General features: G+C 63.2%; 89 protein-coding genes and 2 tRNA genes. 45 read left to right on the plus strand and 46 right to left on the minus strand.

The genetic code is table 11. The annotated features are described in order from the left end of the window. Positions 1–73: 73 nt before the first annotated feature. The 7 genes from PG879_RS10580 to PG879_RS10610 all read right to left on the minus strand — a co-directional run bounded on the left by PG879_RS10580 (position 74) and on the right by PG879_RS10610 (position 5,887). The gene (locus PG879_RS10580; protein WP_010676067.1) at positions 74–493 is read right to left on the minus strand and encodes an META domain-containing protein; all 420 of its coding nucleotides are present in this window, start codon (positions 491–493) and stop codon (positions 74–76) included. A gap of 178 nt (positions 494–671) precedes the next feature. Then, entirely contained in the window at positions 672–2,033 is a 1,362-nt protein-coding gene (gene yegD, locus PG879_RS10585) for a molecular chaperone (protein ID WP_010676066.1), read from the minus strand. A gap of 104 nt (positions 2,034–2,137) precedes the next feature. After that, positions 2,138–3,127: a 2-hydroxyacid dehydrogenase gene (locus PG879_RS10590; protein WP_042878605.1), complete on the minus strand. Its 990-nt coding sequence runs from the start codon at positions 3,125–3,127 to the stop codon at positions 2,138–2,140. Positions 3,128–3,204: 77 nt separating this feature from the next. Then, complete coding sequence (locus PG879_RS10595) at positions 3,205–3,684, minus strand: CreA family protein (protein ID WP_041214236.1); 480 nt, start codon at positions 3,682–3,684, stop codon at positions 3,205–3,207. A 21-nt stretch (positions 3,685–3,705) separates the two neighbouring features. Continuing rightward, entirely contained in the window at positions 3,706–4,152 is a 447-nt protein-coding gene (locus PG879_RS10600) for an Mpo1 family 2-hydroxy fatty acid dioxygenase (RefSeq protein ID WP_041214237.1), read from the minus strand. Between the two features lie 331 nt (positions 4,153–4,483). Beyond that, entirely contained in the window at positions 4,484–5,344 is an 861-nt protein-coding gene (locus PG879_RS10605) for a hypothetical protein (RefSeq protein ID WP_270830154.1), read from the minus strand. A gap of 156 nt (positions 5,345–5,500) precedes the next feature. Continuing rightward, positions 5,501–5,887: a TraR/DksA family transcriptional regulator gene (locus PG879_RS10610; RefSeq protein WP_010676061.1), complete on the minus strand. Its 387-nt coding sequence runs from the start codon at positions 5,885–5,887 to the stop codon at positions 5,501–5,503. Positions 5,888–6,349: 462 nt separating this feature from the next. Between PG879_RS10610 and PG879_RS10615 the strand changes: the two genes are divergently transcribed. From PG879_RS10615 to PG879_RS10655, 9 genes are all read left to right on the plus strand, one after another. Further along, a complete protein-coding gene (locus tag PG879_RS10615) occupies positions 6,350–7,681 on the plus strand; it encodes a glutamine synthetase family protein (protein ID WP_010676060.1) in 1,332 nt (443 codons plus the stop codon). Positions 7,682–7,971: 290 nt separating this feature from the next. Continuing rightward, the gene (locus PG879_RS10620) at positions 7,972–9,333 is read left to right on the plus strand and encodes an aspartate aminotransferase family protein (RefSeq protein ID WP_270830155.1); all 1,362 of its coding nucleotides are present in this window, start codon (positions 7,972–7,974) and stop codon (positions 9,331–9,333) included. A gap of 54 nt (positions 9,334–9,387) precedes the next feature. After that, a complete protein-coding gene (locus PG879_RS10625) occupies positions 9,388–10,485 on the plus strand; it encodes a polyamine ABC transporter substrate-binding protein (RefSeq protein WP_039039663.1) in 1,098 nt (365 codons plus the stop codon). Positions 10,486–10,608: 123 nt separating this feature from the next. After that, positions 10,609–11,688 (plus strand): polyamine ABC transporter substrate-binding protein, encoded by a 1,080-nt coding sequence (locus PG879_RS10630; protein ID WP_405694474.1) that lies wholly within the window; start codon positions 10,609–10,611, stop codon positions 11,686–11,688. A gap of 76 nt (positions 11,689–11,764) precedes the next feature. Further along, positions 11,765–12,919, plus strand: a complete 1,155-nt coding sequence (gene potA, locus PG879_RS10635; RefSeq protein WP_010676056.1) for a polyamine ABC transporter ATP-binding protein — start codon at positions 11,765–11,767, stop codon at positions 12,917–12,919. Beyond that, positions 12,916–13,821 (plus strand): ABC transporter permease subunit, encoded by a 906-nt coding sequence (locus PG879_RS10640; RefSeq protein WP_010676055.1) that lies wholly within the window; start codon positions 12,916–12,918, stop codon positions 13,819–13,821. The genes potA and PG879_RS10640 overlap by 4 nt, the downstream gene beginning before the upstream one ends. Continuing rightward, positions 13,818–14,660: an ABC transporter permease subunit gene (locus PG879_RS10645; RefSeq protein WP_010676054.1), complete on the plus strand. Its 843-nt coding sequence runs from the start codon at positions 13,818–13,820 to the stop codon at positions 14,658–14,660. The genes PG879_RS10640 and PG879_RS10645 overlap by 4 nt, the downstream gene beginning before the upstream one ends. 48 nt (positions 14,661–14,708) lie before the next feature. Continuing rightward, positions 14,709–15,434 (plus strand): MOSC domain-containing protein, encoded by a 726-nt coding sequence (locus PG879_RS10650; RefSeq protein WP_270830157.1) that lies wholly within the window; start codon positions 14,709–14,711, stop codon positions 15,432–15,434. 141 nt (positions 15,435–15,575) lie between these two features. Further along, positions 15,576–15,652: transfer RNA gene (locus tag PG879_RS10655), tRNA-Pro, on the plus strand. Positions 15,653–15,917: 265 nt separating this feature from the next. Here the strand turns inward: PG879_RS10655 and PG879_RS10660 are convergent. Both PG879_RS10660 and PG879_RS10665 read right to left on the minus strand, forming a co-directional pair. After that, positions 15,918–16,445: an AbiTii domain-containing protein gene (locus tag PG879_RS10660; protein ID WP_010676052.1), complete on the minus strand. Its 528-nt coding sequence runs from the start codon at positions 16,443–16,445 to the stop codon at positions 15,918–15,920. 123 nt (positions 16,446–16,568) lie between these two features. Beyond that, positions 16,569–17,033, minus strand: a complete 465-nt coding sequence (locus PG879_RS10665; RefSeq protein WP_039039661.1) for a thioesterase family protein — start codon at positions 17,031–17,033, stop codon at positions 16,569–16,571. A gap of 131 nt (positions 17,034–17,164) precedes the next feature. Here PG879_RS10665 and recQ point away from each other — a divergent pair, with 131 nt between their 5' ends. Next, positions 17,165–19,000 (plus strand): ATP-dependent DNA helicase RecQ, encoded by a 1,836-nt coding sequence (recQ, locus tag PG879_RS10670; protein WP_039039660.1) that lies wholly within the window; start codon positions 17,165–17,167, stop codon positions 18,998–19,000. 48 nt (positions 19,001–19,048) lie between these two features. Here recQ and PG879_RS10675 read toward each other — a convergent pair whose 3' ends face one another. After that, on the minus strand, positions 19,049–19,351 hold the full coding sequence (locus PG879_RS10675) for a c-type cytochrome (protein ID WP_039039659.1): 303 nt from the start codon (positions 19,349–19,351) through the stop codon (positions 19,049–19,051). 104 nt (positions 19,352–19,455) lie between these two features. Between PG879_RS10675 and PG879_RS10680 the strand changes: the two genes are divergently transcribed. The 3 genes from PG879_RS10680 to PG879_RS10690 all read left to right on the plus strand — a co-directional run bounded on the left by PG879_RS10680 (position 19,456) and on the right by PG879_RS10690 (position 22,000). Then, entirely contained in the window at positions 19,456–20,883 is a 1,428-nt protein-coding gene (locus tag PG879_RS10680; RefSeq protein WP_039039658.1) for a protein adenylyltransferase SelO, read from the plus strand. A gap of 10 nt (positions 20,884–20,893) precedes the next feature. Continuing rightward, positions 20,894–21,181 (plus strand): DUF3630 family protein, encoded by a 288-nt coding sequence (locus PG879_RS10685; RefSeq protein ID WP_041211964.1) that lies wholly within the window; start codon positions 20,894–20,896, stop codon positions 21,179–21,181. Between the two features lie 144 nt (positions 21,182–21,325). After that, positions 21,326–22,000 carry a 7-cyano-7-deazaguanine/7-aminomethyl-7-deazaguanine transporter gene (locus tag PG879_RS10690; protein WP_010676046.1) on the plus strand — a complete coding sequence of 225 codons (675 nt, stop codon included), beginning with the start codon at positions 21,326–21,328 and terminating at the stop codon, positions 21,998–22,000. A gap of 270 nt (positions 22,001–22,270) precedes the next feature. On the opposite strand, the gene rraA is transcribed toward PG879_RS10690, so the two are convergent. The 12 genes from rraA to PG879_RS10750 all read right to left on the minus strand — a co-directional run bounded on the left by rraA (position 22,271) and on the right by PG879_RS10750 (position 36,868). Continuing rightward, the gene (gene rraA / locus PG879_RS10695; RefSeq protein ID WP_010676045.1) at positions 22,271–22,756 is read right to left on the minus strand and encodes a ribonuclease E activity regulator RraA; all 486 of its coding nucleotides are present in this window, start codon (positions 22,754–22,756) and stop codon (positions 22,271–22,273) included. Positions 22,757–22,910: 154 nt separating this feature from the next. Then, positions 22,911–24,335, minus strand: coding sequence for a magnesium transporter (gene mgtE / locus PG879_RS10700; protein ID WP_167826166.1), 1,425 nt, complete (start codon positions 24,333–24,335; stop codon positions 22,911–22,913). Between the two features lie 132 nt (positions 24,336–24,467). Beyond that, positions 24,468–25,874, minus strand: a complete 1,407-nt coding sequence (gene cysG / locus PG879_RS10705) for a siroheme synthase CysG (RefSeq protein ID WP_270830158.1) — start codon at positions 25,872–25,874, stop codon at positions 24,468–24,470. 12 nt (positions 25,875–25,886) lie between these two features. Continuing rightward, positions 25,887–26,699, minus strand: coding sequence for a nitrite transporter NirC (gene nirC / locus PG879_RS10710; RefSeq protein WP_270830159.1), 813 nt, complete (start codon positions 26,697–26,699; stop codon positions 25,887–25,889). Positions 26,700–26,834: 135 nt separating this feature from the next. Next, entirely contained in the window at positions 26,835–27,152 is a 318-nt protein-coding gene (nirD, locus tag PG879_RS10715) for a nitrite reductase small subunit NirD (protein ID WP_201895026.1), read from the minus strand. Continuing rightward, on the minus strand, positions 27,152–29,698 hold the full coding sequence (gene nirB / locus PG879_RS10720; protein ID WP_270830160.1) for a nitrite reductase large subunit NirB: 2,547 nt from the start codon (positions 29,696–29,698) through the stop codon (positions 27,152–27,154). The genes nirD and nirB overlap by 1 nt, the downstream gene beginning before the upstream one ends. Before the next feature lie 296 nt (positions 29,699–29,994). Then, the gene (locus PG879_RS10725; protein WP_270830161.1) at positions 29,995–31,095 is read right to left on the minus strand and encodes an ABC transporter permease; all 1,101 of its coding nucleotides are present in this window, start codon (positions 31,093–31,095) and stop codon (positions 29,995–29,997) included. A gap of 3 nt (positions 31,096–31,098) precedes the next feature. Beyond that, entirely contained in the window at positions 31,099–32,208 is a 1,110-nt protein-coding gene (locus PG879_RS10730; protein ID WP_270830163.1) for an ABC transporter permease, read from the minus strand. Then, a complete protein-coding gene (locus PG879_RS10735; protein ID WP_270830164.1) occupies positions 32,205–33,974 on the minus strand; it encodes an ATP-binding cassette domain-containing protein in 1,770 nt (589 codons plus the stop codon). Before PG879_RS10735 ends, PG879_RS10730 begins: the two co-directional genes overlap by 4 nt. Next, complete coding sequence (gene hlyD, locus PG879_RS10740) at positions 33,971–34,939, minus strand: secretion protein HlyD (protein WP_039039648.1); 969 nt, start codon at positions 34,937–34,939, stop codon at positions 33,971–33,973. Before hlyD ends, PG879_RS10735 begins: the two co-directional genes overlap by 4 nt. Before the next feature lie 94 nt (positions 34,940–35,033). Further along, entirely contained in the window at positions 35,034–35,675 is a 642-nt protein-coding gene (locus PG879_RS10745) for a TetR/AcrR family transcriptional regulator (RefSeq protein WP_270830165.1), read from the minus strand. Between the two features lie 272 nt (positions 35,676–35,947). Continuing rightward, positions 35,948–36,868: a LysR family transcriptional regulator gene (locus PG879_RS10750; protein ID WP_270830166.1), complete on the minus strand. Its 921-nt coding sequence runs from the start codon at positions 36,866–36,868 to the stop codon at positions 35,948–35,950. A 168-nt stretch (positions 36,869–37,036) separates the two neighbouring features. Between PG879_RS10750 and PG879_RS10755 the strand changes: the two genes are divergently transcribed. After that, positions 37,037–38,461, plus strand: a complete 1,425-nt coding sequence (locus PG879_RS10755; RefSeq protein ID WP_270830167.1) for an MFS transporter — start codon at positions 37,037–37,039, stop codon at positions 38,459–38,461. Between the two features lie 88 nt (positions 38,462–38,549). Here the strand turns inward: PG879_RS10755 and hslU are convergent, their stop codons facing one another. From hslU to argS, 4 genes are all read right to left on the minus strand, one after another. Further along, positions 38,550–39,878, minus strand: a complete 1,329-nt coding sequence (hslU, locus tag PG879_RS10760; protein ID WP_010676031.1) for an HslU--HslV peptidase ATPase subunit — start codon at positions 39,876–39,878, stop codon at positions 38,550–38,552. A 92-nt stretch (positions 39,879–39,970) separates the two neighbouring features. Beyond that, a complete protein-coding gene (hslV, locus tag PG879_RS10765; protein ID WP_005340772.1) occupies positions 39,971–40,504 on the minus strand; it encodes an ATP-dependent protease subunit HslV in 534 nt (177 codons plus the stop codon). Between the two features lie 186 nt (positions 40,505–40,690). Next, entirely contained in the window at positions 40,691–41,539 is an 849-nt protein-coding gene (locus tag PG879_RS10770; RefSeq protein WP_201902005.1) for an SPOR domain-containing protein, read from the minus strand. A gap of 3 nt (positions 41,540–41,542) precedes the next feature. Next, the gene (gene argS, locus PG879_RS10775) at positions 41,543–43,288 is read right to left on the minus strand and encodes an arginine--tRNA ligase (protein ID WP_010676028.1); all 1,746 of its coding nucleotides are present in this window, start codon (positions 43,286–43,288) and stop codon (positions 41,543–41,545) included. Between the two features lie 314 nt (positions 43,289–43,602). Here argS and PG879_RS10780 point away from each other — a divergent pair, with 314 nt between their 5' ends. From PG879_RS10780 to PG879_RS10790, 3 genes are all read left to right on the plus strand, one after another. After that, entirely contained in the window at positions 43,603–44,169 is a 567-nt protein-coding gene (locus PG879_RS10780; protein ID WP_010676027.1) for an LON peptidase substrate-binding domain-containing protein, read from the plus strand. A gap of 124 nt (positions 44,170–44,293) precedes the next feature. Further along, positions 44,294–44,863 carry a sigma-70 family RNA polymerase sigma factor gene (locus PG879_RS10785; RefSeq protein ID WP_010676026.1) on the plus strand — a complete coding sequence of 190 codons (570 nt, stop codon included), beginning with the start codon at positions 44,294–44,296 and terminating at the stop codon, positions 44,861–44,863. Then, the gene (locus tag PG879_RS10790) at positions 44,856–45,521 is read left to right on the plus strand and encodes a ChrR family anti-sigma-E factor (protein WP_010676025.1); all 666 of its coding nucleotides are present in this window, start codon (positions 44,856–44,858) and stop codon (positions 45,519–45,521) included. The genes PG879_RS10785 and PG879_RS10790 overlap by 8 nt, the downstream gene beginning before the upstream one ends. 112 nt (positions 45,522–45,633) lie before the next feature. Here the strand turns inward: PG879_RS10790 and bacA are convergent, their stop codons facing one another. The 6 genes from bacA to galE all read right to left on the minus strand — a co-directional run bounded on the left by bacA (position 45,634) and on the right by galE (position 52,209). Then, positions 45,634–46,449 carry an undecaprenyl-diphosphate phosphatase gene (gene bacA / locus PG879_RS10795; protein ID WP_010676024.1) on the minus strand — a complete coding sequence of 272 codons (816 nt, stop codon included), beginning with the start codon at positions 46,447–46,449 and terminating at the stop codon, positions 45,634–45,636. Between the two features lie 254 nt (positions 46,450–46,703). Then, complete coding sequence (locus tag PG879_RS10800; RefSeq protein WP_010676023.1) at positions 46,704–47,699, minus strand: aldo/keto reductase; 996 nt, start codon at positions 47,697–47,699, stop codon at positions 46,704–46,706. A gap of 148 nt (positions 47,700–47,847) precedes the next feature. Continuing rightward, entirely contained in the window at positions 47,848–48,915 is a 1,068-nt protein-coding gene (locus tag PG879_RS10805) for a galactose-1-epimerase (RefSeq protein ID WP_270830182.1), read from the minus strand. 27 nt (positions 48,916–48,942) lie between these two features. After that, entirely contained in the window at positions 48,943–50,091 is a 1,149-nt protein-coding gene (galK, locus tag PG879_RS10810; RefSeq protein WP_042882341.1) for a galactokinase, read from the minus strand. Next, positions 50,088–51,146 carry a UDP-glucose--hexose-1-phosphate uridylyltransferase gene (locus PG879_RS10815; protein ID WP_039039638.1) on the minus strand — a complete coding sequence of 353 codons (1,059 nt, stop codon included), beginning with the start codon at positions 51,144–51,146 and terminating at the stop codon, positions 50,088–50,090. The genes galK and PG879_RS10815 overlap by 4 nt, the downstream gene beginning before the upstream one ends. A 49-nt stretch (positions 51,147–51,195) precedes the next feature. Beyond that, entirely contained in the window at positions 51,196–52,209 is a 1,014-nt protein-coding gene (gene galE, locus PG879_RS10820) for a UDP-glucose 4-epimerase GalE (protein ID WP_270830168.1), read from the minus strand. Between the two features lie 216 nt (positions 52,210–52,425). Between galE and PG879_RS10825 the strand changes: the two genes are divergently transcribed. From PG879_RS10825 to PG879_RS10850, 6 genes are all read left to right on the plus strand, one after another. Then, entirely contained in the window at positions 52,426–53,430 is a 1,005-nt protein-coding gene (locus PG879_RS10825; protein WP_010676018.1) for a substrate-binding domain-containing protein, read from the plus strand. A gap of 657 nt (positions 53,431–54,087) precedes the next feature. After that, entirely contained in the window at positions 54,088–57,162 is a 3,075-nt protein-coding gene (locus PG879_RS10830; protein WP_270830169.1) for a beta-galactosidase, read from the plus strand. Between the two features lie 219 nt (positions 57,163–57,381). Continuing rightward, complete coding sequence (gene mglB / locus PG879_RS10835; protein WP_010676016.1) at positions 57,382–58,368, plus strand: galactose/glucose ABC transporter substrate-binding protein MglB; 987 nt, start codon at positions 57,382–57,384, stop codon at positions 58,366–58,368. Between the two features lie 53 nt (positions 58,369–58,421). Further along, on the plus strand, positions 58,422–59,942 hold the full coding sequence (mglA, locus tag PG879_RS10840) for a galactose/methyl galactoside ABC transporter ATP-binding protein MglA (protein ID WP_043153953.1): 1,521 nt from the start codon (positions 58,422–58,424) through the stop codon (positions 59,940–59,942). 15 nt (positions 59,943–59,957) lie between these two features. Further along, on the plus strand, positions 59,958–60,968 hold the full coding sequence (gene mglC / locus PG879_RS10845; protein WP_010676014.1) for a galactose/methyl galactoside ABC transporter permease MglC: 1,011 nt from the start codon (positions 59,958–59,960) through the stop codon (positions 60,966–60,968). Between the two features lie 57 nt (positions 60,969–61,025). Further along, positions 61,026–62,759 (plus strand): methyl-accepting chemotaxis protein, encoded by a 1,734-nt coding sequence (locus PG879_RS10850; RefSeq protein WP_010676013.1) that lies wholly within the window; start codon positions 61,026–61,028, stop codon positions 62,757–62,759. 742 nt (positions 62,760–63,501) lie between these two features. On the opposite strand, the gene PG879_RS10855 is transcribed toward PG879_RS10850, so the two are convergent. Next, a complete protein-coding gene (locus PG879_RS10855) occupies positions 63,502–63,678 on the minus strand; it encodes a hypothetical protein (RefSeq protein WP_010676012.1) in 177 nt (58 codons plus the stop codon). A gap of 746 nt (positions 63,679–64,424) precedes the next feature. Here PG879_RS10855 and arcA point away from each other — a divergent pair. The 4 genes from arcA to PG879_RS10875 all read left to right on the plus strand — a co-directional run bounded on the left by arcA (position 64,425) and on the right by PG879_RS10875 (position 69,245). Further along, on the plus strand, positions 64,425–65,645 hold the full coding sequence (gene arcA / locus PG879_RS10860) for an arginine deiminase (protein WP_010676011.1): 1,221 nt from the start codon (positions 64,425–64,427) through the stop codon (positions 65,643–65,645). 62 nt (positions 65,646–65,707) lie between these two features. Further along, positions 65,708–66,634: a carbamate kinase gene (locus PG879_RS10865; protein ID WP_270830171.1), complete on the plus strand. Its 927-nt coding sequence runs from the start codon at positions 65,708–65,710 to the stop codon at positions 66,632–66,634. Between the two features lie 78 nt (positions 66,635–66,712). Beyond that, entirely contained in the window at positions 66,713–67,717 is a 1,005-nt protein-coding gene (gene argF / locus PG879_RS10870) for an ornithine carbamoyltransferase (protein WP_010676009.1), read from the plus strand. Positions 67,718–67,838: 121 nt separating this feature from the next. Then, positions 67,839–69,245 (plus strand): YfcC family protein, encoded by a 1,407-nt coding sequence (locus PG879_RS10875; protein ID WP_010676008.1) that lies wholly within the window; start codon positions 67,839–67,841, stop codon positions 69,243–69,245. A 154-nt stretch (positions 69,246–69,399) separates the two neighbouring features. Here the strand turns inward: PG879_RS10875 and PG879_RS10880 are convergent, their stop codons facing one another. The 4 genes from PG879_RS10880 to PG879_RS10895 form a co-directional block, all read right to left on the minus strand. Further along, the gene (locus PG879_RS10880) at positions 69,400–69,891 is read right to left on the minus strand and encodes an arginine repressor (RefSeq protein WP_039039633.1); all 492 of its coding nucleotides are present in this window, start codon (positions 69,889–69,891) and stop codon (positions 69,400–69,402) included. A 218-nt stretch (positions 69,892–70,109) separates the two neighbouring features. Next, positions 70,110–70,574, minus strand: coding sequence for an aspartate carbamoyltransferase regulatory subunit (gene pyrI, locus PG879_RS10885; RefSeq protein WP_010676006.1), 465 nt, complete (start codon positions 70,572–70,574; stop codon positions 70,110–70,112). Between the two features lie 16 nt (positions 70,575–70,590). Then, complete coding sequence (gene pyrB, locus PG879_RS10890; protein WP_010676005.1) at positions 70,591–71,511, minus strand: aspartate carbamoyltransferase; 921 nt, start codon at positions 71,509–71,511, stop codon at positions 70,591–70,593. Positions 71,512–71,785: 274 nt separating this feature from the next. Then, positions 71,786–72,328 (minus strand): hypothetical protein, encoded by a 543-nt coding sequence (locus PG879_RS10895; RefSeq protein ID WP_042015644.1) that lies wholly within the window; start codon positions 72,326–72,328, stop codon positions 71,786–71,788. Positions 72,329–72,530: 202 nt separating this feature from the next. Here PG879_RS10895 and PG879_RS10900 point away from each other — a divergent pair. Then, positions 72,531–72,607: transfer RNA gene (locus tag PG879_RS10900), tRNA-Trp, on the plus strand. A gap of 209 nt (positions 72,608–72,816) precedes the next feature. Then, positions 72,817–74,187, plus strand: a complete 1,371-nt coding sequence (locus PG879_RS10905) for a phosphatidylserine decarboxylase family protein (protein ID WP_270830173.1) — start codon at positions 72,817–72,819, stop codon at positions 74,185–74,187. A 57-nt stretch (positions 74,188–74,244) separates the two neighbouring features. On the opposite strand, the gene PG879_RS10910 is transcribed toward PG879_RS10905, so the two are convergent. After that, positions 74,245–74,763 carry a class IV adenylate cyclase gene (locus PG879_RS10910; protein WP_216944810.1) on the minus strand — a complete coding sequence of 173 codons (519 nt, stop codon included), beginning with the start codon at positions 74,761–74,763 and terminating at the stop codon, positions 74,245–74,247. A 400-nt stretch (positions 74,764–75,163) separates the two neighbouring features. Between PG879_RS10910 and PG879_RS10915 the strand changes: the two genes are divergently transcribed. Beyond that, a complete protein-coding gene (locus PG879_RS10915) occupies positions 75,164–77,053 on the plus strand; it encodes a methyl-accepting chemotaxis protein (protein WP_270830175.1) in 1,890 nt (629 codons plus the stop codon). 128 nt (positions 77,054–77,181) lie between these two features. On the opposite strand, the gene PG879_RS10920 is transcribed toward PG879_RS10915, so the two are convergent. From PG879_RS10920 to PG879_RS10930, 3 genes are read right to left on the minus strand one after another with little or no spacing between them, the layout of a single operon-like run. Beyond that, the gene (locus PG879_RS10920; protein WP_270830176.1) at positions 77,182–77,625 is read right to left on the minus strand and encodes a GNAT family N-acetyltransferase; all 444 of its coding nucleotides are present in this window, start codon (positions 77,623–77,625) and stop codon (positions 77,182–77,184) included. Then, entirely contained in the window at positions 77,622–78,143 is a 522-nt protein-coding gene (locus PG879_RS10925) for a lipocalin family protein (RefSeq protein WP_223915494.1), read from the minus strand. The genes PG879_RS10920 and PG879_RS10925 overlap by 4 nt, the downstream gene beginning before the upstream one ends. A 1-nt stretch (position 78,144) precedes the next feature. Next, the gene (locus PG879_RS10930; protein ID WP_010675998.1) at positions 78,145–79,068 is read right to left on the minus strand and encodes an AraC family transcriptional regulator; all 924 of its coding nucleotides are present in this window, start codon (positions 79,066–79,068) and stop codon (positions 78,145–78,147) included. Positions 79,069–79,186: 118 nt separating this feature from the next. On the opposite strand from PG879_RS10930, the gene yqhD reads away from it, so the two are divergent. From yqhD to PG879_RS10955, 5 genes are all read left to right on the plus strand, one after another. Then, positions 79,187–80,347 (plus strand): alcohol dehydrogenase, encoded by a 1,161-nt coding sequence (yqhD, locus tag PG879_RS10935; RefSeq protein WP_010675997.1) that lies wholly within the window; start codon positions 79,187–79,189, stop codon positions 80,345–80,347. Between the two features lie 506 nt (positions 80,348–80,853). Beyond that, complete coding sequence (locus tag PG879_RS10940) at positions 80,854–82,380, plus strand: Re/Si-specific NAD(P)(+) transhydrogenase subunit alpha (RefSeq protein WP_010675996.1); 1,527 nt, start codon at positions 80,854–80,856, stop codon at positions 82,378–82,380. Positions 82,381–82,391: 11 nt separating this feature from the next. Continuing rightward, entirely contained in the window at positions 82,392–83,876 is a 1,485-nt protein-coding gene (gene pntB, locus PG879_RS10945) for a Re/Si-specific NAD(P)(+) transhydrogenase subunit beta (RefSeq protein WP_010675995.1), read from the plus strand. 347 nt (positions 83,877–84,223) lie between these two features. Further along, positions 84,224–84,895, plus strand: a complete 672-nt coding sequence (locus PG879_RS10950; RefSeq protein WP_041211936.1) for a helix-turn-helix transcriptional regulator — start codon at positions 84,224–84,226, stop codon at positions 84,893–84,895. Positions 84,896–84,921: 26 nt separating this feature from the next. Next, positions 84,922–86,229 (plus strand): L-cysteine desulfidase family protein, encoded by a 1,308-nt coding sequence (locus tag PG879_RS10955; RefSeq protein ID WP_041215805.1) that lies wholly within the window; start codon positions 84,922–84,924, stop codon positions 86,227–86,229. A 72-nt stretch (positions 86,230–86,301) separates the two neighbouring features. Here the strand turns inward: PG879_RS10955 and PG879_RS10960 are convergent, their stop codons facing one another. Further along, the gene (locus PG879_RS10960; RefSeq protein WP_029314864.1) at positions 86,302–87,057 is read right to left on the minus strand and encodes an outer membrane protein assembly factor BamD; all 756 of its coding nucleotides are present in this window, start codon (positions 87,055–87,057) and stop codon (positions 86,302–86,304) included. A gap of 116 nt (positions 87,058–87,173) precedes the next feature. Between PG879_RS10960 and rluD the strand changes: the two genes are divergently transcribed. From rluD to PG879_RS10980, 4 genes are all read left to right on the plus strand, one after another. Then, entirely contained in the window at positions 87,174–88,154 is a 981-nt protein-coding gene (rluD, locus tag PG879_RS10965) for a 23S rRNA pseudouridine(1911/1915/1917) synthase RluD (RefSeq protein ID WP_010675991.1), read from the plus strand. Between the two features lie 119 nt (positions 88,155–88,273). After that, positions 88,274–89,011 carry a peptidoglycan editing factor PgeF gene (pgeF, locus tag PG879_RS10970; RefSeq protein ID WP_270830177.1) on the plus strand — a complete coding sequence of 246 codons (738 nt, stop codon included), beginning with the start codon at positions 88,274–88,276 and terminating at the stop codon, positions 89,009–89,011. A 250-nt stretch (positions 89,012–89,261) separates the two neighbouring features. After that, on the plus strand, positions 89,262–91,838 hold the full coding sequence (gene clpB / locus PG879_RS10975; RefSeq protein WP_041214269.1) for an ATP-dependent chaperone ClpB: 2,577 nt from the start codon (positions 89,262–89,264) through the stop codon (positions 91,836–91,838). A 59-nt stretch (positions 91,839–91,897) separates the two neighbouring features. Further along, positions 91,898–92,722 carry an MBL fold metallo-hydrolase gene (locus PG879_RS10980; protein WP_223924490.1) on the plus strand — a complete coding sequence of 275 codons (825 nt, stop codon included), beginning with the start codon at positions 91,898–91,900 and terminating at the stop codon, positions 92,720–92,722. Between the two features lie 228 nt (positions 92,723–92,950). Here the strand turns inward: PG879_RS10980 and asnA are convergent, their stop codons facing one another. Beyond that, entirely contained in the window at positions 92,951–93,943 is a 993-nt protein-coding gene (gene asnA, locus PG879_RS10985; protein WP_270830178.1) for an aspartate--ammonia ligase, read from the minus strand. A 153-nt stretch (positions 93,944–94,096) separates the two neighbouring features. Between asnA and asnC the strand changes: the two genes are divergently transcribed. Next, a complete protein-coding gene (asnC, locus tag PG879_RS10990; RefSeq protein ID WP_041214272.1) occupies positions 94,097–94,558 on the plus strand; it encodes a transcriptional regulator AsnC in 462 nt (153 codons plus the stop codon). A 101-nt stretch (positions 94,559–94,659) separates the two neighbouring features. Here the strand turns inward: asnC and PG879_RS10995 are convergent, their stop codons facing one another. Then, positions 94,660–95,424, minus strand: coding sequence for a substrate-binding periplasmic protein (locus tag PG879_RS10995; RefSeq protein ID WP_042882782.1), 765 nt, complete (start codon positions 95,422–95,424; stop codon positions 94,660–94,662). Between the two features lie 249 nt (positions 95,425–95,673). Next, on the minus strand, positions 95,674–96,078 hold the full coding sequence (locus PG879_RS11000; RefSeq protein WP_039039619.1) for a CBS domain-containing protein: 405 nt from the start codon (positions 96,076–96,078) through the stop codon (positions 95,674–95,676). A gap of 159 nt (positions 96,079–96,237) precedes the next feature. On the opposite strand from PG879_RS11000, the gene PG879_RS11005 reads away from it, so the two are divergent. Then, positions 96,238–96,942 carry an SDR family oxidoreductase gene (locus PG879_RS11005; RefSeq protein WP_042882786.1) on the plus strand — a complete coding sequence of 235 codons (705 nt, stop codon included), beginning with the start codon at positions 96,238–96,240 and terminating at the stop codon, positions 96,940–96,942. A gap of 58 nt (positions 96,943–97,000) precedes the next feature. On the opposite strand, the gene folK is transcribed toward PG879_RS11005, so the two are convergent. Continuing rightward, positions 97,001–97,546, minus strand: coding sequence for a 2-amino-4-hydroxy-6-hydroxymethyldihydropteridine diphosphokinase (gene folK / locus PG879_RS11010; RefSeq protein ID WP_270830180.1), 546 nt, complete (start codon positions 97,544–97,546; stop codon positions 97,001–97,003). A 137-nt stretch (positions 97,547–97,683) separates the two neighbouring features. On the opposite strand from folK, the gene cydH reads away from it, so the two are divergent. The 4 genes from cydH to PG879_RS11030 all read left to right on the plus strand — a co-directional run bounded on the left by cydH (position 97,684) and on the right by PG879_RS11030 (position 101,229). Further along, complete coding sequence (gene cydH, locus PG879_RS11015; protein WP_223302605.1) at positions 97,684–97,764, plus strand: cytochrome bd-I oxidase subunit CydH; 81 nt, start codon at positions 97,684–97,686, stop codon at positions 97,762–97,764. Between the two features lie 102 nt (positions 97,765–97,866). Continuing rightward, complete coding sequence (locus tag PG879_RS11020; protein ID WP_270830181.1) at positions 97,867–99,279, plus strand: sensor histidine kinase; 1,413 nt, start codon at positions 97,867–97,869, stop codon at positions 99,277–99,279. A 105-nt stretch (positions 99,280–99,384) separates the two neighbouring features. Then, positions 99,385–99,894 (plus strand): hypothetical protein, encoded by a 510-nt coding sequence (locus PG879_RS11025; RefSeq protein ID WP_039039694.1) that lies wholly within the window; start codon positions 99,385–99,387, stop codon positions 99,892–99,894. A 54-nt stretch (positions 99,895–99,948) separates the two neighbouring features. Then, positions 99,949–101,229: a sigma 54-interacting transcriptional regulator gene (locus PG879_RS11030; protein WP_010675978.1), complete on the plus strand. Its 1,281-nt coding sequence runs from the start codon at positions 99,949–99,951 to the stop codon at positions 101,227–101,229. The last annotated feature ends 164 nt before the right edge of the window (positions 101,230–101,393 follow it).

The following is a 101,393-nucleotide window of genomic DNA, read 5'->3' on the forward strand; positions in this document are numbered from 1 at the left end:
CAAACTGGCTTTTTGCCTTCGCTACTTGCGCGAGTTATGTGTGGACAGAAAACCAGCATTTTGAGAACACAGCCTAGTACACCCAGTCTTGCAGCCTGTATTCCAAACGGTGCCGTTTTCCCTGGAGGATCAGGGTCTGGGTGGAACCGCTCAGTGTGGCCCCCTCCGTCAGGGTGGCGAGGACGGCCTGTTCTATCAGATCGAGTTCGGGGGGGCAGGCCATGGCGGTGCTGCCGAGGCTGGTGACCCAGAGCTTGTTCCCCTTGAGGTGACCCTGGCCGAAGTAGCGGTTGCAACCGGCGATGCCGTTGACGGTGAAGTGTTCACCGATCTCGATGTCGGGGGGATTGCTGCGGCGGCTGGCGATGGCCTGGCCATCCAGCCGATCGAGCACCCAGTGATGGTGTTGCAGGTCTTGCGAGGCAAAGCGGGGAGCACTGCTGCAGGCGCTGAGCAGAAGCAGGGCGAGCAGCAGTAGCAGGTATCTGGGCATTGAAGGGGCTCCGGTGGTGGGTATGACAAGCATACCCGTCCCCGGGCCCGGGCGGCAGGGCGAGGGGGGAGGAGCCCGACCGCTTCTGTCGCCCCGGGGGAAGAGGGGGTGTCGGCAAATGGCAACACCCGCCCCGAGCGAACCTGTCTACCGGTTGCCCATGGCTCCCCTGGCCGTCTCAGTCTGCAAACAGCCGCTCGGCATAGCGGGCGAGGCCCGAGGCCACCGAACCGAAGTCATCACCCCCCTCCAGCGGTACCTTGGGTAGTTTCTGCTGGATGAAGGCCTTGATGAGGGGGGAGCGGGCACTGCCGCCGGTGACGAAGACCCGGTCAGGCTGCACGCCTGCCGCCTGGATCGCCTCGTCCATCAGCTCGCCAATCTTCTCCAGCAAGGGGGCGGAAGCACTGGCCAGCTGGGGGCGGGTGAGTGCCGCCTCCAGCCCTTTTTCCAGCTCGTTCAGGGTCTGGTGATTGTGCTCGTGGTCGGAGAGGGCGATCTTGCCCTGCTCGGCGCGCCACACCAGTTGATGGCTCAGCTTGTGGGCCCGCAGGCTGGCGAGGCGCGGGAGCTTGCTGCCTGGCTGGCTGTCGAGCTGGAGATCCTGCAACTGGCGGGCGGTATCCAGGCTGTAGAAACGGCTCTGGGCACTGACGTCATTGATGGCGGCGGCGTCCCAGAACAGGGGATGGGGCAGCGGCTTGCCGGTCTTGAGGGTCTCGTGCATGCCGAGCAGCGGCATCATGCCCTCCACGGTCAGGCGGATGTCGAAGTCGTTGCCCCCGATGCGCTGGCCGCTGTGACCGAGCAGATCGCCGCTGCGATCCAGCTGGTCACGGTGGCTCGGGCCCATGCGCAGCACGGAGCAGTCGGTGGTCCCGCCCCCGATGTCCACCACCAGCACCACCGCATCCTCGGTGAGGCGCGCTTCGAACTCGAAGCCGGCGGCCACCGGCTCATAGAGGAACTCCACCCGCTCGAACCCGGCGAGGCGTGCCGCCTCGCTCAGGATGGCGATGGCCTGGCGGTTGCTCTCTTCCCCCGCCAGTCCCTGGAAGTTGACCGGTCGGCCGATCACCGCCTGGCGGATGGTGCTGCCCGTCTGCTGCTCCGCCTCCCGGCGCACGTGCAGCATCATGGCGCAGACGATGTCCTCGAACAGGGCGATTTGGGGAGCCTTGAGGCCATAGGCCCCGAGAAAGGATTTGGGGGACTTGATGTAGTAGCCCTCGTCCGGCTCTTCCAGATAGCGCGCCAGCGCCGCACCGCCGAAACTCAGCTCGTCGATGAGTCCCTCTTCGCGCATCTGGCGGCGCACCGCCTGGGCCCGGGTCACCACGGGACCGCGCAGCTTGAGGTATTCGCTCTGCTGGACGGGGGCCAGCCCTTCGGCCAGGAGGCCGGCGATGGCGTCCCGGTGGGGGGCGTGCAGGGTGGAGGGAAGGTAATGGGAACCGGAGAGGGTCAGCAGCCTGGGGCTGCCCTGTTCCATCACGGCGACGGCACAGTTGGAGGTACCGTAATCAAATCCGATGAACATGCTGGCCAGACTCCTGTACAAAAAAGGGCTGGTAGCCTACCCGATGCCGCCGGGTCTCACAACCCGGCGGCGGGATCAATGGCGTGGCGACAACGCCTCAGGGATCACTCCACTTCGTTGTCAGAGCGGCCCTGGCTCTCGATGGCCTGGATGTTGCTGAGGGTGGTGTCGGCGATGGCGTGCAGCGCCTCCCGGGTCAGAAAGGCCTGGTGACCGGTGAACAGCACGTTGTGGCAGGCAGACAGGCGGCGGAAGACGTCGTCGGTGATCACCTCGTTGGACTTGTCCTCGAAGAAGAGGTCTTCCTCCTCCTCGTAGACGTCCAGCCCCAGGGCGCCGATGCGGGAGGTCTTGAGGGCCTCGATGGCGGCGTTGGAGTCGAGCAGGCCGCCCCGGCTGGTGTTGATGATCATCACCCCGTCCTTCATCTTGGCGAAGGCCTCCTTGTTCAGCAGGTGGTAGTTCTCCTTGAACAGGGGGCAGTGCAGGCTGATGACATCGGACTGACGGAATAGGGTGTCGAGATCCACGTACTCGGCGCCCAGATCGATGGCCGCCTGGTTCGGATAGGGATCGCTCACCAGCAGGCGCATGCCGAACCCCTTGAGGATGCGCAAGGTGGCGATGCCGATCTTGCCGGTGCCTATGATGCCGGCGGTGCGGCCATGCATGTTGAAGCCGACCAGCCCCTCCAGGGAGAAGTTGGCGTCCCGGGTGCGCTGATACGCCTTATGGATGCGGCGGTTGAGGGTCATCATCAGGCCCACCGCATGTTCGGCAACGGCCTCGGGGGAGTAGGCAGGCACCCGCACCACCTTGAGTCCCAGCTCCTTGGCGGCGGCCAGATCCACGTTGTTGTAACCGGCGCAGCGCAGGGCGATGACCCTGGTGCCGTACTGCGCCAGCTCGGTCAACACTTCGCGGTCGGCATCATCGTTGACGAACAGGCAGACCACGGGGAAGCCGTGGGCGAGACGGGCCGTCTTGGCCTCCAGCCGCACGTCGAAGAACTCCAGATCGAAACCGTACTGGGCGTTGGCCTGGTGGAAATGTTCCTTGTCGTAGCTCTTGGTACTGAAAACGGCGACTCTCATGGTGCGCTCTCCGTAGATAATGATGTGGTTAAATTACAACAAATAGTGACCGTCATCACGGGATAAGTGGTGCTGTTTCAACCCCAGGGCATGATGGGGACGGCACTCACCGCACTCTTGTACGAACCATCCACCAACTTGGTGCTGTAGGTCAGATAGACAAGGGCATTGCGCTTCTCGTCGTAAAAACGCACCACCTTCTGCTCCTTGAACACCAGCGAGGTGCTGACATCGAACACCTCTTCCCCCGCCTTCAGCTTGGCGGGCAGGGTGATGGGGCCGATCTGGTGGCATGAGAGGGAAGCGTGGGAGGGATCTTCCGCCAGCCCGAGTCCGCCCTTGACGCCGCCGGTCTTGGGGCGGGCCAGATAGCAGGCGACACCGGCGATTTTCGGGTCGTCGAACGCCTCCACCAGGATCTTGTGGTTGGGGCCGAGCAGCTTGAAAGCGGTGCTCACCTCGCCGACGGGATCGGCCTTGTCGGCCAGCACCGGGCCGGCCATCAGTGCCCCCAGCAGCAGGGGCAGGGTGCGAGCAAGGGTCTGAAGATGTCTCATGGTCTCTCCTGTTGGCCTCCCTCAGAAAGGGATGCCCAAACGACGATAGAGGCTGGCCAGCACCCAGGCGGGGCCTACCAGCAGAAATTGCAGGTCGGTGAGAAAGGAGGGGCGTTTCCCCTCGATATGGTGACCGACGAACTGGGCTATCCAGAACAGCACGAACCCGATAAGGGCAGGCCACAGCAGCGGCCCCTGCCAGACGTGGCAGAAGGCCAGCCCTAGGGCGGTCAGGGCCGTCATCCCCGTAAAGATCGTCAACGACAGCCGCAGGTAGAAGACCAGCACCGGGATTGCCACCAGCCCCGCCCAGTTGAAGGACGCTGGCAGGGGACCGGCGGGCAGGCACCAGAGCAGTGCCAGGATGCAGAGGTAGATGCCTGGCACCGCCACCTTGTGGATGGCCACATTGACGGGGTGTTGATGGCTCTGGCCGTAGTCGCGAAACCAGTCATCCAGTCGTTTCATGGCACCTCCCTGGTGCGCGTATTGAGGCCGGGCGACCTCGCGTTCCTGTGCGTCTGCGGCGGGCTGCGCCCACCGGATGGGATGACCCGCGGCTGATAACGCTCCCGGCGGCGGATATTCCCAACGCCGGAGACCCTGTCCGTTCACGCTCGCAGCGGTGGATATTCCCAACGTCGGAGACCGTGTCCGCTCATGCTCGCAGCGGTGGATATTCTCAACGCCGGATACCGTGTCCGTTCACGCTCGCAGCGGTGGATATTCCCAACGTCGGAGACCGTGTCCGTTCATGCTCGCAGCGGTGGATATTCTCAACGCCGGATATCGTGTCCGTTTACTCCTGCGACGGTGGATATTCCCAATATTGGGCCGGAATGCTTTTGAGCAAGGGGGTCATGTCGGGATTGGGCAGGGCGATGGTGACTCTCTGCTCCAGATTGGCGCTGACCAGGGCCTCGCGGATCTTGGGGTTCTCCCGAAAGAACGCCATGAAGCTGCCGTCGGCATAGGCACGCTCGAGGCCGGTCTGGATCGCCTTGGCCAGCTTCGGCGACTCCGGGCTGACGAAGAAGAACTCGGCGAAGGGGTAGCGGATCAGCAGGTGCTGATCGATCACCAGGTTGGGATATTGTGCCGCCAGCTCGCTGCGTTCGGCGAAGATTTCCACCAGACCACGGGGGAAGAAATCCAGCTTGTCGCCGTCATTCATCAGGCGAAACAGGTTGCTGTAGCGCCCGGCATAGGTGGGAATGCCTGCCAGTTCCAGGATCTTGTTGTCGGCCCAGCCCACCCCCTGTGCGGCTTTCAGTTTCTTGAGGTCTGCCAGGGTGTTGATCTGGTTGAACCGCTCCTGGGCATCGGCGTGGATGAAGGAGAGGCGCAGCCCTTCCAGGCCACGAAACAGCGGGATTGGTACTGCGGTGAGGGAGGATTCCAGCGCGCTGGAGGTACCCATCCAGAACACATTGATGACCTTGCCCTTGGCAAGCGCCTGCTGGAGGCTGTACTGGTTGAGATTGAGGTCGACCCGCTCCAGCTTGTAGGGCTGCCCGGCGTGGTTGAGCGCCAGTTCCAGCAGCTTGAGCTGGTATTCGTTGTCGAGATCGTTGATCGGTCGGCTGGGGACCTTGACGGTGAGCGTCTGTGCTTGTGCCAGCAATGGCAGGCACAAGCACAGCCTGATGAGCCATTTCACGCTTTGATCTCCTGTAGGATCCGGGACTTGCCCGGAGTCTAACAGAAGTTGTCACGCTCTTGCTGTGAAAGGGGCCGGGGATCACCCGGCCGCGTCATCTTCGGGCATGGCTTGCCCTGTGCCCGGCTCGTACCGAGGCCGGGCTTGTTCGCCGCATCAGGCGACGCGACGGAACACGTGAGTGTCGTTGAATTCCTTGGTGCTCTGGCATTCAACACAGAAGCGGGACTCGGGACGGGCCTGCAGCCGCTTGAGAGAGATCTCGTCGCCACAGGATTCGCAATAGCCAAAATCCCCTTCATTGATGCGCTTCAACGCCCCTTTCAGCTTGCGCAGGTGCAACTTGTCGTGCTCGATGCGGTTCAGCTCCAGGCGACGGGCCTCCTCGACACTGGCACGGTCAATTTCATCCGCCATCTCGTTGGTATCGGTGGCGATAGCCTGGCTGGCCTGGGAGTTGAGACGTTCTTCGAGCTCAAGGATTTGTCGCTCGATCTGGCCTTTGTAGAAGGTCAGTTGGTCTTCTGTCATGAAATCACACATACGGTTTGCTACCAGTCAGTTTCCCAATGTTACCCATTGATGGGGGCTGTCTGTCGTCAGACCAAGCCCTTGTATCCCGTTTTGCACCAAATCCATGCAGGAGAGTGCAAATCAGGGCGGGCCTTGTACCAAAAAAACGCAGACATGCAAAGGAAATTGGATAAGGAGTGTGCGCCCTTGCAAAGAAATGGGCCTTCTCCGACAGGGTCTGACTGAGTATCGAACGAGATCCCGCCGCCGTTGGCATCGAGCTTGCAGTGGGCTGATCGTGACACAAAGTGTTTAGTATTTGGTGCCGCGCTGGTCATTATACAGGCCGTTGTTTATAGTTTTTTAAACACCGCTGCTTGACAAAGGCCTTTATCACGGGCTTTTATGGTGTGGTCGATTACATTTTCTTAACAAGGGTGTTCCTTATATTAGACACCCTTGACAATGGCAACCGTAAAGTCGGGGTTTAACATGGACAGTATCAAGGGCTGGATGGAGAGCAATCGCATCACGGAAGTGGAGTGCCTGTTTCCGGATTTCACCGGCAATGCCCGAGGCAAGATCATTCCAGCCAACAAGTTTCTGCGCGAGGGGGGCATGCGGCTGCCCGAGGTCATCTTCACCCAGACGGTGACCGGCGAGTACCCGGATGACGACAGCATGATAGACCCGCTGGAGCGGGACATGCAGCTCTATCCCGATCCCAACACCATTCGTTTCGTACCCTGGGCGCTGGAGCCCACCGCCCAGGTGATCCACGACTGCTTTGACGTCAACGGCAAGCTCATCGACATCGCTCCCCGCTCCGTGCTGCGCCGGGTTCTGTCATTCTACGAGAAGCAGGGCTGGAAGCCGGTGGTGGCGCCGGAGCTGGAGTTCTACCTGGTGACCCGCAACGAAGATCCCGACTATCCGCTGGTGCCGCCGGTGGGCCGCAACGGCCGCCCGGAAACGGCCCGCCAGTCGTTCAGCATCGATGCGGTGAACGAATTCGACCCCATCTTCGAGGACATGTACGACTACTGCGAGGCCCAGGAGCTTGAGGTGGACACCCTGATCCACGAATCCGGCGCCGCCCAGATGGAGATCAACTTCCTGCACGGGGATGCCATCGATCTCGCCGACCAGGTGTTTCTGTTCAAGCGCACCATGCGCGAGGCCGCCCATCGCCACGGCATCTATGCCACCTTCATGGCCAAGCCCATGAGCAACGAACCGGGTTCCGCCATGCACATCCACCAGAGCCTGGAAGACATGGATGGCAACAACCTGTTTGGTACCAGCGAAGGGGGCAACTCCGATCTGTTCATGCATTTCATCGCCGGCCTGCAGAAATACACCCCGGCAGTGACCGCCCTGCTGGCGCCGAACGTCAACTCCTACCGCCGCCTCACCTTTGGCGAGAGTGCGCCGCGCAACGTGCAGTGGGGGGTGGAAAATCGCACCTGCGGCCTGCGGGTCCCCTTCTCCGAACCGAGCGCACGCCGGGTCGAGAACCGCTTCGCCGGGGCCGATGCCAACCCGTATCTGGCCCTGGCCGCCACCCTGGCCTGCGGCTACCTCGGCATGCTGGAGAAGCTCGAACCCATGCAGGAGATGAAGGCGAGTGCCTATGACCTGCCCTACAGCCTGCCCCGCTCGCTGGAGGAATCGCTGAGCCACCTGGAGCAGTGTGAACCCATCAAGGACATGCTGGGGGAGCGCTTCATCCGCGCCTTCGTGGCCGTCAAACGCAAGGAGTACGAGACCTACTTCGGCGTGATCAGCCGCTGGGAACGGGAATTCCTGCTGCTGAACGTCTGATCTGTCCCCGGGGGAGGCGAGGCCTCTCCCCGTCATATCGCAAGCAAGGGGCTGAAGGCCCGTCTCGCGGCGGCGCCCGCGACCCGGAAGGCACCGAGTAAAGGTGAGGCCCGCTCCCGCAATGGAGAGGGGGTCACCTGCAATCAACTGGCGACGATGTTCGCCCCATGGAAAGGCATCGAGCAGGCAAGAGAGTGCCAGCCCCGTGAATGGCAGTGACCGGGCAGGCCACCCGTGCCCTCATGAATGGCGACAAGATTCGCCGAATCGAAGGAACCGAGGAGCAAGCAATGCAGCACACCACCCGTGAGTGGCAGCAACTGGAAGCCAGCCATCATCTGCATCCGTTTACCGATTTTCAGGCCCTGAACAAGAAGGGCAGTCGCATCATCACCAAGGCCGAAGGCGTCTATCTGGAAGACTCCGAAGGCAAGCGCATTCTGGACGGGATGGCGGGCCTGTGGTGCGTCAACATGGGCTACGGCCGTCAGGAGCTGGTGGATGCCGCCACTCGCCAGATGCAGCAGTTGCCCTACTACAACCTCTTCTTCCAGACCAGCCACCCCCCTGCTGCCGAGCTGGCCACCCTGCTGGCCGAGATCACGCCTTCCCACCTCAACCACGTCTTCTTCACCGGTTCGGGTTCCGAGTGCAACGACACCGTGCTGCGCATGGTGCGTCACTACTGGGCCAGCAAGGGACAACCTGACAAGCAGGTGATCATCAGCCGCCACAATGCCTATCACGGCTCCACCGTGGCGGGGGCCAGTCTGGGGGGCATGAAGGGGATGCACGCCCAGGGCGGCTTGCCCATTCCGGGCATAGTCCACATCGACCAGCCCTATCACTTCGGTGAGGGAGAGGGCATGAGCGCCCACGAGTTCGGTCTGGCCCGGGCCCGCCAGCTGGAAGAGAAGATCCTGGAGCTGGGGGTGGACAAGGTAGCCGCCTTCATCGGCGAGCCTATCCAGGGGGCGGGGGGGGTCATCATTCCCCCCGAGAGCTACTGGCCCGAGATCCAGCGCATCTGCGACCACTACGGCATCCTGCTCATCGCCGACGAGGTGATCTGCGGCTTTGGCCGCACCGGCCACTGGTTTGCCAGTGAAGGTTTTGGCATCAAACCCGATCTCATGTGCCTGGCCAAGGGCATTACCTCCGGCTATCTGCCGATGGGCGCCGTGATGGTGGGGGACAGGGTAGCCAGGGTGCTGGTGGAAGAGGGGGGCGAGTTCAACCATGGCTTCACCTATTCCGGCCATCCGGTCGCCTGCGCCGTGGCCATTGCCAACATCCAGCTTATGCAAAGGGAGAGCATAGTTAAGCGAGTTCATGATAGTATCGGCCCCTATTTGCAGCGCCGCTGGGCTGAGCTGGCGGACCATCCGCTGGTGGGGGAAACCCGTGGAAAAGGCCTGGTCGCCGCGCTGGAAATAGTGCAGGACAAGCAGACGAAACGTCGCTTCCCGGCCGAGCTCCATGCCGGGATGACCTGTCGGGAGTTCTGTTTTAACAATGGCTTGGTGATGAGGGCTGTCGGCGATACCATGATCATATCGCCCCCCTTGGTGATCACCGAGGAACAGGTGGATGAATTGGTCAAACTGGCCAGGCTCAGTCTGGACCTGACGGCTGCAAAGCTGCGGGAATAGGCGGGAACCGGGCAGGTTGGCTTACGCATACAATTTGCTTAGGAGACAAGGACTATGTCTTTTAAAAAGGGAATGATGGCTGCTTCCGTGGCGCTGGTCATGATGAGTACCGGGGCGATGGCCGACGAGAAGGTGCTGCACGTCTACAACTGGAGCGACTATATCGCGCCGGATACGCTGGAAAACTTCCAGAAGGAGACGGGCATCAAGGTGGTCTACGACGTGTTCGACAGCAATGAAGTGCTGGAAGCCAAGTTGCTGGCAGGCAAGTCGGGCTATGACATCGTCGTACCGTCCAACCCCTTCCTGGCCAAGCAGATCAAGGCAGGTGTCTTCCAGAAGCTGGACAAGTCCAAACTCTCCAACTGGCAGAACCTGGACGTCGACCTGCTCAAGGCGCTCGAACCGAGCGATCCGGGCAACCAATACTCCATCCCTTACCTGTGGGGCACCATCGGCTATGCCTACAACGCCGAGAAGGTGAAGGCCGTGCTGGGGGCCGATGCCCCGGTGGACTCCTGGGATCTGGTGTTCAAGCCGGAGAACATGGCCAAGCTGAAGGAGTGCGGTGTCTCCTTCCTCGACTCGCCGACCGAAATGCTGCCGGCCGCCCTGCAATACCTGGGCTTCAAGCCGGACAGCCAGAAGCCGGACGAGCTGAAGAAGGCAGAGGAGCTGTTCCTCTCCATCCGTCCCTATACCGCCTATTTCCACTCCTCCAAGTACATTTCGGATCTGGCCAACGGCAACCTGTGCGTGGCGGTCGGTTACTCCGGTGACCTGCAGCAGTCCAAGGCGCGTGCCGCCGAGGCCAAGAACGGTGTCAGCCTGACTTACACCATTCCGAAAGAGGGGGCAGGCAGCTTCTTCGACATGATCGCCATCCCGGCGGATGCCAAGAACGTCGAGGCGGCCCACACCTTCATCAATTACCTGATGAAGCCGGACGTGATCGCGAACATCACCAACGTGGTGCAGTTCCCGAACGGCAACAAGGCGGCCACGCCGCTGGTGGACGAGGCGATCCGTACCGACCCGGGTATCTACCCGACGCCGGATACCCTCAAGAAGATCTACACCTTCCCGGATCTGCCGGCCAAGGTGCAGCGTCTGATGACCCGCAGCTGGACCAAGATCAAGTCAGGCAAGTAAGAGTGACGAGTACCCCTCCCGGTCCGCAGTTCGGCCGGGAGGGTGGTGACCACCCGACAGGTTGGACGGCGCGTATGGATGCGCGACTGGCAAAATCACACAAATGAGGACTGATAAGTGCACATGACCAAGATGGCAACGCTGGCCCTGACCCTGGGGTTTGCAAATCTGACCCAGGCAGCCCCTGTGGTTCATTTTTACAACTGGTCCGATTATATCGGCGAGACCACCCTCAGTGACTTTCAGCAGAAGACCGGGATCAAGACCGTCTACGACGTGTTTGACTCCAACGAGACGCTGGAAGGCAAGCTGCTGACCGGACGCACCGGCTACGATCTGGTCGTGCCCTCCAACAATTTCCTGGCCAAGCAGATCAAGGCGGGGGCTTTCCAGAAGCTGGACCTCACCCTGCTGCCAAACCTGAGCAACCTGGACCCCTTGCTGCTCAAGCAGCTCGAGAAGGTGGATCCGGGCCATCAGTACGCCGTGCCCTACCTCTGGGGCACCAACGGCATCGGTTACAACGTCGACAAGATCAAGGAAGTACTGGGTGTCGACAAGATTGACTCCTGGGCGACCATCTTCGAGCCGGAAAACATGAAGAAGCTCTCCCAGTGCGGCGTGGCCTTCCTCGATTCGGCGGACGAGATGATCCCGGCGGCCCTCAACTACCTGGGGCTCAACCCCAACAGCCATGAGCCGGCGGACATCAAGCGGGCCGAAGAGCAGCTGCTCAAGGTGCGCCCCTATGTGGCCTACTTCCACTCCTCCAAGTACATCGGTGACCTCGCCAACGGCAACATCTGCGTGGCGGCCGGGTTCTCCGGCGACATCCTGCAGGCGGCGTCCCGGGCCGAGGAGGCGGGCAAGGGGATCAAGATTGCCTACAGCATCCCCAAGGAGGGTGGCAATCTCTGGTTCGACATGATGGCGATCCCGGCCGATGCCACCAACGTGAAAGAGGCTCACGTCCTGATCAACTACATTCTCGAACCGCAGGTCATCGCCAAGGTGAGCGACTATGTGGGTTACGCGAACCCGAACATCAAGGCGGGAGAGTTCATGGACAAGGCCGTTCGCGAGGACGAGTCTGTCTATCCCCCCCAGGCGGTGCTTGAACGTCTGTATGTGCAGGAAGCACATCCCCGTTCGGTGCAGCGCCTGATCACCCGGAGTTGGACCAAGATCAAATCCGGAACCTAACCTTGGTGCCCATCCCGGGGCGCCAGATTGTATTGATGGATCGGCCCAGGCCGGAATCACCTTTGGGAGTTTGGTAATGGCGATAGCCTCCAGTGCCTACAAGAAAGCCCTCGAGGGCAGCCAGCAGCGTAAAGAAGTGCTGGTCAAAATAGACAGGGTAAGCAAGCAGTTCGACGAAACGCTGGCGGTCGACAACGTGTCTCTCAACATCCACAAGGGCGAGATCTTCGCCCTGCTGGGTGGGTCCGGCTCCGGCAAGTCCACCTTGTTGCGGATGCTGGCCGGGTTCGAGCGACCCACGGAAGGACGGCTGTTCCTCGACGGCGTCGACATTACCGACATGCCGCCCTATGAACGCCCCATCAACATGATGTTCCAGTCCTACGCCCTGTTCCCCCACATGACGGTGGCCCAGAACATCGCCTTCGGCCTCAAGCAGGATGGCCTGCCCAAGGCGGAGATTGATGCCCGGGTGGAAGAGATGCTCAAGCTGGTGCAGATGACCCAGTACGCCCGCCGCAAGCCGCACCAGCTCTCCGGTGGTCAGCGTCAGCGGGTGGCCCTGGCCCGTTCCCTGGCCAAGCGTCCCAAGCTGCTGTTGCTGGACGAGCCCATGGGGGCGCTCGACAAGAAGCTGCGCTCCACCATGCAGCTCGAGCTGGTCGAGATTATCGAGCGGGTCGGCGTGACCTGCGTCATGGTGACCCACGATCAGGAAGAAGCCATGACCATGGCCGAGCGGATCGCCATCATGCACCTCGGTTGCATCGAGCAGATCGGCAGCCCGATGGACATCTACGAAACCCCGGCCAGCCGGCTGGTGTGCGAGTTCATCGGCAACGTCAACCTGTTTGACGGCCTGCTGGTGGAGGATGAGCAGGACCACGCCATCATCGCCTGTGCGGATCTGGAGCAGCCCATCTATGTGGGTCACGGCATCAGCTCCCGGGCGGAGAACAAGAAGGTCACCTATGCCCTGCGTCCGGAAAAACTGCTGATGAGCCTGCAAAAGCCGGAAGAGATCGAGCATCCGGACTTCAACTGGACCAAGGGCGAGGTTTATGACATCGCCTATCTGGGCGGCCATTCCGTGTATCACATCCAGTTGCCCTCGGGCAAAATCGTTCAGGCTTTCATCGCCAATGCCGAACGCCACGGCAAACGGCCGACCTGGGATGACCAGGTGTTCCTCTACTGGGAAGATGACAGCGGCGTGGTGCTGCAATCATGAAGGCATTGAGACGACTCAAACAGGTGGGAGGGCGGCAGCTGGTCATCGGCATCCCCTTCTTCTGGCTGTTCCTCTTCTTCCTGCTGCCCTTCATCATCGTCGTGAAGATCAGCTTCGCCGAAGCGGACGTGGCCATCCCGCCCTACACGGACGTGGTGAGCTGGGCAGACAATCAGCTCACCATACTGCTCAACCTGGGCAACTACCTGCTGCTGCAGGAGGATGAGCTCTACATCGCGGCTTATCTGGGGTCCCTCAAGATAGCCCTGGTCAGCACCCTGCTCTGCCTGCTGATCGGCTATCCCATGGCTTACGCCATTTCGCGGGCCAACAAGGAGACCCAGACCGTTCTGCTGCTGCTCATCATGATGCCGACCTGGACGGCGATCCTGATCCGGGTATACGCCTGGATGGGGATCCTCAGCAACAACGGCCTGCTCAACAGCGTCCTGCTGGGCATCGGGGTGATCGACGAACCGCTGCAGATCCTCAATACCAACCTGGCGGTCTATATCGGCATCGTTTACTCCTACCTGCCGTTCATGGTGCTGCCGCTCTACGCCAACCTGGTCAAGCACGACCAGAGCCTGCTGGAGGCGGCCTCCGATCTGGGTGCCCGCAACCTGACCCGGTTCTGGCAGATCACGGTGCCACTCTCCAAGAACGGCATCATCGCCGGTTGCATGCTGGTCTTCATCCCGGTGGTGGGCGAGTTCGTCATCCCCGAGATGTTGGGTGGCCCGGAGACCCTGATGATCGGCAAGGTGTTGTGGCAGGAGTTCTTCAACAACCGTGACTGGCCGGTGGCCTCCGCCCTGGCGGTGGTGATGCTGGCGGTGCTGATCATTCCCATCATCCTGTTCAACCGCAACCAGGCCAAAGAGCTGGAGGGCAAGGCATGAGACGTTTCGGTTTTGCCAAGCTGATGCTGTGGCTGGGTCTGCTGTTCATCTACCTGCCCATGATCATCATGGTCATCTACTCCTTCAACGCCTCCAAGCTGGTGACGGTGTGGGGAGGCTGGTCGCTCAAGTGGTACTTCGGCCTGCTCGACAACAAACAGTTGATCGGGTCCGTGTTCCGCTCCCTGGAGATCGCCTTCTACACCGCCATCGCGGCGGTGGCGCTGGGGACGGTGGCGGCCTTCGTGCTGACCCGGATCCCTCACTTCCGTGGCCGGACCCTGTTCGGCGGCATGGTGACGGCGCCGCTGGTGATGCCCGAGGTGATCACCGGTCTCTCCCTGCTGCTGCTGTTCGTGGCCATGGCCCAGCTGGTGGGTTGGCCCGCGGAGCGGGGCATGCTGACCATCTGGATAGCACATACCACCTTCTGTACCGCCTATGTGGCGATCGTGGTGTCGGCGCGGCTGCGGGAGCTGGATCTCTCCATTGAGGAGGCGGCCATGGACCTGGGTGCCAAGCCCTGGAAGGTGTTCTTCCTGATCACCATCCCGATGATCGCCCCGTCGCTGGCGGCGGGCGGCATGATGTCGTTTGCCCTGTCGCTGGATGATCTGGTGCTGGCGAGCTTCGTCTCCGGCCCGGGTTCGACCACCTTGCCGATGGAAGTGTTCTCGGCGGTGCGTCTCGGCGTGAAGCCCGAGATCAACGCCATCGCGAGCCTGATCCTGCTGTCGGTATCCCTGTTCACCTTCGGTAGCTGGTATCTGATGGCCCGGGCGGAGAAACGCCGCCGCGCCGAGATCGCCATGACCACCCAGATGCAGGCAGTTGCCTGACCTGCCCCGTGATAAGATCCGCATTCCCCCATCCGTCAGGAGAATGGAATGCGGATCTCCCTCTTCATCGGCCAGAGCGCCGAACTGAACCCAGAGCAGGCCCCCGGCCTCATCAGTGCCATCCACAAGCAGCCTGCCGACGCCCCTCTGTGGTGCGATTTCTTCGGCCTTCGCGGGGATGAGCAGAGCGACAGACGCCATCATGGCGGCCCGGATCGGGCCCTGCACCATTACCCTGCGGAGCACTACGCCTGGTGGAAAACCTGGCAAACCGCGCTGGGACTACCTGTACCACGCACACCCTGGCAGCCTGCTGCCTTTGGCGAGAATCTCTCTGGTCTGGGGCTGACCGAGGCGCAGGCCTGCATCGGCGATGTCTATCGACTTGGAGAGGCGCTGATCCAGATAAGCCAGCCCAGATCCCCCTGTTTCAAGCTCAACCAGCGCTTTGGCTATGGCCAGCTCTCCCAGGTGATGCAGTTGAGTGGCCGCTGTGGCTGGCTGCTGCGGGTGCTGGAAGAGGGAAGGGTGGATCCGCAGGGGGAGCTGACACTGGTGGACAGACCCTACCCTGAGCTGACGGTGAAGCGCACCGCCGACATCCTGTTCAACCAGGCTCGCAACGAGGAAGAGCTGCAACTGCTGCTGGAGAACCCGGCGCTCTCTCCCAACTGGCGCCAGCATGCGGCTCATTGGCTGGAACATGGAGTGGTGGCGGATTGGAGCCGGCGTTTGCTGGGGCCGACCGAGTTCAGGTTGCCTCGACAGGACTGAAGGCAGGCGGAAAGATACCTTGTGGGCGATTTTTCCTGCGACTCGCTGAATTATTGAGCGTAAAGCCATTTTTTTAGAGTGAATGCAAAAAAAGGCTTGTGTCGGGTCGGGGCTTTCGGTAAATTCTCGCCCCGCAGACATCGGTGTGTAGCGCAGCTTGGTAGCGCACTTCGTTCGGGACGAAGGGGTCGGAGGTTCGAATCCTCTCACACCGACCACATTTGAAAAGGCCGCTCAATGAGCGGCCTTTTCGCATTTGGTCTGTTGAAGCAAAGCTGACATTTCCATTGTCGATTGCTGTTCCTGTTCCTGTTCCTGTTCCTGTTCCTGTTCCTGCTCCGATCCCCCTCATTTGCCCAACTAAAAGGGCCACCGCTCGGTGGCCCCACTGGTGGAGTCTGATCCTGACTCCGGCACTCTAGATTGTGACAATCTCGTTATGGGTCTTGTCGATGGTGCCCTCCTTGCGCCCCAGGCGCTCATTCAGATATGCCAGTGTTGATGCCGCAATGCCTTGAAACCGTGTTGGGTTTGCAGGGCCGCATGCTTGGGGTACTCACTAATGAAATGTGCTATTCCCTCCATCAGTTGTGAACGCAGCGAAGACACGGGCTCATGCCAGGCTTGCAGGCAGAGATGACCAGGGATCAGCTGCTCTCGATACGCTTCCAGCAGCGATTCCGGCCAGGGCTCGATATGGGAATCGTGACGCAGTAAATAGTGGGCGGCGGGTTCACGGGCATAGATGAACTGAACTTGGGCCAGGTCGCGTTGGCTTAGCGTTTGGCTGCCGATATGGCAAGTCAGATATTTTCCCGTCTTCAGATTCAGGAAGTGACCGCGTTGCCGACAGGCAATGATGCGATACCAAGGCAGGGGTGAACAGAGAGAATACCCCTCCAGCTCCTGTTCCAACCAGTGACGGCACTCTGGGGTCTGCACTTCTTCGCGCATGGCCTCAAGTCGTGTCAGCAAGGCTCTGGATGGTTGGGTAGCCAGTATCGCGCTCATCGTCTGCAATCCTCCCTCTGCACAGAATCCCGACTTTCAGTATGGACCCTGAGCGGAGGAGGGGGTAAGAATTCTAATGATTAAAATCAGCTTAGAAGCGCACTTTTTATGCAATAAAAACCATTAGCCGACGAGGTAGGTGCCCGTGCCGAAGGCGATGTGGGTGCCCTCTTCGTTGTGCAGCTCCATGCGGGCGACTGCGACCTTACTGCCTGCCCGGATGATGTGGGCGGTGGCGATGAACTCGTTGCCGCGACCGGGACGAAGATAGTCCACCCGCAGATCGATGGTGCCAAGCCGCGAGAAGCGCTCCTTGAGATAGCTGGGGGAGAAGTCCTCCAACTCGTCGATGCAGGAGGCTGCGACTATCATGCCGCCCGCCACGTCGAGCAGGCTGGCGGTGACCCCGCCGTGCAGTATGTTGTGAAAAGGGTTGCCGATGAGCTTCTGTTCCATCTTGATGCGCAGCTCCACTTTATCGAAGTCGTAGTGGGTGACTTGCATGCCGATCAGTTTGTTGAAGGGCATCTTTTCGGCGAACAGGTTGGCTATGCCACTGAGCGCCATCTTCTTGAGCATCTGTTTCATTCCTTGAGTCCGCCCTGTCATCAAAGCCGAGTAAAAACTCCAGCCAGTCTGCAACACTTCCTTAACACTCGCAATGGCAGGTTTATTGTGGGCGGCGGCTGCTTTAGAATGGCGACCCCAAAGGAGAGCCCATGACCGTCATTGCCGAAACCCTGCCTGACCCTCAGCCAGAGAATCCCCTTGCCTTGTTGCAGGCGGTGTTTGGCTATCAGCAGTTTCGGCCGGGCCAGCTCGAGATCATCGAGCAGATAGTGGCAGGGCGCGATGCCCTGGTGCTCAAACCCACCGGCGGCGGCAAGTCGCTTTGCTACCAGATCCCGGCGCTGCTGCGACCTGGGCTCGGGGTGGTGGTCTCCCCCCTCATCTCGCTGATGAAGGATCAGGTCGACACCCTGCGTGCCAACGGCGTGGCGGCGGTCTACATCAACTCGGCCCTGAGCCGGGAGGAGATGATCCAGAACTTTGCCGCCATGCGCCGAGGCGAGATCAAGCTGGTTTATGTGTCCCCCGAGCGTTTGCTGCAGCACGAGTTCATGGACCGGTTGGCGGAGCTGCCGCTCGGCCTGTTCGCCATCGACGAGGCGCACTGCGTCTCCCAGTGGGGGCACGATTTCCGGCCGGAGTATGCGGCACTGGGGCGGCTCAAGCAGTGGTTCCCCCAGGTGCCCGTGGTGGCGCTCACCGCCACCGCCGATGAGGCGACCCGCAGCGACATGCTGCACCGGCTGGAACTGAACGATCCCTTCATCCACACCGCCAGCTTCGATCGGCCCAATATCCGCTACAGCCTGGTGGAAAAGTTCAAGGCGGCGGAGCAGCTGCTGCGCTACGTGCAGAGCCAGAAGGGCAACTGCGGCATCGTCTACTGCTCCAGCCGCAATCGGGTGGAGGAGGTGGCCGAGCGGCTCTCCCGCCACGGCTGCAAGGCGGCACCCTATCATGCCGGTCTGCCGCTGGAGCTGCGCCAGCAGACCCAGGAGGCCTTCCTCAAGGATGACATCGAGATCGTGGTGGCGACGGTGGCGTTCGGCATGGGCATCGACAAGCCCAACGTGCGCTTCGTGGTGCACTACGACATCCCGAAGAACATCGAATCCTACTATCAGGAAACCGGCCGTGCCGGGCGTGACGGCACTCCCGCGGAGGCGCTGCTGCTCTACGATCCCGCCGACATCGGTAGGGTGCGCCGGCTGCTCGACAACATCGAAAACCCCCAGCAGTTGCAGGTGGAGCAGTACAAGCTCAACGTGATGGCGGCCTTCGCCGAGGCGCAGACCTGCCGCCGTCAGGTGCTGCTCAACTACTTCGGCGAGTACAACGACAAGCCGTGCGGCAACTGCGACATCTGCCTCGATCCGCCCCAGAGTTATGACGGCACCGAAGACGCCCAGAAGGCGCTCTCCTGTGTCTGGCGGGTGGGACAGAATTTCGGGGTGGGTTATGTGGTGGAGGTGCTGCGCGGATCGCTGAACCAGCGCATCAAGGATCACGGTCACGACAAGCTGTCGACCTACGGCATCGGCAAGGATCAGAGCCACGAATACTGGATGAGCGTGATCCGCCAGCTGATCCACAAGGGGTTGCTGACCCAGAACATCACCCGCAATCTGGTGTTGCAGCTGACCGAAGCGGCCCGACCCGTGTTGCGTGGCGAGATGAAGCTGGAACTGGCAGTCCCCCGCCTGCAGCCCATCTCCAGCCGCAAGGAGAAGCGCAACGGCCTGCTCGACAACGCCAATTACGACAAGCGGCTGTTCAAGGAACTGCGCGCCCTGCGCAAGCAGATCGCCGAGGATGAAGAGGTGCCGCCCTACGTGGTGTTCAACGATGCGACTCTGGTGGAGATGGCGCAGCTCATGCCGATGACCGAGGAGGAAATGCTAGCGGTCAACGGTGTCGGTCACCGCAAGCTGGAGCGCTTCGGTGAGGCATTTATGGACCTGATCATCGACTACTGCCGCCGGTAGGCTGGCACAACAAACAGTGGAAAGGCGCCCGTTGGTCGGCGCCATGCATTATTTCAGGCTGGCGTAATAGGCCGCCAGATTCTCCATGTCCGCCTCGGTCAGCATCGCCATGAAGGGAACCATCAGTGGCTCGGTACGGGAACCCCCCTTGAACGCCTTCATCTGCTTGAGCAGATAGGCCTGGTTCTGGCCCGCGAGGTGGGGGTAGGTCGGGACGCTCGCCTTGCCATCCGCGCCATGACAGGCGGCACAGACCACGGATTTGGCCTTGCCTGCGTCTATGTCGGCCGCCTTGGCCTGATGGCCCCAGGCAAGCGCCAGCAGGGGCAGGGTATAGACCCACTTTGGCATCGTCTTCTCCTTGAAATGAATAATCGTGATCGCCTGTTAGCCTCGACGAGCCGACGGCGGTATAAAGAGTGACACGAGCATACGCAGGGACAACCCCCATCACCATGAAGTTGATCAACACTTTTGCCACCGAACTCCCCTGGGCTTGCGAGCCTGTTGCCCCGCAACCGCTGCATGGCCCCAGATTGCTGCATCTGAACCGTGCGCTTCTTGGTGAGCTGGGGCTCGGGGAGGTGAGCGAGGCGCAGTGGCTCGCCTGTTGCGGCCAGGGGCAGCCCCTGCCGGGCATGCAGCCGGTGGCCCAGGTCTATGCGGGCCACCAGTTCGGTGGTTACAGCCCGCGCCTCGGGGATGGCCGCGCTGTGCTGCTGGGGGAGCAGCTGGCGCCTGATGGCAGCCGCTGGGACCTGCACCTCAAAGGGGCGGGCAAGACGCCATTCTCCCGCTTCGGCGACGGCCGTGCCGTGCTGCGATCCAGCATTCGCGAGTACCTGGCTTCCGAGGCGCTGCATGCCCTCGGCATTCCCTCCACCCGGGCTCTGGTGCTGCTGGGCAGTGACGAGCCTGTCTACCGGGAGCAGGTGGAGAGCGGGGCGACCGTGCTGCGCACCGCGCCGAGCCATCTGCGCTTCGGTCACTTCGAGTATTTCGCCTGGAGCGGGCAGGGGGAAAAGATCCCCGCCCTCATCGACTATGCGCGGCGTTACCACTTCCCCGAGCTGGCCGATGGCGCCGAGCTGTTTGCCGAAGTAGTGCGCCGCACCGCGCGGCTCATCGCCAAGTGGCAGGCGGCAGGGTTCTGTCACGGGGTGATGAACACCGACAACATGTCCCTGCTCGGGCTGACCCTGGATTACGGCCCCTACGGTTTCATCGACGCCTATGTGCCGGACTTCGTCTGCAACCACTCGGATCCGGATGGTCGCTATGCGCTGGATCAGCAGCCTGCGGTCGGCTACTGGAACCTGCAGAAGCTGGCACAGGCGCTGGCCGGCCATATGGATGGTGACGCGCTCGCGTCGGCCCTGGCCCAGTACGAGCATCAGCTGATGTTGCACTACTCCGAGCTGATGCGCGCCAAGCTGGGGCTGGCGGTGTGGGAAGAGGAGGATCCGGCGCTGTTCCGCGAGTTGTTCCGGCTGCTGGCGGCGCACAAGGTGGATTACCACATCTTCCTGCGACGGCTGGGGGAATTGACCGCTCAGGGTGACTGGCCCGCCAGCCTGCTGGCCCTGTTGCCCGATCCTGCCGTCTGGCAGGGGTGGCTTGAGGCCTATCGGGCACGCCTCGCCCGGGAAGGGAGCGTGGATGGTGTGCGCAAGGGGCAGATGGACGCGGTCAATCCCAAGTATGTGCTGCGCAACGCCCTGGCCCAGCAGGTGATAGAGGCGGCAGAACAGGGCGACATGGCGCCGTTCGAGCGGCTGTTTGCGGCCCTGCAGCACCCCTATGATGACCAACCCGAATACGAGGATCTCGCCACCCCGCATCCGGGCTGGTATTGCGGGGGCGAGCTCTCGTGCAGCAGTTGAGGAGCAACGGATGAACTGGCGTATCACGCAGACAGACAGGGAAGCCGGGGTGGTGATGCTGACCTGCCCGGGCCTTGACTGGGACAGCTTCCCGACTCTGGCCGAGGCCCTGTTGCAGGAGTGGGAGCTAGCGGCACTCGAGCGGGAGTGGGGGGCGGATCGCCACAGCTGGCTGCTGGAGTTTGAAGGCAGCCGCTTTCGGCTCGAGTACGAACATTACAGCGGCTGCTGGCTGGCGGCGGTGCAGCCGGACGACGCGGAGGCGCTGCTCTGGCTGGCTCGGCAGTCCCGGGAGTGAGCTTGGCGTGCGATGCGAGTCAATCCCTTGAGATAACCGCATAAAGATTGAACTATCAATTTTGGGGCGTATAATCTCGCCCCTTGATTATCGCCATGGTGGCGATATGGGTTCCCTAACCCCATTAACCAAAAAGGTCACAATATGAACCTGACTCCGGCTCAGTACCAGACGGCACTGATGCGTCTCTCGTTGTTCCACATCCTGATCATTGCCAGCAGCAACTACCTGGTGCAGCTGCCGATCACCATCTTTGGCTTCCACACCACCTGGGGTGCTTTCAGCTTCCCGTTCATTTTCCTGGCCACCGATCTGACGGTGCGGATTTTCGGCGCAGGCCTGGCGCGCAAGATCATCCAGACCGTGATGCTGCCGGCATTGACCGTATCCTACGTGCTCTCGGTACTCTTCTTCGAAGGGAGCTTCCAGGGGGTGGGCAATCTGGCAGAGTTCAATCTCTTTGTTGCCCGGATCGCGTTAGCCAGCTTTATGGCCTATCTGGTGGGCCAGTTCATGGATGTGGTGGTGTTCAACCGCCTGCGCCTGCTGAAAGCCTGGTGGGTGGCACCGGCGGCCTCCACCCTGTTCGGCAATCTGGTGGATACCATCGCCTTCTTCAGCATCGCCTTCTGGCGCAGCACGGATCCCTTCATGGCTGAGCACTGGGTCGAGATCGCGACCGTGGATTACGTATTCAAGTTGCTGATAAGTCTGGGGTTGTTTGTGCCGCTCTACGGTGTGCTGCTGCGCTATCTCAGCCGCAAGCTGGTGGGGGAGGCCGGATTGGCTGGCCTGCAAGCTGCTACGCGACAAGCCTGATGAGATTGACCACCCCCATGGGTGGTCAATTTTTTTGCGATCTTCGCAAATAAGGCTTGCACAGTCAAATGAGAATGATTATTGTTAACTTGTTTTCCGGGAAAGACTTCATTTGTTCCAACGTGATGGACTTCTTGTGAAGGCACGACATTGCTCACATTGCTTCCAGTTAAGGGGCCAGTAGTTTACTGGCCCTCTTTTTTGCGTCTTTTCCGCCATCAGCGGGCATAAAAAATGGGAGCCAGGGCTCCCATTTTCACTCAGCGCTGTTTACTCGATGTCGAGGGCATCGGGGGAGAGGATCACCCCAGTGGTATCGGCATAGAGGTGGTCATCCGGCAGGAAGGTGACGCCGCCGAAGTTGACCGGCAGATCGGTTTCCCCGATATCCTTGCTGTCGGCGCCCACCGGAATGGCCGCCAGGGCCTGAATGCCGATGTCGAGATCTTCCAGGATATCGACCTCACGGACGCAACCGTAGCAGACGATCCCTTCCCACTCATTTTCCGCCGCCGTGGTGGCGATCTCGCTGTCGATCAGGGCACGACGCATGGAGCCGCCACCGTCGATCAACAGCACGCGACCAACGCCGTTCTCTTTGACGAGTTCACGGATTAGGCCGTTTGATTCGAAGCATTTGACTGTGGTGATGACGCCGCCGAAAGAGGCGCGGCCGCCGAAGGAGCAGAGCATGGGTTCGAGCACATCCACCATGTCCTGATAGATGTCGCACAGTTCTGAAGTGTTGTATTCCATTGTGTCAGATCCACCGCTGGAAACAGGTGGATCCAGTATAAGGAGTGGGGTTGGCATTTCAACGACTATTCCTTGCCCAGTGGCGGGAAATTCCGTTTTTGCGCGAAAGCGGCCCCGCGTCATGGCAGGCGCCGCAGACGGTCAGCCTCGGGCCCTAGAGCAGGAACAGGGTCGCCAGCCCCAGGAAGATGAAGAAGCCGCCGGTGTCGGTGATGGCGGTGATCATCACGCTGGCCCCCACCGCCGGGTCGCGCCCTAGCCGACTCATGGTCATGGGGATGATGACCCCCATCAGGGCCGCCACCAGCAGGTTGAGGATCATGGCGAGCGTCATCACGCCCCCCAGCGCCGCATCCTGATAGAGCAGGAAGGTGGCGATGCCCATGATGCCGCCCCACACCAGGCCGTTGATCAGGGCCACCCCCAGCTCGCGCCACAGCAGGAAGGAGACGTTGCCTGTCTGGATATGCTGCAGCGCCAGCGCCCGCACTATCATGGTGATGGTCTGGTTGCCGGTGTTGCCGCCGATGCCGGCGACGATGGGCATCAGGGCCGCCAGCGCCACCAGCTGGGAGATGGTGTGCTCGAACAGGCCGATTACCCGCGATGCCACGAAGGCGGTGCAGAGGTTGATGGCGAGCCAGGCCCAGCGGGTCTTGACCGCCTTGGAGACGGGGGCGAACACGTCTTCTTCCTCGCTGATCCCCCCCATGCGGCGCAGGTCGGTGTCGCTCTCTTCATAGACCAGATCCACCACCTCGGCGACAGTGAGCCGGCCCATCAGCTTGCCCCTGGCATCCACCACGGCGGCGGAGACCAGGTCGTCCCGCTCGAAGGTGCGGGCGGCGGCCTCGTCGTTGTCTTCCGGATCGAAGGTGACCGGATCCTTCTCCATCGCGTCGCTCACCAGGGTCTCGGGCTTGTGCAGCAGCACGACGGTGAGGGGCAGCTCCCCCTGCAGCCGGTTGCGCCGATCGGTGACAAACAGCTTGTCGGTGTTCTCTGGGATCTGGCCGCGCAGGCGCAGATAGCGCTGGACGGTGGCCAGGGTCACGTCGGGCCGCACCGTGATGAGCTCGAAGTCCATCATGGCGCCGACTGTGTGCTTGCCGTAGCGGATCACCTCCCGCACCTTGTCCCTGTCCACCGGCGCCATGGAGGTGAGCAGCCGCCCCATCAGGTTGCGGGGCAGGTGCTGGCCCAGGTAAATCTGGTCGTCGATGTCGAGGGTGCTCAGGGCGTGCAGCAGCTCCTTGTCGCTCATGCCGCTGATGAGGCTGTCCCACACCGTCTCCGACGCTTCCACCAGGATCTGGCCGTGCTTGTCTGCATCCACCTGCTGCCACAGCACGTGGCGCTCGTCCGGCGGCAGGGACTCCAGCGCATCGGCGATATCGGCGGCGGGCAGGCTGTTGACCAGCCGGGTCAGCTCGCTGGTCTGGTCCCGAAGCGCTGCGTCCTGCTCCCCTTGCGGGTCGAGCAGGCTCTCGGTGAGGGCGTCATCGGCCAGCAGCAGCGTGAGGATGCGGGCTCTGTCGTGTTCACGCTGTTTGGCGCTGTTCTTGGGGGGGAGGGACATGAAGCAGAATTCCTGAATTCGGTGATCCGGCGGACAGTCCCCATAGGATACCAGACTCAAAACAAGAGGTTATGACTGTAAATGCAGAAAAAGAAACGCCACCCGAGGGTGGCGTTGGAATGGATGCAGCGATCAGGCCGAGGCCAGGGCCGCGTTGGCGGTGCATCCTTGCCCGAACCAGGCAAGCTGGTCGGCCAGGGTCACCACCGAACCCACCATGATGAGGGCCGGGCTCTCGACGCCCACCGCCAGCGCGGGCAACTGATCGAGGGTACCGCGAATGACCCGCTGGCTTGGCTGGGTGCCTCGCTCGATCAGCGCCACCGGGGTGCTGCCCGCCTTGCCGTGGGTCAGCAACTGTTCGCGGATGGTGGCGCAGGAGGAGAGCCCCATATAGAAGACCAGCGTTTGCCGATCTTTGGCCAGCAGCGGCCAGTCGAGATCCTGAGCGCCCCCCTTGCCGTGGGCGGTGACGAAACGCACGCTCTGGGCGTGATCGCGGTGGGTCAGCGGAATACCGGCGTAGGCCGCGCAGCCGCTGGCAGCGGTGATCCCCGGCACCACCTGAAAACCGATGCCGCTGCCGACCAGCGTCTCCAGCTCCTCGCCGCCACGGCCGAAGATAAAGGGGTCACCCCCCTTCAGCCGCACCACCCGCTGCCCCTTCTTCGCCTCCTCCAGCAAGAGCTGGTTGATCCCCTCCTGCGGCACGCAGTGGTTGCCCGCCTGCTTGCCGACGAAGATGCGTTTGGCGTCGCGGCGCACCAGGGCCATCACCTCGTCCGAGACCAGCCGGTCATAGACCACCACGTCCGCCTGCTGCATCTGGCGCAGGGCGTGCAGGGTGAGCAGACCCGGATCGCCGGGGCCAGCTCCCACCAGTACCACCTCGCCACCGGTCTGGCTTTCGTCGGCAAACAGATTGTCGGCCAGCTGATTGGCTGAGGCGCTATCACCCCGTGCCAGTGCCTGCCCGAGCCGATCCGTCCCGAGCAGCCGCTCCCAGAAGCGGCGCCGCTCGCCCATGGTGGCGAAGCGGGCCTTGACCCGCTCCCGCAGGCTGCCGGCGAAGGTCGCCACGGCCCCCAGATGTTGCGGCAGCAGGGCCTCGAGTTTTTCCCGCAGCAAGCGGGCCAGCACCGGCGCCTTGCCACCGGAGGAGATGGCCACCATCAGCGGCGAGCGATCGATGATCGACGGCATGATGAAGCTGGAGCGTTTCGGGTCATCCACCACGTTGGCAAAGATCCGCGCCTGATTGGCGCTCTGGTAGACCAGGGCGTTCACCTCGCGCCGATCGGTGGCGGCCACCACCAGCCACTTGCCCGTCAGTTGCGGCGGCGCGAATTCACCGGCCAGCCACTCGATGCTGCCGTTGGCAGCCAGTTCCGCCAGCTCGGGGTCGAGCTCGGGCGCGACCACGGTGAGCTGGGCACCGGCATCCAGCAGCAGGCGCGCCTTGCGCTCTGCTACCTCGCCGCCGCCGACCAGCAGCACGGGTTTGTTGTCGAGTAGGCAAAAGATGGGCAAGTAGTCCATGGGGCCTCCTGATCAGGCGGTTTGGGTCTGGCTGGCGGTGGTGGTGGCGTCGCTCACCGCGACCGGGCGCTCAGCCTTGGGGGTGGCATACCAGTAGCCGAGGCCCATGAAGAGGGCACCGGAGACGGTGTTGCCCAGGGTCACCCACAGCAGGTTGTGGCCGATGCCGCTCAGGGTGTAGGCCTCGGAATGGGCACCGAACCAGGAGAGGGCGAACAGGGTCATGTTGGCGACCGAGTGCTCGTAGCCGGAGGCGATGAAGGCCAGCAGGCACCACCAGATGGCGATGAACCTGGCGGCACCCTCGGTGCGCAGCGCCATCCAGATGGCGAGGCAGACCAGCCAGTTGCACAGCACGCCCTTCATGAACAGGGTCAGCGCCGGTGCCTGGGTCTTGGCCAGCGCCACCTTGTGCGCCAGGCTGCCCGCGTCCGGCAGCAGGCTGCCGCCGTAGGAGTAGATGAGCGCCACCGCGATGGAGCCGAGCAGGTTGCCGGCCCAGGTCTGCGGCAGGATGCGCAGCAGATCCCCCATGGAAATTTTGCCGGTCTTCACCCCGAAGGTGAGGAACATGGTGTGGCCGGTAAACAGCTCGGAGCCGGCGATGATCACCAGGGTCAAGGCGATGCCGAAGGTGGCCCCCATTACCAGCGGCCGGATGGCGGGATCCACCAGATTGCCGAGGGTGAAGATGAGGATGATGCCAAGGCCCACATAGGCCCCCGCCATGGCGGAGCTGAGCCAGAAGCCAAGCTTGTCGCTGCGCTCGAAGCGGTTGATGCGGGCCGCGTTGGCGGCGCACTTGTTGATGGTTTCGGTATACATCTTTGTTTCCTTCAAGAGGGCCGCCTGCGGGCAGCCCTGACTGTTTTTTAACCCCCCCCTGCCTCCCCCTTGTCAAGGGGGAGGAGCTTTTTGCTCCCTCACCTGTGAAGGGGAGGGCCGGGGTGGGGTCTGGTGTTAGACGGCGACCCAGACCTGCTGGTCGCGCACTTCAATGGGGTAGCTCTGCACCGACATCTCAGGGTTGTCGAAACAGTGGCCGTCGCGCAGGCGAAAGCGCTGCTTCTTGAGCGGGCTGGCGACCCAGAGCTCGCCGTCGTGTTCGCAGATCAGGCCCCGCGACAGCACGTTGGCGGCGAAGAAGGGATCCCGGTTGTCGATGGCGAACACTTCGGCGGCCGCGCTCGGGCGGAACAGGGCGATCTGACGACCCTCGATCAGAGCGCAGACGCCGGTTCCCGGCAGGATATCGTTGAGTTGGCAGGCAAGTTTCATCATTTGGTCTCCACCTCGATCTGGTAGACAGGGATGCGCTCGGCCGGGGTCGCCGGTCGGTGCTGGTCGCGTTCGCTGACGAACTGAACGTCCGGGTCGCGCTTGTCGCTGTTGATGAAGTGGCTGAAACGCTTGAGCGCCTCCTCTTCGTTGAGGGTGCGCGACCATTCGCACTCGTAGCTGTCGATGAGGGTCTGGATATCGCGCTCCAGTGTCTCGGCCAGCCCCAGCTTGTCGTCGACGATCACTTCGCGCAGGTAGTCGACCCCCCCTTCCAGGTTGCCAAGCCAGACCGAGGTGCGCTGCAGTTTGTCGGCGCTGGTGACGTAGAACATCATGAAACGGTCGATCAGCTTGATCAGGGTCTCGCGGTCGAGGTCAGACGCCAGCAGGTCGGCGTGGCGCGGCTTCATGCCGCCGTTGCCGCCCACATAGAGGTTCCAGCCAGCATCGGTGGCGATGATGCCGACGTCCTTGCCCTGGGCTTCCGCACATTCGCGGGTACAGCCGGAGACGCCGAACTTCATCTTGTGGGGGGTGCGAATGCCCTTGTAGCGGTTCTCGAGGAAGACCCCGAGGCCGACGCTGTCCTGCACGCCGAAGCGGCACCAGGTGCTGCCGACGCAGGTTTTGGCCATGCGCAGTGCCTTGGCGTAGGCCTGACCGGTCTCGAAACCCGCTGCCAGCAGCTTGCGCCAGATGGCGGGCAGATCATCCTTCTGGGCCCCGAACAGACCGATGCGCTGGGCGCCGGTGATCTTGGTGTAGAGCTTGTAGTCGCGGGCCACTTCGGCCACTGCCAGCAGCCCCTCCGGGGTCACTTCGCCACCGGCCATACGCGGGATGACGGAGTAGCTGCCGTCCTTCTGCATGTTGCCGAGGAAGATGTCGTTGGTGTCCTGCAGCTGGGTGTTGAGCGGGCTCAGCACATGCTCGTTCCAGCAGGAGGCGAGGATGGAGCCGACGGTCGGTTTGCACACCTCGCAGCCATAGCCTTGGCCATGTTTGGCCAGCAGTTCGTCGAAGCTCTTGATCCCCTCCACCTTGACCAGATGGAACAGCTCCTGACGGGAGTGGGGGAAGTGGGCGCAGAGGTGGTTGTTGACCTCGATGCCCTGCTTCACCAGCTCGGCGTTGAGCACCTGACTGATGAGCGGCACGCAGCCGCCGCAGCCGGTACCGGCCTTGGTGTGCTGCTTGATGGCGGCCAGCGTGGTGTGGCCCTCGGCCACCGCCTTGGCGATGTCACCCTTGGAGACGTCGAAGCAGGAGCAGATCTGGGCGCTCTCCGGCAGGGCATCCACCCCCAGCGTCGGCTTGGCACCGGCGTAGGCGGGCAGGATCAGAGTATCCGGGTGGCTCGGCAGCGGCAGGGCGTTGAGCATCATCTGCAGCAGGTTGCCGTAATCTTCCACGTCACCCACCAGCACGGCGCCGAGCAATCGGCTGTTGTCTTCGCTCACCACGATCTTCTTGTAGACGCCGGCTTGATCGTCCTGAAACACATAGCTGTGGCTGCCCGGAGTGCGGCCGTGGGCATCACCGATGGAGCCGACGGAGACGCCGAGCAGCTTGAGCTTGGCGCTCATGTCCGCCCCTTCGAAGCGGCTGTCGCCGCCGAGCAGATGGTCGACGGTGATCTGGGCCATCTTGTAGCCCGGTGCCACCAGCCCGAAGAAGCGGCCCTGCCAGGCGGCGCACTCGCCGATGGCATAGATGTCGGGGTCTGAGGTGAGGCAGTGATCGTCGATGACGATGCCGCCGCGCTCGGCGATGGCGAGATCGCCGTAGCGGCCCAGGGTATCTTGCGGTCGAATGCCGGTGGAGAAGACCACCACGTCCACTTCCAGCTGGCTGCCGTCAGCAAAGGCGAGGCGGTGTTTCGCCTGCTCGCCGCCATGCATCAGGATCTCGCTGGTGCTCTTGCTGGTGTGTACCTGCACGCCCATGGATTCAATCTTGCGGCGCAGCAGCTGGCCGCCCTGACCGTCGAGCTGCTCGGCCATCAGCACAGGAGCAAACTCCACCACGTGGGTTTCGAGACCCAGCGCCTTGAGGGCACCGGCGGCTTCGAGGCCAAGCAGACCGCCCCCGATCACCACCCCGCTCTTGCCGCTCCTGGCGGCGCTGCGGATGGCTTTCAGATCCTCGATGGTGCGATAGACGAAGCACTCGTGGTGCTGGCTGCCCTGGATGGGCGGCACCCAGGGGTAGGAGCCGGTGGCCAGCACCAGCTTGTCGTACCCGACCACAGTGCCCTTGTTGGAGTGCACTTCGCGGTTGGCCCTGTCGATTTTTTTCACCGCTTCGCCGAGCAGCAGGCGGATGCCATGCTTGTCGTAGAAGCCGGGTTTGACGAGGGAGAGATCTTCGCTGGTGTGATGGGAGAAATAGGAGGAGAGATGGACGCGATCGTAGGCGGGACGGGGTTCTGCACCGAAGACGGTGATCTCGTAGCGGCCCGGATCGGCCCGCTCGATCAGCTCTTCGATGAAGCGGTGCCCCACCATGCCGTTGCCCACAACGACCAGTCTGACTTTGCTCATAGTTGCCTCAAGTTTGGAGTAATAAAACATCATTCTGGGGCTAGGCTACCCAGTCGGCAGGGGTGGGCGATTGATGCAAATCAAGTGTCTATTTATATATCTCCTCAGGGGTAATTCGAGAAAATTCAACACTATACAAAAATAGGTATACCAGTTAATGATTTCTGGGCTGGCTCGGGGTGAGGGATGGTGGAGGGAAAGCCCGGTTTACCAACTGCCGGGGAGTGAAAACTTATGTCGGAAAAAGGCCGGTCTCGCACTGGGCGAGACCGGCATCAGCTGATCAAGGCGGCACGTCAGGCGATATGGCGGCGGAACATGGCGAGCGCCAGCGACAGGGTGACGCCGGCGATGGCGAGCAGGGGCCAGATCAGGGGCCAGGCGGCCGACCAGCCGAGCCCCTTCAAAAAGACCCCCTTGAGCAGCACGATGAAGTGGGTGAGGGGGTCGATGGCCGCCAGCCATTGGAACACCTGGGGCATGTTCTCCACCGGTGAGATGTAGCCCGAGAGGATCACTGCCGGTACGGTGAAGGAGAAGACTCCGAGAAAGGCCTGCTGCTGGGTCGAGCAGAACGATGAGATGAAGAGCCCGATCCCGGCCAGTGCCAGCCCGTAGCAGACCATGCCCGCCATCAGCAGGCTGAGGCTGCCGGCAAAGGGAAGGTGAAAGACGAAGCGGGCGGCCAGCGCGACTATGCACCCTTGTCCCACCGCCACCAGGATGCCGGGCACCGCCTTGCCCGCCATGATCCAGCCTGCGGTGAGGGGGGAAACCAGCAGCTGATCGAAGGTGCCCTCTTCCCGCTCCCGCGCGACCGAGAGGGCGGTGACGATAAGACAGCCGGTGGTGGTGATGATGGCCACCAGCGCCGGCAGGATATGCCAGTGGAACTCGACGTTGGGGTTGTAGAGGTTGCGCACCGCGAGGGTCGGCGGCGCCTTGCCTGCGTTCCCTTCTTCATTCTGCCAGCGGGCGATCACCTGACTGATGTAACCCGCCGCCACCTGACCACCGTTGGAGCGGCGGCCGTCGATGATCAGCTGCACCTTGGCCGGTTCGCCCCGCGCCAGCCGGCGCGAAAAATCCCCCGGAATAATCAGCCCGAGCAGTGCCTGCTGCCCGGTGATGGCCTCGGTCATGCCCGCCTCGCCTTGCACCGGGATGATGGTGGTGAAGGCGGGCATATGGGTGAGGCGCTCCAGCAGCTCGCGGCTCTGGGCTCCGCCATCCTGGTTGTAGATGGCCAGCGTGTTGCCGGTCACCTCCAGAGTGGCGGCAAACGGGAAGAGGGCGGTTTGCAGCAGCACCGGCATGATGAGCAGAAAGCGCCCCTGGGTGTTGCCCATCAGGGCCTGCAGCTCTTTTCGGATCAGCCACCAGAGTCGGATCAGCATGGGTTACTCCAGAGTGCGCCGCGTCTTGCGGGCGGTCAGGGCCAGCCAGAAACCGGCCAGCAGCAGCAGACAGAAACCGTTGACCAGCAGGATCGAGAAGACGCTGCCCGCCTGATAGAGGGTCTGCAAGGAGCTCGCGAAGTAACGGGCCGGAATGAGGTGGGTGATGGCCCGAAGCAGCGGTGGCATGCTGGCGATCTCGAACACGAAGCCCGACAGCATCACCGCGGGCAGAAACGCAGCGATCAGCGCCGCCTGGGCGGCGTTGAACTGGCTGCGCATCACGGTGGAGAGGAACAGCCCGAGCCCGAGGGCGCTGCCGAGAAAGACGCTGGTGACCAGAAAGAGCAGCAGCAGGGAGCCGCGCCAGGGCACGCCCATCACCGCCACCGAGAAGAGCAGGCAGAGCAGCATGGCGATGATGCCAAGGCCATAGTAGGGCAGCAGCTTGGAGAGCAGCAGCTCCCCCTTGGTGACCGGGGTGGCGAGCAGCGCCTCCATGGTGCCGCGCTCCCACTCCCGCGCCACCACCAGGGAGGTGAGCAGGGCGCCTATGATGGTCATCACCACCGCAATGGAGCCCGGCACCAGAAAGTTGCGGCTCACCAGCGCCGGGTTGAACCAGGCGCGACTCTCTATCGACACCGGCATGGCGACCCCCTCGCCAGCGAGCCACCCCTGCCAGATCCCCTGCACATAGTTGGTGACGAAGTTGGCGGTGTTGGGCTCGGAGCCGTCGGTCAGCAGCAGCGCCTGCGGCGTGCCATTGCCCTGACCGGCCAGCGCGCGGGAGAAGCCGTCATCGATCACCAGCAGGCCGCGGATCTCGCCACGGGCCAGACTGGCGAGCAGGGACTCCTTGCTCGGGCCGCTGTGGATCTCCAGTGCGGTAGAGCCGCGCAGGGCCTGCTCCAGCCGCACCGCCGGGGCGCCGCTGTCGGTGCGCCAGATGCCGAGGCGCAGATGGTCCACATCCAGATTGATGGCGTAGCCCATCACCACCAGCAGCACCACCGGCATGATGAAGGCGATGAGGATGCTGCTCGGGTCACGGACGATTTGCAGCGACTCCTTGCGGCAGAGGGCCAGCAGTCGTCGACGGTTGATGCTCATGCGTCCTCCTCGCTGGCCCGCTCGACCAGGGTGATAAAGGCCTCTTCCATTGTTGGCAAAGAACAGGTCTGCAAGGAGCCGGTTGGCAAAGAGGTCGCCGCCTCTTTGGCGGCCAGCCCCTTGAGATCGTCCGGAGTGCCGAGCGCCAGCAGCTTGCCGCGATAGATGAGGGCAATGCGGTCGCAATACTCCGCCTCATCCATAAAGTGGGTGGTGACCAGCACGGTGACGCCGTGGTCGGCCAGCGCGTTGATGTGCGACCAGAACTCGCGCCGGGTCACCGGATCGACCCCGGAGGTGGGCTCGTCGAGGAACAGCAGCGGCGGCTCGTGCAGCAGGGCGCAGGCCAGCGACAAGCGCTGGCGCAGGCCGAGCGGCAGGGATTCCGCCTTCTGATCGAGCCAAGGGGCGAGGGCAAAGGCAGTCACCATGGCGTCGATCCGCGTCTGCTGGTGGCGGCCGAACAGGCCGTAGATACCGGCGAAAAAGGCGAGGTTCTGGGCCACGGTGAGCTGCTTGTAGAGGGAGAACTTCTGCGCCATGTAACCGAGGCGCTGACGTGCCGCCGAGGGGCTGTGGGCCAGATCGATGCCGGTCACCAGCGCCTGTCCCTCGCTCGGGCGCAGCAGGCCGCACTCCATCTTGAAGGTGGTGGACTTGCCCGCCCCGTTGGGGCCGAGCAGGCCGAAGATCTCGCCGCGGCGCACCGCAAAGCTGACATCATCGGTGGCGGCAAAATCGCCGAAGCGTTTGGTGAGGTGGCGCGCCTCGATCACTGCCTCGGGGGAGACCCCCTGCGGCAGTTCGGCTTCTCGCATCCCGGCTGCCAGGCTCGACTCTCCGCCGGGGCCGCCGCCGAGCAGGTCGATAAAGGCATCCTCCAGCCGGGGCTGGGCTGGTTGAAAGGCGCCGTTGGCCAGTTGCAGCTCCGGGAGCGGCGGGGGCGTCATGCCCGGGTGCAGCAGCAGGCGCACCCGCTCCCCCGCCACCGCGCCATCCATCACCGACGGGTGAGCCAGTGCCCGGTGCAGCAGGGCGCGTCGCTCGCGGCCATCCAGCTGCCCCGCCTCCAGCAGCCAGCAGCGGCTGGCCATGGCCCCCATCAGATCGGCCGGCGTGCCGCTGGTGCGCACCTCGCCATCCGCCATCAGCAGCACGTGGTCGCACAGCTCCGCCTCATCGAGATAGGCGGTACTCCAGAGCACCGTCATCCCCCCCTTGGCCAGCTCGCGCACCATCTGCCAGAGGGCGCGGCGGGAGATGGGATCGACCCCGACCCCGGGTTCGTCGAGCAGCAGCACATCCGGGGTGCCGAGCAGGGCGCAGGCCAGCCCGAGCTTCTGCTTCATCCCGCCAGAGAGCTTGCCTGCCGGCCTTGCGGTGAAGCGGGCAAGATCGGTGAAGGCGAGCAGCCGCGCGAAGGTGGGCGTGCGTTCGGGCTCCAGTACGCCGCGCAAGTCAGCGTAGAGGGTGAGGTTCTCCAGCACGCTGAGATCTTCGTAGAGGCCGAACTGCTGGGGCATGTAGCCGAGGCGCTGACGCAGCAGATCCCCCTCGCTCACCGGATCCAGCCCCAGCACCCGGATGGTGCCCGCTTCCGGGATCAGCAGACCGGCCAGCAGGCGTAGCAAAGTGCTCTTGCCGGCGCCGTCGGGGCCCACCAGCCCGGTGATGCCGCCAGCCGGAATGGTGGCCGAGATGGCGTTGAGGGCGACCCGATCGCCAAAGCGTTTGGTGAGCCCCTCGAGGGAGATGGCGCAGCTCATGGGGCCAGCCTGACGGTGACCGGCATCCCTTGGCGCAGGGCCGGGTCGGGATCCTGTACCACGATGCGCAGCCGGTAGACGAGGTGGGTGCGAAGATCCGGCGTTTCCACCGATTTCGGAGTGAACTCGGCGGTGGGCGAGACAAATCCCACTACTCCGTGATAGGGCTGATCCGGCCGCGAGTCGGTGGTGAGCGTCACTTTGGCGCCGCTCGGGAAGTGGCCGAGCCAGGGCTCCTCCACATAGGCGCGCACCCAGACCGGCGCGGTCAGGGAGAGGTTGAAGGCGGTCGCTCCGCTCTGCACCATGCTGCCGTTCTCGATGGCGCGGCTGATGATGATGCCGTCGCTGGGGGTGGTCAGGCTGGCATCCGCCAGCGCCAGCTCGGCACTGGCGAGCGCCGCTTTGGCCCCTTCCAGCTGGGCATCGGACTGGGCGATTTCCTCCGGGCGGTAGCCGGTTTCGAGCTGGGCGAGCTGTTCGCGGGCCGAGCGCACCTGCGCCTGGGTCTGATCCCGCTGGGAGCGGGCAGTATCGAGCTGACCGCGGGAGATGGCGCCGGTGGCTGCCAATGCGCTCTGGCGGCGCCACTGCTGGTTGGCCTCCAGTGCAGCGGCGTCTGCGGCGGCCAGTGCGGCCCGGGCGCGGTCGGTCTCTTCGCTGCGATAGCCTTTGTGGATCAAGGCGTTGGCGGCAGTGAGCGCAGCCAGATTGGCGCGGGCGCTGTCGCGGCTGTGGGTGAGGGGAACCGGATCGAGGCGGGCCAGCAGTTGACCCGCTTTCACGCTATCCCCCTCATCGACCAGCACCTGATCGACGCGTCCGCCGACCCGAAAGGCCAGATTGACGTCGCGAATGTCGACGTTGCCGTAGAGGATGGAGCCGTCGGCCGGGCGCCCCTGCCACCAGAGGTAGCCACCGATAACGGTTAGCAGCAGGGCCACGATTGCAATGCGTTGTTTCATGCTGCTTCTCCTTGAGGATGGCTCTGCAGCCAGAGGTCACCACCGAAAACGGCCAGCAGCGGAGCTGCCATAGGGATGATGGCGATGGGTTGTTTCATGCCGTTTCTCCTTCCTTGATGCCGGTGGGGCGCAGGCCGCGCAGGGCCCATACCAGCCGCTGTCTGGCGGCCTCGGGGTTGTCTATCTGGCTGAGAAAGGGGGCGGCCTGTTCGGGCAGCCAGCCGAGCTGGCGACCGCTGCCGGCGATCACCAGCGGCAGGCCGACCGACCCCATGATGAAGATCATCAGCTGGAGCGGGTGACCCGCGACCAGCGACCCTTCCGCCTGTGCCATCCGTACCTGCTCGATCAGCAGCAGGGGATGACGGCGCGGCAGACTGAGCAGAAAGCGCTGGGCCGCCCCTTCACCCGCCAAGGCATCGCCAAACAGGTGGTTGATGAAGCCGCGCTGGCGCGCCACCAGCCCGATCAGCGCCTCCATGGTCGCCTCGAACATGGCGATGGCAGAGGAGTAGGAGCCTTTGGCTGCCACCGCCTTGAGCTCGTCATAGAGGGGGGCGTACCAGAGCTCGACCAACTCGTCGATAAAGGCGTCGCGGTTGCCGAAGTGGTAGACGAAGGAGCCGAGGTTCACCTCGGCCGCTGCCGCCAGCTCGCGCACCGTCAGGCCGCGCAGCCCTTTCTCGGTGGCGATGGCGAGGCCGGTATCGAGCAGTTTCTGACGGGTGGGGTGCATCTGGCTGGCGCTCCTGGTGTATGCATTTTGCACACAATTATACGCCCGTATAAAAAATGCGGAAGCGGGCGGCAGGATCTTTTTGCCCGCAATGTGATCCGCCCCGCTCTGAGGGGCCGTGATCCCCGTCCGGCAGGGGGAAGGATCCACCGTTTGTGCCCAAGCCACAGGCATGTCGGTGTGACGGGGTGGTGACAGGCGCTTCAGGCCCCGGGTGCGGGTGCCCGGGCCACAAGAGGCTGGTGATGGAGCCGGGAGCTGCCTGACCCGGATCAGGGGGTGTCGGTGGCCTCGGTGTGATAGGGGGGGCGGGCACAGGTGTCCCGTATCAGGGCGCGCAGCCAGCGGTGGCCCGGATCGGCATCCTGACTGGGGTGCCAGAGCAGGGCGACCCGGATCCCTGGCAGAGCGAAGGGCAGGGGCAGGGTGACCAGATCGCCGAGCAGGCTGGCGCAGTGCAGGTGCGGCACCGTCGCCACCAGATTGCTCTCCCTGACCAGGGCCAGCGCCGTCGCAAACCCGGGAACCAGGGTGGTGATGGTGCGCCGCCTCCCCTGGCCTGCGAGAATTTCGTCGATGGGGCTGTGAGGCTGGCCCCGGCGGGAGACCAGCACGTGGCGGGCGGCGGCATAGCGCGCCACGGTCAGGGTGCCGTCGCAGAGGGGGTGGTCCGGGTGCACCACGGCGACGAAGTGGTCCTGGAACAGGGCCTGGGTGCGCAGCTCGGGGGCCGTGGTGGCGCCGATGACTCCGGTCTCGAAGTCCAGCTCGCCACGGCGCAGGGGGCCGCTCTCCTTGTCGGGTTTGGCCAGAAAGTGCAGGCGCACCCCGGGGGCCTCGACGGCAAGGCGCGCCAGCAGGGCGGGGCCTACCGCCTCCACGAAGCCGTCACTGGATCGCAGGCGGAAGGTGCGCTCCAGGCTCGCCGGGTCTACTTCCTGCAGGGGGCGCAGCACGGCCCGGGTCTCCTGAACAAGGCGGGCGACCTCATCCCGCAGGATCTGCGCCCGGGGGGTGGGGAGCAGGCCGCGTCCCGCCCGCACCAGCAGCGGATCCCCCGTGGTCTCCCGCAGCCTTGCCAGGGCCCGGCTCATGGCGGAAGCACTCAGGCCTAGCCGTCTGGCGGCGCCCGCCACACTGCCCTCTTCCAGCAGGGCATCCAGGGTGATCAGCAGGTTGAAATCCGGGGTCATGGTCGTCTCCTCGCAGGCGGCGCCTGACGGGCCGACCCCTTCATGATACGCGAGTTGCCGTCTCTTCATATGGCGTCTGATGCAACTATAAGCTGCAATCCGTGCGTCTTCCGCCTTGTCATCTCCCCCGCTAGCCTGAGTGCATCATCACTTGCCGGAGAGACTGCCATGTCCACACCACTTCTTGTTTCCCCTCCCGTGACGCGCCGTCTTGGTCTCGCGGGGCTCGGGCTCGCCACCCTGCTGCCCATGCTGGCGGGCAGCATGGCCAACCTGGTGCTTCCTGCCCTGGGGCAGGACTTCGGCGTGCCCTTCGCCAGCCTGCAATGGGTGCTGGTGGCCTACCTGCTTGGGATCACCAGTCTGACGGTGGTGGCGGGCCGGCTCGGGGATCGTCTGGGGCGGCGTCGCGTGCTGCTCTGGGGGACCGGGGTCTTTGCGCTGGCTTCCCTGCTGTGCGCCCTGGCCCCTTCCATTGGCTGGCTCATTGCCGCTCGCACCCTGCAAGGGGCGGGTGCGGCCTGCATGCTGGTGCTCTCGCTGGCCATGGCAGGAGAGCTGGTGCCGCCAGCCCGACGGGGCTGGAGCATGGGATTGCTCGGCACCCTGTCGGCCTGCGGCACGGCGCTCGGCCCCTCCTTCGGCGGCCTGTTGATCGGCGGATTTGGCTGGCAGGCTCCCTTCCTGCTGCTGCTCCCCCTGACGTTGCTGGCCCTGGGGTGTGCCTGGCGGGATCTGCCCCGGGATGAGGCGGGCTCTGCCGAGGGAGGCCTCCCGCTCACCAGTCTGTTGCTGCTGGTGACGGCGCTGCTCTGCTACGGGCTGGCACTGACCCGGGGCAGCCCGCTCGGGGTCTGGCCGGGGATAGGGGCGCTCGTCGCCATGGTGCTCTTCGTGCGTGCCGACTCGGGCGCCCGTCGCCCCCTGCTGCCCCTGGCGCTGTTGGGGGCGTCCAGGCGAAGAGGCGGGATCATCGCCAGTGCGCTGGTGGCCAGCGTCATGGTGGCGACGCTGCTGATCGGTCCTTTCTACCTGCACGGCGCCTTTGCCCTCGACATGGGGACGGTGGGGCTGATGATCTCCATGGGCCCCCTGCTGGCGGCGCTGTCCGGCATGCCCGCCGGCTGGCTGGTGGACAGGGTGGGGGCGAACCCTGTGGTGCGCCTCGGCATGGGGCTCATGGTGGTGGCCGCCGTCTTGCTGGCCCTGCTGGACAGGGCGCTCGGGCCCCTCGGCTACCTGCTGCCCATCCTGCTGCTCACCGCCGGTTATGCCCTGTTCCAGACCGCCAACAACAGCGCCGTGGTGGGGGAGGCGGAGGGGGCGAGCCGGGGCGCCGTGGCCGGGCTGCTGACCCTGTCGCGCAACCTGGGCCAGCTGACGGGGGCGGCGGGGCTGGGGGGCCTGTTCGCCGCCCTGGCGGGGCGGCCCGATCTCCCCCTCGCGACGGCGGACGAGCTGGCGTTTGCCACCCGGGTCACCTTCGCCCTGACGGCCTTGCTGCTGATGAGTGCGCTCTGGTTGGCGGGAAGGGAGGAGCGTGCCGTGCAGGGTGATGTGGCCCGGGACGGCTGCGAGTCGGAAGAACGCTGAAAACGAAGACGCCTCCACAGGGGAGGCGTCTTGCTATGGGGTTGAGCAGGATAGTAAACCGCTCAGCTCCTCGTTATCGATCAACCTGTTACAGAATGAAGCGGCTCAGATCCTCGTCTTCAATCAGTTTGCCGAGGTGGGCGTTGACGTAGTCGGTGTTGATGACGAAGGTCTCGCCTGACTTCTCGGAGGCGTCGTAGGAGATGTCTTCCATCAGCCGCTCCATCACGGTGTGCAGACGACGGGCGCCGATGTTCTCGGTGCGCTCGTTGACCTGCCAGGCCGCTTCGGCCAGACGGCGGATACCATCCTGGGTGAACTCGATGTTGACCCCTTCGGTGGCCATCAGCGCCTTGTACTGATCGGTCAGGGAGGCGTTCGGCTCGGTCAGGATGCGCTCGAAGTCTTCGGTGGTCAGGGCGGTCAGCTCGACCCGGATCGGCAGACGGCCCTGCAGCTCGGGGATGAGGTCGGACGGCTTGGCGATCTGGAAGGCACCGGAGGCGACAAACAGGATGTGATCGGTCTTGACCATGCCGTGCTTGGTGTTGACGGTGCAGCCCTCGACCAGCGGCAGCAGGTCGCGCTGAACCCCTTCACGGGAAACGTCCGGGCCCGAGCTCTCGCCGCGCTTGCAGATCTTGTCGATCTCGTCGAGGAAGACGATGCCATTGTTCTCGACGGAGGCGATGGCCTTCTGCTTCAGCTCTTCCGGGTTGACCAGGCGGGCTGCTTCCTCTTCGATCAGCGCCTTCATGGCCTCCTTGACCTTGATCTTGCGCTTCTTCTTCTGGTTCTGGCCCAGGTTCTGGAACAGTCCCTGCAACTGGTTGGCCATCTCTTCCATGCCCGGCGGGGTCATGATTTCGACACCCATGGGGGAGGCGGCCAGATCCAGCTCGATCTCTTTGTCATCCAGCTGACCTTCCCGCAGTTTCTTGCGGAAGATCTGGCGGGTGTTGGAGTTGTCGGCTTTCTCTTCCTCACCCCAGCTGTTGCGCGGGTTGGGCAGCAGGGCGTCGAGGATGCGCTCTTCGGCGGCTTCCTCGGCGCGGTATTTCATCTTCTCCATCTCGGTCTCGCGCACCAGCTTGATGGCGACATCGGTCAGATCGCGGATGATGCTGTCCACTTCCTTGCCCACATAGCCCACTTCGGTGAACTTGGTCGCTTCCACCTTGATGAAGGGGGCGTTGGCCAGCTTGGCCAGGCGACGGGCGATCTCGGTCTTGCCTACGCCGGTCGGGCCGATCATCAGGATGTTCTTTGGGGTCACCTCGTGGCGCATCTCCTCGGAGAGTTGCATCCGGCGCCAGCGGTTGCGCAGGGCGACGGCGACCGCGCGCTTGGCGTCGGCCTGACCAATGATGTGTCTGTCCAGCTCGTGGACGATTTCTCTCGGGGTCATCTCGGACATGGTGGCGTTCCTGTATCCGGGGCGGGCAGGGCCCACCCCTTGGAAAATGGGGTTTGGCTGGCGGCCTTATTTGGCAGCCCTATTTCGCCGGCTTATTTGGCTGAATAATCCAGCACTTCGATGGTGTGGTTGCCGTTGGTGAAGACGCAGATGTCGCCCGCAATCTTGAGGGACTTCTCGACGATGGTCCTGGCGTCGAGCTCGGTGTTCTCCAGCAGGGCGATGGCGGCGGACTGGGCGAAGTTGCCGCCGCTGCCGATGGCGATGAGATCGTGCTCCGGCTGCACCACGTCACCGTTGCCGGTGATGATGAAGGATTTGTGCTCGTCGGCGACGGCCAGCAGGGCTTCGAGGCGGCGCAGGGCGCGATCGGTGCGCCAGTCCTTGGCCAGCGCCACGGCGGCGCGCTCCAAGTTGCCCTGATGGGCCTGCAGTTTGGCTTCGAAGCGCTCGAGCAGGGTGAAGGCGTCGGCGGTGCCGCCGGCGAAACCAGCCAGTACCTTGCCGTTGTAGAGGCGATGAACCTTGCGGGCGTTGCCCTTCATGACGGTGTTGCCAAGAGAAACTTGGCCATCGCCACCGATGACGACCTGACCGTTGCGGCGAACTGAAACTATGGTAGTCACTTTACTTACCTCGCTTGAGCCGAATGACGGCCTGACTGTGCATGGAGGAAAAGATGGGGATGGCAAAACGGCTTTTCAAGCCTGTGCCGAGCACGGATCGCGGGGGAGGGATCGGGTGGGCGCGGGATGGCGCCAAAAGAAACAGGGCCGGGTGTTGCCACCCGGCCCTGTGCATGGACGCGGCGATCACCCCTTCTTGGGGATGCAGCCGCTGATGCCCGAGCCCTGCAGCTTGCGGTTGGCCGCGTCGGCCGCCGCCTTGCCGTTGAAGGGGCCCACCATCACCTTGTAGACGGCGCCACCGGCCCCGTTCACCACCTGCAGGCTGGAGGAGAGCCCGGCGGTGAAGGCGATGCGCGCCTTGAGGGATTCTGCGGAATCCTGGGAGCGCAGGGCGGCACACTGCATCATGTAGCGACCGCCGTCGGCGGCTGCGGTCTGGGTAGTCTGGGTCGCCGCCTTGGCCCTGGCGGCCTCGGCACGCTCCCGCTCCAGTTCGGCGCGGATCTCCCGCTCCATCCGCTCACGCTCGGCCTTCTGGTCGATCACCTGCTCCCGGGCACTGGCGACCGGGGCGCCGGTGGCCGGCTTGGTCGGCTGCACCGGTTGCGGCTGATAGGGCTTCACCTGACCTATGGGGGTTCCCGGCTGGGGAATGTCGGTCGCGACCGGCTTGGGCAGCTTCTCCGGTTGCAGGGTCATGGTCTCGGCAGGCGGGGGCGGCAGCACGCCCGGCTGGGGCGGCGGCTCTATGATGTCCACCTGCTTGTTCTCCAGCCGCTCGATGTAGCTCCACTTCTCCTGGGGCAGGGTATTGCCCTGTGCCTTGGGTTTGTTGGCCTTCACCTGCTCTTCGATGGTGGGGGCATCGGCGCCCTTGCCGTTGATGAGGTAGAGGAAGGCGCCGAAACCGACGACCAGGGCCCCGGCCAGCAGTGCCGGGATAACAGGAAAGCGGCGAGGGGCCGCTTTCTTGATGTTACGGCCACCCGCCCGTCGTCTCGGGCTGTTGCCGACGTAATCCCGGGTCGCCATCTATTACATGCGCTCCAGGGTGTGGATGCCCAGCACGCCCAGGCCCAGCTTGAGCACCTTGGCGGTGGCGGCGCACAGCAGCAGACGGCTCTGGCGGGTCGCCTCGTCCACGCCGTCCTTGTTGATCGGGCAGGCTTCGTAGAAGGTCATGAAGTTGCCGGAGAGCTCGTACAGATAGGTACAGAGCAGGTGCGGCATCCCCTTGTCCGCCACGCCGTTGACCGCGTCGGAGAACTGGATCAGCTTCTGGGCCAGGGTCTCTTCGGCATCTTCGCTCAGGACCACCTTGCCGCTCAGGGTATCGGCATCGACGCCGGCCTTGCGGAAGATGGACTGGATACGGGTGTAGGCGTATTGCAGGTAGGGGGCGGTGTTGCCTTCAAAGGAGAGCATCAGATCCCAGTCGAAGATGTAGTCGGTGGTGCGGTTCTTGGAGAGATCCGCATACTTGACCGCGCCCATGGCGATGGCGTGCACCACCTGGGCCTTCTCTTCGGCAGAGAGGTCGCTGTTGCGGCTCTCCAGCAGGGCGCTGGCGCGCTCTTCCGCTTCGTTCAGCAGGTCAACCAGCTTGACGGTGCCGCCGGAGCGGGTCTTGTAGGGACGGCCGTCCTTGCCCAGCATCATGCCGAAGGCGTGGTGCTCGAGGGGCACGGACTCCGGCACGTAGCCCGCCTTGCGGGTGATGGTCCAGGCCTGCATCAGGTGCTGGTGCTGACGGGAGTCGATGAAGTACATGACCCGGTCGGCGCCCAGGTTCTCGTAACGGTATTTGGCGCAGGCGATGTCGGTGGTGGTGTAGAGGAAACCGCCGTCGCTCTTCTGGATGATGACGCCCATGGGCTCGCCATCCTTGTTCTTGAACTCGTCCAAGAAGACCACGGTGGCCCCTTCGCTCTCGACTGCCAGCCCCTTGGCTTTCAGGTCGGCAACGATCTGCGGCAGCATGTCGTTGTACATGGACTCGCCCATGATGTCCTTGTTGGACAGGGAGATGTTCAGACGGTCGTAGTTGCGCTGGTTCTGCTCCATGGTCATGTCGACCAGCTTCTTCCACATGGTGCGGCAGTACTCATCGCCACCTTGCAGTTTCACCACGTAGTTGCGGGCGCGCTCGGCGAAGGCTTCGTCTTCGTCATAGTGACGCTTGGCCTGGGTGTAGAAGGCTTCCAGGTCCTTGAGTTCCATGTCGGAGGCGTGCTCGTTGGCCATCTTCTCCAGATAGGCGATCAGCATGCCGAACTGGGTGCCCCAGTCGCCGATGTGGTTGGCACGCACCACCTTGTGGCCCAGGAATTCGAGGGCGCGGGCGGCCACGTCACCGAGCACGGTGGAGCGGATGTGGTGCACCGCCATCTCCTTGGCCACGTTGGGGGCGGAGTAGTCCACCACCACGGTCTGCGGCGCCGGCAGCTTCACGTTGGCGTTGTCGGAGGTCACCATGGCTTCCACCTGACCGGCCAGCCAGCTCGGGTCGAAGAAGAAGTTGATGAAGCCGGGGCCGGCGATCTCGACCTTGGCGATCAGATCGGAGGCAGGCAGGTGCTCGATGATGGCAGCGGCCAGCTCGCGGGGGTTCTTGCGGGCCGGTTTGGCCAGCAGCATGGCCAGGTTGGTGGCCAGGTCGCCGTGAGCCTTCTCCTTGCATCGGTCTACTTGCACCCGGGCTTCCAGGTCGGCGGGCAGGACGCCTGCGGACTTGAGATTGGCTACCGTTTGTTCAAGTAGATGATGAATATGCTCTTTCATAACTGACCACCGAGGTTGCGCGTCGAAAAGTGACTGACTGGATAAGGGCGTGAATTTTACCCGCATCGGGCCGAGAAAACTATAGGAACGGCCCGCACCCGTGGGCGTGGCGGATATTTCACTGCATTTTCCACCACATTGCAGGATATTGATTTGGGTAAGTGGTGGTTATCCATTTCTACTGCATAACGAAACGGCTTGTCCAGGCTATTTTCCCCTGATTATGACAGGGTTATTTATACCGATTCGATCTGAATGATCCCGCTTCCCGTGGCGGTCGTATCCTTTGAGGACGCCGTTGGAGGATGATTCCCATGACACTGGTACTGTTTCCACTCTCCGCTCACCTGCTGCCGGGCGGCATCATGCCGCTGCGCATCTTCGAGCCCAGATACCAGCGCATGATCGCCGAGTCCCGGGAGCGGGAGTTCGCGCTCTGCATGCTGGACCCCCGCCAGCCCGACGCGCTGCGCAACATGTACCCCATCGCCACCCGGGTGCGCATCATCGATTTCGATCTGCTGCCCGATGGTTTGCTCGGCATCACGGTGCTCGGGGTGGAGCGGGTGCGCATCACGGATCTCTGGCAGGAAGAGGACGGTCTGCGGGTCGGTGAGGTGGAGCCCCTGCCCCCCTGGCAGAGCGGCAGGCTCCAGGCGGATCAGCACTCCCTGGCCAAGGCGTTGCAGGACGTGTTCAACGACTATCCGGAGTACGCGGCCCTCTATCCGGAGCCGGACTGGGAGGATGCGAGCTGGGTCGCCCAGCGCTGGCTGGAGGTGCTGCCCATCCCGGTGGAACAAAAACAGTGGCTGGTGGCGGCCAAGGACAACCAGCCCACTCTCTCCCTGCTGAGCGGTCTGCTGGTCGCGAGCCATTGAATTCCCCTTCCCGGTGATCCTTTTTCCTCGCTCACCGTATTGGGGGTGAACACCACACGCGAGGGATGGCGCAATGGCATATACTGGCCAACCACAATCGGCTCCACGCAGGACATCGCCCCCCATGGACAACCCAGACGGCGACCTCACATCTTTGCTGGTCCGGGTGGCCGAGCGTGCCGACAAGGCTGCCTTCGCCACCCTGTTCCACCACTTCGCGCCGCGCATCCGCAGCTATGGGCTGCGCCACCTCGGCAGCGAAGCCAACGCCATGGAACTGGTGCAGGAGACCATGCTGCTGGTCTGGCAGAAGGCACGGCTCTATCACCCCGACAAGGGCGCCGCCACCACCTGGATCTACACTGTGATGCGCAACCAGAGCTTTGACATGCTGCGCCGCCGCCGCGCCAGCAAGGAGGAGCTCTGCGCCGAGGAGATCTGGCCGCTGCTGGAGTTCCGGGCCGAAGAGGAGCACCTGAGCGGCGGTGAAGACGCGGTGCTGACCCGCCAGATGGCCCACTATGTCGCCACGCTGCCGGAGCCGCAGCAGCAGGTAGTGCGCGGCATCTACCTGCAGGAGCTCTCCCAGCAGGAGCTGGCCGACCGGCTCGGCGTGCCCCTTGGCACCATCAAGTCCCGGCTGCGGCTGGCACTACAGAAACTGAAGGAACAAGTGGAGCAAGGCCATGATTAAGACCCATCCGACTGAACCCATGCTGCGCGCCTTCGCCGCCGACGAGCTGCCCCTGCCGCTGGCCGTCGGTGTCTCCGCCCATTGCGAGTTCTGCCCCGAGTGCGCCGCCCGGGTGAAGGAATTTGAAGAGGCGCTGGCGTGCCAGCATCTCGCCCCTGATGCGCCGGACGAGGCGCTGCCCGCCGGATTCGATGCCATGCTGGCGGGCATACTGCAACAGCCGGTGGCGACGGAGGCGGCGCTCGCCCTTCCCGAAAGCCCGAGGCCAGAGCTCAGGGTGGCGGGTCACAGTTACCGGCTGCCGCGGGCATTGGCACGGCATCATGCCCCCAGGTGGCGTCATCTCGGGGCCATCCGTCAGGTCAGCCTGCCCCTGGACGAGATGGGGGCGCGGGCCAACCTGCTCCACATCGAGGCGGGGGGCCGGATCCCGGAGCACACCCACAAGGGATATGAGCTGACCCTGCTGCTGGCGGGCACCATCGAGGATGGCGACACCCGCTATCAGGCGGGGGACTTCATCTGGCGCGACGCCAGCCACGCCCACAGCCCCCGTACCCCGGACGGCTGCCTCTGCTACACGGTGCAGGATGCCCCTGTGCAGTTCACCAAGGGGCTGTCACGGCTGCTCAACGGCATCAGTCAGCACCTCTATTGAGTTGGGCTCACGGCTGCCCGGTGATCGCGGGCTGCCGCGCGACTGAGGCGGTATCACGGCATGAAAAAAGGGACCCTCGGGTCCCTTTTGTGTTGCTTGGCGGCGAAGCCCATCAGGCCACGAAGACCAGGTAGACGACGAAGGCCAGCAGGAAGCGGTAGATGGCGAACGGGATGAAGTCGAGACGACGGATCAGCGCCAGGAAGGTCTTGATGGCGACCATGGCCACCACGAAGGCGGTGACGAAGCCCACCGCAAACATGGGGAAGTCCGCCATGGAGAGGAAATCGCGGCTCTTGTAGAGATCCAGGCCGCTGGCCGCGATCATCATGGGTACCGCCATGATGAAGGAGAATTCCGCTGCCGCGTGGCGGCTGATGCCCATCAGCATGCCGCCGCTGATGGTGGCGCCGGAGCGGGAGAAACCGGGCCAGAGAGCCAGGCACTGGAACAGGCCGATGCCGAAGGCCTGCTTGTAGCTGATGTCGTCCAGGGTCTCCGCGGTCACGGCGGGGCGGAACTTTTCGGCGATGATGAGCAGGATGCCGCCGGCCACCAGGGCATACATCACGGTTTCCGGCCCGAACAGATTGGCCTTGATCCAGCTGTGGATAGCCAGCCCGACGACCACGGCGGGCAGCATGCCGAGGATGACGTGCACCAGGGAGAGGGTCGCGTGGCCCGGGGTCGGTTTCTGACCGAAGTGAATGCCGATGAGTCCGAACAGGCGGCGCCAGAACATGACGACCACTGCCAGGATGGAGCCGAGCTGGATCACCACCTCGAAGGTGGCGGCCTTGGGTCCTTCAAACCCGAGGAGGTGGCCGACGATGATCATGTGGCCGGTGGAGGAGACGGGGAGGAACTCGGTCAGGCCTTCCACTATGCCCAGCACAAAGGCGACGAACAGGGCGTAGGATTCGGTCATGGTGCAGATCTCTTGGTTATGGGGTCTGGATAAAATCAACCCCGAACGGGTCGGGGCGGCCAATGATGGCGGAAAATAGCGCGGGCAACCAGTGAATATTGGGGATTTCAGCGCCCTGTTCCGGCCGGGAAAGGGCGCTGGCGGACCATGCAGGGCGCGGCTTGCCGCATGCTGTCAGAAGCCATGACTGCCCCGTCACGTTCTGACAGGGCAGTCACGCCAGATGCCCTCTGTTTTATGATCTCTTTGTGCTGTCAGGCCAATATGGACAGGATTTTCTGTTGAAGATCATCGTCCAGGGGGGGCTGCCCCAGGGCGTCGACGGCGCTCGTTATCTGTTGGGGATGGCTGGCGCCGATCAGGGCGCAGCTCACCACGGGGTCGCGCAGCACCCATTGCAGTGCGAGTTGCGACAGGGACTGACCCCGTTGCAGGGCCAGTGCATGCAGGGCGCGGACGGTGGCGAGCTTCTCCTCGGTGATCTGGTCCGCCGTGAGGAAGGGGCTGGCACTGGCGGCGCGGGAATCCGCGGGAATGCCCGCCAGGTAGCGATCGCTCAGCAGCCCCCCCGCCAGGGGCGAGAAGGCGACCACCCCCATGCCGTGCTCCCGGCAGGCCGGCAGGGTGTCGGGCTCAATATCGCGTTGGAACAGGGAGTATTTGAGCTGGTTGACCAGGCAGGGGGTGCCGAGCTCCGCCAGCCGGGCGGCAGCCTTGGCCGCGAGCGGGGCCGGGTAGTTGGAGAGGCCGATGTAGAGCGCCTTGCCCTGGCGCACCATCAGGGCCAGGGCCTGGCAGGTCTCCTCGAGCGGGGTGCGGGGATCCGGCCTGTGGTGATAGAAGATGTCCACGTAGTCGAGGCCCAGACGGCGCAGGCTCTGGTGCAGGCTGGCGAAGAGGTACTTGGCGCTGCCGCCATCGCCGTAGGGGCCGTCCCACATCACGTAGCCCGCCTTGCTGGCGATGATGAGCTCGTCCCGATAGGGAGCCAGGCTCCTCTTTAGCAGCGTGCCGAAGGTCAGTTCGGCAGATCCCGGCGGCGGCCCGTAGTTGTTGGCGAGATCGAAGTGGGTGATCCCCAGATCGAACGCCTGATGCACCATGGCCTTCGCGGTGGCGGGATCGCTCCCGGCGCCGAAGTTGTGCCAAAGGCCCAGACCGATGCCGGGCAGGCGCAGGCCGTGGCGGCCCGCCGGTCGGTAGGGCTGGCGCTGGTAGCGGTCGGGGGCGGCGAGGTAGTTGTCATCCATCACGGTGCGGTTCCTTGGCTGGTGTGCAATGAGGAGCGACGTGCCCTGCGGCGGGCCTCACTCCGGCTGATTCGGCGTTGCCATCGGGGCCGGGGCCGCCATGACGTGGCGGCGCGCCCGGGCCCCTTCGTCTGCCCGAGCGGGGCTGTCAGGGGGCAGGAATAAAGCGATAACGGGTCTGGTGGCGATAACGCTGCCCCGGCAGCAACCAGGGATCGCCGAGGGCGGGCCGGTTCGGGCTGTCGGGCAATTGCTGGGCCTCCAGGCAGAAGCCGTCGTAATCCCGGTAGGGTCGGCCCTGACGATCCGGTGTGCCGGTCAGCCAGTTGCCGCTGTAGAACTGCAGGGAGGGCTGGTTGGTGTAGACCGCCATGGTCAGCTTGCCATCCCCCGAGATCACCCGGGCGGCCCATGGCTGATTGAACCCACCAAACGGCTCATCAACAGGCTCAAAATCGCTGTTGTTGAGCAGAAATGCGTGATCGTACCCCTTGGCCAACTCCTGCTGGGGGTGGTCCAGCCACGCCTGGCCGATGGGGCGGGGGGCGCGCAGATCGAAGGGGCCTTCCACCGGGGCGATGGCCAGCGGCAGGCTCTGGTCATCCGTGGGCAGGTAGCGGTCGGCGTCTAGGCTGATGGTGTGGTGGCGGATGTCGCCACCGCCATCCAGGTTGAAGTAGGCGTGGCTGGTGAGGCTGACCGGGCTGGGAGCGTCCGTGCTGGCGCAGAAATCGACCACCAGATCGCACTGCTCCAGCCGATACTCCAGGCTCACCCTCAGATTGCCGGGAAAGCCTTGATCCCCCGCCCGGGAGAGGAGCGCCAGCTTGACCCTGTCCGCCTCCTGCTCCTTGATCTGCCAGGTGCGGCGATGGAACCCGTCGCGCCCGCCGTGCAGGCAGTTGGCCCCCTGGTTGGCGTCCAGCGTCCAGCACTGGCCTTCCCGCTCAAGGCGGGCGCCGCCGATGCGGTTGGCAAAGCGCCCCGCCACGGCCCCCAGCCATACCTGCTGGGTGAGGTAGGCCTCGTCGGCGCAACCCAGCAGCACCTCCCGCCGCTCTCCCGCCACCGGCAGGGTGAGGGAGGTGAGGGTGGCCCCGTATGCGAGACCGCGCAGCCGCAGTCCCTCCTCGTTTTCCAGCTCGAATCTCATCATGGTTTGCGGTTCCCCGTCGTGATCCCGTCGCCCCCTTCCGGCGTCGCGAGTGCCGGGCAGGGGGCGTCACCCGTTGTCAGGCGTGCGTTACAGTCTGCCGGCCCCTGCGCTGGCACGGCAGACGTAGCAGTCCGCCTTGAGGCCGAAACGGGCCGGGTATTCCGCCTCCACCACGGCGATCACCTCGGCCACCTTCTCGGGGCGCAGCAGGGCGACCACGCAGCCGCCAAAACCGCCGCCGGTCATGCGCACACCGCCTTCGCTGCCGATCCGGGCCTTGATGATCTCCACCAGGCCGTCGATGGGGGGCACGGTGATCTCGAAGTCATCGCGCATGGCGGCGTGGGACTGGCCCATCAGCTCACCGAGGCGCACCAGATCGCCCTGTGCCAGCGCATCGGCCGCCGCCAGAGTGCGGGCGTTCTCGCCGACCACGTGGCGGGCACGGCGATAGCAGGCCTCGTCCAGACCGGCCTTGCCCGCTTCCAGCGTGGCCAGGTCAAGATCCCGCAGGGCCTTGACCCCGTAGTGACGGGCGGCGGTTTCGCACTGCTGGCGACGGGTGTTGTATTCGCTGTCCACCAGGCCGCGGCGCACGTTGGAGTTGACGATGAGCACCGCCAGATCGGTGGGCATGGGGATGAGCCGGGTCTCCAGGGAACGGCAATCGAGCAGCAGGGCGTGATCCTGCTTGCCGCTCGCGGAGATCATCTGATCCATGATGCCGCAGTTGCAGCCGACGAACTGGTTCTCCGCCTGCTGGCCGTTGAGGGCGATTTCCGCCTGGCTGATGGCCAGCCCCTGGGCCTCCTTGAAGGCCTGGCCGATGGCCACCTCCAGGGAAGCAGAGGAGGAGAGACCCGTCCCCTGGGGCACGTTGCCGGAGACCACCAGATTGAGGCCGCGCAGGGCGTGGCCCCGTGCCTGCAGGTGTTTCACCACGCCGCGGATATAGTCGCTCCAGCGCTGGCTGGGGTGGTGCTCGATGGGTTGATCGAGACTGAACCGGTCGCGCTGGTTGTCGTAGTCGGCGGCGATCACTTCGACCAGGTTGTCGCCGCGCAGGCCGATGGCGACGCAGGTCTCGTAGTCGATGGCGCAGGGCAGCACGAAGCCGTCGTTGTAGTCGGTGTGCTCGCCGATGAGGTTGACGCGGCCTGGAGCCCGTACCAGCAGGTCGGGTTGTTGCTCAAACTGCTCGGCAAACACGGCGCTGACGCGCTGGCTCGGGGTCATAGGGCCTCCTCGTTGGACTGGTTCTGGTCGTTGTAGTGGATGGGACTGAGGGCGCGCAGCCGTTCCGCCGCCTGTTCCGGGGTGAGATCGCGCTGGGTTTCGGCCAGCATCTCGAAGCCCACCATGAATTTGCGCACCGTGGCGGAGCGCAGCAGGGGCGGATAGAAGTGGGCGTGCAGTTGCCACGCCTCGGGGCAGTCGGAACGGGGCGGGGCGAAGTGCCAGCCCATGGAGTAGGGGAAGCTGCACTGGAACAGGTTGTCGTAGCGGCTGGTGAGCTCCTTGAGCGCGATGGCCAGATCCTGTTGCTGTTCCCGGGTGAGATCCAGCATGGAGGGAACATGGGCCTTGGGCAGCAGCAGGGTCTCGAACGGCCAGGCCGCCCAGAAGGGCACCACCGCCAGCCAGTGGGCCGTCTCCACCACGATGCGGGAGCGATCCGCCAGCTCCCGCTCCACATAGTCCAGCAGCAGGGGGCGGCCGTGTTCGGCCAGCCAGGCGCGCTGGTGCGCCTCTTCCCGGGCAATCTCGTTGGGCAGGAAGTCGCTGCCCCAGAGCTGGCCGTGAGGGTGCGGGTTGGAGCAGCCCATGACGGCGCCCTTGTTTTCAAAGACTTGGACCCATTCCCACTGGTCAGAGAGCTCGGCCACCTGGTCCATCCAGGTGGTGATCACCCCTTCGATGGCGGGCAGGGGCAGCTCGGGCAGGGTCTTGCCGTGATCCGGCGAGAAGCAGATGACCCGGCTGGTGCCCCGGGCGGCTTCCAGCTTCAGCAGGGGATCCGGCGCCGCGTCAGCGGCCGGGGTGTCCTGCATCAGGGCGGCGAAGTCGTTGGTAAAGACGAAGGTGCCCTGATAGTCGGGGTTGATATCGCCGGTCACCCGGGTGTTGCCCGCACAGAGGAAGCAGTCGGGATCATGGGCCTGGCTCGGCGCCAGGCTCACCTTCTCGACCTGGCCTTGCCAGGGGCGCTTGGCCCTGTGAGGGGAGACCAGCACGTACTGGCCGGTGAGCGGGTTGAAGCGGCGGTGGGGGTGATCAACGGGGTTGAACATCATCACTCCAGTCTGTGAGTTGAATACATCCGAAGGCGCAGGCCAGGGCCTACGCCTCGTAACCATTGGGGTTGGCGGACTGCCAGCGCCAGCTGTCGGCGCACATGGCAGCGAGATCCCGGCTGGCATGCCAGTCCAGTTCCCGAGCGGCCTTGGCGGGATCGGCCCAGCACTCGGCGATGTCGCCGGGGCGCCGTGGCTCGATCCGGTAGGGAAGGGGCCGACCGCAGGCAGCCTCGAACGCCGCGACCATCTGCAACACGCTCTGGCCCTGGCCCGTGCCCAGGTTGTAGGCGTGGACACCGCCCCGTCCGGCGCAGTGTTCCAGAGCCTTGACGTGCCCTTCTGCGAGATCCATCACATGGATGTAGTCGCGCACCCCGGTGCCGTCGATGGTTGGGTAATCGTTACCAAAGACCGAGAGGCAGTCGCGTCGGCCGATGGCGACCTGGGTCAAAAACGGCATCAGATTGTTGGGGATGCCCTGGGGATCCTCCCCCAGGGTGCCGGACTCGTGGGCGCCGACGGGGTTGAAATAGCGCAGCAGGGTCATGCTCCAGTGGGGCTCGGCCCGCTGCAGATCCTCGAGGATCTCCTCGATGATCAGCTTGGATCGGCCGTAGGGGTTGGTGGCGCTGCGGGGGAAATCCTCCCGGATCGGGGTGCTGGCGGGATCGCCGTAGACGGTGGCCGACGAGCTGAACACCAGATTGCGTACCCCGGCCCGTTTCATCGCCTGCAGCAATACCAGGGTGCCGCTCAGGTTGTTCTCGTAGTAGTCCAGCGGGATGCGGGTCGACTCGCCGACCGCCTTGAGGGCGGCGAAGTGGATCACGGCGTCGATGTGCTGCTCCCTGAAGATGCGATCCAGCAGGGCCGGGTCACGGATGTCCCCCTCGTAGAAGCGGGGCTCGCGCCCGCTGATGGCGGCGACACGGGTCAGGACGCTCGCCTTGCTGTTGCAGAGGTTGTCCACCACCACGGGCTCCATGCCTGCGGCCTGCAAGGCCAGACAGGTGTGGCTGCCGATGTAACCGCAACCGCCGGTGACCAGTACTTTCATCCGTTGTTCCACCCTCAACTCCTCGCATCAGAAAAGCCTGAGCAGGAGTCTAGCCGAGGGGCTGACGGGCAAACTGTGAGCTGCTTAACAAATACGTGTAAACGATTACACTTGTTTTCATCGACCAATGTGGCAAGTTCTGATTTTTCCCCCTGTTATCAGTGACATTGAACGGTATAATGCGGCCAGTTGCAGCGTGAAATAAGTGAAAACAGCATGAGCACCATCAAGGATGTCGCCCGTTTGGCCAATGTGTCAGTGGCAACGGTTTCACGGGTGATGAACAACTCACCCAAGGCCAGTGCCGCCTCCCGCGAGGTGGTGCTGAAGGCCATGGCCGAGCTGGGCTATACCCCCAACGCCAACGCGCGGGCCCTGGTCAGCCAGACCTGTGACACCATGGGAGTGGTGGTGGGGGACGTGGCGGATCCTTTCTTCGGCGCCCTGGTCAAAGGGGTCGCGGCGGTGGCGGTGGAGCAGGGCTTGCACCTGTTGATGGGTAATGGTTTTCACCGCGCCCAGCAGGAGCGGGAGGCCATCGAGCTGCTCATCGGCAAACGCTGCGAGGCACTGGTGGTGCACAGCAAGGCGCTCGGCGACGAGGAGCTGGTCGACTACGCCCTGCGCGCCCCCGGCATGGTGCTGATCAACCGCGACATTCCGAGTCTGAGGGGGCGCTGCATCGCCCTCAACAACCGCCAGGGTGCGGCGACCGCCACCCGTCATCTGCTGGATCTCGGCCACCGCCATATCGCCTTCCTGAGCTCGGATCACGCCATCGAGGATGCGCTGTTGCGCCACCAGGGCTATCAGGATGCCCTGGCGGAGGCGGAGGTCTTCGCCGATCCCGAGCTGGTGGAGAGCGGCATGCCCAATGAAGAGGGGGGCGAGCGCGCCATGCTCAACCTGCTGGCCAAGGGGTTGCCCATCACGGCGGTGGTGGCCTACAACGACGCCATGGCGGCAGGGGCCATCTCTGTGCTGGCGGACAACGGCCTCAAGGTGCCGGAAGAGGTGTCGGTGGTGGGCTTCGATGACATCATCTACGCCAGATACCTGAGACCCAAGCTCTCCACCATGCGCTATCCCATCGAGCTGATGGCGGCCCAGGCGGCCAAGCTGGCGCTGCAACTCGCCGCAGGGGAGAGCGAATCGGTGCAGAGCCGCATCTATACCCCCACCCTGATCAACCGCCATTCGGTCGCTCCCGTCAGGTCCTGATCGCAGCGCTTGCGCCCCCGTCGGCGCAAGCGCTGCGCCTGGCGAACCCGGACTGCAGCCCATAAAGCGCCCCATAGCTCAGACTATGGGTAGCTCAGACGGATAGCTCAGAGCATGGCTAGCGCAGACCATAAAGGACTGTCTGAGGAGTGATAACCGTCCCCTCACGCTCCCTGCCTGCCGAACTCGCCAGTCCTTCCCGCTCGTCTGTCACGAGCCCCTCTCCCCCGGCCTGCCGAGCCTCACTTCTTGCCAGATCCTGCCAGACGCTCGCCATGGCTTTTCTCTGCGCCGGGCAGGGGCTCTCGTGGCCTCTGCACACTCCTTCGAGAGACCGGGCTGCGTGCCCGGAACCGGGTTGAGGCGCTCCAGCACCTGATGGAGCGGGGGGGGCGTGATGTCGGGTCTTTGCCATGGCTTGCTCCGCTGGTTCGGCCATTGCCTCCCGGTTTCACACTCCCGGGCATCTTTTGCCCTTCCGAAGGTCCGCTTTTTCCCCCGTGGGGTCATTTACCCGGATTTATCCGATTTTTACTCCGTTTTACTTAACAAAATGAGTGTAATCGTTTACATCTGTGTGAGCGGGATCGCCGATCACCGGGCAAAACTCTCCTACACTGCAGTGGTTTTCAGCGTGAATGCAGGGAGAAGTGAAGCATGCTCAGGGAGATAGTGGCCCGTCAGGATTGGCAGACCCAGGGGATCACCGCCGTGAACCGGTTGCCAGCCCATACCCCCTTGTCCAGTTGGCGCAGTGAAGGGGAAGCCAGGATGGGGGGGTTGTCACCTTCCCGCCTGCTGCTGGACGGCGAGTGGCAGTTCTCCTGGTTCGAGGCCCCGGAGCGGGTGCCGGAGCAGTGGCTGGTGGAGGATCTGCCGGATGCCTGCCCCATCAAGGTGCCGGGCAACTGGCAACTGGCTGCGGCCTACCCGGGGGCGCGGCCCGTCACGGATGTGCCCATCTACACCAACATCAAGTACCCCTTTCCCTGCGACCCGCCCCGGGTGCCTGCCGAGAACCCCACCGGTTGCTACTCCCGCGAGTTCACCGTTGCTGCGGACTGGCTGGCCGAGGGGCAGACCCGGATCATCTTCGACGGAGTGGACAGCGCGTTTCACCTCTTCTGCAACGGCCGCTGGGTCGGCTACTCCCAGGACAGCCGGCTGCCGGCGGAATTCGATCTGACCCCCTTCCTTCAGGCCGGGGCCAACCGCCTCGCCGTCCTGGTGCTGCGCTGGTCTGACGGCTCCTATCTGGAAGATCAGGACATGTGGCGCATGAGCGGCATCTTCCGCTCCGTCAGCCTGCTGCACAAACCGACCCGTCATCTGATGGATATCCGGGTGACGCCCGAGCTCGACGCCTGCTACCGGGATGCCCGCCTCAAGGTTGAATTGCAGGCGGCCAACGGAGCCGGTCTGTCGGTGGAGGCCAACCTCTATGATGGCGACGAGCGGGTTGCGACCCTGCGCCAGCGGATCGGCACCCAGGCCATCGACGAGAAAGGGGTGTATGACGATCGCGCCGAGCTGTGGCTGACGGTAACGGCCCCACACAAGTGGAGCGCCGAGACCCCGCACCTCTATCGCCTGACCCTGACCCTGCTGGACGAGCAGGGAAGCGCTCTCGAGAGCGAGGCCCATGACGTGGGCTTTCGGGCGGTGGAAATCCGTGGCGGCCTGCTGCGGGTCAACGGCCAACCCCTGCTCATTCGTGGCGCCAATCGCCATGAACACCATCCCGCCACGGGTCACGTGGTGACCCCGGCCGACATGGAGCAGGATCTGCTGCTGATGAAGCGGCACAACTTCAACGCGGTGCGCTGCTCCCACTATCCCAATCACCCCGAGCTCTATCGCCTGTGCGACCGGCTCGGCCTCTATGTGGTGGACGAGGCGAACCTGGAGACCCACGGCATGACCCCCATGGGGCGGCTGGCGCGGGATCCCGCCTGGAGCAACGCCTTCTTGGAGCGGGTCACCCGCATGGTGGCTAGGGACTTCAACCACCCCTGCATCATCATCTGGTCCCTGGGGAACGAATCCGGTTATGGTCCGGCCCACGACGCCATGTATCGCTGGGTGAAGGGGGCGGATCCCAGCCGCCCGGTGCAGTACGAAGGGGGCGGGGCCGACACCCCGGCCACCGACATCATCTGCCCCATGTATGCCCGTACCCACCAGGATCAACCCTTCCCGGCGGTGCCCAAGTGGGCGCTGGCCAAGTGGATCGGCCTGCCGGAAGAGACCCGGCCGCTGATCCTGTGCGAATACGCCCACGCCATGGGCAACAGCCTGGGGGGCTATGCCCATTACTGGCAGGCATTTCGCGATCATCCGCGGCTGCAGGGTGGGTTTGTCTGGGATTGGGTCGATCAGGGGCTGGACAAGCAGACCGACGATGGCCGCCATTTCTGGGCCTATGGTGGCGATTTCGGCGACACTCCCAACGATCGCCAGTTCTGCTGCAACGGCCTGCTGTTCCCCGATCGCACCCCCCATCCTTCCCTGTTTGAAGCCCGGCGTGCCCAGCAGCCCTTTGTTCTGACCCTGCAGGGTCGCCAGCCGCTGACGGTGGAGATCCGCAGCGAATACCTGTTCCGCGAGACGGATAACGAGACTCTGCAGTGGCGTCTGTGTGAAGACGGCGTGGTGGTGAGCCAGGGTGAATGCCCGCTCGAGCTGGCCCCCCGGGGGAGCGTGACGCTGACCCTGCTGGAGCAATTGCCGGCCTTTGCGCCGGGGGCGCTTGCCTGGCTGGATCTCGCCATCGTGCAGCCCACCGCCACGGCCTGGGCCGGAGCGGGTCACGAGGTGGCTCGCCAGCAATGCCTGTTGCCCGCGCCCCTGGCGCTGCCGTCGGCCTGCCCGGCGGTCAGCCTGACCGAGCAGCGCGATCACTGGGTGCTTGGCGCCGCAGATTCCCTGTGGCAGCTCGACAAGGCCAGTGGTCGCATCGTCAGCTGGCAGAAGCAGGGCCGCGAGCGGCTGCGCGACGCCATCGCCGATCATTTCTATCGGGCGCCGCTCGACAACGATATCGGCACCAGCGAGGCGGATCACGCCGATCCCAACGCCTGGATTGCCCGCTGGCAGGAGGCCGGACTCAATGATCTGCAGCACCGCTGTCTCGGCCTGGAGGCGAGTCCGGAGCTGGGTCTTATCACGGCGCACCACGGCTACTTCGTGGGTGACGAGCCGAAGATCCTGACCCGCTGGCATCACAGGATGGACGGGGAGGGCGCCATGCACCTCGCCATCGAGGTGGAGGTGGCCGCCGACATGCCCTCCCTGCCGCGCATCGGTGCCCGGCTCTGGCTGGCCGATGAACCGGCCGAAGGTGCCCCGGTGAGCTGGCTGGGGCTTGGCCCCCACGAGAATTACCCGGATCGCCGGCTCGCCGCCGATCTCGGTCGCTGGCAATTGCCCATCGAGGCGTTGCACACCCCTTATGTCTTCCCCACCGACAATGGACTGCGCTGCGATACTCGCGCACTGCAACTGGGGGATCTGGCGGTGGAGGGGCGCTTCCACTTCAGCGTCAGCCGCTACAGTCAGCAGCAGCTGGCCGAAGCCCGTCACCAGACCGATCTGGTGGCTCTGGGGGGCACGCACCTGTGCCTCGACGGCTTCCACATGGGGGTAGGAGGCGACGACTCCTGGAGCCAGAGCGTGCGGCCCGAGTTCTGGCTGTTGCCGGGGCGTTATCACTGGCACTGCCGTCTGAGCTAGCCGGACCCGCCGTCGCGAGATGGCGAGACTCAAAGGCGGTTTCTCACGTAACTATTTAATTTTTAACAATATTACGGCTATGTAACAGAGTGTAAACGTTTTCATTTTGTTGCCAGGATCACAGACCGCCTCACAACAAACTGATTACATTAGGCTGGCGCCAGCTCAAACGGTGTACAGCATTCCCTACAAAAAACAGATAGAGATCGGAGCATAACAATGAAAAAACTCACGACAGTTGCCACCTTGCTGATGGGACTGATGGCGGGAGCCCAAGCCCAGGCCGATACCCGTATCGGGGTCACCGTCTACAAGTACGACGACAACTTCATGGCCGTGGTGCGCAAGGCCATCGAGAAAGAAGCGGCGGCCACCCCGGGTGTGGAACTGCTGATGAATGACTCCCAGAACGACCAGTCCAAGCAGAACGACCAGATCGACGTACTGCTGGCCAAGGGCGTGAAGGCCCTGGCCATCAACCTGGTTGACCCGGCGGCGGCCCCTGTCGTGATTGAGAAAGCCCGTGCGGACGAGATCCCCGTGGTCTTCTACAACAAGGAACCGAGCGCGGCCGACCTGGCCAGCTATGACAAGGCCTACTACGTGGGCACCGACTCCAAGGAGTCCGGCATCATCCAGGGCCAGCTGATCGCCAAGCACTGGAAAGCGCACCCCGAGTGGGATCTGAACAAGGATGGCGTCATCCAGTTCGTGCTGCTCAAGGGTGAGCCTGGCCACCCGGATGCGGAAGCCCGCACCACCTACGTCGTCAAGACCCTGAACGATGGCGGCATCAAGACCGAGCAGCTGCACATGGATACCGGTATGTGGGATACCGCCATGGCCAAGGACAAGATGGACGCCTGGATCTCCGGTCCGAACGCCAACAAGATCGAAGTGGTCATCGCCAACAACGATGGCATGGCGATGGGCGCCGTGGAATCCCTGAAGGCCCAGGGCAAGACCGCCATCCCGGTGTTCGGTGTTGACGCCCTGCCGGAAGCCCTGGCCATGGTCAAGAGCGGTGCCATGGCCGGTACCGTGCTGAACGATGCGGCCAACCAGGCCAAGGCCACCTTCGAGCTGACCAAGAACCTGGCCGAAGGCAAGCCGGCCGGTGAAGGCACCAACTGGAAGATCGACAACAAGGTCGTCCGCGTTGCCTACGTGGGCGTAGACAAAGACAACCTGTCCCAATTCGAGTAATTCCTCCCCTCAGGGCAAGGGAGATCCCCTTGCCCTCTTTTCAACCAGATGTGATGGCTGATATGACAACACGGCAACAATCAGAATGGCTGTTGGAGATGATTGACGTCAGTAAGAGCTTTCCTGGCGTCAAGGCACTCGATAATGTCAATTTACGGGTCCGTCCTCATTCTGTGCATGCGTTGATGGGCGAGAATGGCGCAGGGAAGTCCACGCTGCTCAAGTGCCTGTTCGGCATCTACGAGAAGGATCAGGGCAAGATCTTCTTCAAGGGACAGGAGATCAACTTCACCTCGTCCAAAGAGGCGCTGGAGAATGGCGTTTCCATGGTGCACCAGGAGCTGAACCTGGTACTGCAACGCACCGTGATGGACAACATGTGGCTCGGCCGCTATCCCACCAAGGGACTGTTTGTCGACCACGGCAAGATGTATCAGGACACCAAGCATATCTTCGAGGAGCTGGACATCGACATCGACCCCAGGGTCAAGGTCGGCACCCTGTCGGTTTCCCAGATGCAGATGATCGAGATTGCCAAGGCATTCTCCTATGACGCCAAGATCGTCATCATGGACGAACCCACCTCCTCCCTGACCGAGAAAGAGGTCAATCACCTCTTCAAGATCATCAACAAGCTCAAGGAGAAGGGGTGCGGCATCGTCTACATCTCCCACAAGATGGAAGAGATCTTCCAGCTCTGTGACGAGATCACCATATTGCGGGATGGCCAGTGGGTGGCGACCCAGCCCCTCCAGGGCATGACCATGGATCAGATCATCGGCATGATGGTCGGCCGCGAGCTCACCCAGCGCTTCCCGGAAAAAACCAACCAGCCCAAAGAGGTGATCCTCGAGGTCGAGCACCTGACGGCCAAGAACCAGCCTTCCATCAAGGACGTGACCTTCAACCTGCACAAGGGGGAGATCCTCGGCATCGCCGGTCTGGTGGGGGCCAAGCGCACCGACATCGTGGAGACCCTGTTCGGCATCCGCGATCGCAGCGAAGGGACCATCAAGCTGCACGGCAAAGAGGTGGCGAACCACAACGCCCACGAGGCGATCCAGAATGGCTTCGCCCTGGTGACCGAGGAGCGCCGCTCCACCGGGATCTATTCACGCCTCGACATCGCCTTCAACTCCCTGATCGCCAACATGGACAACTACAAGGGATCCATGGGGCTGCTCAGCGACAACAAGATGAAGAGCGATACCCAGTGGGTCATCGACTCCATGCGGGTCAAGACACCGACCCAGCAGACCCAGATCGGCTCCCTCTCCGGTGGCAACCAGCAGAAGGTGATCATCGGTCGCTGGCTGCTGACCCAGCCCGAGATCCTGATGCTGGATGAACCGACCCGGGGTATCGACGTCGGCGCCAAGTTCGAGATCTACCAGCTCATCCTGGAGCTGGCGAAGAAGGACAAGGGCATCGTCATCATCTCCTCCGAAATGCCGGAACTGCTCGGCATCACGGACCGCATCATGGTCATGAGCAATGGCCGGGTCGCGGGGATCGTCAACACCAAAGAAACTGACCAGAGCGAGATCCTGCGCCTGGCATCTCTGTACCTATAAAGACAGGAAGACATTATGGAGTCGGCTAAAAATTTCAATCTGATGCAGGCGCTCAAAGAGAACGGCATCTATGTGGTGTTGCTGGTGTTGCTCATGATCATCGTGATCAAGGAGCCCTCCTTCCTCAGCCTCACCAACCTCAGCAACATCCTGACCCAGTCCTCGGTACGGGTCATCATCGCCCTCGGGGTGGCGGGCATCATCATCACCCAGGGTACTGACCTGTCGGCCGGTCGCCAGGTCGGCCTGGCAGCGCTGATCGCGGCCACCATGCTGCAGGCCCTGACCAACGTCAACAAGGTCTTCCCCACCCTGGGGGAGGTGCCCATTCCGGCGGTGATCCTGCTGGTGTGCGTGGTGGGGGCCCTGATTGGTCTGGTCAACGGCCTGATCGTCGCCTACCTGAACGTGACGCCCTTCATCACCACCCTGGGCACCATGATCATCGTCTACGGCATCAACTCCCTCTATTTTGACTCCGTGGGGGCTTCCCCGGTGGCCGGGTTTGATCCTCGCTTCTCCAACTTTGCGCAGGGCTTCATCCGGATTGGCGGGTTCAAGCTCTCGTACCTGACCTTCTATGCGGCCATCGCCAGCGTCTTCGTCTGGGTGCTGTGGAACAAGACCCGCTTTGGCAAGAACATCTTCGCCATCGGTGGCAACCCGGAAGCGGCCAAGGTGTCCGGCGTCAACGTCGCCGTCAACCTGGTGGTCATCTATGCCCTGGCCGGTGTCTTCTACGCCTTCGGCGGCATGCTGGAAGCGGGGCGGATCGGCAGTGCCACCAACAACCTCGGCTTCATGTACGAGCTGGATGCCATCGCGGCCTGCGTGGTGGGGGGGGTTTCGTTTGCCGGCGGTGTGGGAACTGTCGCGGGTGTGATCACCGGCGTACTTATCTTCACGCTGATCAACTATGGTTTGACCTACATCGGTGTCAGCCCTTACTGGCAGTTCATCATCAAGGGCGGCATCATCATCCTGGCGGTAGCCCTGGACTCCATGAAGTACGCCAAGAAGAAGTAAGCATTGGCAGGGAGGGCCGGGTCATCCCGGCCCTTTCTCTTTGGAGGGACCCATACCATGGCATTCAAAGTCAAAATCAACGTGCTGTTGCTGCTCGCCATTCTGGTCACCATCGGTACCGCCTGGTTCAGCGTCAACCATTTCATCAGCGGCTACATCCGCACTCAGGCCACCCAGAACATCAACGAGCAGATCACCCTGGTCAGGGAGAAGCTGGCGGGTGACATCAACCAGAAGGTGCTGCTGGCCGCCAACCTCAACCTCGGGGTGACCAGCGTCAAGAAGGCGCTGCAGGAGACCGGCTTTCACAACATCGTCAAGCTCATTGGCGACATGGCATTCGACGCGAACGGGGTCATCGACGACAAGGCCAGGGTTGACGCCCTGCGCAAGCTGATCCCCGCCGCCAACAACCAGATCACTGTCAGCCCGCTGGAGCAGCTGGACGGCAAACCCGTCATCTCCATCCTGGTGCCGCGCGGTGCCGACTCCGCCTACCTCTACTACCTCGACATGAGCGAATTCAAGACGCTGCTGACCAAGGTAAGCGGGGAAGGGCGTTACTTCTCCCTCACCGACAGTCAGGGACAGGTGCTCTACAGCAGCAAGCCCCAGGGAGAGAGCGAGAGCCGCCCCAACAAGCTGGATATTCGCGGCAGCGAGTGGACCCTGACCGGTTATGTGGATCTCGACTATATCCGGGCCATGACCCAGGCGCTCAACGGCAAGATCACCCTGGCCCTGCTCGGGGTGGCGGCGCTGGTACTGGCCCTCTCCATGGTGGCCCTCAACCTGGCCTATAGACCCATCCTCTCCCTGCGCGACCTGGTGCAGGAGCTCTCCCAGGGCAATGGGGATCTGACCCGCCGGCTCACGGTGACCAGCAAGGATGATCTCGGCCAGATCTCGGCGGGCATCAACCGTTTCATCGAGCAGTTGCAGGGCATGATGGGGGAGGTGAGACAAGCGAGCGGCCAGCTCAATGAAGGGATATCGGCATTGGCGAGGCAGACGGGGTCAGCCCAGGGCCTGCTGGCGGAGCATGTGCGGGAGACCGAACAGGTGGTCACCGCCATCAACGAGATGAGCCGTACTGCCGTCTCGGTATCGGAGAGTGCGGCCAATACTGCCCAGCTGACCGGCCAGAGCCAGCAACTGGCCAACCAGTCGCGTCAGGTGGTGGATCAGGCTATGGCCAGCGTCACTGCGCTGGTGACGGAGGTGGAGACCACGGCACACTCCATCGAAGCCATGCAGCAGGATGTGCAGCAGATAGGCTCGATTCTCGGGGTCATCGGTGGCATCGCAGAGCAGACCAACTTGCTGGCCCTCAACGCCGCCATCGAGGCGGCCCGGGCTGGTGAGCAGGGGCGGGGGTTTGCGGTGGTGGCGGACGAAGTGCGCTCTCTGGCGGGACGCACCCAGAAGAGCACTGCCGAGATCCAGACCATGCTGACCCGGCTGCAACGGGGCACCCAGACCGTGGTGGCCGCCATGGGCAACACCCGGCAGAGTTGCCAGGATGCGGCGGAAAACACCAGCAAGGTGAATGCGTCACTGGATCTGATGGCAGGAGAAGTGGTGGAGATCAACGATCTCATCAGCCATATCGCCACGGCCGCGGAGGAGCAGAGTGCCGTTGCCGAGGAGATCAATCGCAACATGAGTGCCATCGCCGAGGTGATCACCCAGCTCAAGGGGAATGGCGAGCGCACCGTGGACAGCTCGAACGCCATGCAGCGCACCTATGACAGGCTGCGGGAGATAGTGGGGCACTTCCGGCTGGAATAGCGCCGGCTGGGCGAGTCCCGGGTACCCTGGCCAGCAATATCGTGGCCGGGGTGACCCATCAGCGGGCAGACGTGAAAAATACCCAAAAAAGATGGGGGCGACTTGCGTCGCCCCCGATAGTCTTATCGCTCATATCCTTGAACGAAGTTGCTCCCTGCAATCCCTGACTATACCTCTTCCTTTAGGTTTCCCCTTCCCAATCCTTTGGGGTGTCCTTTAGCCATCATGGCCTGACGAGTCATCCGTTCCCGTCGCACTTTCTCCGTCCTGGGAGGTGTCCTTTACCACATCCTGTGGTGAGTCCATTTGCCCAACCCTGGCAGCCAGTCTTCCTGACCGACTTCATTGCGTCCGTGCAGGAGTAACTATAAGGATTTCGCGCAGGGCGACAATGACATGCTGAAAAACGTTTTTTTCAAACTGGTTTCCCGCGAAAGGATAATGAAGTTATCTTTTTTAAAATCATGACTTTAATGTTCTATCATGCTGTTTTTTCACGCGCATCTTCCGACTATGGCGAGAATTTTGTTGGCACTTTGCTTACGCAGTCGATGGCGAATGTCTCACAAGGCGTTTAACTGCGGTTCAGAATCCGGGGAGGCCGGTCAGTGTCGATCGCAGATGAGGGTGGAGGAGGGCAACGGGCATGATGCAGGTGGCGTGGTCCGGATCCCATTCAGGAGATAAAGGAGGGAAAGCGGGGGTGACCCAAGAGGAGATCGCCTCCCCTTGGGCGAGAGGGTCAGGGGTGCTGGCTGCCACCGTACCATTGGCATAGGTAGGCGGGGACCAGCATCTGGGGTGCCTGGTCAACGTGACAGACCACCAGCGGCATGGCGGGGGCTCCCTGGGCATGCACCAGGGCAGGTGTCATGGGCAGGACCAGGGCGACGAGCAGAAACAGCGACGGGATCTTCATGGTTATCTCCTTGGTGACGGGAACGAATGTGACAAGCATCACTTTTTGAGTTAAGGCGAACCCGAAATCGGCGCAAGGTGACTGAAAAAATTCAACTAATGAAAAAACTTTGAATCCCGGTTGCACTCCGGTCGGTGAAAAAGTCGCCATCAGGATGCGTGCAAAATGCATATCCATATAAAAGAGATAGTACACACGACTTGGCGATGAGGCTCGCCATCTGGCCCGGTCGGGCCGCCATGATCTGGGACAAGAGATGGATTATTCAGCGATAAAGGAGCAGGTGATTATTTATGTGAGAGCAAACGGGATGATAAGCGAGATTAAATTCAAAGTTGGGTGAGCTTTATTCAAAAAATGAGCATTTTGATTTTAATGTAATGATTTATTTGATGTTTTTTATTTGTGACTATCCATTTATGGATATCATGAATGAATGGAATTGCACTCTTTGTGGAATATATTGGGGCTTTATTGCGTATTTATGCCGGATGGAGGGTGAGGGAAATGTCAGATATGTAAACTCCATCATAAATTAACTTCTGAATTTATGCAGTCTCGGGTGAATGTGATCAATGTCCAAGTTTGGTGGAGTTGCCAGACCTAATCTCTGCGTCGAAAGGCAAGGGCAGGATAGAACACAAGCCGAGTACCCTACATAAAGAATATCCCGCCTTAGCCACGAGCCTGAATAGAAGGAATCTATTCAATCACTCGCAGGGACCACTGCTAGACGGAATATCATCATGAGCAAATTTTATGTAGGTTCTGAAGTTGGCCAGTTGCGCCGTGTCATGTTGCACCGCCCCAACCTCAGTCTGAAGCGTCTGACCCCTTCCAACTGCCAGGATCTGCTGTTTGACGACGTCCTGTCCGTGGAACGTGCCGGTCAGGAGCACGACAAATTCGCTCAGGTACTGCGCGATCAGAATGTCGAAGTCTTCCTCCTGACCAATCTGCTGGCGGAAACCCTGGACGTGCCGGAAGCCAAAGCCTGGCTGCTGCAACACCAGGTCTCCGACTATCGCCTCGGCACTGCCCTGGCCAACGACGTGCGCTGTTTCCTGGCGGACATGCCTCACCGCGAGCTGGCCCGCATCCTCTCCGGCGGCCTCACCTACTCCGAGATGCCCTACAGCGGCGTCAACATGGTGGTCGGCATGCATGCCCCGACCGATTTCATCATCGAACCGCTGCCCAACCACCTCTTCACCCGCGATACCTCCTGCTGGGTCTATGGCGGCGTCTCCATCAACCCCATGGCCAAGGCCGCCCGTCGTCGCGAGACCAACCACGTGAAGGCCATCTACCGCTGGCACCCGCAGTTTGCCGGTCAGGAGTTCATCAAGTACTTCGGTGACGAGGAGCGCGACTACGACAACTCCACCATCGAAGGGGGCGACGTCCTGGTCATCGGCCGTGGCGCCGTGCTCATCGGCATGTCCGAGCGCACCACGCCGCAAGGGGTGGAGCATCTGGCCCGCAGCCTGTTCAAGCACGGTCAGGCCAAGCAGGTCATCGCCATGGAGCTGCCGAAACACCGCAGCTGCATGCACCTCGACACCGTCATGACCCACATGGATGTCGACACCTTCTCCGTCTATCCGGAAGTCATCCGCAAGGATGTGAACTGCTGGAGCCTGACCCCGGGCGGTGCCACCGGGATGAACATCAAGGAAGAGGGTTACTTCGTGACCGCCATCGAGAAGGCGCTGGGGGTGGATCAGCTCAGGCTCATCACCACCGGCGGCGACAGCTTCGAGGCCGAGCGGGAGCAGTGGAACGACGCCAACAACGTGCTGACCGTGCGCCCCGGCGTGGTGGTGGGTTACGAGCGCAACACCTACACCAACGAGAAGTACGACAAGGCCGGCATCACTGTGCTGCCCATCCCGGGTGAAGAGCTGGGACGTGGTCGCGGCGGCGCCCGCTGCATGAGCTGCCCGATGGAACGTGACGGCATCTGACAAGACGGCGTGGCGCCGGCAGAGGCTGGCGCCACACACACCCGAACTCGAGAGTAACACCCATGAAAAAACCAACTGTCGTCGTCGCCCTGGGGGGCAATGCCCTGCTCCGCCGCGGTGAACCTTTGGAAGCCGACATCCAGCGCAAGAACATCGCCACCGCCGCCAAGACCATCGCCCGCATCGCCGAGGATTACAACGTGGTGCTGGTGCACGGCAATGGCCCGCAAGTCGGCCTGCTGGCCCTGCAGAACAGCGCCTACACCAAGGTCTCCCCCTATCCGTTGGATGTGCTGGGCGCCGAGTCCCAGGGCATGATCGGCTACATGCTGATCCAGGAGCTGAAGAACCTGATGCCGAGCCGCAACGTCACCGCGCTGCTGACCCAGGTGCAGGTGGACCCCAAGGATCCGGCCTTTGCCAATCCGACCAAGTTTATCGGCCCCGTCTACGAAGAGGCGGAAGCCCGCGCCCTGGCTGCCGAGAAGCAGTGGAGCGTCAAGGCTGACGGCAAGTTCTTCCGCCGCGTGGTGCCGTCCCCGCTGCCCCAGCGCATCGTCGAAGGCGACGCCATCGAGACCCTGATCGCCCAGGGCCACCTCATCATCTGTACCGGTGGTGGTGGCATCCCGGTGACCTGGGATAGCCAGAGCCTGACCGGCATCGAGGCCGTCATCGACAAGGACATGTCTGCCGCCTACCTGGCCAAGCAGATCAAGGCCGACGCCCTGCTGATCCTGACCGACGCCGATGCCGTCTATCTGGATTGGGGCAAGCCGACCCAGCGTCCGCTGCGGGTCACCAGCCCGGACGAGCTGGCGGGCGTCAAGTTCGATGCCGGCTCCATGGGGCCCAAGGTCGAAGCCTCCTGCGAATTCGTCAAGGCGACCGGCGGCATGGTCGGCATCGGCTCCCTGGAAGATGGCCTCGCCATCCTCAAGGGGGAAGCCGGCACCAACATCGTCGCCACCAATACCGTCAATGCCTGAGCCAAGGCTCTGGTCTGAACAACTGCGTAGTCAATGACACTGCCAAATTGGTCTGAACAAATATAGAGAGAACTCATCATGGCTTTTAATCTGCGTAACCGTAACTTCCTGAAACTGCTGGACTTCACCCCTCGCGAAATCCAATACATGATCGATCTGGCCATCGACCTGAAGAAAGCCAAATACGGTGGCTATGAGCGCAAGCATCTGGTCGGCAAGAACATTGCCCTGATCTTCGAGAAGACCTCCACCCGCACCCGCTGTGCGTTCGAAGTGGCGGCCTTCGACCAGGGCGCCCAGGTCTCCTACCTCGGCCCGAGCGGTTCCCAAATCGGTCACAAGGAGTCCATGAAGGACACCGCCCGGGTGCTGGGCCGCATGTATGACGGCATCGAATACCGCGGCTATGGCCAGGAGATCGTCGAAGAGCTGGGGGCCCACGCCGGTGTACCGGTCTGGAACGGCCTGACCAACGAATTCCACCCGACCCAGATCCTGGCGGACTTCATGACCATGCTGGAGCATGGCAAGGGCAAACGTCTGGATCAGATCAAGTTCGCCTACCTGGGTGACGCCCGCAACAACATGGGCAACTCCCTGATGGTGGGTGCCGCCAAGATGGGCATGGACATCCGTCTGGTCGCGCCGAAAGCCTTCTGGCCGGAAGAGGAGCTGGTTGCCACCTGCCGCCTCATCGCCGAAGAGACCGGTGCGCGCATCCACCTGACCGAAGACGTGAAAGAGGGTGTGCTGGGTGCCGACTTCCTCTACACCGACGTCTGGGTCTCCATGGGTGAAGCGAAGGAAGCCTGGGATCAACGGGTGAAGCTGATGACCCCGTATCAGGTCAACATGGACGTCATCAACGCGACCAAGAACCCGGATGTGAAGTTCATGCACTGCCTGCCGGCGTTCCACAACGACGAGACCACCATGGGCAAGGAAGTGGCCGACAAATATGGCATGAAGGGCCTGGAAGTGACCGAGGACGTGTTCGAATCCGAGCACAGCATCGTGTTCGACGAGGCGGAAAACCGGATGCACACCATCAAGGCAGTGATGGTGGCTACGCTGGGCGACTGACGTCGTCAGTGGTGCCGGGGGGTGACCCCCGGCTTTTCAACCATGTGACAGCGGCATAATACCTCCAACCCTACGACCCGCAGCCTGCATGGATACCACACCCACAGAAGGAAGCTGGACCATGACCAAATTCAAGTTCCCGTCAGCCTACACGATACTGTTTGTGCTGATCGCCCTGGTGGCCGCCCTGAGCTGGATAGTGCCGGCCGGCAAATACGAGATGACCATGAACGAGGCCCTCGGCAAGGAAGTGCCGGTGGCCGGTACCTACAAACTGGTGGATGCCAATCCCCAGGGGATCGTCGACGTGCTGCTGGCACCCATCGACGGTCTCTACAACCACGACACCTATGAGGCTGGCGCCATCGACGTCTCCCTCTTCATCCTGATCATCGGTGGCTTCCTTGGCATCGTGACCAAGACAGGTGCCATTGATGCAGGTATCGAGCGCGTCACCGATCGCCTGCGTGGCCGTGAAGAGTGGATGATCCCGATCCTGATGGCGCTGTTCGCCGCAGGGGGCACCATCTACGGCATGGCGGAAGAGTCCCTGCCGTTCTACACCCTGCTGGTGCCGGTGATGATGGCCGCCCGCTTCGACCCCGTGGTCGCTGCCGCGACCGTGCTGCTGGGGGCCGGTATCGGTACCCTGGGCTCCACCATCAACCCGTTCGCCACCGTGATCGCCGCCAACGCGGCCGGCATCTCCTTCACCGACGGCATCTGGTTGCGGGTCGCCATGCTGGTGGCCGGCTGGCTGATCTGCGTGGCCTATGTGATGCGTTACGCCAAGATGGTGCGAAGCGATCCCAGCAAGTCCCTGGTGGCCGACAAGTGGGAAGAGAACCGAGCCCACTTCCTCGGCAACAAGAGCGACCAGATGCTGGAGTTCACCACCACCCGCAAGATCGTGCTGGGCATCTTCGTCGCCGCCTTCGCCGTGATGATCTACGGGGTGGCCGTGCTGGGCTGGTGGATGGCGCAGATCTCCGGCGTCTTCCTGGCTGCCGCCATCATCGTCGGCGTCATCTCACGCATGAGCGAGGAGGAGCTGACCTCCAACTTCATCGACGGTGCCCGCGATCTGCTCGGCGTGGCCCTCATCATCGGTATCGCCCGCGGTATCGTGGTGGTGATGGACAACGGCATGATCACCCACACCATTTTGCACAGTGCAGAGGGGATAGTGACCGGCCTCTCCACCATCGTCTTCATCAACGTGATGTTCGTGCTGGAAGTGGTGCTCTCCTTCCTGGTGCCCTCTTCCTCCGGTCTGGCGGTGCTGACCATGCCGATCATGGCGCCGCTCGCCGACTTCGCCAACGTGGGCCGCGAGCTGGTGGTCACCGCCTACCAGTCCGCCTCCGGCCTGGTGAACCTGGTGACCCCGACCTCCGCCGTGGTCATGGGGGGGCTGGCCATCGCCAAGGTGCCCTATGTGCGCTGGCTGAAGTGGGTGGCCCCGCTGCTCGGCATGCTGACTGTGCTGATCGTGCTCTGCCTGAGCCTGGGTGCCGTGCTGGCATGAATGCCGACAGAGATAGGGACAACAACGGGAGCCTGGGGCTCCCGTTTTTTATGGCAGGCAAGGCGGGGCGCCCGGGCTCTCCCGTGGTCTGACTCCTTGCCGCGCGGGCAACAAAAAGGCGACCCCGGGGTCGCCTTCTGGCATCCAGCAGGGGTCAGCGGGCGTTTTCCAGGGTGCGCACCACGGCGGCGTGAGCCTGGCGGGTTCGGCTGATGTGGCGCGGGGCGATCAGTACCACGTCGTTGCCGGCCACGGCCCCCAGGATCTCGGGATTGGCGTTGCGATCCAGCAGGCGAGCCACCACGGTAGCGGCCCCCGGGGTGGTATGCACCAGCACCATCTGCTGGTTGTGGACCACGGCGCGCACCATGTCGTGGATGGAGCGGGTGCTGCCGGCGGGCTCCAGCTGCTCGTCCACCAGGGTGTAGACCTTCTTGCCGTTGGCGTTCTGGGCCTTGGCGACCCCGAGACGGCGCAGCAGGCGGGAGATGGTGGACTGGCTGATGTCCGCAAAACCGCGGGCGGAGAGCTCGCGGCGGATCTCCTCCTGGGTGCTGTAACAGTGCTGGCCGATGATCTGGCGGCAGGCGTCGAGCTGGGCCAGGTCGGACTCTGGTTCTGCTGGGCGGCTGAGGGTGTTGACCATGGCGACTTCCTTTGGCGATGAGCGATGGCGGTCTCGCCCAGTCTGTCGTTCCGGCTTTTCATAGCGAAAAACACTAATGAGGAGCACTCAAGCAGGGGATGAGCGAGGTATATCCATTACGGGATGGCAAATTATAACCAAAGGGGGAATAAGTGATGTGACAGGGTTCAAAAATGGGCCCGATGGGGCCCACATGGATATCTTTTGTCGGCAGGAAATCAGTAGCGTTCGCTGACGATGTCCTGGGTGAAGGACTTCTCGCAGTATTTGCACTTCATCCGCACTGCCCCTTTCACCTCGCGCACCCGGAAGTAGCTCTCCACCGGTTCGTTGTGGGAGATGCAGTTGGAGTTGGGGCAGTGGAAGACCCCTTCGATGAACTCCGGCAGCGCCAGCTGGTGCTTCTTCACCACCACGAAGTCTTCGATGATGTTGACGGTCGCCTTGGGGGCGAACAGGGCGAGCTGGTTGGCCTGCTGCTCGGTCAGACGGGTGTTCTCGATCTTGATGAGATCCTTCTTGCCGAGGGCGCCGGATTTGAGGTTGAAGCCGACGGTGATCCGCTCCTGGGTCTCGATCAGCTGGAACAGCTTGAGGATCTTGATGCCCTGGCCGGCGGGGACGTGGTCGATGACGGAGCCGTGACGGATGGCTTCTACTTGCAGTTGGTTCTTCTCGGACATGATGTTCCCCTTTCCCTTAGACGGTTTCGTTCAGTACCAGTGCCAGCAGTGCCTGGCGGGCATAGACCCCGTTCTCCGCCTGCTGGAAGTAGTAGGCGTGAGGGGTCTTGTCGACGGCGACCTCGATCTCGTCAACCCGGGGCAGGGGATGGAGGATCTTCATGGTGGGCTTGGCCCCTTCCAGGGTCGCCAGCTCCAGCACGAACTTGGCGGCCATGTGCTTGTACTCGGTCTCGTCGAAGCGCTCCTTCTGGACGCGGGTCATGTAGAGGATGTCGAGCTCCGGCATCACCTCTTCCATGGTCTCGTGCACGCTGAAGCGGATGCCCTTCTCTTCCAGCTCCTCGCAGAGGTAGTCCGGCATGGCCAGCGCCTCCGGGGAGATGAAGAAGAAGCGGCAGTTGAACAGGCTCAGGGCCTGGGCCAGGGAGTGGACGGTGCGGCCGTACTTCAGGTCACCGACGAAGGCGACGTTGAGGCCGTCCAGCTTGCCTTGGGTCTCGTGGATGGAGAAGAGGTCGAGCAGGGTCTGGGTGGGATGCTGGTTGGAGCCGTCACCGCCGTTGATGACCGGCACCCGGGAGAACTCGGAGGCCAGACGGGCTGCCCCTTCCTTCGGGTGGCGCATCACCACCGCATCGGTGTAGGAGCTGATGATCTTGATGGAGTCGGCCAAAGTCTCGCCCTTCTTGGCGCTGGTGTTGCCGCCGTCGGCGAAGCCGATGATGTTGCCGCCCAGGCGCTGGACCGCGGTCTCGAAGGAGAGACGGGTGCGGGTGGAGGCTTCGAAGAAGCAACTGGCGACCAGCTTGTCTTTCAGCAGGCGGCTGTCGGGTTCGGCCTTCAACCGCTGTGCGGTGGCGACCACCAGTTCCATGTCGGACCGGGTCAGGTCCGAGATGGAGATGACGTGTTTGTTATAGAGTGGATTGGTCATCGTCTGCATTCCCTTTGGCATCAATGAAGGTTTTTCCGGCACAAAAAAAAGCCCCTGAAACAGGGGCTCTTTTCAAAAAAAACGGGGGATCTGTGGGACGGGAACCGGAAACAACGGGGCCGCTCTGGTGCGCTCCACCCGTCTGCAAGGCTGCTTTTTTCATCAAAAACGGCATTGTCCTGTCCCGACCTTTTTCAAAACCGCACCGATTATAGGGCTGGTTTTTGAATTGTCAAAAATTTATTTCAGAGGCAGGATTTGGTCGGAAAAACGTTTAAGTATCGCGAACGGGTCGACAAATCCAGAGTGCGTGCTGCGCCTGCAAGGGGGCGCCATCGGCGGCCATGCTGCGCAGGTAGCCGAGCCTGTGGTGCCCCTCCAGCAGGCAGTAGGGATGGGGCAGGGGGTGACCGTCCGGGTAGCAGGTTCCCGGGGCGGTGGCGAGGACGATGACAGGCTCGGACCAGGTGCCCCGGTGCAGCATGTCATCGCCGAGCCAGGAGCGGCGCACGTAGCGGTTGCTGCGCAGCATCTCGCCCCAGCGATCGATCACCTCCATGTGGCGGGAGTCTATCTGCTCGATAATCTGCGCGGTGGGCCAGTGCTCGCACTCGAACTGGTGGCTGGCGAGATCGATAAAGCTCCAGTTGGATTCAAAACCGCGCCAATGACGGTAAATCCACTGGGCGAGCACATTGGAGGGAATGGAGGGCACCAGGGGAGAGACTCTGTCCAGATAGTCGGCCAGGGTCTCCGTCTTGCGCTCATCCCGGAAGTTGAGGGGCGCAAGCTGTTGCAGCAGTCGGTAATTGAGCATGGGCAGCCTCCCTGAGCCTGGTTTCACCCTACCCCCATTTGTGTCCCATTCCTACCCCGTCGGGGCTGCAAATACAGCAGCTTACCCCCGCTCCTTGTTGGAATTGCGGGGATCTGCTCGTCATTTGTTCGATCGCATCGAAAGTGAGAAAAAAAGCCTTTACCTTTGACCTCCGCTTTGTATACTACGCCTCGTTTGTTGCAGGGGCGTAGTTCCAATTGGTAGAACAGCGGTCTCCAAAACCGATGGTTGCGGGTTCGAGTCCTGCCGCCCCTGCCATTTTTCAGAAAGGCCAGCTCATTGAGCTGGCCTTTCGCATTTCCGGCGTTTGCCACCGCCTCCGTTAGCCTCTTTTTCCCTGCTTCGCCGCTGCCATTTCTGCCAATGGAGGCCGCTTTTCCCCTGTGCTACACCTTGCTTCCTGCCAGATGGCGCCCTCAGGCGCATCGCATCCGGCGGGCCCAAGGCGCTTCAACAAGGAGAGAGCGATGAACAAGGCAGTGGATACGCGTCACCCCCATGCCCATGCCGGTGGCTGGGTCCCCCGGGATCAGGCCCATGTGGCGCGCTGGGTACAGCGGCTGCGTCAGGCGGTCACCCGCCAGCCTCGCCCGCTGGTGGCCCCGATCGCCGGATTGAAGGCGCTGGTGGAGCAGGATCCCCTCCTGCATCAGCAGGCCCAGGGGATGTTTGACGAGGCGTGGCAGCACGAGCACAGCACGCCGCTCGGTCAGGTCCAGGTGCGCAGCTTCGATGAGTTCCTGCAGCTGCTCAACGGCATCATGACCACGGCCCCGGAAGCCTATCAGGATGTGCAGACCCAGGAGCCCGCCGGGCTGATCGGATTCCCCATCAATGCCCTGCTCAACTGGCCCATGGCGACGGCCGCCGGGTACGACTTCTTTGCCAATGCGCTGGTGAACCAGCAACTGCGCAAGATCCTCGGTTACTGGGCCGACTTCCTGCAAAGTCCCGCGTCCCGTTATGTGCTGACGGAGTCGGTGAGCCCCCTGGATCGCCAGACCCTGATCGTCCCCTGGCTCGGGGAGGTGGCGAAACGGGAGATGGTCAAGGTGGCGCTGGGGGCGCTCGGGGCCGGCGACAACCCCACCCCAGAGCGCTTCGAGGGGATCTTCCACACCGCGCCGGGAGAGGAATACGAGGGCTTCGCCAGCTGGGACGACTTCTTCACCCGCCGCTTCTGCCCCGGCGTGCGGCCGGTGACGGCCCCGGACGATGACAGCGTGATCGCCAACGCCTGCGAGTCGGCCCCGCTGCAGGTGGTGACCGGGGTAAGGCGGCAGGACGCGTTCTGGCTCAAGGGGCAGCCCTATTCCCTGGACAACCTGCTGGACTTCGACCCGCGCGCCGCCGCGTTCGAGGGGGGCACCCTCTATCAGGCCTTCCTCAGTGCCCTCAGCTATCACCGCTGGCACAGCCCGGTGAGCGGCACGGTGCGCTCGGTCAAGGTGGTCAACGGCAGCTACTACCTGGCCAACCGCCACCAGGGTTTCGACAGCCCGGCGGGGCCCGACCCCAGCGCCCCGAACCAGTCGCAGCCCTTCCTCACCGCGGTGGCGACCCGGGCACTCATCTTCATCGAGGCGGACAACCCCAAAATCGGCCTGATGTGCGTGGTGCCGGTGGGCATGGCGGAGGTGTCGAGCTGCGAGGTGACGGTGCAGCCGGGGCAGCGGATCGCGAAGGGGGAGCAGCTCGGCATGTTCCACTTCGGCGGCTCCACCCACTGCCTGCTGTTTCGCCCCGGTGTCGAGCTGGCGTTCGACTTCTACGGCCAGCAGCCGGGGCTGGAGGCGACCAACCTGAGGATCAACACGGCGCTGGCGCGGGTCAAATAACCCAGCCGCCGGACAGTAAAAGGCCGCCCTTGAGGCGGCATTGTTGTTGTGAATCCCTCAGGGTTGTCGTTGCAGCAGGAGATCCAGATAGGCGCCTTCGATCAACCGGGAGTGCTCGATACCGAGACGCGCCATGATGTCGTGAGCTTCCTGCATCCCCACCTCGCGCGGCTCGTCATCTTCCAGCACCACTTCCAGTTCGAGGAAGTGACCCAGCCCTTCAACCCGGTCGAGATGGATCCGGGTTCTGCCCACCAGAAACAGGGTCCGCTGTTTTCGCACTCTGCCAATCTGGCCGCAAGCCAGGGTGAGCGTTTCCCGCAGCTTGTCCGGCTCGTTCGTTGGCGTGATGTGGTAGTAGCTCTCCTTCGGACCCTGTTGATCAGGCCTGCGGTAGAAGATGAGCTGGCCTGCCGACGGGGAGAGCGTCCGCAATTTGAAGCGGCCCGATTCACAGCGAAAGAAGGTATCGTCCTGGGCGATGTCGACGGGGCCCTTGTCGGCGATGGCCGCGGCTCTGGGGATAAGGTCATCGACCCCGGCTATGCGGGCTTTGATCTCGATATTTCGTGGCATGGCAGCGGGTTCTCCTTGAAAACGGGATACCCAATCTAGCACAGCCCACGTTGTCGAGAGGGGGGCAACAGGGGGAGCACCAGCTCGGTACCTGATGGATGCTCAACCCTGCCCGCCAACCCTCTTTTCAGACGCCTGAAACCGCCCTCAAGAGACAGGTCAGCGGGTGCTGGCCTGCTCTGCCGGTGCCTGCCCGTCATCCGCGACCTGACCTCATGGCCGCCTTGTGGTGCCTGCGGGTGTCAGCATGGAATAGTGAACAGTCTGTTGCTGGTAGTGCGTTCTGTTGTTGATAGATGAAAAAATATCAGGATTCACTAAAGACCGTTCATCATTGTGCCGATAGAACTACCAAGATGGGGGTATTCCCGGCCCCCGGCTACCACAAGGATTCGTTGTCATGACTCTCTCGTTGCGCGGCAAGCTGCTCGCGGCCAGCCTGGGGGTAGTGCTGCTGATGGCAGCCCTGCTCGGTATCGTCGCCTTCCACACCCTCAAATCCCGCACCCTTGACGCCATCCAGAGCGAGGCGGTCAACTACGGCCACGCCCACTCGGTGGCCATCGGCAACTGGCTGGCGGATCGCAAGCACGCGGTCGACGCCCTGGCCGCCGTCATTGCGCGCGACCCCGACACGGCCCTGGTGCCCCACCTGTTGCAGACCCGCACCTCCGGCGGTTTCGGCCTCACCTATTTTGGTTCGGCGCAGGGGGAGATGACCCGCCACGATCCCGCCCTCAACACCGCCAACTATGACCCCAGAGCCCGCCCCTGGTACCAGAACGCCGACAAGGCGGGCAAGCTCATCGTCACGCCGCCCTATGTCAGCGTGACCATGCAGCAGATGGTGGTGACCCTGGCCGAGCCGGTGAGCCACCAGGGCCGGGTGATCGGGGTGGCCGGGGCGGATCTCTCCCTCGACGCCCTCATCGACGAGGTGCTGGCCATGAAGGTGCAGGGAGAGGGCTACGCCATGCTGCTCGACCGCACCGGCCTCATCGTCGGCCACCCGAACAAGGAGCTGGCGCTCAAGCAGGTGGCGGAGCTGGATCCCGGTCTCACCGGGGCGGCGCTGGATGCGTGGAGCCGCGACGGCGAACTGCACGGCGCCAACCTGAACGGGCGCGAGGTGCTGCTCTCGGTGCAGGGCGTGCCCGGCACCGACTGGCTGCTCGCCATGGTGATGTACAAGGAGGTGCTGGAGGCGCCGCTCGCCTCCCTGCTGTGGCAACTGGTGGGGCTGACCCTGGTGCTGCTGCTGGTGTTCGGTGCCCTGCTCATCGCCATGTTCAACTACCTGTTCGCGGATCTGGGACGGGTCTCCAGGGCGCTCGCCGACATCGCCCACGGGGAGGGGGATCTCACGGTGCAGATCGCCACCCGCAGCCAGGATGAGGTGGGGCAGCTGGCCCAGAACTTCAACCAGTTCGTGGCGCGACTGCACGGCATCGTCAGCCGGTTGCGGGACGTCACCGTCGAGCTGGCGGCCCAGTCCCGCACCCAGGCGGCGGGGGCCGAGGCCCGCAGCCAGCGGGTGCGCCAGCAGCAGGACGAGATCGTCATGGTGGCGACCGCGGTGACCGAGATGGCCTCCGCCACCCAGGAGATCGCCGGCAACGCCGAGTTTGCCGCCAACACCGCCGGCGATGCGGTGCGCCTCGCGGTGGCCGGCCAGTCCCAGGTCGGCCAGAGCCAGCGCAGCATCACGGGGCTGGCGGGGGAGGTCTCCGACGCCAGCCAGACCATCCACGAGCTGGATGGCCACGCCCAGCAGATCAGCGGCATTCTGGCCACCATCAGCGGCATCGCCGAGCAGACCAATCTGCTGGCCCTGAACGCCGCCATCGAGGCGGCTCGGGCCGGGGAGCAGGGGCGCGGCTTTGCTGTGGTGGCGGACGAGGTGCGGGTGCTGTCGCGCCGCACCCACGACTCCACCGCCGAGATCCAGCAGATGATCGAGGCGCTGCAGCAGACCACCCGCAAGGCGGTGGGCGGCATGGAGGCCAGCCGCCAGCTGGCGGGCACCAGCGTGGAGGACGCCGAAGCGGCGAATCTCAGCCTGGGCAGGATCAACGAAGCCATCGGCGCCATCAGCGACATGGCGACCCAGATCGCGGCGGCGGCCGAGGAGCAGACCTCGGTGACCGGCGAGATCAGCCGCAACACCGAGAATATCCGCCACGTCTCCCAGGCGCTGGCGGCCCAGGCTGGCGAAGAGGCCGCCCAGGCGGCCCAGCTCAAGTCTCTCACCGAGCGGCTGGAGCAGGAGATCGGGCGCTTCCGGCTCTAGGGGCAGACCCCGATGTGACAAAGGCGACCCCGGGGTCGCCTTTATTCATCCTGTGTATGGATATTATTTCGTCATGCACCCGCTGAATAATGCCGGGTCCTGGCCCTGCAACGGGCGCAGGCAGAGGCTCAGAGGGGCTTGATGTAGCTGTAGAACTCGTTGTCCCGCTGGTAGCCGTGCCCTTCGTAGAGGGCCTGAGCCTGCCGGTTGTCGGTGGCGGTGCTCAGCATCAGGAAGGCGGCGCCCGTCTCCTGGCCGTGGCGATCGGCCCGCGCCAGCAGCGCCTGGGCCACCCCCTGCTGGCGGGCCGCCGGCGCCACGAACAGATCGTACAGCAGCCAGACGGGTTTCAGGGCGAGGGAGCAGAACAGGGGATAGAGGTGGGCAAATCCCAGCACCTCTCCCGCCTCGCTCTGGGCCACGAAGAGCACCGACTCCCCGGCGGTGCAGCGCTCCAGCAGGAAGGCTTCGGCGGCCTCGGGCCGGGCAGGCAGCTGGTAGAACGCCCGGTATTCCACGAACAGGGGGGTGACCCGGGGAATGTCCCCGGGGGTGGCCTGGAAGATCCTCATGGGGCGTTCCCCGCCGGATCCTGGTTGACCCAGATCAGCCGGTCGGTGGCAAAGCCGAGCCCCCGGGCCCGCTCGACCAGGGCCTCTACCTTCTCTTTGGGGGGATGGGGCGTGCGGGAGAGGATCCAGAGGTACTGGAGGTTGTAACTGCTCACCAGGGAGAGCTCATAATCCGTCGCCAGCACGTTGTAGCTGCCGTAGAAGGGGCCGAAGAAGCTCACCTTGAGGCGCCCCTCGTCGCTGTCGCCCACGAAGTAGGCGCGCCCCTCGGCCTCGCGCCACTCCCCCTGTTCGTCCTGCCCCCGGTTGATCACCCTGACACCGCCGTCATCCCGCAGGCTGTAGGTGGCGGTGACCCGGTTCAGGCCGCGCTCGAAACCGTGATCGAGGCGGGCCACCTCGTACCAGGTGCCGAGGTAACGGTCGAGCTGGAAGGGCTTGACCACCTGGTGGCCGGGGGGAATGCCGGTGCAGGCGGTGGCCAGCAGGGTCAGAACGAGCAGGATCAGTGTGCGCATGTCATCCCTCCACGATACGCAGTTGTCCCGAGCGAAAGCGTGCCGCGTGTTCGCTCGGGGTGTTGCCAAAGAAGCGTTTGTATTCGCGGCTGAACTGGGAGCCGCTCTCGTAGCCTACCTTGTCCGCCGCCACCCCGGCCTTGAGGCCGTCGTGCAGCATCATCAGCCGCGCCCGGTGCAGGCGCAGGGTCTTGATGTACTGCAGGGGCGAGGTGGCGGTGGCCGCCTTGAAATGGTGGTGGAAGGCCGAGACGCTCATGTTCGCCTCCCGGGCCAGCTCCTCCACCGTCAGGTTCTCGGTAAAGCGCTGCTCCATGATACGCAGCACCCGGGCTATCTGGCTCACCTGGCTGTGACGGCTGGCCATGGCCAGCAGGGCGGGGGCCCCCCCTTCGTGCAGGGCGTGGAACAGGATCTCGCGCACGATCTGGGGCCCCAGCACCCGGGCGTGGAGCGGCTTGTCCATCACGTCGATGAGGCGCTCCACCGCGCAGAGCATGGTCTCGGAGAGGGGCACGGAGACGACGCCGCGACCCGGTTCCGCCGGGGCGGGGGCCGCGTCCCCCATCTCCAGCAGCAGGGCCTGCAGCGCCGCCACGTCGATCTCCACCGAGAGCCCCACCAGAGGGGATTCGGGGGAGGCGAAGCACTCGCACTCGCAGGGCAGCGGCAGGGTCATCATCAGGTAGTGCTCGGGGTCGTAGCGGAAGGTGAAGTCCGAGAGATAGCCCACCTTGTGCCCCTGCAGGATGATGATCATGCGCGGGCGGTAGAGCACCGGGATGCGGTCGTGATGCTCCGTGGTGTAGATGAGGTGCACGCCGGGCACGGGGGCGGCGGTGATCCCCGGGTGGGGTGCCAGGGCGGCGAGTCGGCTGGCGAGGGCGGACTGGTGGGTCGCCGCGATGGGCTGATTTGTACTCATTTATCCAGGCTCAGTAGAAATAGGCAAGAAATCGGCAGAAAGTTCCCTTGATGGTAGGTGGTTATAAGAGAAAAATGCAACCCATACCTTACCGACTACGACCACCCCGGGAGATCCCATGAACAACTTCATCCTGCACACCCCCACCAAGGTGCTGTTCGGCAAGGGCCAGGTGGCCCAGCTGCGCGGCCAGATCCCCAGCGACGCCCGCATCCTCGTCACCTACGGCGGTGGCAGCGTGGTGCGCAGCGGCCTGCTGGACCAGATCCGCAGCGAGCTGGCCGGCCTGACCCTGTTTGAATTTGGCGGCATCGAGCCCAACCCCACCTACGAGACCCTGATGGGTGCCGTCGAACTGGCCCGCGCCGAGAAGATCGACTTCCTGCTGGCGGTGGGTGGCGGCTCCGTGCTGGACGGCTCCAAGTTCATCGCCGCGGCCGCTCACTACGATCCGGCCAGGGATCCCTGGCACATCCTCGAGACCGTCGGGGGCGAGGTGGCCTCCGCCATTCCCCTGGGCAGCGTGCTGACCCTGCCGGCCACCGGTTCCGAGATGAACATGGGCGCCGTCATCACCCGAAAGAGCACAGGGGACAAGCAGCACTTCTTCTCGCCCTTCGTGATGCCGCGCTTCGCCGTGCTCGACCCCGTGCTCACCTACACCCTGCCCGCCCGTCAGGTGGCCAATGGGGTGGTGGATGCCTTCATCCACACCCTGGAGCAGTACCTCACCTACCCGGTGGATGCCAAGGTGCAGGATCGCTTCGCAGAAGGGCTGCTGCTGACCCTGGCGGAAGAGGGGCCCAAGGCGCTGGTGGAGCCGGAAAACTACGACGTGCGCGCCAACATCATGTGGAGCGCCACCCTGGCGCTGAACGGCCTGATCGGAGCCGGCGTGCCCCAGGACTGGGCCACCCACATGCTGGGCCACGAGATCACCGCCCTGCACGGTCTGGACCACGCCCAGACCCTGGCGGTGGTGCTGCCCGCCCTGCTGCAGGCCAAGCGCGAGCAGAAGCGCGCCAAGCTGCTGCAATACGCCGAGCGGGTCTGGGATCTGCGCAGCGGCAGTGACGAGGCGCGTATCGACGGTGCCATCGCCGCCACTCGCGATTTCTTCGAGCGGATGGGGATCAAGACCCGGCTGCGGGATTACGTGGCCGACGCCCGGATCGACGCCCTGCTGGCCAAGCTCGAAGAGCACGGCATGACCGCCCTGGGTGAGCACGGCGACATCGACCTGGCCCAGAGCCGGCATATTTATGAGGCGGCCTGGTAAGCAGAGCGTGCCTGAAACGGGCCCAAGGCCCGGTTGCACCAGGGGGCCCGAACCCGCCAGCAGGCGGGGACGCGGCCCCCTGATCGTTGCAAAATGGTTACTTTTTCCCTTTTCATCTCATCAGATGAGCCAACGGCAGATTTCGTAAGAACAAAAAACGCTAAGGTAGAGGCCGGGTTAAACATTTTTTTTGACTGGTTGGATCACTTTTTTTAGCGCTTTTTGCTGGTATAAGCCCCTAATTTGGTTTGTTTTTTTTAATCATGGTCCGGGATGGGCTGAATTCTGTACCCGCCCGCCCGGGGCCGTGGTTGTAATAAAACTCCAAAATTTGATACTAATCACCCTCGCGCCTGAAAAGCGGGGGCCTGACCGTGACAGGAGGTCGAGGTGAAGCCTGCTGATTTTCATAACAAAGGGCCCGTGACCTGCACTTTGATCATGCCTTGTCCCCTCAGACATGAGAGACTTGGCGATGATTGTTTATTAACCATCAGGGAATAGTCATGCAGATTGGAATACCGAGAGAGAGTCTCGCCGGTGAGACCCGGGTCGCAGCGACCCCGGCCACTGTCGAGCAGCTGAAAAAGCTCGGCTTCGAGGTTGCCATCGAGGCCGGTGCCGGCCTGCGAGCCAGCTTCGATGATGCCGCCTTCGAGGCTGCCGGTGCCAGCGTGGTACCGAACGTCTGGCAAGCCGACCTTGTCTTCAAGGTCAACGCGCCGACCGAGGCCGAAATCGCACAAATTAAGGATGGTGCCACCCTGGTGAGCTTCATCTGGCCTGCCCAGAACCCCGAGCTGGTCAAGAAGCTTTCCGAGCGCAACATCAATGTGATGGCGATGGACATGGTGCCGCGGATCTCCCGTGCCCAGTCCCTCGACGCCCTCTCTTCCATGGCCAACATCGGTGGCTATCGCGCCGTCGTGGAAGCCGCGCACCAGTTCGGTCGCTTCTTCACCGGCCAGATCACCGCCGCCGGTAAAGTTCCGCCCGCCAAGGTGCTGGTCATCGGTGCCGGTGTGGCCGGTCTGGCCGCCATCGGGACCGCCGGTTCCCTCGGTGCCATCGTGCGTGCCTTCGATACCCGCCTGGAAGTGGCCGAGCAGATCGAGTCCATGGGTGGGGAATTCCTCAAGCTGGACTTCGGCGGCGAAGATGGCGCTTCCAGCGACGGTTACGCCAAGGTGATGAGCGAAGAGTTCATCAAGGCCGAGATGGAGCTGTTCGCCCAGCAGGCCAAGGAAGTGGACATCATCATCACTACCGCCCTGATCCCGGGCAAGCCGGCACCCAAGCTGATCACCAAGGAAATGGTGGACAGCATGAAGCCGGGCTCCGTCATCGTGGACATGGCGGCCCAGGCCGGCGGTAACTGCGAATACACGGTACCGGGTGAACTGCATGTCACCGACAACGGCGTCAAGGTGATCGGTTACACCGATCTGCCGGGCCGCCTGCCTGCCCAATCCTCCCAGCTCTACGGCACCAACCTGGTGAACCTGATGAAGCTGATGTGCAAGGAGAAGGACGGCAACGTCGCCATCGACTTCGAAGACGTGGTACAGCGCAACATGACGGTGGTCCAGGCCGGTGAAGTGACCTTCCCGCCCCCCGCCATCTCCGTCTCTGCCGCCCCGCAGAAACCGGCTGCCGCCAAACCGGCCGCCAAGAAGGAAGAGGCCAAGCCCTCCAACAAGAAGTTCGTGTTCGGTGCCCTCGGCATCGCCGCCTTCGGTTGGGTGGCTGCCGTGGCGCCTGCCGCCTTCCTCTCCCACTTCACCGTCTTCATCCTGGCCTGCGTGGTCGGTTACTACGTGGTGTGGAACGTCTCTCACGCCCTGCACACGCCGCTGATGTCGGTCACCAATGCCATCTCCGGCATCATCGTGGTCGGTGCGCTGTTGCAGATTGGACAAGGGTCGACCCTGGTCACCGTGCTGGCCTTTGTCGCCGTGCTGATTGCCAGTATCAACATCTTCGGTGGCTTCACCGTCACTCAGCGCATGCTGAAGATGTTCCGTAAGGATTAAGGGGGTTTAACGTGTCTCAAGGACTGGTAACAGCATCCTATATCGTTGCCGCCGTGCTCTTCATCCTCAGTCTCGCGGGACTGTCGAAGCAAGAAACGGCCAAGCATGGCAACCTGTTCGGTATCGCGGGGATGGCCATCGCCCTGCTCGCCACCGTCTTCAACCCGGAAACCAGTGGCGTCCACTGGATCATCCTGGCCATGGCCATCGGTGGCGCCATCGGCGTGCGGCTGGCCCTCAAGGTCGAGATGACCGAGATGCCCGAGCTGGTGGCCGTGCTGCACAGCTTCGTGGGCATGGCAGCGGTGCTGGTGGGCTTCAACAGCTTCATCGATCTGCACCCCTCCGCCCCCGCTGAAGTGGTGGTCTCCGTCGGCTCCAACCTGGATGCGACCCTGGCAGCCGCCCGGGCGGCGTTCGAGCAGGCGGCAAGCGTCGCCCAGGTCGAGCACCTCTCCGGCGCCATGCTGAACATCCACCTGGTGGAAGTGTTCCTGGGCGTCTTCATCGGTGCCGTGACCTTCACCGGTTCCGTGGTGGCGTTCGGCAAGCTGCGTGGCCTCATCTCTTCCAAGCCGCTGATGCTGCCGCACCGCCACAAGCTGAACCTGCTGGCCGTGGTGGTCTCCATCGCGCTGATGATCCACTTCGTCAACGCCGGTGGCTCCACCTTCGCCCTGCTGGTGATGACCCTGATCGCCTTCGCCTTCGGCTGGCACCTGGTCGCCTCCATCGGTGGTGCGGACATGCCGGTGGTGGTCTCCATGCTGAACTCCTACTCCGGTTGGGCGGCTGCGGCGGCGGGCTTCATGCTCTCCAATGACCTGCTGATCGTCACCGGTGCCCTGGTGGGTTCCTCCGGTGCCATCCTCTCCTACATCATGTGCAAGGCGATGAACCGCTCCTTCATCTCCGTGATCGCAGGAGGCTTTGGCTCCGACGGCGTGGCCTCCACCGCCGAGCAGGAGCTGGGCGAATACCGCGAGACCAACGCCGAAGACGTGGCCGACATGCTGAAGAACGCCAGCTCCGTCATCATCACCCCAGGCTACGGCATGGCGGTGGCGCAGGCCCAGTACCCGGTGGCCGAGATCACCCAGAAGCTGCGTGATCGCGGCGTCAAGGTGCGCTTCGGCATCCACCCGGTGGCCGGTCGTCTGCCTGGTCACATGAACGTGCTGCTGGCGGAAGCGAAAGTCCCCTATGACATCGTGCTGGAAATGGACGAGATCAACGATGACTTCGCCGACACCGACGTGGTGCTGGTGATCGGTGCCAACGACACCGTCAACCCGGCCGCCATGGAAGATCCGGGCAGCCCCATCGCCGGCATGCCGGTGCTGGAAGTGTGGAAGGCGCAGAACGTCATCGGCTTCAAGCGCTCCATGAACACTGGCTACGCCGGTGTCCAGAACCCGCTGTTCTTCAAGGAGAACACCCAGATGCTGTTTGGCGATGCCAAGGCCAGCGTCGAGGCCATCCTGAAGGCGCTGTAAGCGTTGACCGGATGAGACAAAAAGGGGGCTTCGGCCCCCTTTTTTTATGACCAGAGTGGATGACCGTGGCAGGGAACAGACAGACGGTGGTGCCTGCCTGCCTGCCTGCCTGCCTGTCTGTCCGGACTGACTGACGAGCCCTGGCTCAATTAAAGTTGAGCAAAAGCACCAAAAAACCACCTTGAAGGCCTCTCATGGGGCCTTTTTGTCATTTTAGTCGTGATTTTGCTCACATTTTGTGGTGTTGTCTCACCAGTCGGGCATAATGCCCGCGCAAAAAGCGGATTTGCTCAATTTTATTTGAGTCCGCTTCGAATATCCTTACCCAACGTTGACCGGATGACCCCATGACCGAGGTAGCTCCCTTGCGCGACGCCAGCACACTGACCGATGAAGAGCGCCATCTGATTGCCAGCTTTGAGCCTGCGGTGGCGGCGCTGTCCGCCCTGTTTGGCCCGGGCTGCGAGGTGGTGCTGCACGCCTTTGACAGCCTGCACGCCTCCGTCATCAAGATTGCCAACGGCCACATCACCGGCCGCCAGGAGGGAGCGCCGGTCACCGACTTCGCGCTCGACAAGTTGCACAGTGCCGCCGGCAGCCAGTGGAGCAGCTATTTCTCCCGCACCCGGGAGGGCTCCCTGCTGAAGTCCTCGTCCATCACCATCAGCAACCGCGAGGGCAAACCCATCGGCATGCTGTGCGTGAATTTCAGTCTGGACACGCCCCTTGGCAGCCTGCTCGACACCTTTGCCCCGCCCGCAGTGCCCCCTGCCCACGGCACCGAGACCTTCGCCAGCTCGGTGGATGATCTGGTGGCGCAGGTGATCGCCAAGGTGGACAGGGATCCCGGGCTGGGCAGCAGCGTGCGCAACAAGGCGATCGTGCACCGGCTTTACGACATGGGCATCTTCGAGATCAAGGATGCCGCCCAACTGGTGGCCGAGCTGCTCGGCATCTCCCGCCATACCGTTTACCTGCATATCCGCAATCACAAGGCGGAACTGGCCGAACAACAATGACGAGCCCGCACGCGGGCGCCATGAACATGAGACACATCGCAATGAACGCACAATGGACCGACTTTATTACCCTGCTCAAGCGTGAAGTGGTGCCGGCCCTCGGCTGCACCGAGCCCATGTCGGTCGCCCTGGCGGCGGCCAACTGCCGCAAGCTGCTGGGCCAGGTACCGACCCGCACCCGCGTCTGGGTCAGCGGCAATCTGTTCAAGAACGGCATGGGGGTCGGGGTGCCCGGCACCGGCATGATCGGCCTGCCGGTGGCCGCCGCCGTCGGCATCACCGGTGGCAACCCGGATGCCGGGCTGGAGGTGCTCAAGAGCCTCACGCCGGATCAGGTGGAGGCCGCCAAGGGGCTGCTGCCCACCATAGAGGTGGATGTGAAGGATGTGCCCGACGTGCTCTACGCCGAGGTGCTGGCCGAAGTGGAGGGGCACAGCGCCCGGGTGGTGATCTGTACCGACCACACCCGCATCGTGCTGATGGAGAAGGATGGCGAGGTGCTGATGGTGCAGGACAGTGCCCCCGGGGTGCAGATCCAGCCAGCCAAGGCCGACAAGCCCGCCATGACCCTGAAGGAGATCGTGGCCTTCGCCCTGGAGGTGCCGCTGGCCGAGATCGACTTCATCCGCGAGGCGGCCACCATGAACCAGGCGCTGGCGGACGAAGGGCTGCAGGGCTATGGCCTGCGCATCGGCAAGATCCTCACCGATCAGGTGGAGCGCAAGCTGCTTTCCGACGATCTGATGACCCTGGCCATGCGCCTGTCGTCTGCCGCCTCCGATGCGCGGATGGATGGCGCCATGCTGCCCGCCATGTCCAATTCCGGTTCCGGCAACCAGGGCATTGCCGCCACCATGCCGGTGGTCGCCGCCGCCCGCTTCCTCAAGGCCGATGACGAGCAGCTGGCCCGTGCCCTGGTGATGAGCCATCTGGTGGCCATCTACATCAAGGCCTACCAGAACAAGCTCTCCGCCCTGTGTGCCGCCAGTACCGCCGCCATGGGATCGGGGGCCGCCATCACCTGGCTGCTGGGAGGCCAGTTCGAGCAGATCAGCCACTGCATCAACAACATGATTGGGGATGTTTCCGGCATCATCTGCGACGGCGCCGGCAGCGCCTGCTCCATGAAGGTCTCCACCTCCACCTCGGCGGCGGTGAAATCCTCGCTGATGGCCATCAACAACCTGCGCGTGCCCCAGAGCGAGGGGATCGTCTCGGACGATGTGGACCAGACCATCGCCAACCTGGGTCGCCTCTCCAGGGAGGGGATGCTGGATACCGACATCGAGATCATCAACATCATGCGGGCCAAGCAGCAGGGTAAGCACCAGTGACCCCGGAGTGCCGCCGTCGGTCATAAAAAAACCGGAGCCAGTGGCTCCGGTTTTTTATTGTCCGTTCGCTACTCAGCCGCGACCGAGACGGTTGTCCGGGTAGTTTTTGGCCAGCACTTCTCGGGCATGCTGGGCCAGGGTCGGCATCTTCAGGGTGTCATAGGCGTTGACCATGATTTCCAGTGCCTTCTCGGTTTCCATCGTGTCGGGATAGGTCTCGACGATCAGCTTGGCGCGGTTGGCTGCGGCGATCAGGGCGTCACGCTTGACGTAGTACTCGGCTACCCCCAGGTCATAGCGGGCAAGACGGTTCTTCAGGCCGATCATGCGGGCACGGGCATCGGCTGCATAGCTGCTGTTGGGGTAGTTCTGCAGCAGGGTCTTGAAGTCTTGGAAGGCCTGACGGGCGTAGGAGGGGTCCTTGTCATCCCGATTGATGCCGAGGAAATCCTGGAAGAAGTTGTAATCCGCCGCCATGTTGGTCAGGCCGCGCATATAGAAGACGTAATCGATGTTCTTGTGCGCCGGGTTCAGGCGGATGAAACGGTCGATGTTGGCGATCGCCTGGGCGGTATCATCCTGCTTGTAGTAGGCATAGATGAGATCGAGCTGAACCTGGTTGGAGTAGGCACCGAACGGGTAACGAGAGTCCAGCGCTTCCAGCAGTTCGATGGCATTGAGGTAGTTGCCGGTATCCAGTTTGATGCGGGCTTTCTGGTACAGAACTTCCGGCGGTTCGTCGGGAACCTTGGGTTTGGTGCTGGAACAGCCAGTGATCAGGGTAGCGACCAAGGCGAGCGACATCAGCAGGTGAGACTTCTTTCCCATCAACAACATCCGGTCCATTTCCACGAAATTGGCAAAGTATCCGTTATGCTTGGCTAAAAGAAAAGCTAGAATACCCGGATTATTTCGAATTGATACCCCCGCTCAAGAGACCATACATGAGCCAGCATATTGAACTGACAGGCGAATTTCAGGATCACCAATTCGGGCAACGACTAGACCAGGCCCTGGCCGAATTGTTTCCCGACTACTCCCGGACCCGCATCAAGGAGTGGATTTTACAGGACAGAGTGACCCTGGACGGTCAGGTTGCCAATACCCCGCGCGAGAAAGTGGTGGCCGGGCAGCAGGTACATGTGAATGTGGAACTGGCAGACGACACCCGCTGGGATGCCCAGAACATCGAGCTGAACATTGTCTATGAAGATGAACACATCCTGGTGATCGACAAGCCGGCCGGCCTGGTGGTTCACCCGGGCGCCGGTACGCCGGACGGCACCGTGCTCAACGCCCTGCTGCACCGCTACCCCGGCATCGCCGAGGTCCCCCGTGCCGGTATCGTGCACCGTCTGGACAAAGACACCACGGGGTTGATGGTGGTCGCCAAGACCATTCCCGCCCAGACCCACCTGGTGGAAGCCCTGCAGGCACGCCAGATCACCCGTGAGTACGAGGCGATTGCCATCGGTCACATGACCGCCGGCGGCACCGTCGATGCCCCCATCGGTCGTCACCCGACCCAGCGTACCCACATGGCTGTGGTGCCCAACGGGCGCGAGTCCGTCACCCACTACCGGGTGCACGAGAAGTTCCGTGGTCACACCCGTCTGCGGTTGCGCCTGGAAACCGGCCGTACCCACCAGATCCGTGTCCACATGGCCCACATCAAGCATCCGCTGGTGGGGGATCCCGCCTACGGCGGTCGTCTGCGTCTGCTGCGCAACGCCACCCCCGAACTGACCGAGGCCCTGCGAGGTTTCCACCGTCAGGCGCTGCACGCCACCATGCTGAAGCTGGCGCACCCCATCACGGGTGAAGTGATGGAGTGGCACTCCCCCACGCCGCAGGACATGGTGGCGCTGATGGAAGTGCTGCGGGCGGATACCCTGGCCAATCCGGACGATCTGGTCTGGAACTGATCCCGAGGGCGGCCTTGCGACGATTCCTGCCGTAACCTGCCCTCCATGATCTGATGCGGGGCCCCTTGACTGGTTGCAGCCAAGGGGCCCCGTTTTCATATGAACGAAAGGAGCCACAGATGAACTGGATCACACCCGACTGGCCCGCGCCGGGCAATGTCAGGGCTCTCTCGACCACCCGGGACGGCGGCATCAGCGAAGGGGTCTTTGCCGGTCTGAACCTCGGGGCCCATGTGGGCGATGCACCGGCCAGGGTCGAGGTCAACCGCGCCCGACTGCAACAGGTGGCGGGGATCCCCGGCACTCTCAACTGGCTCAACCAGGTACATGGCATCGCCGTCCATCCGGTGAGCGACCGTTATGAGCGCGCACCGGATGCCGATGCCGCCTGTGCCCGTGAGGCGGGGCAGGCCTGCATCGTGATGACCGCCGACTGCCTGCCGGTGCTGTTCTGCGATCGGGTAGGCACCGTAGTGGCGGCGGCCCATGCCGGTTGGCGCGGATTGCTGGGGGGCGTATTGGAGGCAAGCATCGCCACCATGGGCTGCGAGCCTGGCGAGATCCTGGCCTGGTTGGGCCCGGCCATCGGTCCCGCCGCGTTCGAAGTGGGTGGCGAAGTGCGTGAGGCCTTCATGACGGAGCAGGCGGAAGCGGCGGCTGCGTTCGTGCCATCCCTCAACGAAGGGAAATGGCTGGCGGATATCTACCAGCTGGCCCGACTGCGCCTCGCCCGCGCCGGCGTCACCGCCATCTATGGCGGCGAATACTGCACCTTCAGCGACAGCGAGCGCTTCTACTCCTATCGCCGCGACGGGCAGACGGGTCGCATGGCCTCCCTTGTGTGGCTGGAAAAATAGCCGAAGAGGCGCTCGCGAGTGGCCGCAAGCGCCTCTTCACTCCCTGGTGATGGCCCTTTGGCGGCCATGTCTTGCTGCCGAGCAGGCTCAGGGTGCAGGCTGCCATTGCGAGGTCGTTTTCCCTCGGTCACCGCTATTGAGGAAAAAATAAACAGCCACCCCTTGAAATTGCCCTTCAAGACCACATCTTCCTTGTCAGAAAGCGATGTTGTTGCCGCGCATGCGGCGTCTGTCTTGAAGGGGGAGTGCAATGCGCCTCGATCGCCTGACCAGCAAATTCCAGATTGCCATTTCCGATGCCCAGTCTCTTGCACTGGGTCGTGACCACCAATTCATCGAACCCGTCCATCTGATGAGCGCCTTGCTCAATCAGGACGGCGGATCCATTCGCCCGCTGCTCACCCTGACCGGGCTCGACATCAATACCCTGCGCTCGCGCCTCGGCGAGGAGCTGGATCGCCTGCCCCGCGTCAGCGGGGTGGAAGGGGACGTACAGCTCTCCAACGGCCTCGGCCGCCTGCTCAACGTCTGCGACAAGCTGGCCCAGCAGCGCAAGGATCAGTTCATCTCGTCCGAGCTGTTCGTGCTGGCGGCCCTGGACGAGAAGGGGACGCTGGGCGAGCTGCTGCGTGCCCAGGGGCTGACCAAGGAAAAACTCGAGGCAGCCATCGACAAGGTCCGTGGCGGCAAGAAGGTGGAGGATGCCAACGCCGAGGAGAATCGCCAGGCGCTGGAGAAGTACACCATCGATCTCACCGAGCGGGCAGAACTCGGCAAGCTCGACCCGGTGATCGGCCGGGATGACGAAATTCGCCGCACCATCCAGGTGCTGCAACGCCGCACCAAGAACAACCCGGTGCTGATCGGTGCCCCCGGCGTCGGCAAGACCGCCATCGTCGAGGGGCTGGCCCAGCGCATCATCAATGGCGAAGTGCCGGAAGGGCTCAAGAACAAGCGGGTGCTGTCGCTCGACATGGGGGCCCTGGTGGCCGGTGCCAAGTATCGCGGCGAGTTCGAGGAGCGGCTCAAAGCGGTTCTGAACGATCTGGCCAAGGAGGAGGGCAGCGTCATCCTCTTCGTGGACGAACTGCACACCATGGTCGGCGCCGGCAAGGGCGAGGGTGCCATGGATGCGGGCAACATGCTCAAGCCCGCCCTGGCCCGCGGCGAGCTGCACTGCGTCGGGGCCACCACCCTCGATGAGTACAGGCAGTACGTGGAGAAGGATGCCGCGCTGGAGCGCCGTTTCCAGAAGGTGCTGGTGGAGGAGCCCTCGGTGGAGGACACCATCGCCATCCTGCGTGGCCTGAAGGAGCGCTACGAGCTGCACCACCATGTGCAGATCACCGACCCCGCCATCGTCGCGGCGGCCCAGCTCTCCCACCGCTACATCGCGGATCGCCAGCTGCCTGACAAGGCCATCGACCTCATCGACGAGGCGGCGGCCAGCATCCGGCTCCAGATCGACTCCAAGCCGGAATCCCTGGACCGGCTCGAGCGGCGCATCATCCAGCTCAAGCTGGAGCAGCAGGCGCTGATGAAGGAGGACGATGACGCCAGCCGCAAGCGCCTCGATCTGCTCAATCAGGAGCTGACGGAAAAAGAGCGGGAATACAACGAGCTGGAAGAGGTGTGGAAGGCCGAGAAGGCTGCCCTCGCCGGGACTCAGCACATCAAGGCGGCGCTGGAGCAGGCCCGTCAGGATCTCGAGGTGGCGCGCCGCGCAGGGGACTTGGGCCGCATGTCCGAGTTGCAGTACGGCCGCATCCCCGAGCTGGAGAAACAGCTGGATCTCGCCACCCAGGCCGAGATGCAGGAGACCAGCCTGCTGCGCAACCGGGTCACCGACGTGGAGATCGCCGACGTCCTGGCCCGCTGGACCGGCATTCCGGTGGCCCGCATGCTGGAAGGGGAACGGGAGAAGTTGCTGCGGATGGAGGATCAGCTGCACAGCCGGGTGATCGGCCAGGAAGAGGCGGTGGACGCCGTCTCCAACGCCATTCGCCGCTCTCGTGCCGGGCTGTCCGACCCGAACCGCCCCATCGGCTCCTTCCTCTTCCTCGGCCCCACCGGGGTGGGCAAGACCGAGCTGTGTAAGGCGCTGGCGGAGTTCCTGTTCGATACCCAGGACGCCATGGTGCGGATCGACATGTCCGAGTTCATGGAGAAACACAGCGTGGCCCGTTTGGTGGGGGCGCCTCCGGGATACGTGGGTTACGAGGAAGGGGGGTATCTCACCGAGGCGGTGCGCCGTCGCCCCTACTCGGTGATCCTGCTGGACGAGGTGGAGAAGGCGCATCCCGATGTCTTCAACATCCTGTTGCAGGTGCTGGACGATGGCCGCCTGACCGACGGTCAGGGGCGTACCGTCGATTTTCGCAACACGGTCGTCATCATGACCTCCAACCTCGGGTCTGATCTCATCCAGGAGCACCACTCCGAGAAGGATTACGACGAGATGAAGACCATGCTGATGGAGGTGCTGACCCGCAGCTTCCGGCCGGAGTTCATCAACCGGATCGACGAGACCGTGGTGTTCCACCCGCTCGGAGAGGAGCACATCAAGTCCATCGCCCGCATCCAGCTCAAGAGCCTGATGAGCCGTCTGGAGTCCCAGGGCTTCGAGGTGGAGGTGAGCGAGGAGCTGCTGACCAAGCTGGTCCACGCCGGGTTCGATCCCGTCTACGGGGCGCGCCCCCTCAAGCGGGCGATCCAGCAGAAGGTGGAGAACCCGCTGGCCCAGGCCCTGCTCAGCGGTCGGGTCATCCCGGGCAAGACACTGCGGCTGGGGGCCGACAGCAATGGGCTCACCATGAGCCAGCCTTAACGCCGTTATCGATGAAAACGCAGGCCTCGTGCCTGCGTTTTGTTTTCTGAGGGATTGAGATGCTGACGTTTTCCGTTTTGGTGGATGACGACGTTCATCTGCCTGGCTGTCTGCCCGAGCGAGGGTTGGCGCTGCTGCTGGAGTGTGACGGCCTCAGGGTGCTGTTCGACAGCGGCCGTGGCCGGGCGCTGTGCCACAACGCCGCCGTGATGGGGATCGATCTCGCCTCTCTCACCCATGTGGTGCTCTCTCACGGTCATTACGACCATGTGGGCGGGGTCGGCTCGCTGCCCGCTTATCCAAGACCCATCCCGCTCATAGCCTGTCCGGACGTGTTCTGCGAGCGGGGCTACTTCCTGTCGCTGCCCTTCTGGCGGCGCAACCTCTATCGCCTGTCGGGGGCGCTGGATCGGGAGTCGCTGTCGGCCAGAGGCTTGCTTCCCCACTGCTCGTCCGAGCCGATGTGGCTCTCGGATCGTCTGGTGTTCCTCGGCAGCATTGTGCGGCGCGACCGGGCTGCGCCTTCGCTACTCGGCTACATAGTGCGGGGTGGGCGGGTGGAGAAAGACCTCATCAGCGACGACTCGGCGCTGGCCTACAAGAGCGAGCAGGGGCTCATCGTCTTTATCGGCTGCGGTCACGCCGGGGTCGAGAACATCATCGAGTGTGCCAAGGAGGTGTGTGGCGACGAGCGGATCCACGCCGTCATCGGCGGCCTGCACCTGAAGTTTTCCGGCCCAGAGCGGGCGGTGGCGCTCGGAGCCTATCTGCAGGAAGAGGCGGTGGAGCGGTTGTTTGCCTGCCACTGCACCGGCAGCAGAAAGGCGGGGCTGCCGCGCCAGCACCAGATCGGGGCGGGTTTTGAGCACAGTTTTTCGGCGTAAAAAAAGCGGCAATCCGAAGATTGCCGGGAGGAATGTATTCGATGCGATCTGACGTGGGTTGAGCGGATCGCAGGGGCAAGCCCCAGGGTCGGCAGGCACAGTCAGCGACCATGCCCGCCTTACAGTCAGTCGGGATACGCTCTCCACCCCGGCTGACCAGCTTCGCTATCGCGTCTGTCCCGCGCCGTGTTGCCGCGATAGGAGGACAGAGGCAATCAAATCAATTCGTTACAGCATGTCCGCAATGGCGGCCTTCATCTCGGCCGGCCAGACGCCGACCTGGACCTGACCGATGTGCTCTTTTTGCAGCAGCAGCATGGCCAGACGGGATTGGCCGATGCCGCCGCCGATGGTTTGCGGCATCCGTGCTGCCAGCAGATCCTGATGCCAGTCGTACTGCAGGCGATCTTCGTCCCCGGTGATGGCGAGCTGGCGGCGCAGGGCCTCTGCGTCCACCCGGATCCCCATGGAGGAGATCTCGAAGCTGTCTTCCAGCACCGGGTTCCACACCAGGATGTCACCGTTCAGACCCGCCAGCCCCAGCTCGCTCTCGCTGCTCCAGTCGTCGTAGTCCGGGGCTCGCACGTCGTGGCGTTCGCCGTGGGAGAGGGCGCCACCGATACCGATGAGGAAGACCGCTCCCAGCTCTTTGGCGATGGCGCGCTCGCGTCCCTTGGCATCGAGGTCCGGGTAGCGGGTCAGCAGCTCTTCACTGTGCAGGAACTGGATATCCGCTGGCAGGAAGGGGGTCAGCTCATGCTCGGCACAGACCGCGCGCTCGGTGGCCTTGATGGCGGCCCAGATGCCGCGCACGGTCTCCTGCAGGTAGGCCAGGTCACGGCGCTCACTCGGCATCACTTTCTCCCAGTCCCACTGATCCACGTAGACGGAGTGGATGGGGGTGAGGCGATCCTCGTCCGGACGCAGTGCCTTCATGTGGGTGTAGATGCCTTCGCCCGGGCCGAAACCGAAGCGACCCAGGGTCTGGCGCTTCCATTTGGCCAGTGAGTGCACCACTTCGTAGCTGTGCTCCGGCAGGGTCTTCACCTTGACCTGCACCGCATTCTCGTGGCCAGAGAGGTTGTCTTGAGTGCCATCACCGACCCGGCTCAGGATGGGGGCTTGCACCTCCATCAGGCCCAGTTGTTGGGCGAGTTGGCGGGAGAACATCTCTTTGACGAAGCTGATCTGTTGCTGGCTGCGAATGTAGTGCTGTTTCATGCTGAATACCTGTCTTGAACCCGTTGGATGTGAGGATTCTTCAACAGATTGCCAACTAAATTCAATATTCGATAATAGAAATAGGCTTTGTGTATTTTTTTCTTCAAAATGCACCGGTAATTAATGATGAATCATCAAAGGGAGTGCAAAAAAGTGTCAGAAAATTATCGGATCGATAATCTCGATCAGGCCATCCTCTCCGCCCTGATGGAGAATGCGCGCCTGCCTTACGCCGAGCTGGCCAAACAACTGCTGGTGAGCCCGGGCACCATCCACGTGCGGGTAGAGAAGATGAAGCAGGCGGGCATCATTGAGGGAACGCGGGTGCAGGTGAACCCCAAGAAGCTGGGCTACGACGTCTGCTGCTTCATCGGGATCAACCTCAAGAGCGCCAAGGATTACCCGTCGGCCCTCGCCAAACTGCAGGCGCTGGACGAGGTGGTGGAGGCCTACTACACCACGGGCCACTACAGCATCTTCATGAAGGTGATGACCCGTTCCATCGACGAGTTGCAGACGGTACTGATCCACAAGATCCAGACCATCGACGAGATCCAGTCCACCGAGACGCTGATTTCGCTGCAAAACCCGATCCTGCGGGATGTGAAGCCTTGAGTCGGGTGGTCTGAGGGGGGCGTAGAGATCCCTATCCCGTGCGAGACCCTGTTCGCGCAGCAGAATTCGACCCTGCGGGAGATGACACCCTGACCGGTGGATCAGGGTTCGATATAGGGGATGCCGTATTTGTCGTAGAGGGCCTTGAGCCGGCCGTCCCGCTTCATGTGCAGCAGTTCGGCATCATAGGCGGCCATCAGGGCCGGGGTGTCGGCATTGGCCCGGGAACGGGTCCAGACATTGAAGTAGGGGCTGGTCTTGAGGGGTTTTGGCAGGTAGTCGAGCTTGCCTTCCAGTCCCTCCTCTCTTATCTGGGTGAAGGCGGTGATCAGGGACATGGGCACCACGTCGATGCGACCGGCGATGAGTTTGCGCAGTTGCAGCTGGTTGATGGGGATCTCCTGGAAGTGATAGCTCGGGTCTGTCATGGCTGCCGCGAGCTCGGGGGTGTAGGAGAAATCCCGAGTGACACCGATACGCCAGGGTTTGAGATCCGTCAGATGGTCATAGTGGATCCGGCCCGCGGACTCCTTGCGTATGAAGAAGTGCCAGCTATGGAGCATATGGGCCTGTTTGGGGTAGAGCAGATAGGCCTCCCGCTCCGGTTTGTAGGAGTGGGTCAGCAGCAGGTCATAGAAGCCGCTTTCGGCATTGCGGGTGAGCCTGGCCCCCGAATCGATGAGCTCAATCCTGATGGGGGTATGGAGCGTGCCGAAGATGGCGGTGACGAGATCCACATCCAACCCGCGAGGGTGTCCCTGTGCATCCAGCCACTTGAGAGGGGGCTCCAGGATGCCACCAATGACCAGCTCCCTGGCTGACAGCCAGCAGGGCAGCAGCAAGCAGAATACGAGCAAGCGTCGCACGTTACATCTCCTGAGCACTCGGTACGGGGTCGCATCCGGCAGGGATTGTGACCGGCACCTATCTAACTAGAGACGACCACGGATGGCAAACCCTGAAATGGGGAGGGGACAAACGAACGGTGCCGGTGGGAGGGGGGGCGGGCTGCCTCGACAGGCCGCCCCGTGGCAGAGTCGGGCGGGATGGACCAGCCACTCGCCAGCTGTGGGCGGGAGGGTGGCCGGCATGACACGTGTGCGAGGTGGCCTGCCTCAGGTTGCCTGACACTGTTTCATCTGGGTGTTGAGGGCCTGCATCACCTGACGACGGCTGATGATGCCCGTCACCTTGCCTCCCTCCATCACTGGATAGACCTTGGGTCTGGCCCCGGCCATCTGGCGGGCGAGATCCACGATGTTGTCATCAGGAGAGACGAACAGCGGGGCCCGGCTCATCAGATCTTCGACCAGAGTACGGGTGTCGCAGTGATAGCTGCCCGTGAGCAGGGCGGGAATGCAATCCTGCTCGGAGAGAAATCCGACGAGGTGCTGATGGTCATCCAGTACCGGCAGGCCCCCCAGGTTTGCCCGATGGAGTCTGTCCAGCGCCTCGGCCAGACCGAGGCCGGGGTGCAGTGAGTGGGTCAATGGCTGCATATGATCGCGAATTTGTAGCATGATGGTGGCTCCATGGGGGTCGATGGGGCCACTATGCCCGGTGGCCGTGAAAGGGGGCCAATGGGTTTTGCCTCGGACATCGATAGGTCATGGCCGATGAATGGGCCCTCCGTGCGATCCTGCATGGATCGGGGAGGGCGACAACCACAAGGAGAGGGTATGCGTGCATTGGTAACGGGCTGTGGCCGTCGCCTGGGATTCTATCTGTGCGAGCAGCTGGTGGCCGCTGGTTGGCAGGTGACGGGCAGCTATCGCAGCGAACGGCCCGAGCTGGATCGTCTGCGAGACGTGGGCGTCGAGCTGGTACAGGCGGACTTCACCCGGGAAGAGGAGGTGGGCGCCGTGGTGACGGCGCTGGCGGCTCATGAGGATCTTGCCCTGATCATCCACAATGCCTCTGCCTTCGAGCCCCAGGCGGCGGATCCTGCGGTGCAGCTGGCCCAGTTTGAGCAGTTCTACCGGGTACACATGGCGGCTCCCTTCCAGCTCAACCGGGCGCTGGCCCCCGCCCTTGCTCGCCAGCCCAACGGGGGCATCATCCACATCACCGATATCTACATCCATGCCCCGGCGCCCCAGTTTGCCGCCTACGTGGCCACCAAGGCGGGAGCCCATTCCCTGGCCATGAGCTTTGCCCGCGAACTGGCACCCGCCGTGCGGGTCAACACCATAGAGCCTGGCCCCATCCTGTTTCTCGACGAGCACGGGGATGACTGGCGCCAGCAGGTGCTGGCGAAGACGCCGCTGGCGCGGGAAGGGGGTCTGGAGCCCATCTGGCAGGCGGTACAGATGCTGATGAAGAACGACTACATGACCGGGGCCAGCATCCGGGTGGACGGGGGGCGCGCCCTCGCCGTCATCTAGGGCAAGGCGGGCCGCCATGACATGAGGCGCTTTTGGGTGCCTCATGTGTGTGAACGGCTCAAGGGTGCCGGATGGCGGCGTGCCGGGAAGGGGGGCCGGGGTGGCCGTTGCCGGGAAGCAGGGCCTCGTCTTGCTGGCAGAGATGGATGGGGGCCTGGCCGATGCGCTGCTTCGCAAACACCTTGCTGCCCGGCAGGCCGAGGGTCACCTTGCCGGAGTCCACACTGCCGCCCTGATACATCTCCGCCAGCAGATCCCCCAGGTAGGCATCCACCCCGGCCTCGGCGAAGTCATCCCGTTCGCCGCAGGCCAGTATGTCGATGTCCAGTGGCCTGTCCGCCACCTTGCACAGGGGGTGGCTGCGATCCCGGCCATGAGCCAGCTCCATGGTGACAAACTCGGCCTTGAGCTGGACGGGGGAGAGGTCGCTCTGGACGACGAACAGGCAGTTGAGGAAGTCGTGGCGTGAATGCATGCCCACGGGCTTGGTCTGGATGACGGAACTCAGGTGAAGGCGACCAAAGCGGGCCAGCAATTCGGCGACGGCCTGACTGACGTGCAGGGCGGGGTCGAGATTGGATCCAATGCTACAGAGGTAAAACATGCTTTCCATTCCTTGGGTTGGGCTCGTCTGAAATATATACGCAGCTCACGGTTATGGGATTCACTATGAATTAACATGTCGTTATCTGTTGTGATCCAACGCTGATTGGCAGAAAGGAGGTTTGCATGAGCGTAGAAATGAAATGGGCACTGTTGGCCGCGTCAGGGGCCCTTGCCATGATCATTGTCATCTGTGTGGCGTCCGTCGGTCTGGCGTGAATCCGGCCTCGGTGAGCAATCAAACCGGCTTTATGGCCGGTTTTGCTTTTTGGGGCAGTGCGGATATGCTGGCTCCCCCATGACGAATCGAGACCGCAGAAGATGACCAAGGTTCGGCCCCGCTCCCTGCTCCAGGTAGTACTGATGGGCTTCGTGCTGGTGCTGATGCCCCTGGGGGGCATGATCTGGCACGACAGTCAGGCTCTCTCCCACCTGGGCCAGCTCACCAGCGACGAGATGGAACGTGCGGTGCGGGACACTCGCCGGGCGACGCTGCTCTCCACCCAGGCCATCGATCTGGAGCGCACCCTGCGCCGCTATGCGGTCCTGGGTGATGACCGCATCCTGGCCAGCTATCGGCAGCAGTTGGTGCGCTACCGGGAACTGATCGCGACCCATCAGGACTCCATTCCGGATGCCGAGGTCTACGGGGATCTCGAGGCGACGCTGGTCTGGCTCGACGGCCTGCAGGATCTGCGCAAGGCCAGGCAGGAGGCGACCAGCCCCCGTTTCACCGACTTCAACGAACTGAACCAGCAACTGGAAGTGGTCACCCGCAGCCAGGTGGATGATCACGTGACCCGCATGCGGGGCGCCATCGTGGAGCTGAAACAGCAGATCTGGTGGGTCAGCGGCTTCGTGGCCGGGCTCAGCCTGCTGCTGGTGTTGCTCTTTACCTACCTCATCATCCACCCGGTACGTCAGATTGAGTCGCGGATCCTGAGTCTGGGCGCAGGCGTCGAGCCGGATCAGCGCCCGGTGGATGGCCCGGCCGAACTGGTGCTGCTGGGGGAGCGGATCAGCTGGCTGCACGACAAGCTCAAGGAGTTGGAACAGCAGAAATACCAGTTCCTGCGCCACGTATCCCACGAGCTGAAAACCCCCCTTGCCGTGCTGCGGGAGGGGGCTGATCTGCTCTCGGAGCAGCTGGTGGGGCCCCTCAACGGGGATCAGCAGGAGATCTGCCAGATGCTGGAGGAGAACAGCCGCCGTCTGCAGACCCTGATCGAGCGGCTGCTCGACTTCAATCGCCTCAGCCAGCAGGAGGTGTTCACCCTGTCCGAGGTGCCCCTGGCGCCCTTGTTGTCAGACTTGTCCGAAGAGTACCGGCTCGCGCTGGAATCCAAGCAAATCAGTGTACACTTGCCGCCCGAGCCCATCAGCCTGCGGGCAGAGCCCTACCGCCTGCGACTCATCCTCGACAATCTATTTTCCAACGCGGTCAGCTATGGCGCCAGGGGCGGACAGATCTGGATCCGCGCCGGGGCGGGAGCGGGCGGCGGCTGGCTGGAGGTGGCCAACGAAGGGCCTGTCATCCCGCCAGACGAGCGGGAGCGCATCTTCGAGCCCTTTGAACAGGGCAGCATAGTGCGCCAGGGATTGCTGAAAGGCTCCGGCATGGGCCTCTCCATTGCCCGTGAGTCTGCCATGAGCCTGGGCGGCGAGCTCAGACTCATCGAGGATGCCCGGGCGGATGTCTGTTTCCGGCTGGATTTGAACGTGCGCCCGAGCTGACGGGCGTGGCGGCGACCCCGCAGGTGCGGGTGGCGCCTTGACACCGAATATTGAGAGGAGCGGGCAGGTGCCTGTTCCCCACCAGGATCTGAAGTGACATTCAAGATGAAACGATTTGTGATTCCCGTATTGATGATAGGCCTGCTCGCTGGCTGTTCCCTGCTGCCTTCTACCAGCCTCACCGAGCCTTCCCAGGAGGCGATCGCCAGGCGGATGGAGTTTGCCAACAAGGAGATGCAGGTGCGCCTGCAATACTCGGACTGGCTGCTGGCCAGCCATCCCCAGCAGCGGATGCAGGAGCGCCAGCGACTGGCCGGCGCCACCGACCTCGAGAGCCGGGTCAGCCTGGCCATGGTCAACACCCACCCGTCCGAATCGGTGGCCAGCCGCCGGGCCGGGCTGGATCAGCTGAAAGCTCTGTTGCCGGAGCTCGGTCTCGATGCCCAGGCCTTCCTGCGCAGCTGGATCGCCCTCGGGGAGGAGCTGCTGGTGCGAGACAGCCGCCGCGACGATCAGAGTCAGGAGGTGAAGCGTCTGCGCCAGCAGATAGAGCAGCTCTCCGCCATCGACGAGCAGCTCAACCAGCGTAAGCTCAATGGGGGAGGTCAGCCATGACAGCTTCGGACAGCGCCGCAATGACCGCGTTTTTCGCCAAGAGGGGGTGAGAGCATGAGCCGTATTCTGCTGGTGGACGATGATGCCAGCCTGCTCAAGCTGATGAGCATGCGCCTGCGCAGCCAGGGTTACGAGGTGGATACCGCCGACAGCGCCGAAGGAGCGCTGGACAGGCTGCGCCAGCAACGGGCCGACCTGGTGCTGAGCGATCTGCGCATGGGGGGCATGGACGGGCTGGCGCTGTTCGAGCGGATCCAGTCCCAGTGGCTCGGCATGCCGGTGATCATCATGACCGCCCACGGCACCATTCCCGACGCCATCCAGGCGACCCGCTCCGGGGTGTTCAGCTTCCTCACCAAGCCCATCGACAAGGACGAGCTGCTGGTCACCATAGAACATGCTCTCAGCCTGACCCGTCCGAAGCAGCAGCAGGAGTGGCAGTCCCTCATCCAGACCCGCAACCCGCAGATGGAGCAGTTGCTGATCCAGGCGAGCAGCATCGCCACCATGGACGTGCCCGTGCTGATCCTGGGCCCCTCCGGCGCCGGCAAGGGGGTGATGACCCAGGCGCTGCACCAGGCCAGCCACCGCCGCGACAAGCCGCTGCATACCATCAACTGTGCGGCCCTGCCCTGGCCCGCGCTGGACTTGCAGCTGTTCGGCGAGGATGGCCAGTCCGGCCTGTTTGCCGAGGCCAAAGGCGGCACCCTCTTCCTCGACGAGATAGGGGATCTGTCGGAGTCACTCCAGGCCAAGTTGCTCCAGGTGCTGGCGGAGTATGGTCAGGGTACCCCCGAGGTGCGGGTCATCAGCTCCAGCCATCAGGATCTGGTGACCGCCATGGAAGAGGGGCGTTTTCGCGAGGATCTCTTTTACCGCCTCAACGTGGCCAACATCACCCTGCCGCCGCTGAGCGCCCGTAGCGAGGATATCCCCCTGCTGGCCCGTCAGGCGCTGGACGATTACCGCAACCGTCACCCCGATTGCGCCGCCCTCGGCTTCTCGCCGGAGGCGCTGGCGCTGCTGGCCGCCGCGGCCTGGCCGGGCAACGTGCGCCAGCTCTGCGGGGTGGTGGAGCAGCTCGCGAGCCTCTGCTGCAGCCCGGTGATAGGCGCGGCCATGGTGGAGTCGGCCCTGAGTGGCGGCGGTGGCGGCATTCCCTCGTTCAACGAGGCGCGGGCCGAGTTTGAAAAGGAGTATCTGATCCGGCTGCTGCGCACCACGGAGGGGAACGTGACCCTGGCGGCCAACATGGCGGGGAGAAACCGCACCGACTTCTACAAGCTATTGAATCGGCACGGCATCGAGGCGGCAAATTTCAAGTCGAAGGGATAAATGACAGAGGGGCGGGGGGGGGGGGGGGGGGGGGCGGGCGGGGGGGGGGGGGGGGGGCCCCCCCCCCCCCCCCCCCGCGCGCCCCCCCCGACCCCGCGAACCGCCCGCCCAGCGACCCCCGCCACCAGCACCACACCGCACCGCCCCCCGCCCCGCCCCGCCAC

Source organism: Aeromonas sp. QDB63, assembly GCF_027707425.1.
In the GTDB taxonomy this organism is placed as follows: Bacteria; Pseudomonadota; Gammaproteobacteria; order Enterobacterales; family Aeromonadaceae; genus Aeromonas; species Aeromonas caviae.

Excerpts from the sequence above, each read along its gene's own strand:
- PG879_RS10580 (WP_010676067.1), bottom strand. The coding sequence starts at position 493 with ATGCCCAGATACCTGCTACTGCTGCTCGCCCTGCTTCTGCTCAGCGCC.
- yegD (WP_010676066.1), bottom strand. The coding sequence starts at position 2,033 with ATGTTCATCGGATTTGATTACGGTACCTCCAACTGTGCCGTCGCCGTG.
- PG879_RS10590 (WP_042878605.1), bottom strand. The coding sequence starts at position 3,127 with ATGAGAGTCGCCGTTTTCAGTACCAAGAGCTACGACAAGGAACATTTC.
- PG879_RS10595 (WP_041214236.1), bottom strand. The coding sequence starts at position 3,684 with ATGAGACATCTTCAGACCCTTGCTCGCACCCTGCCCCTGCTGCTGGGG.
- PG879_RS10600 (WP_041214237.1), bottom strand. The coding sequence starts at position 4,152 with ATGAAACGACTGGATGACTGGTTTCGCGACTACGGCCAGAGCCATCAA.
- PG879_RS10610 (WP_010676061.1), bottom strand. The coding sequence starts at position 5,887 with ATGTGTGATTTCATGACAGAAGACCAACTGACCTTCTACAAAGGCCAG.
- PG879_RS10615 (WP_010676060.1), top strand. The coding sequence starts at position 6,350 with ATGGACAGTATCAAGGGCTGGATGGAGAGCAATCGCATCACGGAAGTG.
- PG879_RS10620 (WP_270830155.1), top strand. The coding sequence starts at position 7,972 with ATGCAGCACACCACCCGTGAGTGGCAGCAACTGGAAGCCAGCCATCAT.
- PG879_RS10625 (WP_039039663.1), top strand. The coding sequence starts at position 9,388 with ATGTCTTTTAAAAAGGGAATGATGGCTGCTTCCGTGGCGCTGGTCATG.
- PG879_RS10630 (WP_405694474.1), top strand. The coding sequence starts at position 10,609 with ATGACCAAGATGGCAACGCTGGCCCTGACCCTGGGGTTTGCAAATCTG.
- potA (WP_010676056.1), top strand. The coding sequence starts at position 11,765 with ATGGCGATAGCCTCCAGTGCCTACAAGAAAGCCCTCGAGGGCAGCCAG.
- PG879_RS10640 (WP_010676055.1), top strand. The coding sequence starts at position 12,916 with ATGAAGGCATTGAGACGACTCAAACAGGTGGGAGGGCGGCAGCTGGTC.
- PG879_RS10645 (WP_010676054.1), top strand. The coding sequence starts at position 13,818 with ATGAGACGTTTCGGTTTTGCCAAGCTGATGCTGTGGCTGGGTCTGCTG.
- PG879_RS10650 (WP_270830157.1), top strand. The coding sequence starts at position 14,709 with ATGCGGATCTCCCTCTTCATCGGCCAGAGCGCCGAACTGAACCCAGAG.
- PG879_RS10660 (WP_010676052.1), bottom strand. The coding sequence starts at position 16,445 with ATGAGCGCGATACTGGCTACCCAACCATCCAGAGCCTTGCTGACACGA.
- PG879_RS10665 (WP_039039661.1), bottom strand. The coding sequence starts at position 17,033 with ATGAAACAGATGCTCAAGAAGATGGCGCTCAGTGGCATAGCCAACCTG.
- recQ (WP_039039660.1), top strand. The coding sequence starts at position 17,165 with ATGACCGTCATTGCCGAAACCCTGCCTGACCCTCAGCCAGAGAATCCC.
- PG879_RS10675 (WP_039039659.1), bottom strand. The coding sequence starts at position 19,351 with ATGCCAAAGTGGGTCTATACCCTGCCCCTGCTGGCGCTTGCCTGGGGC.
- PG879_RS10680 (WP_039039658.1), top strand. The coding sequence starts at position 19,456 with ATGAAGTTGATCAACACTTTTGCCACCGAACTCCCCTGGGCTTGCGAG.
- PG879_RS10685 (WP_041211964.1), top strand. The coding sequence starts at position 20,894 with ATGAACTGGCGTATCACGCAGACAGACAGGGAAGCCGGGGTGGTGATG.
- PG879_RS10690 (WP_010676046.1), top strand. The coding sequence starts at position 21,326 with ATGAACCTGACTCCGGCTCAGTACCAGACGGCACTGATGCGTCTCTCG.
- rraA (WP_010676045.1), bottom strand. The coding sequence starts at position 22,756 with ATGGAATACAACACTTCAGAACTGTGCGACATCTATCAGGACATGGTG.
- mgtE (WP_167826166.1), bottom strand. The coding sequence starts at position 24,335 with ATGTCCCTCCCCCCCAAGAACAGCGCCAAACAGCGTGAACACGACAGA.
- cysG (WP_270830158.1), bottom strand. The coding sequence starts at position 25,874 with ATGGACTACTTGCCCATCTTTTGCCTACTCGACAACAAACCCGTGCTG.
- nirC (WP_270830159.1), bottom strand. The coding sequence starts at position 26,699 with ATGTATACCGAAACCATCAACAAGTGCGCCGCCAACGCGGCCCGCATC.
- nirD (WP_201895026.1), bottom strand. The coding sequence starts at position 27,152 with ATGAAACTTGCCTGCCAACTCAACGATATCCTGCCGGGAACCGGCGTC.
- nirB (WP_270830160.1), bottom strand. The coding sequence starts at position 29,698 with ATGAGCAAAGTCAGACTGGTCGTTGTGGGCAACGGCATGGTGGGGCAC.
- PG879_RS10725 (WP_270830161.1), bottom strand. The coding sequence starts at position 31,095 with ATGCTGATCCGACTCTGGTGGCTGATCCGAAAAGAGCTGCAGGCCCTG.
- PG879_RS10730 (WP_270830163.1), bottom strand. The coding sequence starts at position 32,208 with ATGAGCATCAACCGTCGACGACTGCTGGCCCTCTGCCGCAAGGAGTCG.
- PG879_RS10735 (WP_270830164.1), bottom strand. The coding sequence starts at position 33,974 with ATGAGCTGCGCCATCTCCCTCGAGGGGCTCACCAAACGCTTTGGCGAT.
- hlyD (WP_039039648.1), bottom strand. The coding sequence starts at position 34,939 with ATGAAACAACGCATTGCAATCGTGGCCCTGCTGCTAACCGTTATCGGT.
- PG879_RS10745 (WP_270830165.1), bottom strand. The coding sequence starts at position 35,675 with ATGCACCCCACCCGTCAGAAACTGCTCGATACCGGCCTCGCCATCGCC.
- PG879_RS10750 (WP_270830166.1), bottom strand. The coding sequence starts at position 36,868 with ATGACCCCGGATTTCAACCTGCTGATCACCCTGGATGCCCTGCTGGAA.
- PG879_RS10755 (WP_270830167.1), top strand. The coding sequence starts at position 37,037 with ATGTCCACACCACTTCTTGTTTCCCCTCCCGTGACGCGCCGTCTTGGT.
- hslU (WP_010676031.1), bottom strand. The coding sequence starts at position 39,878 with ATGTCCGAGATGACCCCGAGAGAAATCGTCCACGAGCTGGACAGACAC.
- PG879_RS10770 (WP_201902005.1), bottom strand. The coding sequence starts at position 41,539 with ATGGCGACCCGGGATTACGTCGGCAACAGCCCGAGACGACGGGCGGGT.
- argS (WP_010676028.1), bottom strand. The coding sequence starts at position 43,288 with ATGAAAGAGCATATTCATCATCTACTTGAACAAACGGTAGCCAATCTC.
- PG879_RS10780 (WP_010676027.1), top strand. The coding sequence starts at position 43,603 with ATGACACTGGTACTGTTTCCACTCTCCGCTCACCTGCTGCCGGGCGGC.
- PG879_RS10785 (WP_010676026.1), top strand. The coding sequence starts at position 44,294 with ATGGACAACCCAGACGGCGACCTCACATCTTTGCTGGTCCGGGTGGCC.
- PG879_RS10790 (WP_010676025.1), top strand. The coding sequence starts at position 44,856 with ATGATTAAGACCCATCCGACTGAACCCATGCTGCGCGCCTTCGCCGCC.
- bacA (WP_010676024.1), bottom strand. The coding sequence starts at position 46,449 with ATGACCGAATCCTACGCCCTGTTCGTCGCCTTTGTGCTGGGCATAGTG.
- PG879_RS10800 (WP_010676023.1), bottom strand. The coding sequence starts at position 47,699 with ATGGATGACAACTACCTCGCCGCCCCCGACCGCTACCAGCGCCAGCCC.
- galK (WP_042882341.1), bottom strand. The coding sequence starts at position 50,091 with ATGACCCCGAGCCAGCGCGTCAGCGCCGTGTTTGCCGAGCAGTTTGAG.
- PG879_RS10815 (WP_039039638.1), bottom strand. The coding sequence starts at position 51,146 with ATGTTCAACCCCGTTGATCACCCCCACCGCCGCTTCAACCCGCTCACC.
- galE (WP_270830168.1), bottom strand. The coding sequence starts at position 52,209 with ATGAAAGTACTGGTCACCGGCGGTTGCGGTTACATCGGCAGCCACACC.
- PG879_RS10825 (WP_010676018.1), top strand. The coding sequence starts at position 52,426 with ATGAGCACCATCAAGGATGTCGCCCGTTTGGCCAATGTGTCAGTGGCA.
- PG879_RS10830 (WP_270830169.1), top strand. The coding sequence starts at position 54,088 with ATGCTCAGGGAGATAGTGGCCCGTCAGGATTGGCAGACCCAGGGGATC.
- mglB (WP_010676016.1), top strand. The coding sequence starts at position 57,382 with ATGAAAAAACTCACGACAGTTGCCACCTTGCTGATGGGACTGATGGCG.
- mglA (WP_043153953.1), top strand. The coding sequence starts at position 58,422 with ATGGCTGATATGACAACACGGCAACAATCAGAATGGCTGTTGGAGATG.
- mglC (WP_010676014.1), top strand. The coding sequence starts at position 59,958 with ATGGAGTCGGCTAAAAATTTCAATCTGATGCAGGCGCTCAAAGAGAAC.
- PG879_RS10850 (WP_010676013.1), top strand. The coding sequence starts at position 61,026 with ATGGCATTCAAAGTCAAAATCAACGTGCTGTTGCTGCTCGCCATTCTG.
- PG879_RS10855 (WP_010676012.1), bottom strand. The coding sequence starts at position 63,678 with ATGAAGATCCCGTCGCTGTTTCTGCTCGTCGCCCTGGTCCTGCCCATG.
- arcA (WP_010676011.1), top strand. The coding sequence starts at position 64,425 with ATGAGCAAATTTTATGTAGGTTCTGAAGTTGGCCAGTTGCGCCGTGTC.
- PG879_RS10865 (WP_270830171.1), top strand. The coding sequence starts at position 65,708 with ATGAAAAAACCAACTGTCGTCGTCGCCCTGGGGGGCAATGCCCTGCTC.
- argF (WP_010676009.1), top strand. The coding sequence starts at position 66,713 with ATGGCTTTTAATCTGCGTAACCGTAACTTCCTGAAACTGCTGGACTTC.
- PG879_RS10875 (WP_010676008.1), top strand. The coding sequence starts at position 67,839 with ATGACCAAATTCAAGTTCCCGTCAGCCTACACGATACTGTTTGTGCTG.
- PG879_RS10880 (WP_039039633.1), bottom strand. The coding sequence starts at position 69,891 with ATGGTCAACACCCTCAGCCGCCCAGCAGAACCAGAGTCCGACCTGGCC.
- pyrI (WP_010676006.1), bottom strand. The coding sequence starts at position 70,574 with ATGTCCGAGAAGAACCAACTGCAAGTAGAAGCCATCCGTCACGGCTCC.
- pyrB (WP_010676005.1), bottom strand. The coding sequence starts at position 71,511 with ATGACCAATCCACTCTATAACAAACACGTCATCTCCATCTCGGACCTG.
- PG879_RS10895 (WP_042015644.1), bottom strand. The coding sequence starts at position 72,328 with ATGCTCAATTACCGACTGCTGCAACAGCTTGCGCCCCTCAACTTCCGG.
- PG879_RS10905 (WP_270830173.1), top strand. The coding sequence starts at position 72,817 with ATGAACAAGGCAGTGGATACGCGTCACCCCCATGCCCATGCCGGTGGC.
- PG879_RS10910 (WP_216944810.1), bottom strand. The coding sequence starts at position 74,763 with ATGCCACGAAATATCGAGATCAAAGCCCGCATAGCCGGGGTCGATGAC.
- PG879_RS10915 (WP_270830175.1), top strand. The coding sequence starts at position 75,164 with ATGACTCTCTCGTTGCGCGGCAAGCTGCTCGCGGCCAGCCTGGGGGTA.
- PG879_RS10920 (WP_270830176.1), bottom strand. The coding sequence starts at position 77,625 with ATGAGGATCTTCCAGGCCACCCCCGGGGACATTCCCCGGGTCACCCCC.
- PG879_RS10925 (WP_223915494.1), bottom strand. The coding sequence starts at position 78,143 with ATGCGCACACTGATCCTGCTCGTTCTGACCCTGCTGGCCACCGCCTGC.
- PG879_RS10930 (WP_010675998.1), bottom strand. The coding sequence starts at position 79,068 with ATGAGTACAAATCAGCCCATCGCGGCGACCCACCAGTCCGCCCTCGCC.
- yqhD (WP_010675997.1), top strand. The coding sequence starts at position 79,187 with ATGAACAACTTCATCCTGCACACCCCCACCAAGGTGCTGTTCGGCAAG.
- PG879_RS10940 (WP_010675996.1), top strand. The coding sequence starts at position 80,854 with ATGCAGATTGGAATACCGAGAGAGAGTCTCGCCGGTGAGACCCGGGTC.
- PG879_RS10950 (WP_041211936.1), top strand. The coding sequence starts at position 84,224 with ATGACCGAGGTAGCTCCCTTGCGCGACGCCAGCACACTGACCGATGAA.
- PG879_RS10955 (WP_041215805.1), top strand. The coding sequence starts at position 84,922 with ATGAGACACATCGCAATGAACGCACAATGGACCGACTTTATTACCCTG.
- PG879_RS10960 (WP_029314864.1), bottom strand. The coding sequence starts at position 87,057 with ATGGGAAAGAAGTCTCACCTGCTGATGTCGCTCGCCTTGGTCGCTACC.
- rluD (WP_010675991.1), top strand. The coding sequence starts at position 87,174 with ATGAGCCAGCATATTGAACTGACAGGCGAATTTCAGGATCACCAATTC.
- pgeF (WP_270830177.1), top strand. The coding sequence starts at position 88,274 with ATGAACTGGATCACACCCGACTGGCCCGCGCCGGGCAATGTCAGGGCT.
- clpB (WP_041214269.1), top strand. The coding sequence starts at position 89,262 with ATGCGCCTCGATCGCCTGACCAGCAAATTCCAGATTGCCATTTCCGAT.
- PG879_RS10980 (WP_223924490.1), top strand. The coding sequence starts at position 91,898 with ATGCTGACGTTTTCCGTTTTGGTGGATGACGACGTTCATCTGCCTGGC.
- asnA (WP_270830178.1), bottom strand. The coding sequence starts at position 93,943 with ATGAAACAGCACTACATTCGCAGCCAGCAACAGATCAGCTTCGTCAAA.
- PG879_RS11000 (WP_039039619.1), bottom strand. The coding sequence starts at position 96,078 with ATGCTACAAATTCGCGATCATATGCAGCCATTGACCCACTCACTGCAC.
- PG879_RS11005 (WP_042882786.1), top strand. The coding sequence starts at position 96,238 with ATGCGTGCATTGGTAACGGGCTGTGGCCGTCGCCTGGGATTCTATCTG.
- folK (WP_270830180.1), bottom strand. The coding sequence starts at position 97,546 with ATGTTTTACCTCTGTAGCATTGGATCCAATCTCGACCCCGCCCTGCAC.
- cydH (WP_223302605.1), top strand. The coding sequence starts at position 97,684 with ATGAAATGGGCACTGTTGGCCGCGTCAGGGGCCCTTGCCATGATCATT.
- PG879_RS11020 (WP_270830181.1), top strand. The coding sequence starts at position 97,867 with ATGACCAAGGTTCGGCCCCGCTCCCTGCTCCAGGTAGTACTGATGGGC.
- PG879_RS11025 (WP_039039694.1), top strand. The coding sequence starts at position 99,385 with ATGAAACGATTTGTGATTCCCGTATTGATGATAGGCCTGCTCGCTGGC.
- PG879_RS11030 (WP_010675978.1), top strand. The coding sequence starts at position 99,949 with ATGAGCCGTATTCTGCTGGTGGACGATGATGCCAGCCTGCTCAAGCTG.